Annotated in this window: 73 protein-coding genes and 2 pseudogenes; 17 read left to right on the forward strand and 58 right to left on the reverse strand. The window is 36.5% G+C overall.

Annotation, left to right across the window (positions count from 1 at the left end; genetic code table 11):
- Positions 1 to 11: 11 nt before the first annotated feature.
- Genes MSG66_RS03275 through MSG66_RS03290 form a run of 4 tightly spaced genes read right to left on the reverse strand, consistent with a single transcriptional unit; the run spans position 12 to position 3,627 of the window.
- Complete coding sequence (locus MSG66_RS03275; protein ID WP_324652231.1) at positions 12 to 1,154, reverse strand: FAD-dependent oxidoreductase; 1,143 nt, start codon at positions 1,152 to 1,154, stop codon at positions 12 to 14.
- 14 nt (positions 1,155 to 1,168) lie between these two features.
- Positions 1,169 to 2,329, reverse strand: a complete 1,161-nt coding sequence (locus MSG66_RS03280; protein ID WP_324652233.1) for an alpha/beta hydrolase family protein — start codon at positions 2,327 to 2,329, stop codon at positions 1,169 to 1,171.
- Positions 2,330 to 2,338: 9 nt separating this feature from the next.
- A complete protein-coding gene (locus MSG66_RS03285; RefSeq protein ID WP_324652235.1) occupies positions 2,339 to 2,698 on the reverse strand; it encodes a Rieske (2Fe-2S) protein in 360 nt (119 codons plus the stop codon).
- Positions 2,698 to 3,627, reverse strand: coding sequence for a VOC family protein (locus tag MSG66_RS03290; RefSeq protein WP_324652237.1), 930 nt, complete (start codon positions 3,625 to 3,627; stop codon positions 2,698 to 2,700). The genes MSG66_RS03285 and MSG66_RS03290 overlap by 1 nt, the downstream gene beginning before the upstream one ends.
- Positions 3,628 to 3,848: 221 nt before the next feature.
- On the opposite strand from MSG66_RS03290, the gene MSG66_RS03295 reads away from it, so the two are divergent.
- On the forward strand, positions 3,849 to 5,009 hold the full coding sequence (locus tag MSG66_RS03295; protein WP_324652239.1) for an MFS transporter: 1,161 nt from the start codon (positions 3,849 to 3,851) through the stop codon (positions 5,007 to 5,009).
- A gap of 399 nt (positions 5,010 to 5,408) precedes the next feature.
- Positions 5,409 to 5,645 carry a VF530 family DNA-binding protein gene (locus tag MSG66_RS03300; protein ID WP_002058193.1) on the forward strand — a complete coding sequence of 79 codons (237 nt, stop codon included), beginning with the start codon at positions 5,409 to 5,411 and terminating at the stop codon, positions 5,643 to 5,645.
- Between the two features lie 24 nt (positions 5,646 to 5,669).
- On the opposite strand, the gene MSG66_RS03305 is transcribed toward MSG66_RS03300, so the two are convergent.
- Entirely contained in the window at positions 5,670 to 6,653 is a 984-nt protein-coding gene (locus MSG66_RS03305) for a LysR family transcriptional regulator (RefSeq protein ID WP_324652242.1), read from the reverse strand.
- A gap of 88 nt (positions 6,654 to 6,741) precedes the next feature.
- Here MSG66_RS03305 and MSG66_RS03310 point away from each other — a divergent pair, with 88 nt between their 5' ends.
- Together MSG66_RS03310 and MSG66_RS03315 are read left to right on the forward strand one after the other, a co-directional pair.
- On the forward strand, positions 6,742 to 7,290 hold the full coding sequence (locus tag MSG66_RS03310) for a 2,4'-dihydroxyacetophenone dioxygenase family protein (RefSeq protein ID WP_202742038.1): 549 nt from the start codon (positions 6,742 to 6,744) through the stop codon (positions 7,288 to 7,290).
- A 96-nt stretch (positions 7,291 to 7,386) separates the two neighbouring features.
- Positions 7,387 to 8,469: a glycerol dehydrogenase gene (locus MSG66_RS03315; protein WP_324652245.1), complete on the forward strand. Its 1,083-nt coding sequence runs from the start codon at positions 7,387 to 7,389 to the stop codon at positions 8,467 to 8,469.
- 26 nt (positions 8,470 to 8,495) lie between these two features.
- Here the strand turns inward: MSG66_RS03315 and MSG66_RS03320 are convergent, their stop codons facing one another.
- The 7 genes from MSG66_RS03320 to MSG66_RS03350 all read right to left on the reverse strand — a co-directional run bounded on the left by MSG66_RS03320 (position 8,496) and on the right by MSG66_RS03350 (position 15,859).
- Positions 8,496 to 9,263, reverse strand: coding sequence for an SDR family oxidoreductase (locus MSG66_RS03320; RefSeq protein ID WP_202742036.1), 768 nt, complete (start codon positions 9,261 to 9,263; stop codon positions 8,496 to 8,498).
- Positions 9,264 to 9,338: 75 nt separating this feature from the next.
- A complete protein-coding gene (locus tag MSG66_RS03325) occupies positions 9,339 to 10,637 on the reverse strand; it encodes an MFS transporter (protein WP_133973577.1) in 1,299 nt (432 codons plus the stop codon).
- A 264-nt stretch (positions 10,638 to 10,901) separates the two neighbouring features.
- Positions 10,902 to 11,210, reverse strand: a complete 309-nt coding sequence (locus tag MSG66_RS03330; protein ID WP_262471936.1) for a helix-turn-helix domain-containing protein — start codon at positions 11,208 to 11,210, stop codon at positions 10,902 to 10,904.
- A complete protein-coding gene (locus MSG66_RS03335; protein WP_324652250.1) occupies positions 11,207 to 12,538 on the reverse strand; it encodes a type II toxin-antitoxin system HipA family toxin in 1,332 nt (443 codons plus the stop codon). The genes MSG66_RS03330 and MSG66_RS03335 overlap by 4 nt, the downstream gene beginning before the upstream one ends.
- A gap of 218 nt (positions 12,539 to 12,756) precedes the next feature.
- Positions 12,757 to 14,529, reverse strand: a complete 1,773-nt coding sequence (locus MSG66_RS03340; RefSeq protein ID WP_324652252.1) for an amidohydrolase — start codon at positions 14,527 to 14,529, stop codon at positions 12,757 to 12,759.
- A gap of 89 nt (positions 14,530 to 14,618) precedes the next feature.
- Complete coding sequence (locus tag MSG66_RS03345) at positions 14,619 to 14,759, reverse strand: hypothetical protein (RefSeq protein WP_324652253.1); 141 nt, start codon at positions 14,757 to 14,759, stop codon at positions 14,619 to 14,621.
- 200 nt (positions 14,760 to 14,959) lie between these two features.
- Positions 14,960 to 15,859: a LysR family transcriptional regulator gene (locus MSG66_RS03350; protein ID WP_324652255.1), complete on the reverse strand. Its 900-nt coding sequence runs from the start codon at positions 15,857 to 15,859 to the stop codon at positions 14,960 to 14,962.
- 110 nt (positions 15,860 to 15,969) lie between these two features.
- Here MSG66_RS03350 and MSG66_RS03355 point away from each other — a divergent pair, with 110 nt between their 5' ends.
- Complete coding sequence (locus MSG66_RS03355; protein ID WP_324652381.1) at positions 15,970 to 16,893, forward strand: alpha/beta hydrolase; 924 nt, start codon at positions 15,970 to 15,972, stop codon at positions 16,891 to 16,893.
- A gap of 62 nt (positions 16,894 to 16,955) precedes the next feature.
- Here the strand turns inward: MSG66_RS03355 and MSG66_RS03360 are convergent, their stop codons facing one another.
- Positions 16,956 to 17,474 carry a GNAT family N-acetyltransferase gene (locus tag MSG66_RS03360; RefSeq protein ID WP_324652257.1) on the reverse strand — a complete coding sequence of 173 codons (519 nt, stop codon included), beginning with the start codon at positions 17,472 to 17,474 and terminating at the stop codon, positions 16,956 to 16,958.
- A gap of 166 nt (positions 17,475 to 17,640) precedes the next feature.
- On the opposite strand from MSG66_RS03360, the gene MSG66_RS03365 reads away from it, so the two are divergent.
- Positions 17,641 to 22,254: a hypothetical protein gene (locus MSG66_RS03365; protein ID WP_324652259.1), complete on the forward strand. Its 4,614-nt coding sequence runs from the start codon at positions 17,641 to 17,643 to the stop codon at positions 22,252 to 22,254.
- 6 nt (positions 22,255 to 22,260) lie between these two features.
- Here MSG66_RS03365 and MSG66_RS03370 read toward each other — a convergent pair whose 3' ends face one another.
- The 4 genes from MSG66_RS03370 to MSG66_RS03385 form a co-directional block, all read right to left on the reverse strand.
- Entirely contained in the window at positions 22,261 to 23,475 is a 1,215-nt protein-coding gene (locus tag MSG66_RS03370; protein ID WP_324652261.1) for a hypothetical protein, read from the reverse strand.
- 146 nt (positions 23,476 to 23,621) lie between these two features.
- Positions 23,622 to 24,209, reverse strand: a complete 588-nt coding sequence (locus MSG66_RS03375; RefSeq protein WP_324652263.1) for a hypothetical protein — start codon at positions 24,207 to 24,209, stop codon at positions 23,622 to 23,624.
- Positions 24,210 to 24,380: 171 nt separating this feature from the next.
- Entirely contained in the window at positions 24,381 to 24,935 is a 555-nt protein-coding gene (locus MSG66_RS03380) for a helix-turn-helix domain-containing protein (RefSeq protein WP_324652265.1), read from the reverse strand.
- Between the two features lie 777 nt (positions 24,936 to 25,712).
- A complete protein-coding gene (locus tag MSG66_RS03385; RefSeq protein ID WP_324652267.1) occupies positions 25,713 to 26,318 on the reverse strand; it encodes a LysE family translocator in 606 nt (201 codons plus the stop codon).
- A gap of 248 nt (positions 26,319 to 26,566) precedes the next feature.
- Between MSG66_RS03385 and MSG66_RS03390 the strand changes: the two genes are divergently transcribed.
- Positions 26,567 to 27,007: an HD domain-containing protein gene (locus tag MSG66_RS03390; protein WP_324652269.1), complete on the forward strand. Its 441-nt coding sequence runs from the start codon at positions 26,567 to 26,569 to the stop codon at positions 27,005 to 27,007.
- 198 nt (positions 27,008 to 27,205) lie between these two features.
- Here the strand turns inward: MSG66_RS03390 and MSG66_RS03395 are convergent, their stop codons facing one another.
- The 9 genes and pseudogenes from MSG66_RS03395 to MSG66_RS18680 all read right to left on the reverse strand — a co-directional run bounded on the left by MSG66_RS03395 (position 27,206) and on the right by MSG66_RS18680 (position 36,942).
- Entirely contained in the window at positions 27,206 to 28,363 is a 1,158-nt protein-coding gene (locus MSG66_RS03395) for a hypothetical protein (protein ID WP_324652271.1), read from the reverse strand.
- Positions 28,360 to 29,688, reverse strand: a complete 1,329-nt coding sequence (locus MSG66_RS03400; RefSeq protein ID WP_324652273.1) for a TolC family protein — start codon at positions 29,686 to 29,688, stop codon at positions 28,360 to 28,362. The genes MSG66_RS03395 and MSG66_RS03400 overlap by 4 nt, the downstream gene beginning before the upstream one ends.
- Positions 29,685 to 31,271 carry a GH3 family domain-containing protein gene (locus MSG66_RS03405; protein ID WP_324652275.1) on the reverse strand — a complete coding sequence of 529 codons (1,587 nt, stop codon included), beginning with the start codon at positions 31,269 to 31,271 and terminating at the stop codon, positions 29,685 to 29,687. The genes MSG66_RS03400 and MSG66_RS03405 overlap by 4 nt, the downstream gene beginning before the upstream one ends.
- Positions 31,268 to 32,056, reverse strand: coding sequence for a hypothetical protein (locus MSG66_RS03410; RefSeq protein WP_202742481.1), 789 nt, complete (start codon positions 32,054 to 32,056; stop codon positions 31,268 to 31,270). Before MSG66_RS03410 ends, MSG66_RS03405 begins: the two co-directional genes overlap by 4 nt.
- A gap of 187 nt (positions 32,057 to 32,243) precedes the next feature.
- Positions 32,244 to 33,791, reverse strand: a complete 1,548-nt coding sequence (locus MSG66_RS03415) for a DHA2 family efflux MFS transporter permease subunit (protein ID WP_324652276.1) — start codon at positions 33,789 to 33,791, stop codon at positions 32,244 to 32,246.
- 25 nt (positions 33,792 to 33,816) lie between these two features.
- A complete protein-coding gene (locus tag MSG66_RS03420) occupies positions 33,817 to 34,878 on the reverse strand; it encodes an HlyD family secretion protein (RefSeq protein WP_324652279.1) in 1,062 nt (353 codons plus the stop codon).
- A 695-nt stretch (positions 34,879 to 35,573) separates the two neighbouring features.
- Positions 35,574 to 36,068, reverse strand: a pseudogene (locus MSG66_RS03425) (amidase family protein); the annotation flags it as partial.
- Positions 36,069 to 36,155: 87 nt separating this feature from the next.
- Positions 36,156 to 36,494, reverse strand: coding sequence for a hypothetical protein (locus MSG66_RS03430; RefSeq protein ID WP_324652281.1), 339 nt, complete (start codon positions 36,492 to 36,494; stop codon positions 36,156 to 36,158).
- A gap of 31 nt (positions 36,495 to 36,525) precedes the next feature.
- The gene (locus MSG66_RS18680) at positions 36,526 to 36,942 is read right to left on the reverse strand and encodes a DUF4236 domain-containing protein (RefSeq protein ID WP_420714245.1); all 417 of its coding nucleotides are present in this window, start codon (positions 36,940 to 36,942) and stop codon (positions 36,526 to 36,528) included.
- Positions 36,943 to 37,381: 439 nt separating this feature from the next.
- Here MSG66_RS18680 and MSG66_RS03440 point away from each other — a divergent pair, with 439 nt between their 5' ends.
- Positions 37,382 to 37,756 (forward strand): hypothetical protein, encoded by a 375-nt coding sequence (locus MSG66_RS03440; protein WP_324652283.1) that lies wholly within the window; start codon positions 37,382 to 37,384, stop codon positions 37,754 to 37,756.
- A gap of 12 nt (positions 37,757 to 37,768) precedes the next feature.
- On the opposite strand, the gene MSG66_RS03445 is transcribed toward MSG66_RS03440, so the two are convergent.
- The 10 genes from MSG66_RS03445 to MSG66_RS03490 all read right to left on the reverse strand — a co-directional run bounded on the left by MSG66_RS03445 (position 37,769) and on the right by MSG66_RS03490 (position 49,625).
- A complete protein-coding gene (locus MSG66_RS03445) occupies positions 37,769 to 38,575 on the reverse strand; it encodes a DUF4145 domain-containing protein (protein ID WP_324652285.1) in 807 nt (268 codons plus the stop codon).
- Positions 38,576 to 38,632: 57 nt separating this feature from the next.
- On the reverse strand, positions 38,633 to 40,612 hold the full coding sequence (locus MSG66_RS03450) for an ATP-binding protein (RefSeq protein ID WP_324652287.1): 1,980 nt from the start codon (positions 40,610 to 40,612) through the stop codon (positions 38,633 to 38,635).
- A 253-nt stretch (positions 40,613 to 40,865) separates the two neighbouring features.
- Complete coding sequence (locus tag MSG66_RS03455; RefSeq protein WP_324652289.1) at positions 40,866 to 41,456, reverse strand: DUF1643 domain-containing protein; 591 nt, start codon at positions 41,454 to 41,456, stop codon at positions 40,866 to 40,868.
- Positions 41,457 to 41,962: 506 nt separating this feature from the next.
- Entirely contained in the window at positions 41,963 to 43,357 is a 1,395-nt protein-coding gene (locus MSG66_RS03460) for a methylenetetrahydrofolate reductase C-terminal domain-containing protein (protein WP_324652291.1), read from the reverse strand.
- Positions 43,358 to 43,430: 73 nt separating this feature from the next.
- A complete protein-coding gene (locus tag MSG66_RS03465; RefSeq protein WP_324652293.1) occupies positions 43,431 to 44,198 on the reverse strand; it encodes an NUDIX domain-containing protein in 768 nt (255 codons plus the stop codon).
- 60 nt (positions 44,199 to 44,258) lie between these two features.
- Positions 44,259 to 45,752 (reverse strand): nicotinate phosphoribosyltransferase, encoded by a 1,494-nt coding sequence (locus tag MSG66_RS03470; protein WP_324652295.1) that lies wholly within the window; start codon positions 45,750 to 45,752, stop codon positions 44,259 to 44,261.
- An 11-nt stretch (positions 45,753 to 45,763) separates the two neighbouring features.
- Positions 45,764 to 46,648: a phosphoribosyltransferase family protein gene (locus MSG66_RS03475; RefSeq protein WP_133973545.1), complete on the reverse strand. Its 885-nt coding sequence runs from the start codon at positions 46,646 to 46,648 to the stop codon at positions 45,764 to 45,766.
- 254 nt (positions 46,649 to 46,902) lie between these two features.
- On the reverse strand, positions 46,903 to 47,778 hold the full coding sequence (locus tag MSG66_RS03480) for a LysR family transcriptional regulator (RefSeq protein WP_324652298.1): 876 nt from the start codon (positions 47,776 to 47,778) through the stop codon (positions 46,903 to 46,905).
- A 104-nt stretch (positions 47,779 to 47,882) separates the two neighbouring features.
- On the reverse strand, positions 47,883 to 49,133 hold the full coding sequence (locus tag MSG66_RS03485; RefSeq protein WP_324652301.1) for a cation:dicarboxylate symporter family transporter: 1,251 nt from the start codon (positions 49,131 to 49,133) through the stop codon (positions 47,883 to 47,885).
- Between the two features lie 66 nt (positions 49,134 to 49,199).
- Positions 49,200 to 49,625, reverse strand: coding sequence for a VOC family protein (locus MSG66_RS03490; RefSeq protein WP_133973539.1), 426 nt, complete (start codon positions 49,623 to 49,625; stop codon positions 49,200 to 49,202).
- A gap of 401 nt (positions 49,626 to 50,026) precedes the next feature.
- Here MSG66_RS03490 and MSG66_RS03495 point away from each other — a divergent pair, with 401 nt between their 5' ends.
- Positions 50,027 to 50,650 carry a LysE family translocator gene (locus MSG66_RS03495; RefSeq protein ID WP_324652304.1) on the forward strand — a complete coding sequence of 208 codons (624 nt, stop codon included), beginning with the start codon at positions 50,027 to 50,029 and terminating at the stop codon, positions 50,648 to 50,650.
- A gap of 59 nt (positions 50,651 to 50,709) precedes the next feature.
- Here MSG66_RS03495 and MSG66_RS03500 read toward each other — a convergent pair whose 3' ends face one another.
- The 6 genes from MSG66_RS03500 to MSG66_RS03525 all read right to left on the reverse strand — a co-directional run bounded on the left by MSG66_RS03500 (position 50,710) and on the right by MSG66_RS03525 (position 55,612).
- On the reverse strand, positions 50,710 to 51,285 hold the full coding sequence (locus MSG66_RS03500) for a flavin reductase family protein (protein ID WP_324652306.1): 576 nt from the start codon (positions 51,283 to 51,285) through the stop codon (positions 50,710 to 50,712).
- Positions 51,286 to 51,299: 14 nt separating this feature from the next.
- A complete protein-coding gene (locus tag MSG66_RS03505; protein WP_324652308.1) occupies positions 51,300 to 52,445 on the reverse strand; it encodes an NADH-dependent flavin oxidoreductase in 1,146 nt (381 codons plus the stop codon).
- 71 nt (positions 52,446 to 52,516) lie between these two features.
- Positions 52,517 to 53,164 (reverse strand): NAD(P)H-binding protein, encoded by a 648-nt coding sequence (locus MSG66_RS03510; RefSeq protein ID WP_324652310.1) that lies wholly within the window; start codon positions 53,162 to 53,164, stop codon positions 52,517 to 52,519.
- A 106-nt stretch (positions 53,165 to 53,270) separates the two neighbouring features.
- A complete protein-coding gene (locus tag MSG66_RS03515) occupies positions 53,271 to 54,014 on the reverse strand; it encodes an SDR family oxidoreductase (protein ID WP_324652312.1) in 744 nt (247 codons plus the stop codon).
- 14 nt (positions 54,015 to 54,028) lie between these two features.
- The gene (locus MSG66_RS03520; protein ID WP_042896944.1) at positions 54,029 to 54,412 is read right to left on the reverse strand and encodes a nuclear transport factor 2 family protein; all 384 of its coding nucleotides are present in this window, start codon (positions 54,410 to 54,412) and stop codon (positions 54,029 to 54,031) included.
- A gap of 183 nt (positions 54,413 to 54,595) precedes the next feature.
- Positions 54,596 to 55,612 carry an aldo/keto reductase gene (locus tag MSG66_RS03525; protein WP_324652315.1) on the reverse strand — a complete coding sequence of 339 codons (1,017 nt, stop codon included), beginning with the start codon at positions 55,610 to 55,612 and terminating at the stop codon, positions 54,596 to 54,598.
- 87 nt (positions 55,613 to 55,699) lie between these two features.
- Here MSG66_RS03525 and MSG66_RS03530 point away from each other — a divergent pair, with 87 nt between their 5' ends.
- Positions 55,700 to 56,590 carry a LysR family transcriptional regulator gene (locus tag MSG66_RS03530; RefSeq protein ID WP_324652317.1) on the forward strand — a complete coding sequence of 297 codons (891 nt, stop codon included), beginning with the start codon at positions 55,700 to 55,702 and terminating at the stop codon, positions 56,588 to 56,590.
- Positions 56,591 to 56,860: 270 nt separating this feature from the next.
- Positions 56,861 to 57,122, forward strand: a pseudogene (locus MSG66_RS03535) (helix-turn-helix domain-containing protein); the annotation flags it as partial.
- Here the strand turns inward: MSG66_RS03535 and MSG66_RS03540 are convergent.
- Genes MSG66_RS03540 through MSG66_RS03555 form a run of 4 tightly spaced genes read right to left on the reverse strand, consistent with a single transcriptional unit; the run spans position 57,117 to position 60,401 of the window.
- The gene (locus MSG66_RS03540; RefSeq protein WP_410374393.1) at positions 57,117 to 57,605 is read right to left on the reverse strand and encodes a GNAT family N-acetyltransferase; all 489 of its coding nucleotides are present in this window, start codon (positions 57,603 to 57,605) and stop codon (positions 57,117 to 57,119) included. The pseudogene MSG66_RS03535 and the gene MSG66_RS03540 sit on opposite strands and share 6 nt — an antisense overlap.
- Before the next feature lie 2 nt (positions 57,606 to 57,607).
- Entirely contained in the window at positions 57,608 to 58,372 is a 765-nt protein-coding gene (locus MSG66_RS03545; RefSeq protein WP_324652319.1) for an ABC transporter ATP-binding protein, read from the reverse strand.
- Positions 58,369 to 59,379 (reverse strand): iron ABC transporter permease, encoded by a 1,011-nt coding sequence (locus MSG66_RS03550; protein WP_324652321.1) that lies wholly within the window; start codon positions 59,377 to 59,379, stop codon positions 58,369 to 58,371. The genes MSG66_RS03545 and MSG66_RS03550 overlap by 4 nt, the downstream gene beginning before the upstream one ends.
- A 2-nt stretch (positions 59,380 to 59,381) precedes the next feature.
- Positions 59,382 to 60,401: an ABC transporter substrate-binding protein gene (locus tag MSG66_RS03555; protein ID WP_324652323.1), complete on the reverse strand. Its 1,020-nt coding sequence runs from the start codon at positions 60,399 to 60,401 to the stop codon at positions 59,382 to 59,384.
- Between the two features lie 324 nt (positions 60,402 to 60,725).
- On the opposite strand from MSG66_RS03555, the gene MSG66_RS03560 reads away from it, so the two are divergent.
- On the forward strand, positions 60,726 to 62,069 hold the full coding sequence (locus MSG66_RS03560) for a PepSY-associated TM helix domain-containing protein (protein ID WP_324652325.1): 1,344 nt from the start codon (positions 60,726 to 60,728) through the stop codon (positions 62,067 to 62,069).
- A 71-nt stretch (positions 62,070 to 62,140) separates the two neighbouring features.
- Here MSG66_RS03560 and MSG66_RS03565 read toward each other — a convergent pair whose 3' ends face one another.
- The 3 genes from MSG66_RS03565 to MSG66_RS03575 all read right to left on the reverse strand — a co-directional run bounded on the left by MSG66_RS03565 (position 62,141) and on the right by MSG66_RS03575 (position 64,493).
- Positions 62,141 to 63,193 carry an NAD(P)-dependent alcohol dehydrogenase gene (locus MSG66_RS03565; RefSeq protein WP_324652327.1) on the reverse strand — a complete coding sequence of 351 codons (1,053 nt, stop codon included), beginning with the start codon at positions 63,191 to 63,193 and terminating at the stop codon, positions 62,141 to 62,143.
- 62 nt (positions 63,194 to 63,255) lie between these two features.
- On the reverse strand, positions 63,256 to 63,888 hold the full coding sequence (locus MSG66_RS03570) for a carboxymuconolactone decarboxylase family protein (RefSeq protein ID WP_202742479.1): 633 nt from the start codon (positions 63,886 to 63,888) through the stop codon (positions 63,256 to 63,258).
- A 110-nt stretch (positions 63,889 to 63,998) separates the two neighbouring features.
- Positions 63,999 to 64,493 carry a cupin domain-containing protein gene (locus MSG66_RS03575; RefSeq protein ID WP_202742009.1) on the reverse strand — a complete coding sequence of 165 codons (495 nt, stop codon included), beginning with the start codon at positions 64,491 to 64,493 and terminating at the stop codon, positions 63,999 to 64,001.
- 209 nt (positions 64,494 to 64,702) lie between these two features.
- Here MSG66_RS03575 and MSG66_RS03580 point away from each other — a divergent pair, with 209 nt between their 5' ends.
- On the forward strand, positions 64,703 to 65,590 hold the full coding sequence (locus tag MSG66_RS03580; protein WP_324652330.1) for an AraC family transcriptional regulator: 888 nt from the start codon (positions 64,703 to 64,705) through the stop codon (positions 65,588 to 65,590).
- Positions 65,591 to 65,632: 42 nt separating this feature from the next.
- On the opposite strand, the gene MSG66_RS03585 is transcribed toward MSG66_RS03580, so the two are convergent.
- On the reverse strand, positions 65,633 to 66,547 hold the full coding sequence (locus tag MSG66_RS03585; protein ID WP_324652332.1) for a LysR family transcriptional regulator: 915 nt from the start codon (positions 66,545 to 66,547) through the stop codon (positions 65,633 to 65,635).
- Between the two features lie 133 nt (positions 66,548 to 66,680).
- Between MSG66_RS03585 and MSG66_RS03590 the strand changes: the two genes are divergently transcribed.
- Positions 66,681 to 67,700 carry an NAD(P)-dependent alcohol dehydrogenase gene (locus MSG66_RS03590; RefSeq protein WP_324652334.1) on the forward strand — a complete coding sequence of 340 codons (1,020 nt, stop codon included), beginning with the start codon at positions 66,681 to 66,683 and terminating at the stop codon, positions 67,698 to 67,700.
- Between the two features lie 43 nt (positions 67,701 to 67,743).
- On the opposite strand, the gene MSG66_RS03595 is transcribed toward MSG66_RS03590, so the two are convergent.
- From MSG66_RS03595 to MSG66_RS03605, 3 genes are all read right to left on the reverse strand, one after another.
- Positions 67,744 to 67,953: a cold-shock protein gene (locus MSG66_RS03595; RefSeq protein ID WP_042896259.1), complete on the reverse strand. Its 210-nt coding sequence runs from the start codon at positions 67,951 to 67,953 to the stop codon at positions 67,744 to 67,746.
- A 339-nt stretch (positions 67,954 to 68,292) separates the two neighbouring features.
- Positions 68,293 to 68,829: a DUF4468 domain-containing protein gene (locus MSG66_RS03600; protein WP_324652337.1), complete on the reverse strand. Its 537-nt coding sequence runs from the start codon at positions 68,827 to 68,829 to the stop codon at positions 68,293 to 68,295.
- Positions 68,830 to 69,038: 209 nt separating this feature from the next.
- Positions 69,039 to 69,665, reverse strand: coding sequence for a TetR/AcrR family transcriptional regulator (locus MSG66_RS03605; RefSeq protein ID WP_202742003.1), 627 nt, complete (start codon positions 69,663 to 69,665; stop codon positions 69,039 to 69,041).
- A gap of 166 nt (positions 69,666 to 69,831) precedes the next feature.
- Here MSG66_RS03605 and MSG66_RS03610 point away from each other — a divergent pair, with 166 nt between their 5' ends.
- Together MSG66_RS03610 and MSG66_RS03615 are read left to right on the forward strand one after the other, a co-directional pair.
- Entirely contained in the window at positions 69,832 to 71,409 is a 1,578-nt protein-coding gene (locus MSG66_RS03610; RefSeq protein WP_324652339.1) for an MFS transporter, read from the forward strand.
- Positions 71,406 to 72,494 (forward strand): HlyD family secretion protein, encoded by a 1,089-nt coding sequence (locus MSG66_RS03615; protein ID WP_324652341.1) that lies wholly within the window; start codon positions 71,406 to 71,408, stop codon positions 72,492 to 72,494. Before MSG66_RS03610 ends, MSG66_RS03615 begins: the two co-directional genes overlap by 4 nt.
- 82 nt (positions 72,495 to 72,576) lie before the next feature.
- Here the strand turns inward: MSG66_RS03615 and MSG66_RS03620 are convergent, their stop codons facing one another.
- From MSG66_RS03620 to MSG66_RS03630, 3 genes are all read right to left on the reverse strand, one after another.
- Positions 72,577 to 73,968 (reverse strand): amino acid permease, encoded by a 1,392-nt coding sequence (locus MSG66_RS03620; RefSeq protein WP_324652343.1) that lies wholly within the window; start codon positions 73,966 to 73,968, stop codon positions 72,577 to 72,579.
- Between the two features lie 108 nt (positions 73,969 to 74,076).
- Complete coding sequence (locus MSG66_RS03625; protein WP_324652345.1) at positions 74,077 to 75,645, reverse strand: CoA-acylating methylmalonate-semialdehyde dehydrogenase; 1,569 nt, start codon at positions 75,643 to 75,645, stop codon at positions 74,077 to 74,079.
- Positions 75,646 to 75,753: 108 nt separating this feature from the next.
- The gene (locus tag MSG66_RS03630) at positions 75,754 to 77,136 is read right to left on the reverse strand and encodes an aspartate aminotransferase family protein (RefSeq protein ID WP_324652347.1); all 1,383 of its coding nucleotides are present in this window, start codon (positions 77,134 to 77,136) and stop codon (positions 75,754 to 75,756) included.
- Between the two features lie 96 nt (positions 77,137 to 77,232).
- Between MSG66_RS03630 and MSG66_RS03635 the strand changes: the two genes are divergently transcribed.
- Positions 77,233 to 78,147, forward strand: coding sequence for a LysR family transcriptional regulator (locus tag MSG66_RS03635; RefSeq protein WP_324652349.1), 915 nt, complete (start codon positions 77,233 to 77,235; stop codon positions 78,145 to 78,147).
- A 636-nt stretch (positions 78,148 to 78,783) separates the two neighbouring features.
- On the opposite strand, the gene MSG66_RS03640 is transcribed toward MSG66_RS03635, so the two are convergent.
- Together MSG66_RS03640 and MSG66_RS03645 are read right to left on the reverse strand one after the other, a co-directional pair.
- A complete protein-coding gene (locus tag MSG66_RS03640; RefSeq protein ID WP_239969320.1) occupies positions 78,784 to 79,206 on the reverse strand; it encodes a hypothetical protein in 423 nt (140 codons plus the stop codon).
- Positions 79,203 to 85,115: DUF637 domain-containing protein (locus tag MSG66_RS03645; protein WP_324652352.1), on the reverse strand; the 5,913-nt coding region annotated here is incomplete at its 5' end. The genes MSG66_RS03645 and MSG66_RS03640, both read right to left, overlap by 4 nt.

Below are 85,115 nucleotides of genomic sequence, written 5' to 3' on the forward strand. Positions count from 1 at the left end.
AGTTTTAAGTTTTACGCCTTAAGCGGCTGTGTTAATGCTTCAAATGCTTTTGTTGCCAGCTCTCGATGCTCAACAGGTGAGCCATTACTCATCTCAATTTCACCTAGACGAGTCGAGACACTAATAACCATTTTTGCTCGATCAAAATGACGCTGCTGATATAGATTTAAAGCGTCTTCTAAGGGTTGATCTTTTGCTAACTCTTCACTTAAAAGAATAGCACCTTCAATTGCGAGACCCGCTCCTGAGGCCAGATGCGGAGTTGTGGAATGCACGGCGTCACCCAATAGAACAACACGACCTTTATGCCAAGATTCTTCGACCAGTAAAGTGTGTAATGGACGATAAAGAATATCTTCTGCTTTAATTTTTCCTTGATCGATATCAGCTTTTACTTCCTGAACAACGCTACCAAATTCAGCTAATAAACCAGATAACTTTTCAGGCCATAGATGCTGTTCAATAAAATCATCACTTTCATGACGGTCTAATACGCACATATAACTTTGCGAATCACTAATAGGACTAAAAGAAGCTTTAAGCGTTTTACCAATCAGCATTGAAAAGTTATTAAAATATTTTGGTACAACAATTCGCCATGCCCCTTGGTGGGTAAAGGTACTTTCAGGTAATTCAGGAAAGACCAGATGCCGTATTTTTGAATGTATGCCATCAGCTCCGATCACTAAATCAAATTGTTGCTCCTGCCCATTGGTAAATAGGACCTTGACGGAATCTTTGTTATTTTCCAACTTATCGACAGTTGTACCTAAAATAACGTTAACGCCTAGCTCACGTAATTTATTTTCTAGTACTTCGGCAAATTTGGTACGCATCACGCCAATACTATTTGCAGCTAAATCTTCTGCACCAACTGCTGGCTTAATCGGTGCTTCAGCAATCTTATGTCCATCTGAAGTGTACATATCGAATTGTGAAAACTGGCCAGATACTTTAAATAACTCTTGTACTACCCCAATTTCTTTAAGTGCACGGAGTGTTGCCGCACTTAAGGTAATACCAGCACCTATGGGCTTGAGCGTATCTTTAATTTCAACTAAAGATACGTTTTTTCCAAGCTTTTTAAGTTGGATGGCTGCACACATGCCACCTATGCCACCACCGATAATGGCAATATCTACGATCCCTGTCATATTGTTTCTCCAATTTACTTTGAGGTTCTACCGCCTAAATGTTCTGCCAACCAATCCGCAATATACGCACCGGCATTTAATGGATTATCAATTGAACTGTGTTCAACGCCTCCCATCTCATCATCAATTACTAATAACTCTTTATCTGGTGAGTTAACTAGTTGATCATAAGTTTCATAAGCATATTTCAATGGAATCTGGCGATCCTTCTCACCATGAGTTACTAAGAAAGGCACTTTAATACGGTCAAGAACTCCATTGAGGTGCATATTCTCTGCTATCTCAAAAAATTCTTTCTGGTCTTTAGCCCCAAATACCCATTCCACATGTTTCCAATAATGAGGAACTGGGTTCTCGCCTTCACGTTTTAGACGAGCTTGTTGAACTGCTCGCCAATCATGATTTGCACCCCAAATTGCTGCACAACAAAAGCGTGGTTCAAAAGCAACAGCTCGAGGGCAATAATATCCACCTAAAGAAATACCAAAAGCGGCAATGCGATTTTGATCAATTTCTGGTTGTTCACATAACCAGTCGACAATTGGAGTAGCCCATATTTCAGAGTTATAGACAGCACGCAAATCTTGTAAGCGAATCGCCTCTCCTGTACCCGGTTGATCAACCATAAGTACTGATATCCCGCGCTCTACGAGTTCATCAGCTAAGGGGCTGTAAGACATTAATTCTTTAGTAGAATCAAGCCCATTCATCATCACAACAATGGCCTGCTTTTCATCCGTAGTTTTTCCTTTTGCATAAATCGCGCTTAGATGGCTATTTTGATAAGGAATTTCTACTCGCTTAACATCATCTTTTTTATATTTTCGGTATAACTCAGCTAACTCTAAATAACGTTTATATACTTTTAAACGTTCAGGATGACCTTGTTCTTGCATACGCTCTGCAATTAAATAATATAAGGCAGCACGATAATATTTTTTTGCGGCAGACAATTCTCTGTTTTTCTCAAGATCTTGTTCAGCCATCTTAACCAGCTTATCTGCACCGCCAATCCACGCATGAAGAAATTCGACAGTTCCGACATCTGCATCATCAGAAGACTTTTCTAATAATGGACGGCAAAACTCATCAATTTCACCGATACTTCCACCATGTGTTGCAGCAATAACGGTGGACATACTCCAAACATAGTTTTTTGGAAAATAAACAAACATAAAAACCTCTTAATCCTTAAGATTGATTAAACTTTTCGATTCAACATAAATCTCACCATTCACTTCATGATGCTGAATCTTTCTTAACTTTTTCCCTTTACATGGGCCTGCAAAACACTCTCCAGAAATTTTGTCAAAATGTGCAGAATGTGCATAACAAACAATATGTTTCCCATCAGCCGATAAAAACTTATCCTTTTGATATTCCAGTGGACGATGGTTATGTGGACAGTCATTTACCCATACCGCTACTTCTGTTTCTGTCATGACCAAAAAAAGTTGATCATTTACTCCGTCTAATGAAATTCCTTTTGCACTGCTCTGACTAAGTTCCGAAATTTTTGCTATAAAAATTTTTTTATTTAACATTATTCCCCTGGTGACCATTTTTTACGTTGATCAAATAAGAACACTTGTGAAGTATCACTTCCCATTGGCATTGCACGTGGTGTCCAATTGTCATCATGCAAATCCATATCTGCATCAAACTCCATCGTTCCACCAAATGGGCTATTAAAATACCAAAAGAAATTACTTCCCATAATATGACGCCCCGGTCCCCAGAAGCTCTTATATCCCTTCTGAGCAAATTCCCAACCATTTCTTAAAACCTCGTAACCTGAGCCGAAATGGAAAGTAAAATGATTTAACCCAACCATATGTGGATTAAAACTTTGGATTAGGAATAAAGAATGGTGTTCATTTAAGCCGGCTGGACGCATAAAAGGTCCAATATTGATAAAACGGTCAGTCGTAATAAAACCAAGTCGATCAGCATAAAAAGCTTCAGCCTTTTTATGATCTGGAACGAAATAAACAACATGGGAAAGAGAGCGTGGTGTTTTATTATGACCTTCAAGCAATACGCCACATTCATTAATGGCTCTTCCAGGTTCTTGGCCCGGTACATTTATCCCTACATAGGGGGCAACTATTTTACGTTTACGTGTAATACGGAATGCGATTGCAAATCCACTATCATCAAAAGAATGGATTGTTCCTTCATCGTCAACACTCACTTCTCTATCTTTAGAAAGTTCTGCTGCAATAAGGTCTAATTCATTTTGATCAGCAACGCCGTACACTGTTTCACGAATATTTGGTGCTGGAGCATTCGCCTTTGGCAACGATGGATCTGTATCTAATTTAAAAATAACAGTACCGCCATCTAAAGCTTCGTAAGTTCCACCACGTTCATTTTTTTCAACAAGATTTAAACCATAATCAAGTAAGTACTGGTGACACGCATCTAAGTCTAATACTCCAAAAACCAGACTTTCTAAGCCAAGAATGTTCATGCATTCAACTCCATTTGAGAAACTTCAAACTAAAAACTCAAAGGTTTCTAATTCATCTGGAATTATTAAAATACAAAGTTAGTTGATGTGTCAACAATTATTGTTGACACATCAACTAATTCTATTTTATCTTTTATTCAGAGTGTTTTTTGTTCACTCATAAAAAGATGAATTAAGAAAAAATCTCATCTTTAAAGGGATTATTTAAAGGAATAAGGATTATGTATAAAATCGAAAGTAAGCGAGGAATGCTTGCGCTCATGACCTCCCACTGTGCAGGCATGGTTGACTTGGTTGCCTTACCTATCTGGATAGGCACACTCATCGCGAATTATCATTTTGGTTTTCAACAAGCTGGTGGTCTAGTTACGCTGTTCTTATTAGGAGCAATGCTGGCAAGTTTAATATTTGCGCCTATTTTTAACCGTTTCAATCCTAAATGGCCCGTTTTTATTGGGTTCCTTTCTGCTTGTTTTGCTTTCTACTTAGCCTCTAAAAATACTCATTTCTCAGTATTAGCAATATTACATCTGGTAGGTGGGTTTTCTGCTGGTCTTGCCTTGAGCTTTACTCATGGCACCATGGGAAGAAGTATAAATCCTCATAGAATATTTGGATTTTCTGGATTAGCACTTGGCATTTTCGCTATTTTATTTTTAGCCGGTTCTTTAAATTTAATTAGAAATTTTGGTGGTTCTACACTATTTTTGATTCTTGCCTCAATTATGGCAGTTGCCGCGTTTATTGCTTTGTTATTCTATCCCCAAGTCAATAAAAAACAGGACAATATTCAATTTGAATCGTACCATCGTCCTAAATTTTCAAAATATATTTGGTGCTGTATTTTTGGAATATCTCTATTAGCCATGACAAACTCTATGAATGTCAGCTTTTATGAACGTATTGGAATTGCACGGGGTTTTGGAGAAAGTTCTGTCGCACTGACATTGATTATTTACGGTATTGTTTCAATTTTTCCAGCACCGATCGCGGCTTTCACTCAAAAGTATTTTAATCCACTCACTGTTATTTGTATTGGTCCTATCTTTCAAGCCATATTTTCATTAGTTCTTACCCACAGCCATAACTACTTTCTTTATACGCTTGCGGGCTCATGTATGGTTTTCACTATTTTATTTACTCATACCTATGCTTTTGGTTTACTCGCTAGACTTGAACCAACAGGACGAGCTGTTGCTGGAACTCCTGCAATGTTAATGTTCGGTGCAGCCTTAGGACCAATTTTAGCGGGTACTTTAGTTCAATATATTAGCTTTGAAGCAATTGGAATCATGGGTTGTATCTTGGTTATTGGTCAATTGATTTTATTTAATATAGTTAGAGCCTATTACACTAATCATGGTATAGCTCAAAATGCTTAATTTTTAAAAGATTCAACTAATTCTTCTAGAGTTTTTAAAAAGCTCTCTCTTTGAGGGCTTTATTTATAAATTACTAGTAATTCTTCCTAACTTATCTTCTTTGATGCATAAATACTCATATAAAACTGTTCCAAAACTAATCAAATGCCTTAGTTCATGAACTCAATTTTTTATTATTTAATAATAAATACATTAAGATATTAATTTTAAATAATTTATTTTTTATTTTATTTATAAATATCACTTAAGGTGAACATAAGTGTAAATCAAACCTCTACTCAATTTGCTTCACAACAAATTTAAGCAAATCTCTAGGGCTTGTTTAGATCAATCTAACCCTCTCATTTACCAACTAGCTCAGGTTATAATAATAGCCTCCCAAAATATTGTTGATCTATTATGAACACCTCCAATGACCCTTTACACGGCAAAAAACTTGCTGACATTTTGGATGAATTATTGGATTACTACGGTGGATTTGAAGGCTTAAGTCGTAAAATTGAAATTAGATGTTTTTGCATAGATCCAAGTGTTAAATCATCATTGCGATTCTTACGTACCACACCATGGGCACGTGAAAAAGTAGAAAGCTTATATTTGTATGTCTTACGCCAAAAAGCCAAACAGAAACCGTAGCTATCAAAACTTTTACTACTTATATTAGTGAATTCGCCACGGTTTATTTTTGGTTTTTTGCTGTAGAAATTGAATAAAACACTTAATTCTAGGGCTTTGAAGTTTTCGATTTGCATAAATAATATACTGAGGTTCAGTTATTCCAGAACGAAAATTCCCCAGAATCGGTGTCAGTCTTCCAAGTTTTATATCTTCACCAATATGGTAATCTGCTAGTCTTACTATCCCTTCTCCTCTTAATGCAAGATCTCTCAAAAAAGTCCCTTGAGAAAAGGATGCGATCGGTTTGACAGGAACAATAAAACTTTCATTATTTTCAACAAAATCCCAATTATTCCAACTACTTGAGAAATTAAAATGAAAACAACGATACTGTAATAATTCTTGAGGATGTTTAGGTGTTCCATATTTTTCGAGATATTGAGGTGAAGCACAGGTTATCCACTCACTATCTCCAATTCGAGTTGCAATTCTTGATGAAGATGGAAGTATTCCTCCATAGATTGCGATATCAACACCACGATCAAAATCATCCTGATATACCGCATTCAACTCAAAATCTACACTTAAGGATGGATAATTATCTAGAAACTCAGGTAACCAAGGTAAAATTTGATGTTGTGCAAAAGTTGGCATCGTTCTAATTTTTAAAACACCACTCACACGGGTTGGAAATGCTTCAGCTAAAGAGTCAGCCTCATTCATTGCAGATACAACATTTCGTGCACTCTTTAAATATGCAACACCTTCTTCGGTCAATGTCAGTTGTCTTGCTCCTCTTTGAATAAGTCGTACACCTAAACGATTTTCTAGCCGGTTAATTAACTTGCTAATTGCAGATGGCGTTAAATCATTTGCTCTTGCTGCTGCTGAAAAACTTCCATGCTCGTATGCCCAGATAAAGGCCATCAGTTGTCGATAATTGTCCATAATATTTTTCTCAAACATCATTAGAGTAAATTTGAATATAACAGCTTTTAATTTACATAAACTTTGCCTGTTATTCACATGTAGTTTGAATTTGACGCAATCTACGATCAAATTGCTTTTGCTAGTATCTAACTCAATCGGAATGCTTTATTTCAAGGAGAAAGTGATGCTACAGCAAAGAAATCCGGATTACTCAGCCAATGAAGAACTTATGCCTTTTCAGTTACCACAAGTTCCCTATATGTCGCCCGATCTTGTAATTCCAGGCGTTTTAGATGCGGCTTTGAAAGACGATAATTTATGGGTGCCTACCTCTGACTCTGTAAGTTTTAAACCTCTGCTTTTAAATACTAGTTCTGGTTACTACATAAACTTATTACGTGTTCGAAAAAGTGGTGTGTTATCTAGACATCGTCATACCGGAGCAGTACATGCATTCGTACTTAAAGGTCGTTGGTATTATCTTGAGCATGATTGGATTGCAGAAGAAAAATCATTTGCTTACGAACCACCTGGCGAAACCCATACTCTTTTCGTACCTGAAGATGTTACTGAAATGATTACGCTATTTATCGTGCATGGCGGCTATACATATGTAGACCCATTTGGAAAAGCTGTAGGTTATGAAGATGTGTTTACTAAATTAGAAGCCACACGAGAACATTATAAAAATATTGGTATTCCTGAAAGTGAATTAGAAAAAATCATCCGATAGTAACTGCCTTTTATAAAGAAATGCCAATTCGTAAAGTGATTGGCATTTTGTCTTTTCTACTACTGAAAATTAACCAAGTTTATTAAAGGATTAGATATGTTAAAAATAATGGGATTTCCTGGTGAATATATTCAAGGTGAACATGCTCTAAGAAATATTGGTGATATTGCAACAAGACACCAATTTAAAAAAATTGGAATTATTTATGATCCAGCTATTGAGGGACCTATTTTAGATAAAGTCACTATATCGCTTAAGCAGTCAAATTTAGATTTTATTAGCTATAAGTTTCCTGGCGAATGTACCTATGAAACTATTGAGCGACTTAGTCATATTATGGAACAACACGATATCGATTCCATCATTGCACTAGGTGGCGGTAAAGCAATGGATACCACTAAAGGTATTTCAAAAAAATTAAATATAGCCATTATTATTTGCCCTACAGTCGCGTCTAGCGATGCCCCTACAAGTAGGCTCATAATTGTTTATGATGCGAATCATAAGGTTCAAGGTGTAGAAAAAACAAAGCGAAACCCAGATATTGTATTAGTTGATCTAGATACTATTGTGCAGGCGCCTGCTCGCTTTTTTGCTGCGGGTATTGGGGATGCTATTAGTAAAATGTTTGAAGTAAACCAATGTAAAAATTCACATGGCCTGAATTCATTTTCGACACCACCTTTAGAAACAGCATTATTATTAGCAAATAATACTTATAGTAATCTCATCACATGGGGAAAAATAGCGTATGAAGATGTCAAACAGCACCATATTACCCCTTCAGTTGAACGAGTCGTTGAGTCGACAGTACTTTTAAGTGGTTTAGGCTTTGAAAGTGGCGGCTTATCTTTAGCACATGCTCTTATAAGGGGTTTAACAGCCATTCCAGAACTGGCTACCAATTTACATGGAGAGTTAGTGGCTTATGGTACCGTTGTTCAAGCTGTATTAGAAAATAGAGAGCATATTTTTATTATTGAGCTGATTAATTTTCTTAAATCTGTTGATTTACCGACCACCATTGCTGAACTGGGATATCATCAAGAGATCAGTGATTCCATGTTAGAAACGATCATTATGCATACACTGCAAAATGACTATAGTAAAAACTTTGAACCTCCTCTGAATAAAGAAAATCTGAAACAGGCAATAATAAAAACCAATCATTATTGCTAAAGAAAAAAGGGAGACTTCTCCCTTTTTTATCGCATGAGCCAACCACCTGCTATATCAATCACTTGTCCAGTGACGAAACTACTGTCATTTGAAGCCAGAAATTCTACGACTTTTGCGACTTCTGTCGGGGAACCTAATCGGCCTAAAGGCGTATCATCAATCACATGTTGGTTTACTTGATTGCCTACTTCTAAAACCATAGGCGTTTCTATGCGTCCGGGTGCAATTGCGTTTACATGAATGTTGTAAGCACCCAGCTCTCCAGCCAAGTGTCGAGTTAAGCCAATAATTGCAGCTTTTGTTGCACTGTAGTGGCAAGCAACCACAGGAAGATATGCATTTGCAGCAACTGACGATGTATTAATAATTTTTCCAAACTTATGTTTAATCATCTGAGGAACTAAAATACGAATCAAATTAAAAGATCCATTTAAGTTAACATCTACTACCCGTTGCCATTCTTCCGGAGATAATTGCCAGATTTTATGGGCATGTCCTTGATGCTTTGGTGAAATCCCAGCATTGTTTACTAAAGTATCAATAAAGCCTATTTCGTTATAAAAATATTCATAGGCAGCCTGACAAGCTTCATAATTAGCAATATCAGCACAAAATGAACTGACGTGATAGCCTTTATCTGCCAACTCTTGATGCTTAGCGACCAATAGATCGCAATTAAAATCTATTAGTGCAACTGTCGCACCTAACTGGGCAAGATGCTCTGCAATTGCGGCACCAATACCGTTACCAGCACCCGTAATTAAGACTTTTCTATCCTTAAATAATTTTTGCATTATAACTCCGTTAAATATTTTTAAATTTCCATAAAAAAAGCAAAGACCTCTATTTCGGTCTTTGCTTTTAAGTTTTTACTTAACCTGATCTAAATCAATGCCTTTATTATTCTTCCAAGTTAATACTGCAATTGAAGCGATTATGGACACCACAATTAGATAAACATTAAAAATCCAACCTTTATCTATTGAGTAAAGCCAAGTATTCACATAGGAAGCCGTACCACCAAAAATGGTTACTGCCAAAGACATGAAGAAGCCGAGAAAATTAGTTCGATATTTTGTTGGAATTTGTTCTGACATGGCTGCTGGTTTGCAAGACATCAAGAAACCCATTGTAAATAGCCCAATGCTTTGAGCAACTAACAAAGTCCAAGGCTCATTACTAATTAATGACCACAATGGGAACAGCAATAAAGATGAACCAATGTAAGTGATTAAAGAGTTATTATTTCTTCCAATGTAATCAGATAACCGCCCTTGAAATGGTAGACAGATCAGATAAATTACTTGTGCAATACAGCTCATCATAAAAGCATCTTTTGCAGGCATTTTTTGTATGCCGATTGCATAAATAGCTGCACAAGTGACCCATGTATAAAAGGTTAAAGTTGAACCTGCCTCATAAAAGAAAAGCTTAATACCGACTTTCATAATTTTAGAAAAAGGCCAATTTACCTCATCTGACATTTGATCATTATTTTTTTCAATATGTGTTTCGATCATATTTCTACGGAGATAAATTGCAAAAAATGCAAGCCCACCACCAATAGCAAAAGGAATTCGCCATGCCCACTCGTGCATTTGTTGATCTGTATAGGTCACATTGAGTAATGCTAAAAAAAGTGTTGCTAATAATGACCCAGCACCCACTGCAAAAAATGACATGCTAGACCATAAACCACGTCTTTTGGGTGGAGCAATTTCTGCAATATATGCATATGAGGTTGCGGTTTCTCCACCATGAGCGAAACCTTGAACCAATCTAGCAATGAGTAATAGACCTGATGCCCATGCTCCAATCTCTTCATAAGATGGAATAAAAGCAATCATTAAGCTTGCTAAAGCCATCATTACCATCGTGACCAGCATAATATTTTTTCGGCCATATTTATTTGCAAGTGGACCAAATACAAATCCACCTATTGGCCTAGAAACAAAGCCAACAGCAAAGACAGCTAATGTATTTAACAATGCTGATGTTGGGTCAGTTTTATCAAATAATGCTGAAGCAATATATACGGAAGCGACAGCATAAATTGTCCAATCATACCATTCCAATAAATTGCCTATGCCACTCGCAATTAAGGATTTTTTTATGTCTTTCTGCACAACTTGCTGTGACTGAGACTCAATATTTGAAAAGCTAGTCATGGCTACTTCAATCCTTTAAATTAAAAAATAAATGGCATTCCTATTACTAATTTCATTCAAATTAGTGATTTGCCTGACTAGAATTTTTGCATATTTTTTATTGTTTAACGGTGAAGCTCATTCAAACGCATTGTGAATGAAAGGAACATCTATTGGGTAAATTTCCAAATTTTAAAAGAAAAAATAAAACAACTGAAATTTATTGGAAAGAACCAGAACACTGTTCACAAGCGTACCCTTGTGAACGTTTATTAATTTAATCACTCACTCCGATGGCTTTATAATTTTGCCAACAATATGTTCATGCGTAGGTACAAGACCTGCTTTTAAACCCAGTGGCTTAAACACCTTATCTAACACTGATTGAGTAAGTTTACCTTTGTCCTGCTCAATATCAGTTAATGTTCGACGACTTATACCCACCAAAACAGCATATTGTTCTTGCGACAAACCCAGTACATTCTTTCGCAAATGCGACAGCAATTGTCCTAGCGTAATTTCATTAAATAAATATTGTTTATATAAATCGATAAGAACTTGCTGACGATCTTGAGTCTGATTTTTTATATTCATAGCAGTTCCCATCTTTTCAATTTAGCTTCTATGTAATCAAATGATAGCGCTGGCATTTTAATAATATTTTTCGGTACTCCTTTATCAACTAATCGCTGTTTTAACCCAAGCAGATTAATTGCCAAAGCCTTTAATGTTCCTAGAGATAAATCAGGATCACACCAGGGCGCAAGTTTTTGAGTAATTTGAGCCCAACGGTATTCACCGCCTTCTTCATACGGACTTCCCCAAGTCGTCGATCTGGTCACAACTTCTGGATCAGCTTTCATAGGTGCAAAATCGTAAATAGGTGAAAGAGAAATTTTTCCAGATTTTTTTAGAAATGATGTATTACGACCATGATTATCTGAATTACCAAAAATAATATTGAGTAAGTCTCGTTGTAACCACTCACAAATGAATTGTGAAGTATCAAAATCTGAATCAATGCGCGTCAGTAAGCTACATAGATCTTCAATTACTTCAAAATGGTTAAGATGACTACCAGAAGATTTATTTAGCACCGAATAAACAGATTCTAAGCCATGGCGATGCCACTGTTGATTACGCCATTCTGTATCAAATCTTGGTAGCCACAAAGAAGGATACTTTGTACCTTCAATGAGCTTCATTTGTGTTGTTTCAATCGTATTGAAACCTAATTCATTGAGCACCTGATAGTAATAATATTCGGCTCTGAGAATGTCGCAATCGATCTCACTACGTTTATTTCTCGGAAACTTAACTAAATAATGTTGATCTGGCTGATCAAAATTTTCTTGGTAGGTATCAATCCAGACTTTTTGTTCTGGTGAAACTCGGATAAGTAATTTGGGAGCTTCCCCGCCTGCCCCAGTTGCACCACCACTAATGGCACCCATTTGCTGAGCGTATTCCAAAAAATCAATATTACGCTCAGCAACATCTTCTTTGCTAAAATAACGTAAATGTAAGGTTGATTCTGGATTTATAGGTGGAAGCGCCTCTTTAATTCGTAAATTACCAACGGGTGCTATCCCCCCTTTTTCTAACAAAATACTTTCTTGCTCAGAATAGGTTAAACGTTGTAAATCTAGATAATTCACCCAATAACGGCGTGCAGCGCCAGAAGGAACAATATCATCCAAAAAGCCAAACCATGTGTTCGATTCATGTTTTATAAGAATTTGTACAGGAAGTGATAGACTACAGGCATGCTCATCTCGTCTGTCTAAGTATTGAATTGCATAATCCAATTCATATTCTAATTCACTGCCACTCGTCGAACCCAACTTAGGTTCTAGCAGTTTTAGGTCTGCTATATCTACCCAGTTTTTATCTAGTAAGGCTTGTATTGTTAATTTTTTCATGGCAGTAAATGCGCAAATATTTTCTCAAAAATACTATAAAAAAGAGATTTTGTGAATATATTTGCGCATTTTTATTTAAATCTCTAATTTTTGCGCAAATATTTGCTCATTACTATATTTTTAATATGAAGCAAATTTTAGCTTAATATTGCTTTATACAGTAGTCCAGTGAGTGAGCTGATTTTTCCTCAGCCCACTTTAAAACCTAAATAGCCTGATTACTGTTGATAGACTTTCTTCCCATTAAAAATGGTCCAAACCACTTTTGTTTCAGCCAACTGTTCAGGTGAAACATTAAAAATATCTCTATCCACTAAAATCATATCGGCTTTTTTGCCCGGTTCAAGCGTGCCGATGCTTTTATCTAAATAAAGTGCTTTAGCTGAATTAATCGTATAAGCCTTAAATACGGTATCTCGATTAATCGCTTCCGCTGGATTTAAAACATCTCCTTCAATTCCTTTTCTTGTAATTGCTGTAGCCATAGCAACAAAAGGATTGGAGGTTGAAACTGGTGCATCGCTTGCACCTGCAATTGTCGCGCCGTTAACCAACAACGAATGCGCAGGGTACATCCCGTTATAAGATAATGCATCAATATAAGGTTTTACCAGTTCTTTGTTAAAACTGTCTTCGTAGGCCCATGCTAGTTGCATAGAAGCAATCACATTATTTTGTTTAAAGCGCTTATAGTCTTTAGGATCTACGAGCTGGAGATGAGTAATACTATGTGGGACATTGCTCTGACGTTTTGAGCGAGCATATTCAATTGCATTTAAAGATTCCTGTACAGCTCTATCCCCAACGGCGTGGATGTGAACCAGCATATTTCGCTTGTCAGCTTCATCAACAACTAACTTAAAGGTGTTTGGATCAAATAATAAAGTCCCTTGCTTGTTACTATTAGAATATCGGCCAAGTAATGCAGCAGATTGAGCTGGGAACTCTAATACGCCATCAGCAAATACCTTTACTCCAATTAAATTAAAGTTATCTATGTTTTTATATTTACTATTGATTGACTCAATGATGTTAAAAACTTGAGGTGTACTTTTTGAGTTGATTACATGCAAACCAGAAACTCGCGCCGTTAACTCTCCTTTCTGAGATAATTCTTTATACATTGGAATCATCCCGAGGGTTTCCTCTGTATTATGAATATTGGTAATTCCCTTATTGGGACTGGCATTCGCAGCAATATCCATCCATGCCGTTATGCCTAAACTATTATAGTATTTGATCGCTTCTTTAGAACCTTTATAAAGTAGATCATGTGATACAGATGGAATTTTATCACTCACCATATCCCAGCCAGAATCGACCACAAAACCAGTGGGTTCAAACTTGTCATTATGTGCAATATTTTGCTGATCCTCTGGGGTTAATTGCTGAATGAAATTTGCATCTATACCCGCCTTTTTCAAGAGTGCTTGGTTTGCCCATGCCGTATGATGGTCGCTACCCACTAATGCAATTGGGCGATCTTTCCATTCATTATTATTAAATACATTGGATAGTTGGTCAGCTAATTCCCAATATTCTGATGACAAACCATTTAAAAATAGAACATCTCCAGCAACACCCGTACCATCCAGACTCGATTGTCTAAGTTTTGCTTCCACCTTAGAAATATCTATTGTTGTATCGTCACTATCCATGGTTGCTAATACAGCCTCTACACCTGAAGCTAAAGCATGAATATGGCTATCAATTAAACCTGGCATTAAAACCTTGTTATCAAGGTCAAAAACTTGTGTATTGCTATCTGCAATTTTTTTAATTTCTTCATTAGTACCCACTTTTATAATTGTTCCATCATGGGCAATTGCGATGGCTTGCTGAAAAGAGTCTTTATCTTTAGCGGTATAAATTTTTCCATTAATATAAATACTTTCAGCACCGTTATTGTCAGCACTATCATTGTCTGTACATCCCAAGTTTATAAAGAGCAAACCTAGGCTGAGTGCTAAAAATCCTTTTTTAAATCTCATATTTAACTCCAAAAAATAATTTAAATTCTAATAATCGTTTTCCAATCTTCTTGTTGATATATTTACATCCAGTCTTTGAGCACTTAGGTCTATCCATCGACTACGGTTTGCTCACCATTCATACTTTTAGATAGTTCAATTACGCTATTCGCTAGAATCTCTATTTCACTGTTTGGTAGGCCCGTTAGCGCTGAGCCCATAATTGCAATTTTTGTTTTTAAGATTTCCATAAATTAATCTCCATTAGGTAATGGATAAACTAATTTTTAAGTTTATTTGAGGATATAAAAAGAATAGAGAAAATACCGCTTTATGAGATTTCTGTCCGCAAATCGGACAAAATATATTTAATATATAAATGCATTAATAGTTACTATTTACTGTCTATGCAACATTATTGAATGTGCTTAAAGATAAACCTTATTAAGCACTATATTTTATTAAAATTTTCCTTTAAGGCATTAATTAAGATATTCAATAAAGGTGCTTGCTCACGTCTATGTGGATAGTACAAGTGATAAGGTTCATAGCTATGTCGCCAGTCCTTAAGTGTTTCTTCTAGCTCACCATTTTCAATATAAGGCTGAACCATATCAATGGGCAAATAAGCAATTCCTACACCACTTCTTACTGCTTGAAGTACTGGAGATAAGGTTGTAAAAACAATTTTAGCGTTAACGTTAACAGTTTGGGTTTTACCTTGTTTGGTAAATTGCCAACGATAGAGTTCACCATGTGTAGGTAGTCTTAAATTAATGCATTGATGTTCAACTAAATCTTTTGGATGCTGGGGATGACCATAACGAGCTAAATATTCTTTGGTGGCAACCGTTAGCATTTGTATTGGCTCACTCACTTGTAAAGCGATCATATCTTTAGAAACCAAGCCGCCTCTTCGAAGTCCCGCATCGAAACGCCCTTCTACAATATCCACAAGACCATAGTCAGATATGATTTCTACTGAAACTTTAGGAAATTGTTGGATCACTTTTTCAACTGCGGGCCATAAAACACTTTGGATTCCATATTCATCGGCGCTGATACGTAATGTTCCTGTTGGATCATTTTTTAAAGCACTTATTTGATTTATGCCATGCTCTATTTCTTGTATTGCAGGTTGAAGCAAATTGAGTAGATATTCACCTGCTTCTGTAGGCGCTACGCTTCTTGTGGTTCGTGATAATAGTTTTATACCAATTCGGTCTTCTAAATTGCGAAGTGTTTGGCTAATGGCTGACTGGGATGTTCTTAGTTTTGCAGCCGCACGGGTGAAACTTCGTTCTTGAGCAACGACCATAAAAGTATGCAGATCATTTAAATTTTCTTTCATTATTTATAAGTATTCAATATAAGTGCTATCTGATTATAGTGGATTATCATAATGAATCACTACGGTTATATTTGTTTCATCGACCTAGTTCTTCTCTCAGAGATAAAATGATGAAAACTGTAACTTTCAAAAATAAAAATATCGATGTTTCTGCAACCATTCGTTTTCCAAAAGATTTTGATGAAAACAAAAAATATGCAGCCATCGTATGCGCCCACCCAATTAGTAGCTGTAAAGAACAAACTTCAGGTGCAATTTATGGTGAAAAACTCACTGAAGCAGGATTTATTACATTAGCTTTTGATGCTTCCTACCAAGGTGCAAGTGGTGGCGAACCTCGTTTCCTTGAAGACCCAGCAACTCGTGTAGAAGATTTCCGTTGTGCAGCCGATTATTTAACAACTCTCGATTATGTAGATGAAAATCGTATTGGTGTATTAGGCGTATGTGGTGGCGGTGGTTATGCTGTCAATGCGGCTATGACTGAACGCCGTTTTAAAGCCGTGGCGACCGTTGTAGCGGCAAACTATGGTCGCTTAATGCGTGAAGGTGATCAAACACCTGACGCAGCTATTAAGACTTTAGAAGCAATTGCTGCGCAACGAACTGCCGAAGCACGTGGTGCTGAACCATTTATTACCCAGTACATTCCAAACTCACAACAAGAGCGTGAGCAAGCTGGAATCAATGATATTGATATCAAAGAAGCGATTGATTACTACAAAACCCCTCGTGGTCAGGCAGAAGGTTCACCGAATAAACTCCGTTTTTCAGGTTTAGCGGCTGCTGTTGGGTTTGATGCATTTCACTTGGCAGATCACTTGCTCACTCAACCCTTACAAATTGTGATTGGTGATATAGCGGGTGGATTCGGTTCTTATCGTGATGGTTATGAGCTATATAACAAAGCTGCCTCTAAAGAAAAAAACCTTTTTGTGGTTAAAGATACAAGTCATTATGATTTATATGACCAACCTGAACCTGTTGTTCAAGCTTTAGAAAAAATTATTCCGTTCTTTCAAAAGCATCTTTAAACAAAATATTGGAAAGTTTCTCGATTGGGGAACTTTCCAAATAGATACGTTTTTAATGGTAATTAAACAAGCCTTTTATAATAAATAGCGGTGCCATCATAGGTCCCATTTGAACTTAATGCAAAACTTGGAATTACACCCACACGAACAAATCCAATTTTGCTATACAAAAGTTCGGAAACATCGCCTTCACGCGTATCTAAGACAAGTAAGCATAAGCTATTTGTTCTTGAAAAATTTTCAAGTTCATTAAGTAGTAACGTGGCTATTCCTTGTTTTCTTGCTGTTGTCAGAACCATGAGTTTTTCAACTTCAGCTCTATGAACTCCATTCTTTTTACTCACTAAAGACAATTGAACACTACCTACAACCTTTCCTTCTTGAATGGCAATCCATAGACGGCTATTACCTTGTGCTAATTTATGGTTGACCTCACGCCAATAATTTAAAACCTCGTTCTTTTCTATAGGAGCTAAGAAACCTATTGAAGCTCCGCCATTGATAGAATCTTCTAACAATAGTGATAAGCCTTCTTCATAATTGCCAATTTCATTGATTTCTAAAATTTCAATATTTTTCATATTTCTTCTCAAAGTTATTTGAATAAAATTTACTAATTTTTAATCTTTACCTATTAAATTTAAAAATATTGAATTTCCAATATATTATCAACGTTACTTATTGGAAAATTAGAAAAAAATATATAAATTATAATAATAAAAATATTTTAAAAATTGAGGAATATTTGTGTCTTTAGAACCAGGTGGCTTTACAGAAAAATTTGGCAATCGTTATGAAACTTCTTGGGTAGCATTTCAACTCTTAAAATTATTAGATGAAAAAATTTCTTATGTACAAGTAGAACCTATTGGTCCAGATGAAGATGCTGTAGATGTTATTATTGGTAATCTGGATGGATCTAGAGAACATCATCAATGCAAGATTGGAGATAGATCAAGTGATGCTTGGACACTTGCCACACTCCAATCCAAAGAACTTTTAACAAAAGGTTTTCAACACATTTTAGATGGCTCCAAATCTTACAAAGTTGTATCTAGAATTGGATTTAGAATATTAGAAGATATTTGTGAAAGTGCTAGACATAGTACAGGTTCAAGTTCTGATTTTTACAATTATCAAATTCAAAATATTAGTGAAGAACGACGTAAATTATTTAGTGAATTGTGTACAAAATTAGAATTAAATCTATCAAATCCTGACGATTTAGATAAAGCTCTTCACTTTCTAAAGTGTTTTGAAATAAAGAAATTTAATGAAGATGATATAGATAATGAACTGTGTATATTATTAGCTGAAAAACTGGTTTATCAACCTCCTAGTCATCTTGTTCATTTCCTTCAAAGTTACCCTGTTAAATGTGGTAAGTTAAGAACACATATTACATCTCATATTCTTAAAACAGATTTAGAAGTCCACCACTTTTCCTTTAAAACCTATCCGGGTCATCCTTATATATCCGATGTAATAGCAACGCTAAATGATGAATTTGATCGTTCAATCGAGCCTTATTTAATATCACAACAAAACATTCAACGTGCAGAGTTCAGTACTACATTAGATACTGTTAATAATAATCCAATTACAATAATTAAAGCGGATGCAGGGGTTGGGAAGAGTGCTTTCTTATTAGATTTGAAAAAACATTTTGTTCGATCTGGGACTATTGTTCTTCCTATTCGATTAGATAGACGAGTTCCTAAAAAAAATCTTGATCAATTTGGAAAAGATTTAGGATTTCCATATTCACCTATTGCTTGCTTAGAAAAATATGGACAGGGTCAAGAAATTATCATCTTGCTCGATCAGTTAGACGCTCTTCGTTGGACTGCTCTTCACTCATCAAATGCATTAGATATATGCATTAAAATGGTTAAAGAGATTCTTTTACTACGTCAATATGCCCATACCAATATAAAAATTATTATGGCAACACGAAACTTTGAGCTCGAAGATGATGTGCGCCTAAGAAATTGGATCAGTGAGCTCAATAGTGATGTCAAACAGAAGGAACTAAAACTGTTTGAGCCAGATCAGATTAAGCCATATGTTAGCCAATTTGAAGACTATGATCAGTTGAGTAATGAGCAACAGAATATTTTAAAAATTCCTTTATGGCTAGGTATTTATATGGATCTAGCCAATGATTTAGGGTGCGCTCCTAAATTTACAACCAAATTAGATTTAATCAAATCTTTCATCGATGATAGATTTAAACAACTCACTGATAGTCATGGTATTTCTACAGCAAATAGTGAAAATTTCTTCAATGAAGTTATAAATTTGATGAATCAAGCTAACAAATTAAGTGTTTCATCAACTCAATTATCAATTGGTTCATCAGAATTTAAGAAAGCTATGATTTCTGTTGGATTACTCACTGAGCAAAATAGAGAAATTAGTTTTAGACATCAAGCTATCTATGATTATGCAATAGGAAAAAAGTTATATTCGCAAGGTCTTAGTTCATCTGAAGATTTCTTACATGAATTAGGTTCAAAAAATCAACAAACCCTTTTAAAACGAGAGCATCTCAGATATGCACTCGCGATGTTATATGAAGCAGATGAAAGAGCTTTCTGTAATTGTATTGAGGCAGTTCTTTTTCATTCTGAGATTCGTTTCCACTTAAAGTCATTAGTCTTTAGTACATTACGGCATATAGAAAACTTCAAAACCCCACTCAAAAAACTTATAAATAGGATTATTGAAGATAATGAACTACTCCCGCATTTTTTAAGATCAAGTTGTAGCGGTTGCTCTACACTCGTTCAATATCTTTCCGAAAATCATTATCTAAGTGATTGGTTAGATGAAGATAGTGAGATGCAATCTAAAGCTCTAGAGCTTTTAAGCTCAGTTTCTGATAAAGCTCCAAACTTGTTAATTAATGAATTATCTAAGTTCGTGAATCGATCACCTGAGTGGAATCAAAAGATATACAACTGTTTATGCTGGAATATGAGTGATGATTCAGAGGAATTATTTAATCTTCGCATTGAGCTAATTCAAAATGGAGTCAACAGTAACTATATTTTTTGGGATGACTTAGCTAAAAAGTATCCGTTGAGAGCTTTGCATCTATTAAAGCTCATGTGTAATGAAGAATTATATACAAGACTAAGCTCAACAGAAGAATGGGCTGATTACAACACAGAGTGTATTGAAAAACTTTCTGAAAACTATTCACAAGATGTGCTAAGATTTTTTTTACCTTTTTTAGATCAGTATTTTGCTGAATCTCTAATTAAGGATTTTGATGCTTTTAAATGGTCTGAAGAATATGCTGCAAGAACATCGTTTGAAACTTTTATATACAAAGCCTTGTTCACTCTCGTCATTAAAGCTTCTCAGAATATGGCTTTACAATCTACTGAACTTTTTCAATTATTAGTCCCATTAAAAAATAATCCCAATCTAATATTTAATCGTATATATGGTAATGCTCTTTTAAATCTTGAGATAGATCATGCTGATTTTGTAATTAAATGGCTGTTAGACAACCCAACCCATAAGTTCAAATTAGGAAATGATAACGAAGAACCTGTTTGGAAATTGGCTGGTAAACTAATTGAAAAATTTTCGCCTCATTGTAATCAAAAAAACTTTGAGCAACTTGAAAATACAATTTATTATTTTCCCCCTGATTATGATTTAGAAGAAATTAGATGGCGTTTACAAGCTACACGTACAAACCGCTACATACCTTATTGGGGTAAAACCCAATATCATTTACTGCCTAAGTTAGATTTATATCGTATTTCTAAAAAGTCTAAACAACTAATTACCATACTTAACCGTAAATATGGAAACTATACTGAAAATGATTTTTGTCATAAATCCAACAGTATGGCAGGATTTGTTAGATCTCCCATTAAAAATTACCTTCAACTATCAAATAAAGCTTGGAAAAAATTAATACTGACAGATCCCAAAGAGTTTAAAGGCTTTAAATTTGATCAGTACAGTACCGAATGTAGTATTCAGCAGTTTTCAAGTAATTTTAGAAGTGCTGTGAATGCTGAACCTGAACGTTTTGCAAAATTTGCTTTGACCTTACCGAAAAATATTCATCAAGATTATATTAGTGCTTTATATTCAGGATTAAGCGAAAATAATCTTGATCAAGTTCCAGAGCATCTAAAAGAACAATGGATCCCCTGTCCTATTGATTTAATTGAACAAGTTATCGATCATTTTTCATCTTTAAATTATTCTAGATCACTCCAAAAACTACTTTCTGGAAGAGTTAAATTACTATCTCCAAAATACTTAAAATTACTGGAAGATATTGCTTTATCAGCAGATGACCCACTACCAAATAAATTAAATATTCATAGAGGAGGTCAACCTAATCAAATAGATGAAATTTCAAGCCATGATTTATCTGGAAATACTCTTAACTGTACAAGAGGAAGAGCATATAAAGGATTGGCTGAAAAATTTTGGGATGATCAAGAATATGCTCTTTCTCACAAATATCTTATTGAAAATGCTTTAAAGGATGAACATGCAGCCGTAAGAATGGCAACTGCTGATTTACTACTGCCCATGTATAATTATGAACGTAATTATGCTTTTCAAAAGTTTATAGAATTATGTCAAAAAGACATTAGAAATACCTTAAGTCATGGCTATTACTACTATTTCAATAATGCATTTAGTAGTGAATTTAAAGAGTCATTTATAACCCTTGTTAAAATGATGCTAGATTCTCCATATCAAGATGTTAGCAAGGAAGGTCACAAACAAGTTATTGCTCGATGGTTATTCAATGGTTTATTTAAAGAAGAATTGCAGCAAGGACTTGAATCTAAAAATCAAGAAAGTCTTTTGGGTTATGCCTCAGTAATTAACCAACTCTTAGGTGATGATACCAAAGGATATGAGCACTCAAAAATGAAACAGATCTTTGAGATCTTAGTTAATTCAGAAAACGAGGAAATTCTTAAAAATATAGGGCGTTTTTTTAATCAAAAGTTTTGGTCGAAAAGATACGCTCGGGAGTTTTTCAAAATATATGTTCACTCAAAAGCCTTAAATCATAATATTTATAATGTGTTACATTCAATAGAAGAAAGTTCTATGAATATGGCTCAATTTAGTGACCTTATTATTATCATGATTCAAAATATTCTTAAGTTAAAGACTCAAGAATTAGTAAGCCGTATGGATACAGATGCTATCACGAGAGTCATTCAACAATTATATGATCAAGCAGAAAATGATAAAGATGATGAAACACTAGATTATTGCTTAGATATGTGGGACGAACTATTAGCTAGTAATCATTCATTTATAAGAAATATGACAGACAAGCTTGATTTCGGACTTCTAGCATAAATAAAATTAATATCTAAAATTATAATCTACTGATAATTTACGATTAGCTTCAAATACTATTGCAGCGGAACTCTTAAGATCCGCTTCTACGTCAGGATGAGGATGTTTTGTTGTAGGATTTGCACACTGAACAAATATTGCTGGCATAAGCTTAGCTGTATTTCCTACTGTCCAACTATATTTTGATCCATGATGTGGCACTTGAACGACTCCAATAGACAGCCATCGATTTTTTCCAAAATGTAGTTCCATATCATCTATAACTTTAGGTGATAAATTAATATCGCCTGTAAGTAATGTTGCAAAACGAGTTTTATATGGAATTGAATTAATTTCTGCAGGGGCGGCATACATACATAAAGAAATATTATTTTTAGCCTTACCAGTCTTACCGAAGTGTTTTTCATAACAGTTCTTTAATTTTTTACGCCAATCTTTCTGTAAATTATTAATATGTTGATCTAGACCTAGAGAGATAATAGTTTTTTCAATATCAGCCTTAACAATAGATATCTCTTGACGTGATTTTTTTGCGTATCTTTTTCCTCCTACTTCATAAATAAGTCCCAATTCTGAGAAACTCTTTTCAGCATTGTAAAACATAAACTCAAAAGATTTACTTGAATCTTGAAAAGACTGAAAATGGTTCATTGTCGATAATTTAATATTAGAGTACTGAACTGGTGTATCAAATTCAAAAAAGACTGACGTTGGATCATCTATTGGGAGATCTGTGTTATATACTAAATTAATATCCGACTGTAATATATCGGAGTCTGGATTCTCTCCTCCTTTTACTAATATAATTTCACTTATTCGGTTCTCAAAACCATTTAGTTTTAACCATTTAGCAGGATTTAATTGAAATAAGGCAATTGAAGGTGTAGTACCCTTTTTACCTAATATTGATATTTCTCGTATGCTCTGAGACCATTCAGTAAAAGGAAGTACTAATCTTTTTACATAAAAATTTTTTAGTAATATTTCTAGGCCATTTACATGGTCATCATCAAAATGTGATATCACCAAGATGTCAACTGTATTATGGGAGTGAAACCAAGCTGGTAAACTTGTTATTGCATTTTGGATAATTTTTGGACTGGTACAACCGCAATCATATAGCCAATTAAAAACTTCAGAATTTTGTATATTTTGTATTTGACCACTAAATAAAGTTCCATTTCCAACAGCATGGAAACACTTGTTAACTCTAAATGCCATTATTATTCCTTCAATATCTACTATGAAATAGATATATCAAAATTAAATTTTTTATTAGAGCTTATTATTCACATTTTTTCAATAACCAATTAATTTATTTGACATATTTTTTAGAATAAATACTTTGGAACTATTTTTATTTCTATTCAATCTTTTGCTAAATGCAGATGCGGGGCAAAAATAAAATGTCGAGGTTCCTGTTGTTGTATAATTAATGAACGTAGTTCAGTAATAAATGCTTCCGCTTCGTCTTTGTTAAGATTAATGCCAAATGAATAACCCTCATCATAACCAATTAAATGAATAGTACCTTGGCTACAATCTGGTAAAAAAGGCGGATTTAATCCACCATTCCAAGGTCTGTAGACAATTTCAATAATCTTCTGAGTATTAATATCCTGTATTAACAAATTTTTCCCAAGGCATTCTTTAGAAATACAAAGATTATTTTTGGAAATAAAAAATGTTTCCTCGGCATTTTTAATCCATCGTTTATTTTTTCTATATTCAGAATGTAAGTAGAAAAGAAATGGTAAAAGTATGAATATTAAAAAAAATGTCAGGAAACTATCATTTTCTGCGTACACTATATAAACACCATACACAAATAAAATGTCAAAAAAAGTTAGTGCTAGAAAGTCCAAAGCTATTAGATTTTCTACAAGCTCACCATTCATCTTTAAATGAATGGTAGTTCCCACATCTGAAATATGCGTTTCAAATTGATTTGGCATCCAGTACTCAATTTTCTATGTTTATTGTCTAAAAAAACCGCTGTACCTATTGAATCTTACTTATTAGCACGGCGCTTAAACTTTCGTTATTGCTGTGTATTATAAAATCACCAAGCAGAATTTTATAGCGGTTTAAGACGGCATGTGTCTCTCAAGTACACATCCCAAATGTCACAACAACTGTAATAAAAAATACTCAAGCAATCTCTTCCGTTCATCTGGTTTGTTTGGGTCTAAAAGCTGAACCATTGCCCCATCAATCACAAACAAAAACATGTGTGCATCTTGTTTTGAGGTATTTTCATTACTTTTTAAAAGCAAATTATAGATTTCATTAATCAGCCAGTTCCGATAGTCAACTACGGTCCCATAAGCCTTGGGATGTGTTTTAGCAATCTCAAAAATAGCTTTAAAGGGCAAATGGTAAAGCCCATCTAAGTCGGCGTGTAAGTAATAAATTTTGCGCAGCTTTTCAATTAGCGTTAATTCTTTTTGAACATTGATAATCGAAATGACTTCATGTTTAAGTCCATCTTTTTGAAAGGTTAGACTCATTTCAATGAGGCGTTCTTTTGAGTGGAAGTAATTATAAAACGTGGCTTTGGTAGTATTTGCCGACTCAATAATTCGGTCTACTCCGACGTTATGAAAGCCGTATTTGTTAAATAAGTATCTTGCCGAATGAAGCACGCTTAAAGCACGAAATGGAAGATCTGAATATGGCATATTTTTACCTTTTTAAAAAATTATTGTTGTATATAAGTGAGATATAAAAAGCCGCTGCCTTTTGGGAGAAAAAAAGGCATAGCAAAGCCGTAAAGACTGTGCTTGGCACATCTCAAGTTTTAATTGTTGATCTAAATTTTAAGTAATAAAGATTTAAAGTCTGAAGGCCAAACGGCGATCAAACTGCTTTAAAATTTTAAGTTGTGTCGTTATAGCTTTTGGCAATGGCTGCCAAGAAATAATGGATGTGCAAAGCTAACTCCTAAAATATGGAGTTCTGCCAGGCATTAAAATTATGGTGGCAGAACGAGCAAGGGTTCGCAGACTGATAGTAAAGAATCAGCACACCCGAGGGTGTCCCTCACTCGTCCTACCGCAACAAGCGAGGGACGATCGATATACACAAGAATACTCCTCAGAAGGAATAATCTGATGCACTTTACTAAACGGTCTGCGACAACCGACTGGCAATGTAGGCCAGCCCGCAAATGGTAATCTCCAATATTTGAAGTGTCAATGTGAAATTGGCTAGAAAATATTTAAATAGTTATTGTTTTTCATTTAATTAGATAATTAAGGAAACTCTTAAGTAATATTTACAATTTACTTTTATATCATTAAGTTAAAGTTTAAAATTTCAAAAACTTAAGGTCTAGATTGAGTCAAACTTTGCTCAATTAGCACGAATCATTCTCTCTTCTATAAAATATTGAAGCAATCAGAAAAGATGTATAAAAGGCCCAATAAGGACCTTTTATAATATATTAATTTTATTATTTATCTCGATGCTAACCAACCAGCGCATGTAACCATGAGTCCCGCTGAAGTTCTATTAACCTGTTTCATAGCTTTCTCTGATTTAATCGCTTTTCTAATTTTAGATGCAGCAGCTAGATAAAGAAGTTGTATAGATAGATCAATAACTATACCTAAAATAGTAATAAATACGACTTGAGTCCAAGAGAGCGCTGTTAAATCAAATGCATGTGGAAGTATTGCACCAAAAAATATGACAGCTTTAGGATTACTAAGAGTTAGTAAAGATCCAGTTAAAACCCCCTTACCTACAGATTGTTCAGTAGACATTTTTGTCTGTAATTTATCTAAACTCCACATTTTCCACGCAATAAATAAGAGATAAGCGATACCTAACCATTTTACAATAATAAAAGCTGTCTCAAAGCGTAGAGCTAATGCTGCTAATCCTAATATCGCAACAATTAACCAAACAGCATTACCTAAAACCATACCTGAAATGAAAGGGATACTTGAACGCCCTCCATGAGATAATACATGGCCGATTAAAGTGCCTTGAGCTGGCCCAGGAATAGCGGCGGCAATAGCAAAAGGAATTATAAAATACCAAATGTTAGAAATATCCATGAATAATCCTTAGTAGAACTTGGCAAAAACCTTATTAAATTGGTCTAACGCTTAAGGTTGAATTTTGGGTGAAGTAAGAGGTTAAAATTAACCTTATCGCATTTTCCAGAAAAAATAAAAGCAATTGAGAGTCTCCAAACAAACGAGAATGCTTACAGCAAAGTAGCTATTCAGTATAAAATTATTATTTAAGCGACCAATCTCGCAAATTAGGCCGTGTAATATACTTAAAGTGATAAGAGCAAAAAATGACTCAAAATAAAGTTGAATTAGCAGAGAAATTGTCAAAAGAATCGCATCAAGGTCAAAAGTATGGTTCTCATGATTACTTTGATTACCATATTAAAGGTGTGGTCAATTCATTAATTGAGCATCGATTTTCAGAAGTCTATATTATTACAGCCCTTCTCCACGATAGCGTTGAAGACACTCCTCTTACGCTAGACAAAATCGAAAGTTTATTCGGAAAAGATGTCCGTGATGCCGTTGATGCATTAACTAAACGGGAAACTGAAACACGCGAAGAATATTTAATTCGTTGTAGTTTGAATCCGATCGCTCGAGTCGTGAAACTTCATGATGCAGCTTTTAATGCGCATAACTCACATAAGGAAAATAATCAATCACGTGTAGATTATTACCTTCAAACCATGTTAATTGTTTCAACAGCGCAAGATAGGTTGGAATGAAAAGGTCGAATGAGCTAGGTTTATAAAATATAAAACGATCATTTTGATTTTGTAACTTAATCAAAATGATCATGAAAAAAGATTCTTGCTCTAGCTAACATTCACTATTTTGCGCATATATTTGCTCAATCCTATTTAACTTTCCCAAGAATTGAGCAAATTTTTGCTCATTTATGATCTACAGCGAATCTCTTAAAGTTAAATACGCCCAACTTCTAAATATGGAATCAGGTTTTTATCAAAATGTGGTCGTGGGTCGCCTTCATAACTAATAAAGCCATGCATTCCTGTTAAGCGTTCACCTTTATAAAACTGGTTTAACTGATAACGCGGGTCTTTATGTGAAAGCGTAAAGCTCACCACACCAACGCCCTGCTGTTTTGACTTGTTATAGGCATCTTCGAGCATTTTATGATGCAAAGCCAAATCTTGTGGATGGCACATGAGGGTATGTAGCACATGGTACTTAATAGAGTCGCCAAGTTTAGGCAAACGCATGCCTTTAGTTAGCGGAGTCAATAAGTTATAAACGGGTCTAAAAATTCCAATGACTGAGCTGTAATGCAAAATTTTAGTTTGCTTAATGCTATGCTGATCCCATAAGCCAAACATCCCAACCAGTTTTTCACCTTTAAAATAAAGTGAAAAGTCCAAGAGTTTTATCCCTGAAAAATAGTGATGTCCTTGAGCCAGTTCTTCAAAGTTATAGGCTGGTATAAAATTATAAAACTGCGCCATGTCGGCAACAAACTGATTCATGGCGTTCACGTGCTGAGCTTCAGCGTTACAGGTGCGAATCTCTTTAAGATCACTCTGATTAGCCTGCTTTAAGAAAGCTGTGATTTTTCTTTTTGCGCCCGTGTCGGTCAGACTTAATGTCTCGATAAGCCCTTCATCATAATAATCAGGCATTCCCGTTTTGCCCGTTTGGATGGCAGCGCGTGCCGCGTGGTTATCATCAAAAATAATCATTTGGCTATAATTCGGTTCATGCATGGTCTGTTTTACATGCTTTGCTAAAACCTTAACCAGTGATTTCCCTCGATAGTTGTGATCTACCCGTAAATCACCCGCATAGCGTAAGTTTTGAACATTCCGATCGACATAACATGGGCGATGACCATTGCTATAACAAGCGACATGCTTCTGACTCTCGGTGTCTTCAATCACCACATGCAGTTTATGTCGATACACAATATCGGAAGCTTGAAAATAACTGGGTTCACGCTGAAAGCTAATTTGTATCCCTTTGGTGGTCATAGGTACGGCGATTAAGTCTCTTAGCGCCTGATCGTCTGCCAAAGACGCTTCTCGGGTAATGAGGGTATTGTCAGCAAGTGGTGGATTTGTTTTCATTCATTATTCACCTGTTGTGCGGTCTGTAATGGCACCAAATTATTTAAACGCCCCATTTGGTCGAGTAGCTGATAGACAAACACGACTTCATCTTGATCATTCACTGTTTTTTGGGTTTGTACATCAAGTAACTTCTGCTCGGTATTCAGCAAATCAAATGTTGTTTTGGTGCCGACATCAAACTCTTTACGTGTGTAGACAAAGGCAATCGACGCTGCCTCTATGGCATTTGCCAGTGCTTCTTTATTTTGTCGAATGGTTTGAAGCTGCGCGTAAGTCGTGCGGGTACGCTTATTCAAATCCAGTTCAAGACTTCGCGTTTTTTGGTTAGCCAAATCGATATCGGCCTGTGCTTTTTTGACATTGGCCCGATTTAAACCATCATCGTATAGCGGTACATTCAACTGCACCCCAACCATATAGTTATTACTTTCAGAACCAATATAGCTTGCTTCATCTTGCTTTCCGGCACGGCTGGTGAGCATGACCGTTGGCCAAAGTTCACGTTTAGTTAAAGCATATTGTTTCTCGGCAGCCTGTTTTTCATATTTGCTACGCATTAAAGCTGGATGGTTTTTGGTTTGAGCTAAAATTTCATCTAAGTTAGCGGGAATAGCAGGTAGTTTCTTAATTGCAGCAAGGTTTTCAGGTGTTACACCTGTTACTTGATAAAACTGTGCTTCGCTTACGGTCAAATTAGATTGCGCCTGTGTAATATCGGCTTGTCCTTGGGCAACTTGTGCCAAAACCTGAGCTAAGTCCGCGCGGGTAATCATCCCCACGTCAAAACGGCGCTTCGATTCATATAAAGACCGTTGCAGATTCGCCATGGTCTTTTGTCTGAGTTCTAAAATCGCTTTCTTCTTTAATACGTCGGTATAGACCATGACAGTATTTAAAATAGTTTCCGATCTTTGGTCTGATAACCCTTGGTTTTGTGCAGAGAGCTGGTTTTCGGCAACATCAATTCCTAAACGGTGTCGTCCAGAGGTATAAATCGGATAATCTGCCTGCAATTGCAAACTTCGACCTTTACGGTTTCCTTCAGTTGGAAACAGGACTTGTGAAGGCGTATCTATTCTTTCATAGTCAAGTTGCCCGACTAAATTGACTTTGAGTCCATCACGTTGTTTGGCCTGCTCAAGCATAGCGGTGGACTGGTTCACGCTTAAACGGCTAACCTCAAGCTGACTTTCATGTCTTAAGCTGGCAGACAAAGCCTCGTCTAAAGTCATGGCATGTGTATTCGACACAAGCAACATGCCTAGATACAAGGCGTGTCGGAGTGTTAAAAACCGAGTATTAAATTGCTTCATCCCTTTCATAGTTGTTCCAAACTATTGAGGGTGACTTTTTTGAGTGGCTCAGGCTTGATATTGCCTTCGATAATGCCGTCAAACATGACCAGTTTCTTGTAAGCGCTCCAACCATTATTGGCCTGACGAATCTGTGGCTGATCTAACTGTCCTAAGTTGCGAGCAAGTTCATAATGGAAGTTTTGACGCAAAATACTGTCGATATATTCATTGTTAATGCTGTGATGAATTTCGCCTTCAAAAAGCACGCAATAAAACGGTTTAACGTGTTGCTCAGTATCAATCGCCAGTAAAGAAATCGCTTTAGATTCCGTTTCATTTAACTGCGACAATAATTGCTGGGCAGTTTCAGGTGCAAGTTTCTCACCAACCAGATCTACACCAAAACGGCGGCCTTGGAACTCAAAACACGGGATTTGTTCTATAAAGCCAGTTACGCGTAAACAATCATCCATACAGTAACGAAGTAAGCCATTCCCCGAAGTAATGAGTGGGCTCACCACATCACCTTGTTTAAGCTGCCACGACGGAATGATTTGTCCTTGTTTATCACCCTCTAAATATTCAAATTCATAGAAGTGACTTTGATACGCCAGCGGGTATTGATCATTATAGGGAATCGTGACTACACCTTCAGTCGCCCATAGACCTTTTCCTTCAAACTGAACACTGGGTAATTTCTCTTGTAATTTTTCGGCCCAAGCTTTTGAACCTGCGGTATCCCAACTCGACACTAAACTTAACTTAGGCCATAGTTGTTTGAAGTCAATCTGTTCGCCGTTTGAACTGTCAATTAGGGCTTGAGCACTTTCAGGGCTGTGCGGTGCATTTACTTCTTTTAATGAGCTTTGGCGATGCCCCCATAAACCCGTCTCTAAAACCTCAATAACTTCCTGTTGCATTGACTCTAAACGTTCGAGTAATTGCAATGCAAACGTTGGGCTCCATACAGAAATCATGGCTAAGTTACGGTTTGCAACCAAATAGCAAATCGTGGCAAAGAGTGCATCGTCGGCATTGGCTGCAAAAGCAACATTACTTGGAACCGCTTGGGTAAACTTAGATAAAATTCGCTTACCCACACCGAGTAGCGCACTATCATCATTTAGGTTTTTATCTTTTAAAACTTCACGCTGGCTTTCTGGTAACCATGACACCGACCAGTAATGCGTTCCCGAACTCAGCTCCGGACATTTACGGTATAAACTCGCCATCCACGGCGCAATCGCATGGTCAAGCTCATCTAAAAACAGTTTGGTATATGGAATAAACTTAATTTGTTCACTCGACCCACTGGTCGGCTGGAAACGAACCAGCTTACTGCTAGACAGTGAAAGCTTTTGTTCACGGTAACGTTGAATGTCTTCTCGCCATGCACCATAACGTGTCGCAGGAAATGATTTTACAAACTGCTCATAGTTTTGAACCTTTTTATCTTTAGCAAATGTAGAGGTCTGTAAAATCAAATGCAGAATTTGGCGTTGTGTTGCTTCTAAAGCACTAAACCGTTTTTGGAAGTTGCGGTCAGATGCATCGCACCATTTTTTTAAAATCAGATGCGAACCCAAAGTTAGCCATTCATTAGGTTTCATTGGATGGCCTCTCTACGTTTTGTTTTGTGTGTTACACAGGCTTCAAACTTTCCTTTACTCGTGGGTTTGGTGATGAGTTTTACTGGGAAACGAGCAAGATCTTTCCAGCCTAATCGACCAATACACGGTAATTCAGTACCCGCACTCCATGTTGGATTCATCTGTTCAAAGAAATGAATATTTGGGTTCTTTTCTCTCATTTCGGCAGTAATCGGCGCGACCTCACCTTTTAATGGTTGATAGTCATCTCCAAAATTTAAGAGGCCCGCATCTTTATCATAATATTCCCCAAAGAATTTCTCACAGTAGTGCTCGACCACTTCGGACAGGTGCTGGTTTTCATCTTTAATATTTGGGTAGTACACATAGTAGTTATTGGCGAGTAATAGATAGGTTTTATAACCTTTAGAAATCAGCAACCAATAGAGTTCGTTAAATGGATATTTGATTCGTAGCTTGATCATAAGTTTGAGCATGGTACTTTGCAGACTACGCGTGCCCCAAAACTTCTTCAAAATGACCGTATCACCGCTAAATAACACGGTGTAGTCTTTACCGTTTAAGTAAAAGTGCTGCACAACAACGGTAGAGAACCCCACAATCTCATCTGTTGCCGAGTCAAAAATTAAGATCGCGCCACTTTTATTTTTAAAATCATCTACAAAAATAGAAAATCTCGTATTTTCATAATACTGTTCGTAAATGGAATACATCACTTTTAATCGGTCAGTATCGATTTGCTCTTTTTCAAAATATTGACCATAAGTCGTGTTTTTCAGGTTCAATTTTGAAATCAGTTTATACGTTGTATTAATCATAATCCTTTAACCTTCCACCTCTAATTGCGAGTTCCCCGATCTCATCTACCGATATTAGAAAACTCATATAAATGTTCTTTTTCTATGAAGGGATACGTTTTGATATGCCCTATTGTTTTTCATTCTTTGAAAGTTGCCCTTTATTTCTAAATAGCTACATATTCATTTTCTTCCCCCGATCCATAAATATGGTTAAAAAGGCGGTCACAAACATGATGATTGCGAGCATGCGTAATAAATCATTAAAACTAGATGTAAGTGCTTGAAAATGAATGTCACGATAGATCACGCTGAGCGCAATTTGCTGTGCATTTGAGCCGACTTCCTGATATTGCGCCGTGAGCTGATCGAGTCTTTCTGTAAAGATCCAGTTCTGCGGGGTCATCGACTGATTAATCTGGGTAACATGAAGCGCAGTCAGCCAATCTAATGATGAGTTAATCAGTGCCAGTCCAACCGCTCCGCCAATATTGCGCATCAGGTTATAAATACCGCTGGCATCGGCAACTTTACTCAGTGGCAAAGTGCTCATGGCTAAATGCGAAACCACAATCAGACAGATCATGAGGCCAATCCCACGGTAAATTTGCGGCCAGAACATAAAGTCATAATCGCTGTGAATGTTCAAATGTGAATTGAGCCATACACCAAAACCAGCCAGAATCATTCCGACAAATACAGTTTTGCGGGTATCAAAATTGGGAATGAGCCACGCAAGAAACGGCGCAAAGCAGAACATGACAATGCCTGTCACCATCATGACGTGACCAATTTGGCTACTGTTCATTTCACGGACTTGCCCCAGAAACACTGGAATCATGTAACCCAAGCCATAAAGCGCCATACCAATCACAAAAGTTGTGATGGCACTTAAGGTAAAGTTTTTGTTTTTAAATACTGATAAATCGAGCAAAGGCTTAGGCTGGGTAAAGCTTCTAGAGAAGAAGATCATGCCGCCCACAACACAGACCATAAAAGCAATCCGAACGCCTGTGTCTGCAAGCCAGTCGTGCCGTGCACCTTCATCAAGGAAATATTCCAGTCCACCCAAAAACATCGCCATGCCAATCAGGCTGAACCAGTCCATGCTTTTGATGAGTGAATGATTCGCACGGTCAATATTTGGACCTGTGTAGATAATCGTGGCAATGATAATGCCCGGAATAATATTAATCAGGAACATCCAGTGCCATGAAAAATTATTAGTCAGCCAACCGCCAATGGTTGGGCCGATGGCTGGACCTAAAGTACTGATCATTCCAAACATAACCAAAGGCAATGAACGTTTTGCTTCTGGGAAAAGTAAGTACAATGCGGTCATGGAGGTTGGAATCATCCCGCCGCCCATAAAGCCTTGAATGCCACGGAAAACCAATAAACTCTCTAAGTTCCATGCCAACGCACAAAGTAAAGAACTGATAGTGAAGCCAATTGCACAGATCGTGTAATAGACCCGTGTTGAAAGTACTCGCGAGACAATACTCGACATTGGAATCGCAATAATTTCGGCAATTAAGTAAACCGTTTGCACCCAAGTCACTTCATAGCGGCTTGCACTCATGCCGGCTTGAACTTCATTTAAAGAACTCGCCACAATCTGAATATCAAGAATCGCCATAAAGTTGCCAAAAATCATGGCAGCAAAAATTGCCCAAGCCGTCTTTGCGGGAAACTTCCACTCAGCGTCAATATGCTTATTCATTTCTTATTACCTAAAAATTTTATTATTAAGTTCTTAGGTCAACCGTAGCGCTAACCGACATTCCGGGTTTTATAAGATCAATATGCGGACTTGAATCTATGGCAATGCGTACAGGAATACGTTGTACAACCTTGTTAAAGTTGCCTGTGGCATTGTCTGGTGGCATGAGTGAGAAAGTTGCACCAGAGGCTGGTGAAAAACTCTCAATTGTTCCGCTGTAAGTCAGGCTGGGGTAAGCATCAAGTTTTAATTTAACTTTCTGGCCAATATGCATTTTTTCAATTTGAGTTTCTTTGAAGTTCGCTTGTACATACAAACTATTTTCAGGAATGATCGCCATTAAGCGGGTTTGCGGAGAAACACGCGAACCTTTCTGGATCGCAAGGCTTCCTATTTTCCCTGCGACTGGGCTCACCACTTTTGATGAAGCAAGATCGACCTGATACAGGTTTAAGTTTGCATTGGCACTTTGAATATCTGCCAAAAGTTGCGCTCTACTGGCCTGTAAACTACCCAACTGAGCTTCTGCTGCATTTACGGCGGCTTGTGCTTTGCTGAGCTGTGCTTGAGCCGTTAAATATTGAGACTGAACCCCTTCAAAGTTTTGGCGGGTAATTACGCCATCTTTTAATAAATCTTGATAACGTTCAAAATCTTTTCTTAAGCGAGATAAGTCTGCTTGCGCTGCAACAACGCCACTACTTGCTTCAGTAATTGAAGACTTGGCAGACTTTTCATTTTGTTGTTGTACGCCTAGCGCCGCTTCTTTTAAGCTCACGACAGAACTAGCCTGATCATAACGAGCTTGGTAGTCGCGGTGGTCCAATATAGCTAAGGTTTCCCCTTTTTTTACCGACTGATTATCGTGAATCACTAACTCCATCACTTCGCCTGAAATCTTTGGCATCACCCAAGTGACATCTGCTTGCACATAAGCATTATCAGTAGATTGATAAAATCGGTATACAAAAAAATAATATATAATGCCCGAGACTAAAAATAACAGCAGGACACTAAAAACACCCCAAGTTATCTTTTTTCGACTTTGGAAATTAGTATCAGTTTCTAGCTGAGCTACGTTATCCATATTCATTCCGTTTATTTGTAATATTCGATTTTTTATTTACACCAATAAACTATTAGCGTCTTTTTTACGTAACTTTTCACTAGGTTTTATTAAATGAATCGTGATAGCGTAAAATTAGTGCAAATTATCATTCTTAAGTCAATTAAAGATCATTGACCGTTTTGACATATATTTTTTCTATTTCTGCCAATCCACTGCATGCTATAAAAAATATGTTTAAAAATTATGTAATTTTATATTTTTTGAAATTTCTATTTATAATCCATTATCTAAAAATTTAATTTATTAATTTCAATCAATACCTTAAGATAATTATTTTTCTTATTAAAGTGATTAATTGACAGGAAAATTCATTGTACCAATATTAAAAATCAGCCTTCAATTTGTAGTACTTATGTAGAATTAATTAAGGTAATGTGTAATTTTAAAAAGAGTTATAGATAAGTTTTATAATATTTATAGAAACATAAAATATAAATGTTCTTATTTATCAAAATAGTTAAATAGAACTTATTAAAGATGTATTTTAATAAATTTATGATTAACTATATTAAGTGGAATAGCAGAGAAATTCTAAGCCTAAGCCAACATCCTTTCAAGAAACCAAGCATTATTAACAAATAAAATTAATCTTAAAAAAGAGTTACTTTTAACTCTTTTTTATTTAGAAAATAGAGAATTATCAGTTTATTTTTTTACTTATTTAAAACCCTAAAAATTTCTTCTAAAGTCATCCCAATCGCAAGTATTTCACTATCCTGATGAGGTAAACCATCAATTTCTAATCCAACGGGTAGTTTCGATTTCGCCCCCTTTCCAATGGGTAAACTCAGTCCTGGTAATCCGATATTACTTCCTGAATCTGTATTTCGAATCAGTGTCTGGAAATTTTCAATTGAACTGACTTGCTCGTTTACTAGCGGTGCAACGATGGCTGATGTCGGGAATAATAAAGCATGTAAATTATGCGCTTTAAATGTGTTTTGATAGAGTTCCAGCAATTGTGGACGAGCTTCTCTCATCGCTTTTTCATACAAAGGTAAAACAGGAACAAGTTGACCAGTCTGATCTTGAATTAATTGGGGAAGGATATTCTGTTTAAAAAGTGCCTGTACATCTGGGCTTGAGATCTGATCGATCACCGACTCTAAGGTCAGGTCTATATGATGATCTTTCAAATATTGAAGTAGATATAAAAAAGCACCCTAGGGTGCTTTTAAAAATTCTTTTTCTTATCAATAAAAATGAGGATTTAGAAGTTTAGCTTTTGCTAAATTTTATTTCTTACAGACAAAATGAGCTAGGTCACTTTTACTTGAGCCTTCTACTAAATCGAACCACTTAGTAGGATTAATTTTTATAGCTTTTATTGATCCCTCACCAGTTCCAATTTCACGCATTTTCATAGTCTTACAGTTTATCTCCAATCGAGTGTAATCTATAGTTTCTACACCAATGCGTTTGTGAAGTGTAATAATAATATCGCCTTGTTTTTTCTTCTCTATTAAATAATATTTTCCTTTATCACCTTGAACACTTCTTGGAATAAGAGTATCTGCATTTGCAAAATTAGAAATTATCAAACCCAACACTGTAGTAAAAATAATCTTTTTCATAAAATTAACTCATTATTAATAATTAGCTGTTTCAATCTGCCATAACAATCAATAAAACAAATACCATCCAAATAAAGCTTATCCACCGAGCTGAACTGGAATAGCCAGATCTTAAAGTAAACCATGCAAAGATGTACGGCATCCAAAAGATTCCGAAACCAAGCAGAAATGAAACACTTTTGTTTGGTGATATTTGTGAAATCGAAGTATTAATAAATGGTTGTGGTTGGTAGCTATTTAATGGAGGTGGCGCTTTTTTCTTATGGGAACTAAAATTACTATATGACAAACCTGTTCCAGGAATCCCTACAGTAGTTCGTGTTCCTTTCTTACTGAGATTTACACGAGCGCCCTTACCACCGATAGAAACGCTAGAGATTCCTTTTTTTCCAACATTGAGTCGTAAACCCGGTGCAATCTTAAAACTCTTTCTAAAGTTAAATCCCATAGCCAAACCTATCTAGTACAAATTTTCTTGGAACCACTTATTGAGCCATCCTTACAGACGAATTTACTACCATCACAGTGACTAACCCCGCCTTTACTACCTGAACAGGGTTGGCTGCCTCTACCAGCTTCTGTAATGCTGACAGAACTTAAAGTTAATAAAATTATTAATGTAATCTGTTTCATTATTTTTCACCGTTTGTTATAAATTAACCCACTGTAACAAACTAATTACTAATTGTCACACAGAAAATTTTAATGTAATCTTCTAAAAATAACTTAATATTTACACGGATATAATCAACGAAAATAATAGATTAGGCTTATGAATAGTTGAAGATCATTATATACATCCATCACAAAATTAATGAAAGCTAACTTTGGTTAGTTTTATTGATGAAGCTAATTTGTAATCTGAAGTTTTTTAAACGGTGAAAAAAATGTTAACTGACCAAGAAATTCAACAAGCAATTAATATAATTTCTAAAAATCCTAATAACCTACATGAACATCCTGATTGTGTAAGAATTGCATATGCATGGCTTGATGCCCAAAAAAAAATACAAAATACATGCAGCAAATTATATCCAATTAAACATTATATTGAAAAATGGGCTGGCAGATATGTAAGTGAAAATGATGTTGAAGTTGCAGCTTACCTACATCCCGAGATTAAAGGTAAATATCCTAAATTTAATATTAGTAGCAACTTAACCGAACCAAGGCGTTCTCGCCTAATAGGTATTCCAGAAGCTATGACTCAACTTAATTACCATAGTAACCATGATCCTAAAAAATATAAAATTCATGAATAATAAAAAAGCACCTTAGGGTGCTTTTTTTATTATTCTTCTTTGTAGTGGAGTTAAAATACCTTTATTTTCAATAACGAATTCTGCTAGCTGATCAACTCTATCACTTTTATTATATAATCCATCTAAAATGCTTTTTATTATTTCAAATGAATCAAAAAGCGAGTAAATATCGACATCATCTTCCTCATGGCTACCAGCATTTCCCAACCATTTTATTGCAGTAAGTTTCGTTTTAAATGGGTAAAGTCCATTTTCTTCTTTTATACTTTCCAAACGTTTGTTCAACACAATAAAAGAGCCATTTTCTCTTCTAGCCTCGATACCAAAAATAGAACATAAAATCTCAACTGCAATACGCACTTTATTAGCAGCAGCACTATATGAGGTCGGTGTTAATTTAAATGCTTCATTTAACGCATTAACGATTTCATTTGGTGCCTTATTTGGAATATCAAAATATTTAATAAATGGTGTTATATATTCTGGCACCATATAGCTGAAAGGCTCTCTACGAGATGGTGATGCATAGCCATCGATTTCAATATAATCAAAATACTCCCAGTCATAAGAACTTTTACCTACGTGGTATATCTGCTCATTACATTTTTTATTCATACATATAAAAATTCCTTTATAAACCTCCTCTATAGTTTCTATATCAAAATCTTCTTCTTGATTTTTTATACTAGCCACAGTTTCTTGTTTAATAATGGAATCAGAAGATATTTCTAAAGTTGTTCTTCCACATGCAGGGCAAGGAAAAGGAACTTCAGAATCTTTAGTGAAACCACTCAAAAAACTTATATATTTTTCAAACACTACAATTACCTTAATATAATATTTAATAAAAATTAAGCTGCTTAAGATAATCCCTATCTAAACTTTAGGAATGAACTTTTCATGTGCCTTTTTCAAATACTTCTGAGAACTTTCTTGAGTTACTTCATATTGAAGATGCTGATTAATAAACTGCAACTTGGCGCGTGCATTCGCAATAATTTCAGACCAAGTTTTAACCCACACCGTAATATTCTGTTGTGCCGAATCGTGTATTAAACCTTTTGGTTTATTTCTTTGGTTAGCTTCATCTTCAGCATAAGCATCTAGTTCATTAGAAATAGCTAAAAAGGTCCAATTAGCTGGAATATTATGAAACCTTTCATCGGAAGCAACTGCATTTGCATATTTTTTAATTTGAACAATAACTTCAGAATCAACTTTTTTGGAGGGTCTTTTTAACTCAACAATCAAATAATCAAACTCACCATGCCGTGTTTGATTAGCTTTACTTAGCATCAAATCGATACGTCCAGTTCTTCCATCTGAAAGTAATACTGGATCAGCATTTTCTATTAAGTCTTCACGATTTCCAAGTAATGATAAATGCTTTTTCAATACGGTTTCTAATCGTTCCTCAGATTGAGACAACGTAAAGTTTTCATCAAAAATCCAAGCTTCATTTTCTAGAATTTTGTGTAGTTGGTCTCTTTCAGTGAATACTTTTTTAGTGCGCTCATTAAATAAAAGACTTTCTAATTCATCAAGAAAATTTAATCTGTTCGCCACAATTGTCGCAGAAGAAATAATTGAAGATAATGTAGTATTATCTAAAAGCTCAGCTAATTTAGCTTGATCCTCTTTCTTTAAATCCAAAACCTCAGTAATAATTTTTTGGATAGATTCTGGATTTTCAGTAATAGCTTGAGCGATTAATTTAAACATAAATTTCTTAGAAGTCTTTTCAGTTTTTTCAAAATTAGGTAAGAATGTCTGAACATTAGCAGCAAGAATATCAAACACTTCTTGTTCTGCTTTTTCTACAGAAGTGAAACTGTTTTTATCTTGATAAGGATAAATATTTTGGTCTTTCCACTCTTGAACAATTCCACTATATTTTTCTGCAATCCTCTTTCTGAAATGTTCTTGGATCGTAGAAACAGCGATATCAAGAATCTTTCCTACTGTAGGTTCAAGTTCTCTTAATGATAGACCACCTGTATTTTCTAATTCCTGAAAATATTCACTTTTCAAATATGCAGTAAAGTTAAAACCTTTCGCTTTAATCCTATTTTTAGGTTCATATTCTTCTAATGAAATTCCCTTTGCTGAACATAAATTGATTACTCGCTCAGTTTCAATATTCCATTCAATAATAGTCAATTTAACAGGATGCATTGTAATTTCAGCACAATCCTCAGTTAAATCATAATCCTTTGAATAATTTTGTACACTTTTTGGATCAATTTTAGAGCCATTAAAATTTAGCTCCAGATGTGGGAATTCAGTAAGGAAAACTGCAAAACTTTTTGTAAGTTCATTTCGTGTTTTTTCTTTTAATAATTCATTTGCTTTTTTATGCAGATTCGAAATAGTAACTTTGGTACCCTTTTTACCATTTTTATTTTTTTCCACTGCACTTGTTTTAAATTCTTCAATTTTATTATGATTGCCAATTATTGAATAAGTGCCATAAGCAGTTTGATCTTCAAAAGTGGTTTTCCATTCAAGATCTGCACCTAAGCAAAAAGCTTTAAAACGCCCCTTACCATTCTGCCCATGTAATGGATGGTGATATGTATTTTTTTTTATTTTCTTCCAAGAATCACCAATTCCTCCAAAAAATAATTCGACATCTTTATAAGGAATGCCACTTCCTTGATCTTCAACTACAATTGAGTCAAGACCTTCCATAGAATTGTAGTTGAGCGTCACAGTAACAATCTGAGAGGATGCATCAAAGCCATTCCAAATCAGCTCACTTAAAGCTTTTGTTGCTGATGCTTCTGTTAGAGTTTTTATATGCCCAGGCATAGCAACAATTTTTATAGGTTTAAGATTTTGTGTTTTTGTAGTCATGTCATTCACAGTAATAACTTAATAAGCAATAACATACATAATGTACCCTATGATTTAGTGGTGTGAAACACTTGAATCTGATTATTTTTACTCTTTATCAACTAAAACTTCTGGCTATTTCAAGGATTTATGAATAAATGACTTTTTATGACAAGATTTGAGATGACTTCTTCTACATTGGCAAAGTGAATTGATTAATGAATTTTAAAATTTGAAGACCAATTTTTCCTCTTTGATTACCTACTATCGATAGTTAATAAAATTCTAAAGAATCCATTTGTTCTAAAATTTTATCTACCCATTCTTTTTGATTTTTTTTGAATCGAGGTCTAGCGTGATAATATTTATTATTATTTTTTAAAATCCCCAATGGAGTTGTCTTTTTTAACCCTTCAACTGCTAAATATGCCAATTTACTTAATGATGGATTTACTCCCCAAGCAAATATAACTGGAACATCTTTAATAAAAATTTCTTCTAAATCTTTTTTTCTTGAAATATCAAAAATTGAGTGCTCTGTATCTTTTCTACTATATTTTATTTTTGAGTAAAATGTAGTAGAGCTAGGTTCTCTTAAATCTGATAAATTTAGGATACGAGCAAAATTAATATTTTTTTTCTTCATAATTTCAATTATCTGATTCTGTGTTGGGTCTTTAGCAGCTGGAGTAAGTTGATGACCGTTCTCATCATGATTTAATGGTGTTGATGAACCCGGATTCATCATTACAACTATTAGCTGAGGTATAGAATATTTAGTCCCTTCTAAAGTAATATCCAAATATTTACGACAACGATCTCCCTTATTATCAATATAAAAATATCCATTAATTTCAAAATCCATATAAATTACAACTTATAATTAAATACTTATTTAAACCTAATTACACTTTATATTAAAGAACAACCATTCAAAAAGCCATTTCGCATAAATACCAAGATTCATTTTTGGCATTAATCACATGAGCTGTGCGTTCTGCTAGCAGAATACACAGCAAAACCAGAACATTCTCGCCGTCCTTACCTCTTTTGGATAGATACGTGAGAGCATTTAGAATTACTAACCGTTTTGTTTGAGGTGATCTTGGAACTCTTGGTCGTGTATTTTTTCGTAATTAACAGGATCGTAAACGCATCCAATTAAAACAACAATTATAGCAAGTACAGCAACCAACTTTTTCATTGAGACAGCTTTCCTTTTAACGCAAAAGATTTGCTTTAAGTATACTCCTAGGTGATCATTTTGATTGAACATAATTAAGGCAAGTAATTGTTATTTTTAAATTATCGCAATCGTTTAGCATATGGTTTGATTTTGTAATAAAATCAAATTAAGGGTTAGTACAAAACTTAACCCTCAGTCGCTAAATACCAGTTTTTCCAAGAACTCGTGCCACGCACTTCAAGAGGTACGGTTGGAATCAGTTTCTCTTTTAATATTTCTGTTTGTTCAACCGCTTTGGCAAGTCTCGCTTTGACTGAATGAATGCATTCACGGTCACCAAATTCACAGCGGTCTAAAGTTGTTCCACCACAAGGGCCGTTGGCTAAACCTTTTGGACAAGTTTCAGGGCAAATATATAAAGTGTCACCCAAACGACACTGACCACAGCTTTCACAGCCGACTAGGCTATGTTTACTCAGCACTTCGGTTTTGAGTAGTACTTTGGCGACCAAAGTGTTTTCCCAAAAAGATGCTTTAAAAATAAAGCGTCCAAGCCCTTTGGCAATTTTTGATTCAAACAGTGCCTCATGCATCACATGCAGCTGACGATATTTAATTAATTGTTTAGATGTTGGCTGGCGAGAAAAACAAGCAATTTCAGGTTCAAACTCTTTGCCTATGGTAACTTGCCAAAGTGAATTCCAAAGCTCTTCTAAGGCTTCAAGCTCCAAATGTCTGTACTGCTCAATATAACTTTCAAGCAAAATTTGTTCTTCTGGCTTATGGCAAGCAGATAAATGAATCCCTGCAAATCCTAAGTGTTTACATATTAAAATCTGTAAAGCACAGCGCAAATAAACACGGTCTGTATGCCCTGCTAGTTTTTCATCTGCCAAGACTTTTAGCATGTGTGGAGTAATTACAATACCCGCGACGTTATGCTTCACCATAAAATTGGCACGGCCCAAAGTTAGAGGCATGACGCAAGCCAGTATTTGCTGCAAATAGCCGTACTTTGTTAAAAATGATTTGGCTTGCTTTAAGGCATCAATGTCATAGCCCAATTGGGTAATGATAAAGTCAGCGCCTGCTTTAATTTTCTTATGCAGTTTTAAATACTGTGCGTCACGCTCAGCTTCGACATATTTAAATGGGTTAAAAGCAACCCCAATACGAAACCCGCCATGCTGCTTGGCTGCCATTACGGCATTTACAGACTCAAGGTATCGACTACGAAGCTGTCCATCTCGCCCATTCTGATGCTCTTTAAGTTTATCGCCTGTAAGCAATAATAAGTTTTGAATATTGGCAGACTTGGCTTGTTCTAAAAAGTGCTCAAAATCTTGTATGTCTCGGGCCTTACCCGAAAAGTGTAAGACTTTATCGATTGAGTCTGGATAACTTTTGCTGGCCTCAAGCGGCGCAATATCATGATCTGAATGTACGCGATCTGCCAATGTCATTGCAGCTGGATATCCCGCAAACTCATATTTCACAGGATAAATCTCGTGTAATGAAGTGAGGTATTCCACCAATACAAAAAACTGGTTTTGCTGGAAGCAGGGAGAAACGTGTGACATAGGCAAAGTGCTGATCAAAACATGACATTAATCATAAGCGCGGCATTATAAATCAAAAGTGCATCAAGATGCGCTAGTCAGAAAGCTCATTGTTTTGCTTATCTTCACCCTCTTTATTTCTGGGTAATTCGAGTGAACGTGGGAATATAAAATCGAAAGAATCGAGTGCATAGCGGTAAAGTTGAGCTGGCCGTTTACCCACAATTTTACTGTGATTAGTTTCTTCAACTGCGCCCGCTTCTATCATACGGCGTCTAAACGCTTTTTTATCTAACGATTGCCCAAGAATAATTTCATAAATGGTTTGTAGCTCAGTCAGCGTAAACAACTCAGGCATCAGACTGGCTGGCAATGCGGTATAGCGGGTTTTATTGGTGAGACGCTCTAATGCTAGGCTAAGCAATTCATTGTGATCAAAAGCCAATGCTAAGTCTTGTGCTTTTGTGACTGGCACCCATTCGCTGTATTCAGCCAACTCTTGATATTGATAGGCATTAAAATCGATTAAAGCAAAATACAAAATGGTCACAGCCCAGCCACGCGGGTCACGTTTGCCATTGCCAACAGAGGCAACTTGTTCCAAATAAGGTGATGCGATCCCTGTTTTCTCGACCAGCTTACGATAAGCCGTGGCCATCAAGTCTTGATCATGGGTTAAATCGGCAAAACCACCCGGTAAAGCCCATTGGTCTTTGGCTGGAAAATTCGGCCGTTTAATGAGTAATACCTGCAACTGACCATTAAATACCGAGAAAATAGCCATATCTACAGTCAGTAAAGGTGCGTCATAATCTCGGCGATCATAACTGGCAAGGAATTCTTGTTCAGTTTGAATAGTCACGTTCAGTCTCTCAATGAAAACGATGAACCGATACCCATGTAACGGCTTATCTAAGCTCAGTTATGCGATGGATAAACGCTCACGAATTTGATCCAAAGTACACTCATACTGGAGTTTACCATTTTCAAAGACTGTTTTTAGTACTCCGCCTTGTTCTTGTTCCGCTGTTTGCTCATCAAACAAGGTAAAGCCATTTTCACTTTCTTCGATGCGTAATAGACCTTTAGCAGATTTTTTTACACCTGAGTCTGTTATTGGGTCTTTAAACAGCTCACGGCCTACGCCATTGACTTGCCCCCAAGTTGCTTTCACAGCAAATCCAAAGGTATCGCGAGTTAAGTAATTATAGGTAAAGCTGCCTATACCAAACACCAGATTATTTGATGCAAAACCTTTGGCTTCTAGCCCTTCCAAAATACGCTGTGCGCGGTCTAGGGTAATCGAGTCACCGTAAATTAAACCGACACGTTCATTCAGTACTTTGTAGCCTTGGTCAGTTGTTGTACCACCAAATACTTCCCATAAGCATTCAACCGCGCCTTTGTACGCTGGGCTGCCGACTTCGGCATCTGGGTCACCACAAATAATTTTAACTGGGTCACCAGAGTCTGGACGAAAAACCAATTTAGCCAAACCTAAAGCATTGGGTTGTCTTGCTAGAATTTCAGGTTTTAATGCCACTGTAAACTCGGTAATCACTCGCCAAAAATCCCAAGTATCAGACACGACACTGACAACACCCGACGGATAAAGTTCGCAAATTAAACGCTTAAATGTTTCTAGCTCACTGTTTTCTGTGCCCATACACATCACACTGTGTTCGGTCGCTGGTACAGACACACCAATCACACCTGTGGCATTGTAGTAGTCTTCAGCGTAGTCAATTGAAGCAACTGAGTCTGTTCCGATAAAACTGGTTAAGTGACCCACACCAGATTGCGCCGCATCATAAATTCCACTCATGCCACGGCTACTAAAATCGTGTCCCTGCACAGATACAAAATCGAGTGGTGCGCCAGTTTTTAAGGCATATTGCGTTAATAAACGTTTGTATTCGTAGGCAATTGTGGCTGTAGTACAACTTTTCCAAAGCTCAGCACTTAACACAGTTTCAATATAGTTGGTTAACCAAAAGAAACGCGGGTCGGTATTAACTACAGTGAGCACGGGTACACGCATATTGACGCGGCTGCCTTCTGGCAATGCTTTAATGCGTAATGGTAAATAGCCCAAGTCGTGTAATGCTTCAATGTGATCGACCGGTACAGCACCTTCACCCAATGAAGTATCCATACGGCGTTTATAAGTAGCTACCACTTTATCTTTAGGTTGTTTAAAAAAGCCTTCATTCCACGTATCGATCAAAAAATGTTTGATAAAACCCTGAAGACCAAAAAATACAACTTTATCATCGAAGTCAGGCAACATTTTAGCGAGTCGAGATGAACGCGGCGTAAAGTTTGCGTACACATATTCTGTGCCTACTGGATACTGACGTCTGTGATCAGCTTTATAAAAATCGATAGCGTTTAGCGGGTTAAGTTTAATAGTCATCTTTATTCTCTTTATTTTGCTGCAAAAGCAATTACTGAAATTTTGTCTGTTGGCTGTTGTGGAAAGCTGTCTGAAGTAAACAGTTGATCTAGCAGCCCATCAAAAACTTCAATTCCTTTACTAAAAATACCGTGGGTCACATACAGAACGACCTTATGGCAATTGAGGTGACGGAGTTCTTTGGCAATACCAATAAAAGTTGCACCGCCGTCGCAAATGTCATCGGTGATTACCGCGGTTAGGCCTGATAAATCAGTCGCATGTACATGTGTACCTAAAATTTTGCCAGTCACTGGGTCACGTTTTTTATCACACTGAACAATAGTGATGGGTTGTTTGCGCTCGTGATTAAAAGCATCTGCAACCATTTGTGTACGTGCTTTCGCCCCTTTGTCTGGGCAAATCAGTACTGTTTTTTCATCTTTTAACAATGCACTCAGCGCTTCATTCTTTGCGATGATGTCGACTGAACTGACATTTACAACTTCACTAAAAGAAGTATTGGCGGCAAGTAATGCTGTTGTTACTTCACTATGGCAATCCCATACAGTTACCTTGCCTTGTTTTCCCGCTTTTTTGTCTGCGTTGATGTTGAGTAACTTAGTCATAACATCGAGTGAAAATGCTTGGCCTGCTGCACAAATACGGTCCTGACGTGCGTAAGGAAAATACGGAATTTCTAGGTCAACGGTTAGACCCTGATTCAGCAATATATTTTCAAGTAGTAAATAGTCCATCACATCGTGGCTTGTGGTCATTTGTGCACGAACCAATACGGTGCCAGATAGTAAACTTAAGGTTGTCTCATCAATTTGAACATGACGCTCTCCACCAGAAAACTGCGTAAATTTCACTGGAATTTCATTTCTTGCCGCATCTAAAAGCTGGATAGCCATATCATCCTCTTTTTGTCTGATGACCTTCGATGAATATATAGTGGCACAAAGCCACTATATATTTCAAGTCTAATTTTCAAACTTTTTAAGGCAATCGCTGAATGACATTTGATGTGAGATTTCTGACACATATTTCGAGATTGTTACAATCTATCTCAATTAACTTTACGCAATAAAAAATCCGACTTAATGTCGGATGTTTATCTTTTCATATCAATAGCACATATGCTTTGTTGAGAAATGAATAGACTTAATTACTTATCTCCAATAGCCACGCCTTCGACTATTTTAGAAACAATACTTGATATAATTGAATCCTCAGTATTCTTTTTATGGATAATAATAATTTCACGATAAAGATCTGGTTGTTTCAGATCAATAATATTAATATTTTTTTCTTTCAATTTATTCATTCCAATATCTGGAATCAAAGCTACACCTAAGTTTTTTTCTACCATTCTGATGATTGCTTCAATTTCATCTACCTCAATGATGTCATTTGTTTTTATTTGATTTCTATTTAAATAGTTTGCTACAACTTTCCCCCCAAATGAAGAATAGTCATAACGTATAAACGGATTATTTTTCAAAATTTCAACAGGGTGTTTTTCGTGAATATCAATTGGGGTAATAAGAAGAATAGGCTCTTTTTTTAAGGTGTAATAACAATAGTCATCTGAAATTTCAAAATTAGGCTTAATGATAATCGCGAGATCTATCTCATTTTTTCCCAGCTGATGGAATAAATTGAATGACACTCCTGGTATAAGCTTAATTTTTGCTTTAGGAAAATATTTGAATAGTTCTTCAAGTATTTCTGGCAAAATATTTGATTGGATCGAGGCAATTGCCCCTATTCTGATCTCACCCGTAAAATCTGCCATACATTCGGGTTGTTTCATCTTATCAACGAGTTCAAAAAGTTGCTCAGCTAATGCAAGTACGCGTAAACCCTCACTATTAAATTGAACAGTTTTTCCATTTCTTTCAAAGAGCTTAATCCCCAAATAAGATTCTAAAGATTTGATTTGTGCGCTGACAGCTGCTTGAGTAAGCCCCACATTGTTACCTGTAGCACTAAATGAACCATATTTTTTAATTGCTATAAGGGTTTTGAGCTCATGAAACATACTATCTGCATTCCATTAAATGATAAAACCAATCCTTGTAGAAATTATACACTTCCTAAATTTATATAGATAAGTATCTCTTAGTGCGATACTTATCTTTGGTTTTAATTTTCAGTTACAGTATTAAAAGACTCTAACCGTTTCGTTTTCCACTTTGCTACAACAAGTGGTGCAATAGCATTTCCAAGAACATTTAATGTTGTAGTACCACTTTCAATAATTCTAAAAATACCAGCAATTAACGCAACACCCTCTAGCGGTAAACCAGCTGTAGCTAAAGTTGCAGATAAAATTAGAATTGCAAAACCTGGAACTCCTGCTGCCCCTTTAGATGTTAAGACCATAGTCACAACCAATAAAGCTTGTTGAGAGATAGTCAAATCTATTCCATATAATTGAGCGACGAAAATTGTAGCCACACCGAGAAAAATTGATGCTCCATCTAAATTAAATGCATATCCCATAGGTACTACAAAACTTACAATACGGCGTGGAACACCATAGTTTTCGAGTTTCTGCATTAATTGCGGCATGACAGCAGCAGACGCACCAGTTGAGAAAGCTAGAATGAGTTCATCTTTAAAATATTTAATAAGGTGAAATAAGTTTTCTCTTATATACAAACACACAGTACCTAAAACAAAAATAGCAAATAGGGCTAAAGCTAGATAAACGACTCCAATTAATTTCAGTAATGGCAATAAAGAGCTGAAGCCAAAAGTCGCAACTGTCGCGCCGATCATACCAAACACACCAATCGGTGCATAAGCCATGACTAAACTTACCAGCTTAAACAATGCATCAGATATTCCCTGTAAAACTCTTATTACAGGTTGGCTTTTTTCTTCAGGAATTTTGTTTAATGCTAAACCAAAAAGAATCGCAAAAAATAGAATTGATAGTAGTTTGCCTTCATATAGGGCTACCACAATATTTTCTGGCACGATATTTTTTATAATCTGTAGAGCACCTTTGTTCGTATCAGTATGTAGTACTACAGCTGAGTGTGCCATCCCAGATATATCTGTTCCAACCCCAGGTTGAAAAAAATTGGCCAATAATAAACCCCAAACAATCGCAAGGCTTGTTATTGTAAAGAAATAAAGGAGAGAACCCGCACCCATTTTTCCAAAAGACTTATTATCACCTCCTCCTGCGATGCCTAAGATCATGCAACACAATACAATAGGTACAACGACCATTTTCATCATATTAATAAAAATATCGCCTAACGGTTTTAATATTTCAGTGCTTACCCAAACTTGATGAGTTGGATTTACATTAAAATACCACCCGACTAAAATACCTAAAAGAAGGCCAATTAATATTTGCCATACCAAAGAAATACTTTTCATAAATCATCCTTGTTTCTACATGTCCTCAAAAAAGGGATACAAATAATATTCGTATCCCTCATTACTTTATTTTGCAAAAAGCTGAGTCATATCTTTAAATGCTTTAAATTCAAGCGCATTACCACACGGATCAAATAAAAACATAGTTCCTTGTTCGCCAACTTTACCTTTGAAACGTACATAGGGTTCAATCACAAACTTTGTACCTAAAGACTTTAATCTTTCAGCTAAAGTTTCCCAATCTTCCCAACTTAAAATGATTCCGAAATGTGGAGCAGGTACATCATGACCATCCACAGAATTAGAAACTACTTTTTCTTGATAATCCATTTTAGGATGTTCATGAATAACTAGCTGATGTCCGAAGAAATTAAAATCAACCCAGTGATCACTAGATCTTCCTTCTTCTAAACCAAAGACTTCACCATAAAAATCTCTTGCAGCAGGTAAATCATAAACAGGGATAGCTAAATGGAATGGTGCTAAACTCATAGGAACCTCTATTAAATTGACTTTTGTCTTAAATAAAAATTTAAAATAGAAAGGTTTTTTCGAGTTAAAATCTAAAATTTAGATTCTGTCTTTACTCGTATAATCCTTTATACCTGATAGGAATTTAAGATAATAAGAATCTATTCGACCTTATTTGCTTATATCATTTAAACAAATTTATGCTATATAAAAAAAAGCATGCATAGAAACAAAAATATTTTTTTAAATTAACAAATTATTCCTATACAAAATTCAAGCCATTGAAATAAAACAAATTTAATCAAATAAAAATGATTATCAAAATCATATATGCATATAATATTTTTCTATCTATCTAATAAAAAAATATTGTTTATTATATTTTTACTTTAAAACTATAATTTAAAATTTAATGAACCACTATGACCTTATCTACTTGGCTCCTGTTTCTATCCACTATTTCTTTCCTATCAGCAATACCAGGCCCTAACATGGTATTCGTATTGAATACGAGAATTAACCAAACATTAAAAGAAACTTTAATATCAACTACTGGGTGTTTACTTGGAGTGTTAATATCAATTACAGCATGTTGTCTTACACTCTTATTTTTAAGTAATTTACAAACTATCTTTATTAAATTAATTAATTTATTTGGAATTATCTACTTATTTATAATAGGTATAAAACACTTAAAATATAAATCAAAACAATTAAACCATGACAACGCATTCGAATTTAAAACACGTGGAAATTTATTTATTAATGGTTTTTTTATAGCTATTAGTAATCCGAAAACATTGCTTTTTATTATTTCATTTTTCCCTCAATTTATTAATCCAAATTCACCTCTCCTCTCACAGTATTCATTACTGATTTTTACTTTTTTTGTTTGCGAATTTTCTTGGATGCTCATCTACATTTGGGGTGGTGAAAAGATTAAAGTGTTAATAAAAAAACCAAAAATCTTTTATTTATTTAACAAAATTATTGGTACTTTCTTTATTTTATTTTCAATATCTTTAATATCTCTAACTTTAACATGATTAAAATATTTACTGTATTGGTACATAGAAAATGCCAATACAGTAAAATTACAGCTAGACTAAGGTCCTTTATTTACTTTAAGTCCTTGGCCTATAACATAAAACTGTCCACCAGCAATATAATGTAAAGTTTTCAGTTCTATCGGTACGTCATCAAATTGCCAGTGACCATCTTTAAAGACACGATCATCAGCCCAAGCACTAACCACCTCTCCAATGAAAAGATCATGAGCTTCTTGATTGTGTGGCTCTGGAATTAGTTTACAGAGTAGCCAAGCTACACAACCTTCGACTAAAGGAGTTTGAAAACCATCTTGGTAAAATAGCTTTACACCAAATTCGTTCAATTTATTTGGGTGGTCTTTTAGACTTTCACTTCCAACATCTACAACCATTTGAGCCTGCTGCGCAACAGGAACTTGTAATGCAAACCATCCACTTTGTTCAACTAAAGAACGTGTAAATGCCATTTTATCTAAAACCACAGTGACTTTCGCTGGAGAAAACTCCAATGCACAAGCCCATGAAGCAGCCATCACATTCTCAGTAGATTGATGTTTTGCAGAGACCAACACAGTTGGTCCATGGTTCAATAAGCGATATGCTTTTTCTAAAGGTACAGATTGAATTGCCATATTATGCTCAATATTTAAATATCAACTGTTTTCCACTCAGAGTCATCTTTAAGTGGAGGTAAATAGGATAAACGGCTCATATTTTGTTGCCACAGATTATTAGGAATACGATAACGATCAGCTTTATGAGGGTCTATTGCTAAAACAATTTCGCTCTCGCGCCCATTCGAAATTAATGTTGCAAGATCGGGATTCATCATTACTGCTTTACCAACTGCAATAAATTCAGCCCATTTAGTTTCATATGCATCTAATATCTGATCTGCACTAAATAAACTTCCGACACCAATTAATGGAAGCTTACCTGCAATTCTCTCATGTAGAAGTTGCATACGAGTTAAGCTTACATCTGCCCCTCTACGTGCTTTTTTATAAAAGTCCCAAAGAGATACATGTAAATATTGAATTGGTTTTTCTACCAATGCGTCAATTAGAGCAAATGTATCTGCCATTGTTAAACCTTGCTCTCCTGGTTCTTCTGGTGAAAACCGATAACCAATTATGAAATCATTTAACCCATGTTTCATTTTGACAGCATGTACAGCATCTACAATCGACAATGAAAAACGCATACGTTTTTCAATACTACCACCCCATTCGTCCGTGCGGCGGTTTGATTGTGCTGAGTTAAATTGCTGAATTAAATAACCATTTGCACCATGAATCTCAACACCATCGAAACCCGCTTGAATAGCTAAATCAGCAGCATTTGCAAATGCTTCAATTAAATTATTGATTTCAGAATGTGTGAGTTCACGTGATCCAGACTGTAGATCTTCTGATGGCGCAACCATTTCTGCACCATTCAACAATTCATCAATGCTGAGTTTCCCTCCATGATGAATTTGTAAAATTGCTTTTGCCCCTTGAGATTTAATCAAATTAGCAACTGCTTTCAAACTAGGTAAACCTTTATCGCTAATGGCCTCAGGCTGACCTACAAATGCTTTACCCTCAGGTGAAACTAAAGTCGCGGCACTAATGAATAAGCCAAAGTTTTCTGCACGTCCTTGAATAAAAGCACGTTCTTCATGGCTTAAACTACCATCATCATTAGAAGCAAAGTGGGTCATTGGAGCAACGACTAATCTATTTTTAATCGTTACCCCATTATTTAAAGTATAGGGTTGGAATAAGGGAGAGTATTTAGGATTCATCATATTCATCTTCAATTTAAAAAATCTTTGAACTTCATCTTTGCTTTAAAAGCATTAAACAGAAACGTAAAACTTTACGAGGAGACTTGATTGAGCGCATCTATAATTGGAATGTCACCATCAGCCATCGTAATTACCTGACCAATCGTATTAGGAGCACTTAAAATACCTGCAAGTGTTTCTACGACATTATCAATACTGTTACTAAGAGGCTCAGAGACATTAATCTTGATTCGGCCACTACCTAATTTTTCTTGCAATGCACCCGGTTGAAGGATAGTAAAATCCAAATTACTTTGATGAACTAACCAATGATCTGCGAAAAATTTTGCAATATTATAATCAGTGATATTCTCTAAGAATGACTCACCCCAGCGTTCTGGTTGTAGTGCAAAAACTGAGCTCAACATTATAAATCGACGAATACCCACAGCTTTCGCAGCTTGCATCACTTTCACTGCACCAAAAGCATCAACTTGAAGAAGATTTTTTCCTCTAGAGCCTGCAGTGAAGTAAATTACATCTATATTTACAGATTCAAAACGTTGAATGATTTTTTGCAAATCAGCTAGCAAATCCAATTCAAAAAACTGGATAGAAGGATTCGTAAAAATCAATGAATCTTTGCGAGCTCCCACATAAACTGAGTGCCCCATTTCTGCCAATGTATTGACCAAATGAGAACCCACTCTTCCATTTGCACCAACAACAAGAATATTCATAGATACACCTTCATGATAAAGTGATTAATATCCAACCCTGAGTAAAAAGCATCGCTTCTCCACCTCACATCTTGTAAGAATTGGAAAAGCGATAGAATGATAGTGATTACCAATTTTGACGCGTCGGAGAAATGATTAAATCATTCACAGTGACATTTTCAGGTTGATTAAGTGCATAGACTACAGCGCGTGCTACATCATCTGGATCTATGGCAATTTTGTTGAGCTCTTGGGCTGCCTTACGACCTTCAGGGTCAGTGACTTTGTCCGCCCAGCCTGTGTTAATAACACCAGGACTAACAGTATTAACTCGGATACCATGGTTAATACCCAAATCTTTACGCATTGACTCAGTCATGGCTTGTACAAAAAACTTTGTTGCACAATAGATACCCGCAGCAGGATCTACTTGATGCCCCGCAACTGAATCCATATTCAAGATTTGTCCAGACTTTTGCTCAAGCATAATTGGCAATACGCCTGCTATAGCATTTAAATAGCCTTTGATATTGGTATCAATCATTTTGTTCCAATCATCAATTGCTAAATCGCTCCAATATGAAAAAAGCATAAGTCCAGCATTGTTAATTAGAATATCGACAGAGCCGTAAGTATCTTTGGCAAATTGAGCAAGCTTTTTAGAGTCATCAAGGTTAGTAACATCTGCTACAAAGCCTGTGATTTGATCACCATGCTTTGTTACTTCTTTAACTAATTCATTAAGACGTTCTTGGTTTCTTGCAACCGCTATAACTTTAGCCCCTTCAGCCGCTAACATTTTGGCTGAAGCTTTACCAATACCGGAAGAAGCTCCAGTAATAATGATTACTTTGTTTTCTAAATAATTCATCCCAACTCCACCTATTAATTGGTTGAATGGGTATGATAAATTTTACTAACAACAGTCCACTTACCTTCTACTTTCAATAAGTTAAAGAAGTCTGTAAAACAAAATCCAGAAATATCATTAGTATCTATACGTGCACTTGCAGCAGTGCCAACGATATCAATATTTACGATTACACCTTGGGCATCTGGTGATGGGCTAAAATCACGATCAATCACTTCGAATAAACCTTGGATTGGACCACCAACAAGTTTATTGTCCGCATCTACACCAAAGATAGTTGCTTGTTCATTAAAAGCAGGTTTCATAATGCTGCTATCTGCTTGTTTACCACCTTGATTATATTTATTTAATACTTCAACAATTGCATTGTATTCAGCCACATAAGTTGGTTTAGACATCTTTAATTTCCTACTTCAGTATGAGAGTTCAATCGAAGACAACAGCATTCAGCTTTGGAAAAGAATGTGCGTTCAACTGTTATGAAAATACTAGAGCAACCACTGTTATAAATATAATTATAGAATCGTATATACAATATTAATCACATTAATATCTCTTGCAGTTAATACTCTATACAAAGATCAATTAAGGGCTGTTATAGGGATTTGCTCACTGATGATGTTTTCGCTTTTCAGTTCTACCCAAAACTCATAAGGTATTATTTTCGAGAAAGATTGGATATTAGTAATAGTTTCTTCTTTATTTTTAGCACCGAAAACTAAAGATGTAATTGCTGGATGGCTTGCTGCAAATTGCAAAGCTGCTGTGGCAAGAGATACATCGTATTTTAGACAAATGGCTTGAATTTTTTGTATTTTAGAGACGATTTCAGCAGGTACTTTTTTATAATTATAACTAGCTTGTGAAGTATTACCTAAGGCAAGTACACCAGAGTTAAAGATTCCCGCAGCTAAAATTTCTACATTAGATTCGGATAGCTTTTTTAAATCTTCATATGAGTTTTTATGATCTAATAAAGTATATTGACCAGCAATCAATGCACAGTCAATTTTAAACTCTTTAGCTATTTCTAAAACAATTTCAGTTTCGTTTACACCTAGTCCAACTGCTGAAACATCCCTATTCCTACGCAATTCATCTAAAGCCTTAAAGCCACTTTCACAAAATTGATTCCAAAATAGTTCAGCTTTATCTCCATGCCATTTTTTCCCCAGATCATGCACTAACAATAAATCAATATGATCCAATCCAGTACGTTTTAAACTATCTTCGAAAGATGACATTACCCCATCATAAGTATAGTCATAGTAGTAATCAGGATAATTTAAGTACCAAGATGGATCTTTAGAATAAAGGCCTTGTGAGTTTAAAACACGTCCAACTTTGGTACTGACTAGAACATTCTTTCTGATGTCTAACTCATGTAGAGCGGTACTCAATGTATATTCAGCCCGCCCAAATCCATACATTGGTGCACTGTCAAAGTATCGAACACCTTCACTATATGCTGAATATATAATTTCTTTGGCTTGATCAAAGCTAATTCTGCGGTCATAACCAATCTGAACTGTACCTAATGCAAGTTTACTCATAGGTAATGAACAATCACCTACAAATTTTGATGAGGTTTTTATCATTGTGATGGCTCTTTCAAATAGGAGCTTTGCATAATAGAAAAGGCTTTGTTATAAATATAATTATCAAAATATATACATGCTATAAATATGGCTAATATCAATAATCTCGATTTAAACTTACTTAAAGCTTTAGATGCATTGCTAGATGAGAAGAATGTTACACGTGCAGCAGATAAATTAGCTTTAACTCAACCTGCTGTTAGTAGCATGCTTAATCGTCTAAGAGATCGTTTTGATGATCCATTATTTGTTCGAGCACCATATGGCATGGTTCCAACAAATAGAGCTCTTGCTTTAGCTGAACCTTTAAAAAAAATATTAAGTGAAATTGAACTCTTAGTACAACCGCCTATCTTTAATCCAGCGGAACTAGAAACCACTTTCAGAATTGCTGCGACAGATAACGGTATGCATTGTGTAGGCGTACCTTTTACATTAGCTTTAAATAAGATTGCACCAAAAGTTAAAATAGCCCTCATGTCAATTCATGGTCGGAATGTCGAAGCTATGCTAATGAATGGTGAACTTGACCTTATGATAGTGGGTGAACCAACAGTTCCTTCAAACCTGCGTTCACAGGTAATCCATAAAGAAAACTACGTTTGTATGATGCGAGAAAATCATCCCTTGGCTAATCAAGAGCTTGATCTAGATTCATTTTGTTCTTTCAATCACGTATTAGTTTCATATGAGGGAGGTAAATTTACTGGCGCTACAGATGTTGCATTGGAGAAGATTGGAAAAAAGAGAAATGTAGTAATGTCTATTACAAGCTTTCTTTTATTACCAGAAATTCTTAAAAATAGTGATTGGATTGCTGTCGCTCCACATCATTTATTAGAGAAAGATTCAGGTATTATCTCCAAAAAACCACCGATTGAAGTTGGTGGTTATAATAAATTAATGGCATGGCATGAACGCACACACCATGATTCTATACAACGCTGGTTTAGAGATTTTCTTTTGGAAACCTGCTAGATAGAATAAAATATCCATTACATAGAATATTACTAGTAGATTAGTAGTTATGCCTTAAAATATTTTTTAAATCTTTTAAGGCTGCTGCAGCTGCCACCTGTGGTGAAAATGCGTATAAATTTTTTATTAATTCACCTAATAATTTACCATTCGTAAAGCCTTACATCACAGCAACTTTGTGAAATGCCTTTGCAATGTAGTCGGTGCTATCAATGCGAAGACCATCGACATATTTTTGCTCAACACCAATCACAACAGTGCAATCACTGGTGGGCGCATGATCACAATAAAAGTGAACGAACTTTTCATCGCTGGTTTAAATCAGAAACTGGCATGACCTTTCAAGCATGGCGTAATCGGGTCTGCATCATCTATGCTTTAAATGCATTAAAAGAATATCTCGATTACTGAAATTGCATTTAGTTTGGGCTATGAACACTCGGCAGCTTTTACAGCAATGTTCAGTAAAATTATGGGCTATCCGCCTACCCATTTTCAAAAAAAATTTCATGCGCATGATAAAGCACTATAAAGATTTACTCATGTGAATGGTGTCATACGTCTCGATCCATTCTCGATTAATGACTTCAAAGCCTTGTAGAGTCCAAAACGCTTCAGCCGCAGGCAAAAATGGATGAGTGTGCAAATACAAAGTAGCAATTCCATTCTTTTTTGCATGGCTAAACAACATGTCACATAGCTTGGTCGCTATGCCACTACGGCGGTATTCAGGCAGTACAAATAACTTGACGACCTCAACCGTATTTGGTGGCAGATTTAAATCAAAACGATGGTCATACGCCCGATATGCAATGGTGCCAATAATACGGTTTTTATCTTTTACCGTAATAAAGCAACCTAATGGGTTATTGGCATAATATTGCTCAAAATTTTGTAAATCTTTGGGAACTTGCCCATGATAGATTTCTGGGAATAAAAGCTGTCTAGTATAAAGTGCAAACTCTACCGCAGATGCATAGTCTGATTTGTCCGCTAGCTGATAGTGAAATGTCATATTTATAGCCAAGAATGATCAGGGATAACAATGGTTTTGTCTTGAATCATGGCTTCATGGAACTCAACATCGTAGACACTTTTTAAAAACTTCGGATCGGTGATTCGAGTTTTTGACTCAGGCTTAACTACCTCATGTTCGCGCATGAAAAACAGCTGGTCTGCAAATAAAAATGCCAAGTTGGGATCATGCATAATCGCAATGACCGTAAAATTTTGCCGCGACAATTGACGCAATTTTTTCATTAAATAAGACTGATAATAAACATCAAGATGGTTAGTTGGCTCATCCAGTAAAATAACTTTTGGTGCTTGCACTAAAATACGCGCAATCATGACCAATTGTCTTTCGCCCCCCGATAGCTCGGTATAAGGACGATCGCGTAAATGCTCAATGTCTAAATCAAATAGAGCTTGGTCTACTCTTTCCCAATCTGATTTTGAAGGACGATATCGGCTAAAAGCAGCACGACCCGTAATCACGACATCTTTAACCAAAAATGGAAATACGGTTTTGTGAAATTGCGGTAAAAAGCCAAGTAATGCAGCCCGATCTTTACCTTTAAAGTCCGATAATGGTTTTCCAGAGTAACGAATCAACCCATCTTTTACGGGTTCTAAGCCGGCCATCAACTTAAAAAGAGTTGATTTCCCACAGCCATTGCGCCCTAAAATGACGGAAAACTGATTTTCAGGAAATTCCAGATGAATATTTTTAAGAACCTGTTTGTGCCCATAGGCATAATTTAACTGATCAATTTGAATCATGCCCAATGAGTCCTCTGCGTTTTCATTAATAATAAGAAAAATGGAGCGCCAAGTAGCATGGTAAAAATGCCAATCGGTATTTCAAACGTCAGTAAAACCCGAGAAAAGTTATCAATCATCAGTAGAAAACTACCGCCCAACACCATATTGGCAGGAATACTGTAGCGGTGATCTGGCCCAACCAACATTCTCACAATATGCGGCATAAAGAGTCCATATAGACTAATAATGCCTGCTGCAGCCACAGAAGTTGAAGTACATACAGTCACCAAAGCAATTAAAAGAAGCTGTTCCCAGCGTGGGTTAACACCAACCGCCTGCGCTTCTTCGGCACCGAGTGCCATTAAGTTTAGGCGCCAGCGCATCGTAAATAATCCGGCAAGGCCAATGCAGATTGGTAGCACGGCATATTGAACCTTTTGCCAAGAAGCTTGATGTAAGTTACCCATGGTCCATTGCACAATGGCTTGCAATTTAAATGGATCACTTAAATATTGAATCACCGTGAGACCAGCCAAAAATAGCCCCGAAACAATCATGCCCGATAAAATTACCATCACTAAAGACGTCTGGCTTTCATGTTTTTGATGCGCAAATAAATACGTTAAGGCAACAGCGCAAACACCAAAAATAAAGGCGGATAGATTGGGTGAAAGCCAACTTAAAGAAAGTGCCAAAGCTGCACCAAATGCCGCGCCAGATGAAATACCGAGCACATAAGAGTCGACTAAAGGGTTACGAAATAACGCCTGCAAACCATTACCCGCGGTTGCTAATGCAGCCCCCACCATAAAGGTCAGTAAAATTCTGGGTAGTCTGACATTCAAAAGAATATTTTGCATCAGTCTAAATTGTTCAGCATCAAAATATGGTGTACCAAAGACTGCTTGCACACCCCACCGCAAATAGTCCCATGCACTCAATGTCTGCGTTGGCCCAATGAGCAACGAGATAAAAATCATCACGACTGGTAATGGGTAAAACCAATAATATTTCAATTTTTGCATATTCATTGCACCAACGCTTTGGCAAGGCGCTCACCATACAACTGAGTTAAAATACGCTGTTGTAAAGCACTTACAGGTAAATCGGACTGTTCAGGATAAATACTGTGATTCAAATAAATCGCCGTAATAATAATTTTGATGGTGTGTGGGTTATATATAAATGCAGGACTCAAATTAAAGACCTTTCGGTTTTGTACGGCGCTTAAACCTTGTAATTCTTTTCGTTCATAAATCAGTTTTGGGTTGGTGTTCCAAAGCACAATATTGTCTGGGTTCCATTCAATTAAGGTCTCGGGGTTCACATTGGGTTGATTGGCATTGGCCTGAACAATGTTGTAAGCACCCGCCAGCTCAATAAAGTCATTGGTAATCGATTGACGTCCCGAGGTAGAAAAAATTCGTCCACCTGACCATGCATAATAAATCGATTGTTTATTTGGCTGACGTGCAGTTTTAGCTGTGACCTCTGCCACAATTTCATCAGAAAAACTTAAAATTTCTTGAGCACGCTTTTGAGCACCACTAAGCACAGCGATTTCAGATAGCTCTTCTTTCACTTGCTGGTAAGTGCCAGACTCCATCACATATACAGCAATCCCAAACTGCCTTAACAGTTCAATTGTTTGGGTTTGTCCGCTCCCCAAAATCACCAGATCTGGTTTTAACAGCACGAGACTTTCAATATTGGTGGCATTTGCACCTTGCGAAGGTGTAGCAAGCTCTCTATTGGCAATACGTTGATCGATTTTTGAATAGGCATTAAATAATAAAGGCTGTATGTACACTTCAGCTGGTATACCAATCACTTTATGGCCTTGCCCTAGCATATATAAGCCATCTAAACTGGACTCAAACAAAGACACAATTCTTTGTGCTGGTTTATCTACACAGACTTTTGTATTTGTACTATCAAAAACACATATCGAATGGGCTGCTAACTTTTCTTGTGTTTTTCGCTTTTGTTCAGATGAAGAACATCCACATAGAATGAGTAAAGTGAGTATTGAAAGCAATAACTTCATTACAGCACCCAACGCACAAATACAGTGCAAAATAAAAAGACGCGTCTATTTGGTGCATTTTTCATGTGAAAAACACACTATAAGAGAGCAAAATAGTTTGAATCATCATTTATACAACAATCAAATTAAGTATGTTAGATAAGGTATTAGATAGTAAGCAAAAAAAACGCCAAATTTACCAAGTAATAAAAACTGTTTAATTATTGGGTTAAAAAGTCTGCATAAGGGCTATTCAAATAATTTAATAGAGGTTACAGCTCAATCAACATCACAAGAGATAAATCGTTATAATCCAGCCCAACACCTGATAGACATTATCTTCTAATGCTGACCCATTCATCCTTCTGGCGTAGTCTTTTTCGTTTAATTCATATTTATGCTGGTATTTTTATTGCACCATTGATATTGGTTGCTGCAATCACCGGCTTACTCTATGCGATTACGCCACAACTTGAACAAGCGATGTATAAAGATGTTCTAAATGTTGAACCATTGAACCAAGCACACTATAAGCTCAGTCAGCAAATTGAAGCCGCAAAGCAAGTGATGCCCAAGTCTGCACAGGTGATTGAGGTTAGACCCGCCCCAAGTGCTGACCAGACAACTCGTATCATTTTTTCAGATCCTTTACATGATTTTACCAGTGAAGCCGTTTTTATTGATCCCTTTACGCTTAAAACCAAAGGCCACCTTGCTGTCTATGGTACAAGCGGGGTTCTACCGTTTCGAACTACGCTCGACCAGTTACATAGCAACTTATTACTCGGAAAATGGGGTCGCTTTTATAGTGAACTGGCAGCAAGTTGGTTAGCCATTTTGACTTTAACTGGACTGTATAATTGGTGGAAACGTCGTCAAAATCTTAAAATCAGGCAAACACAAAAAAATAAATTATTAAGATGGCATAGCACGCTTGGTTTATTTTTATTTCCACTCTTATTAATCATCGCCATTACTGGTCTTACATGGTCGGAGTGGGCCGGAGATAATATTCGGGTTGCTCGTCAATGGCTCAACTGGCAAACCCCAACATTAGCAACTTCTCTTCAGACAGATAATTTACCAACAGTGATGCATCATGAACATCACGAAATGCCACACAGTGAAAACCTTAATTTAAATATTGTCTCAAGTGAGTTTGATACCGCTCTTTCAATAGCCAGAGCACATGGTATTGATGCGGCACAAATACAAATCAAACCACCCACCAGCGGAAATCAAGCTTGGGAAGTGGCCGAGATTCAGCGTAAATGGCCAACTCAAGCAGATAGCATCGCAATTGATATGGAACAACACAAAGTTATCGATCAACTTGCCTTTAAAGACTACTCATTCGTTGCTAAGCTAACTCGGTGGGGAGTTGATGCTCATATTGGTATTTTATTTGGTTTGATGAATCAGTTAGTTCTTGCGCTTTATGCGCTTGCGCTTTGTTTCATGATTATTTATGCATATAAAGCTGCATTTAAAAACTCAAATTTGAAACTCATGACAAGTCACTTTGTTGGTCAAAGCTTATTTGTTTGGACGCGTGCAACTGGTCAGCAAAAAGTATTGTTAATGCTAGCTGGCATTGTGTTAGGCCTAAGCTTACCTGTTTTTGGTTTTAGTATTTTGCTTACGATACTCATCCTTGCAATGCGTAAATACATCCCATCTAAACTATAACATCCACATCCGTATTAACTCGGTGTACTGTGCACTCTACGTTCAGAATGCACAGCAAAGATCAAATAAGATTAATGATCAGATAAAGTTTTCAAATCAATCACAAAACGATACTTCACATCACTTTTTAGCATACGCTCAAAAGCTTCATTGATATTTTGCATATCAATCATTTCGATCTCAGAAACGATGTTATGTTCACCACAGAAATCAAGTAACTCTTGTGTTTCCTTAATCCCGCCAATCACCGAGCCAGCAATTGATCTTCTTCCTAAAATCATAGGAACTGAATTTGCGCTAATTTCACCCAAATATCCAACCAACACAATGGTTCCATTTAAAGCTAAAGTTGGAATATAAGGCTTCAAGTCATGGTTATAAGGCACAGTATCAATAATTAAATCAAACTGATTTAACACTGATTTCATTTGAGCTTCATCTGTTGATAACACAACATGATGCGCTCCGAGTTGTTTTGCATCTTGTTCTTTGTTAGCTGAGCGAGTGAATAATGTCACTTCCGCACCTAGAGCATTTGCAAGTTTAATTGCCATATGTCCCAAGCCACCTAAACCAACGACTGCAACTTTACTACCCTTTCCAATATTCCAATGACGTAGAGGCGACCATGTGGTAATCCCCGCGCAAAGTAATGGCGGTACAGCTTGAGCATCCAGATTTTCAGGTACTTTTAAGACGAAATCTTCGCTACACGTAATTGTTTGAGAATATCCACCATAGGTTGGTCGTTGATCATGACGATCGACACCGCCATAAGTCTGGATGTTACCTTCTTCACAATATTGCTCTAGCCCTGAATGGCAAGCAGAACAAGTACGGCACGAATCGACCATACAGCCAATTCCTACGAGGTCACCAATTTTATATTTAGTGACTTTGGAACCAATCGAGGTTACACGCCCTACAATTTCATGGCCCGGAACTAACGGATAAGCACTAAATCCCCAATCGTTTTTAGCTTGATGTAAATCGGAGTGGCAGACACCACAATATTCAATTTGAATGACAACATCATCTTCACGTGGGGTTCTACGTTCAAACTTAAACGGAACTAAAGGAGTTTCTGATGACAGCGCAGCATAACCTAAAACTTCAATTGTCATATTTTTTCTCTCATGTTTAATGTGTAAATAAAGACGAATTCGTCTTTAGAATTGATTTAAAGCTATTGATTTTGAAAACCAACTAAGGTGTTTTGGAAACGTTGCCCGACTTGTGGGCTTACTTTTTCGGTGAGTATTTTCTGTATTGCTTCAAATTGATGAGATGTAATACCTTGGGTCTTTGCAATATTAAGATGGGATTGAAGTTGACTCTCTACACCCTCTAGCGCCGAAAGCATACCCAAGGTAGCAATCTCGCGATCTTGCCAACTCAACACATCCCTTGAAAAAATATCGCCAAATAGATGAGCCTTTAAATATTCATCTATAGCTGGAGCAAACTCAAACAATGCGCCTTTGACGGGTTGTCCAACCAGTTGGGTCTGATTCTGAGTGCCTTGTAAAAGCGCCTGATAATCTTTCGGTAAAGCACTATTAGTCTTGCCTTCTACATCATGAATACCGTTTTCTTTACGCTGTTCTAACACCTGCATAAATGTCGTGAGGGCATTCAAACTTCGAGGAAAGCCAGCGTAGGCATAGGTTTGAACTAAAACTTCCTTAATTTCTGAAATGGTTAATCCTTGATCTAGACCATCTTTTAATGCTTGATTAAGTTTAGATAGGTCACCATTTGCAGCGTATGCAGCAATCGGTATGATTGCTTGTTGCTGTTGTGATAAAGAATTTTGCATTTGCTTCATTTCCTTATTGTGCGACAAAGAAAGCTGAACCATTTCTGTAGCCGCATAAATTTGCTGATCAAGCACTAACATGTTGATAGCTAAAAATATGGACTGTAACTTCAATGGCCCGCCTCTTTATATTGCTCATCTGATACAGGCTCTAACCAATCTACATTTTTGCCATGTTCATCAGATGCAGTTAGAGCAAGGTGTGTCATCGCAGAATGCCCACTTGCACCATGCCAATGTTTGACACCTGGTGGGCAATAGATCACATCTCCCGTAGAAATCTTTTCTGCTGGTTTGCCCCATTCCTGCACAAGCCCTTCTCCCTCTGTCACAATGAGATATTGCCCTTTAGGATGGGTGTGCCAAAATGAGCGAGCATTGGCATTAAAACTCACATATGCACTTGCAGCATTTATCCCTTCAGTCACATCAGTTAAAGGTTTAATTGCTACAGTTCCCGTAAAAATCTTGTCTGGGCCTTCAATCACTTGTTGCTGACTGGCCTTTTTGATGGTTTGAGATGCGATGACTGGTTGTTTATCCATGGCGGGTACTCCCATTGAGATAAATAAAGTGGTCACAAAAGTGACTGTTTTAACATTCATCTTTTTTCCTAGATTGGTATCAACGTCCTCAATTTAATAAAAGGACTTAGGATGAAGCATTGTTCAAACAGTATAAAAATGAAACTTGATAGGCGTTGTTCTATTCCTCTTGCAGATTTGCCTAATCCTCCGAATTGTTGCAATTCTCTCTATTTTTCTTATTTGAAATGCCTACAATAAAAACACAGATGACAATAGGTGAAATCTGAATGACGAATATGTCTCTAGGCAATAATGAAACACTGGCTCAACTTGTCGATCAATGGACCCGAGAAAAAGGTACATTTGAAACGCCTATTATGGGACTGACTTTATTTCGTGCGGAAACATTGACCCAACCAAATAGCAGTATGATGGATGCCAGTCTATGTATGATTGCTCAAGGGAAAAAACAGGTGATTCTTAGCAAAGAAACCTATACCTATGATTCTAATCATTTCCTTTTTACGGCAATTGACCTGCCAGTGATTGCTCAAGTTCTTGAAGCATCGGCTGAACTACCTTATCTTTCAATAGTGCTACGACTAGACCCCTATGTACTTGCCCAAATCATGCTTGAAGCCCATATCCCTTTTAAAGACATAAATACTGAAAAAAAAGGAATGGCTGTTGGAGTCGTAAATTCGGAACTGAATGATGCTTTTATACGGTTATTAAAACTATTAGACACTCCACAAGATATTCCAATCTTGTCGCCTCTAATTATTAAAGAAATTTTTTATCGTTTATTAATGAGTCCACAAGGTGATCGACTTAAACGAATTGTAGCGGCGGGAACTACAGGCCATCGAATTGTGAAAGCCATTGAATGGTTGAAAACAAATTTTGCAAAATCATTTAGCATTGAAGAGCTTTCAAGCACAATGGGTATGAGCCCCTCAAGTTTTCATCAGCATTTTCGTGATATAACCTCAATGAGCCCCTTACAATATCAAAAAAGAATGAGGCTGACCGAAGCACGGCGCTTATTGATGACTGAAGAATGTGATATTTCAACCACCAGTATTCAGGTCGGGTACGAAAGTTTGTCGCAATTTTCCAGAGAATATAAACGCTTTTTTGGGGTTCCGCCGTCGGTGGATATAAAGAGCGTATAAAAATGGACAAGCATATCGCAGATTAATTTTTTATAACCTGAATTACTCTAAAAATAATTCAGGTTTGTTATGCGTGAACTTTGTTATTTCATCAACTACGACTCTTATTTTGGGTTGTAAATGCCATCTTTTTTGCCATAGCACATGAATTGGTATTTCTACACCCGATATCTCTGGAAGAATAGAAATTAACTTTCCAGCTTTTAATGCATCAAAAGCTAACCAACTTGGTAGTTGTGCAATACCAAGACCGGAAGTGCATGCGCTTAGTAAAGCATCACCGTCTGGAATTTCATGTCTATATTTAATTTTGAACTCTTCCATTTCCCCTAGTGCATTTTTTAAAAACCATTGCCCTTTATAATTTCTTCTCCAACCGATTAGACAGTTGTGATGTTTTAAATCCTCTTTATTGGAGGGATAACCATTCTTTTCTAAGTAAGCTGGCGAAGCGCAAATTAAAAGTGTTTGGTGCCCAAGTGATTTTGCAATTAAGTCAGTAGAATCTTCTAAGTCACCTATTCTGACAACGAGATCTATCCCCTCACTAATCATGTCTACAGCTCTGTCTTGGAAGGTTACAGATAAATCTAACTGAGGATATTGCTGAGCTAAATCTAATAAAATCGGAAAAATATATCGACGGCCAAAAGTCGTAGGAAGATCAACTCTTATACGCCCTGTAGGGTATGAATTTTCTGTCGAAAGTAATGTTTCTATTTGATCTAATTCTTCCAAAATACGACGACAACTCACAAGCCATGCTTCTCCCTCGGGAGTTAAAAAAATGCGTCTGGTTGTGCGGTGAAGAAGTTGGACACCCAATCTTTTTTCTAATTTATTAATACTTTTTCCTACCGCAGATCCGGTAATTCCAAGTATTTCTGCTGCACCAGTAAAACTTCCCTGCTCTACAGCCGTAACAAACTCGAGTATTCCTGAAAACTTACTATCCATAAATCACCTATTAAGGAATTTTATTCCACAATGACTAGAATTTTATCATATTAATAAAATTATTTTCTTAAATTAAGATGAGTTCAAATGATAGCTAAGTAAGAAAGTTATCAAGTTCTTTTAAGAGGAAAAGATGATGAAAGCATGGTTACTAAAAGATTTTGGTTTAAATAATTTAAAATTAGAGGAAGTGGAAACCCCAACTCCAAAAGCTGGTGAACTCCTCATTAAAGTTGGAGCAGTTTCTTTAAACTATCGAGATAAAGCGATTATTGAAGGTTTTTATGAACCCCACATGGTTCCAAAACCTTTAATTCCCGTATCCGATGCAGCAGGTACAGTTGTGGCTGTGGGTGAAGGAGTAACGCGTTTTAAATTAGGTGATCGAGTCAATACTACTCTCTATTCTCGCTGGATTGATGAAGAACCTGGACCCAATGAACCGGAATATTGTTTAGGTATGCCATTACCAGGTGGTCTTGCTGAATATATGATTTTGCATGAAGAAAGCGCAGTAAAAGCTCCAGATAATATGTCTGATGCTGAAGCATCTACATTACCTATTGCTGCATTAACAGCTTGGTATTCACTTATGGATATAGGTAACCTTAAGCCAGAACAAAATGTTCTTGTACAAGGGACTGGTGGTGTTTCTATTTTTGCAATCCAATTAGCTCACGCCTATGGGGCAAGAGTTATCGCTACATCAAGCAATGATATAAATTTAGAAAAAGTTCGCGCTTTGGGTGCAGATGAGGGAATCAATTATAAAACTCATCCAAATTGGAATGAGCGAGTATTAGAATTAACTGATGGTAAAGGTGTAGATGTAACAATTGAGGTTGCGGGCGGTAATGGTCTTAATCAATCTATTGCAGCCACAAAAGTAGCAGGCACCGTGGCCCAAGTTGGCTTTCTAACTGGACAAACCACCCAATTAAATTTAATGCCACTTATTTTTCGTCAGACCAAACTTCGAGGAATAGCCGTAGCACCAAGAGTTTCATTTGAACGTATGAACAAGTTTCTAAATGAACATCAAATTAAACCGGTTATTGACCATGTATATAAATTTGAAGAAGCTATTGAAGCCTTTAACCATCTTTCTAGAGGCGCATTTGGCAAAATTGTGATTGAAGTTGATTCACAATAAATAAAAAAGGCCCTGAATATTCAGGGCCTTTTTTTATCGCTTATTATTCTGGAATAATATTTACAGCACTTGGACCTTTTTGGCCTTGAGCGATATTAAACGTTACTTTCTGACCTTCATATAAAGTTTTGAAGCCAGAAGAAGCGATTTCTTTAAAATGAGCAAACACATCTGGACCAGATTCTTGTTGAATAAAACCGAAACCTTTAGTTTCGTTAAACCACTTTACTGTACCATTAGTTGTATTAGACATAACATATCCTTGAATTTTAATAATTTAAGTCATTTAAAAATGACAAATTAACTTGAAAAAATAATAACGAATTGAGCTTAATATCTGAAAAAACGAAGGATTATGACTAAAACTGCGATACTTAAAGAAGATTTACTACAAGTCTTTTTTCTAGTTAAATTAAGCATACAGGAAATCAATATTTATTCAAGATTTTTATATGCAATATTTATTTGTTTTATATTAAAGAGAGAGATATCACCTACTTAGGAAAGATAAATGCGTATTTTCCTTAGATATTTATCTCTCATGCGTCTATCTGACTCTTTAATTATATTTTTATAAGCCAATATAAGAAAACTACATTGGACTCGCGCCTACAGGCTGAGCATTGGGATGTAAGATATGAAATTTATAGTCTTCCACAATGTTCTTTAATTGATTTTTTATGGCTGCATTTTTATCTTTATAAAAATGATTATTACGATTGTCACGAGGTTCTATATTGCTAAAAGTAAGCTTAGCTTGATGATCTTTAACTTCTACTTTCAAAATATAATTAAAGGAATCATCTGCGACCTTAATCATATTCCTGCTTAGACAGTCCATACAATTATCAAATTTTAGCCCTGCATGTCCTTTAATTATCAGGACTTTATTCACTTCATCTGCCTGAATAATCTTTCGACTTGAAACATAATCCACAACATTATTTCGCCAGTTTTTAGAAGCATCATAAATTTGCGTTTGGCTTAAACCTTTAAACTTAATAATTTCTGAAAAATACTCGTTTTTCTTTTCAGCAGGTTTTTCATCAACTTTATTAGGTAAAGAAAGACAACCTTGCATACCTAGTACAGCAAAACTTAATGTAGCAGCTAAAATTACTCTTCTCACGTAACGCTCACTTTTTAAAGAGACTAGAAGTTAGAACCTCCAAATTTACACCCGCACATCGAATAATTTGGTTTATATAAAGTTAAAAAGCAGCACTTGATTTTCAGGTCCTATCAAGTGCTGCTAGACCTAAATCAGTTGAAATCATTGCTAGACTTTTTAAATAAAGAAAAAACTTGCCAATTTTGAGATTAGAAATACTTATAAAATTATTTTAACTTCTCATTGTAATTGATATTTTTCAAAAACAAATCAACTGCATATTCAACCCACGAACCAATTTCATTGTCCGATATTATATAGTTAGGATGAGTCAAACACTTAAGATGGGCATCACTTCGTAATAGAGCTAAAAATATATTCGCGGCGATATCCGAAGAAGACTCTAATTCAATTTCACCCTTTTTTGATGATTTCTCAAGATAACCCGCAATAATATTAGCGAGTCTTTGTGGACCAACTTGAAAGAATTTTTCAGACAATTCTGGAAATCTGACCGCTTCTGCAATACATACCCTAAAAAAAGCCAAACCTGAATGCGATAATATAAAACACAAATAGGTTTTCCCCATTTCAGTTAAAGCAGAACGTAGGTTTTCGGCTTTTGTCTCGACTAAAATAATTTGTTCTTGCATGTTCGTGCATTGTCGTTCAATCACGGCAGCAAACATCACTTCTTTATTTTTATAACAACCATACATGGTGGCTTTTGAAACGCCCGCCTCTTTTTGAATCATGTCTGTTGTGGTGCCACTAAAACCATGAGTCAAAAAAAACTTTGTTGCTGCATCCAGAATTTTTTGATCTTTTTCATTGGTTTTAGTAGTAACTGACATAGTGACCTTATAAAAATTTTAGCGATTTCTTTCCTAGTGTAACTCATCGAAAAGTTCAAAATCGAGAATTGACGGCAATTTAATTAGAGAGTACAGTACCGATCGGTACAGTACAGTAAATATCTGCTCCGTGCAATGAATTGATGTTTAAGATTTAAGGTAAAAGATGAATACAAAGCCACTCATCGGTTTAGCAGGTGCAATATTTGCTGCAATGACTGTCGAATTTAATAACCGAATCACCAGCATTACCTTAGTCGACATACGTGGAGCTATGGGTATTAGTGTCGACTCGGGTTATTGGGTCAACAGTATTTATGCCAGTGCCATGATTATTGGCATGATACTTTCCACCAGTTGGGCCGTCATTTTCTCTATGCGGAGAGTTCTTCTTTTTGCTATAGGGCTTTGCCTCTTCTCTAGCGTTTTAATTCCTTTTAGCCCCAATATTGAAATATTTTATTTATTGCGCGCCTTGCAAGGCCTTGCCAATGGCCTAACCATTCCTTTGCTCATGGCCTGTGCGCTCAGATTTCTGGGGCCAGATATTCGACTATGGGGCTTAGCCTGCTATGCATTAACTGCGACTTTCTTTCCCAACTTAAGTGCTGCGCTTTCTGCTTTTTATTTAGATGTGCTGGGCTGGAAGATGATTTTCTTTCAAACCATTCCTTTTTGTGCCTTAAGTGCTGCGTTGGTTTATTTTGGTATTCCTCAAGATCCTTTAAATTTTTCAAGAATAAAAACTTACGATTGGGCAGGCGCTACTTTAGCGATTATTAGCTTGGCAAGCCTGAGTACCATGTTATTGCATGGCAATCATCTAGATTGGTTCCACTCTAAATTGATTAGTGTATTGGCGTTAATAAGCGCCATTACATTACCGTTATTTTTCATACATGAATGGCGTTCTCCATCCCCATTAATTAAGCCGCAAATGCTCGAAATACGAAATTTTGCTTATGCCATTTTTGCGCTGTTTTGTTTTGTGATTATTGGAATGTCGACAAGTACATTACCGCTCAATTACCTGAGTGCTGTACACGGCTATAAACCGACTCAAACCATGTGGATTGGTTTACAAATTGCGGCATTACAATTTATCTATATTCCCATTGTGGTTAAGCTTTTAAATCAAGCTTGGGTCGACAGCCGCTATGTGCATGGCTTTGGTTTGCTTCTGGTGATTGCAGGCTGCCTAGGTGCAAGCCAACTCGATACAACATGGAACCAATATCAGTTCTATTTTTGGCATGCAATTTCATGTTTAGGGCAAACCTGTGTAGTGCTCTCGTTACTCATGATGGGTACAAACAGCGTACATCCAACCATGGCAATTTATGCTTCACCGATGATTAATACCCCGCGAGCCATTAGTGGCGTACTTGGTGTTTGTATTTTGGATTGGGTGAACCGAGTACGTGGTGAATATCACTCAACACGACTGATTGAAAATACAGCCCAACATGTTTTTCAAAATATTCAAGGCCCTGTTATTAACCCTCTTACCCCACCTGTACTGACTGAAAATGGCGCAGAACGGGTTTCAGGTGGTTTATCGGCCTTAAATTCTGCGATTCAGGCGCAGCAATCTGTTTTAGTTATTAGCGATCAATATCTGATTTTGGCCGGACTTACCGCAATTTTGTTCATTGTTATGCTGATTTTGCCCGTTAGAACTTACCCGCCACGTATTGCTCTCATTAAGTTAATGAATAGTCATAACTCAGGAAAATCTTTATGAGTACTCTCGAAGCCCAAGATACCACCCACACTGAACCACCCAAGTTAACAAAGGTGCAATATCTCAAAAAGCATTGGGTTATGGTTATCGCATTCATTATTGTTTTAGCATCCATTTTGTGGGTTTTAAAACTTATCTTTTTACCCTCATCGATTATTGAAACAGACGATGCGCGTGTGGATGTAGAGTACTCAACCATTGCCCCAAAAGTGTCTGGTAATATTGAAGAAATTTATATTAAAGATCATCAGACTGTAAAAAAAGGGCAACTTTTAGCACGAATTGATCCACGTGATTATCAAGCTGCTTTGGCGGAAGCTGAATCTAATTATGCGAAGGCACAAGCTGACTTAAGCGAAGCCATGCTGGCAGTTGAAAGACAACCGACAGTTATTCGGGAAACAGAGGCTCAGCTTAGAAAAGTAGAAGCTGGAATTAAACTCACAAAAGATAATACGGCGCGGTATGAACAATTACAGGCGCTCGGTGCCGAGTCAAGATTAATTACACAGCAGTCAAAAACCACATTGACCGAACAATATGCCGACTTAGACAGCAGCAAAGAAAAAGTAATAGACGCACAGTATCAACTCAACCAATACAAGATTCAGGTACAAGCGAAACAAGCTGCCCTTAAACAGGCACAGGCCGCCCTTGATAAAGCAAAACTGAATTTGAGCTATACAGAAGTTCGAGCACCTATCGATGGCATGATTGGTCAGAAGTCTGCCAACGTCGGTAACTTTGTTGGCGCTGGTAATCCATTAATGGTTGTTGTGCCTTTAAATCAAGTCTACGTAGAGGCAAACTTTCGAGAAATTGAGTTAAAACAAATTAAAATCGGACAACCTGTTAAAGTGTATGTCGATGCTTATAATATTGAATTAAAAGGTTTGGTAGACAGCTTCTCTCCATCTACTGGCGCATTTTTCTCTCCAATCTCTGCAACCAATGCGACTGGTAACTTTACTAAAATTGTTCAGCGCCTTCCGTTACGCATCAAACTTGTTGAAAATCAAAAAGACGTTAAATTATTACGTCCTGGTTTATCTGTTTTAGTTTCTGTGGATACAACTCAGAAATAACTCACTTTTATTTTGGGATAAGAGAAAAAAGAGACCATTTACGGTCTCTTTTTTAATTATAAAGAAGCTAATTTTTAAATAATTAATCTAAATTTATGGCAACCGCTCTGGTTGCTTTACGCTTTCGCGTGACGATCAACCCGCAAACAACCACCGCCAAAGTTACGCCCAAAGATAAAGTCGTTTCATAACTATAGGCTGGTGATAAGAACATATAACCTAAAACGGTCATAATGACTAAAATCACAAACCAAGTTAACCATGGGAATAACCACATTTTAAAAGATACAGCTGTGCCCTCTTTTTCCCATTTATGTCTTAAGCGTAATTGTGAAAATGCAATCACCAAATAAACCAGTAACGCAATTGAGCCTGTGGTTGAGAGCAAGAACCCAAAGACTTGGCCTGGAAACATATAGTTGACAGCACAGCAGACGACTCCAACCAAAGTAGATAAAAATACAGCCGAAGTCGGTACACCTGCTCCATTAATTTTTGTCACAACTTTTGGGGCTTCCTGACGCGTACCCAAAGCAAATAACATACGAGATGAGGTATAAACCGCCGCATTCATACAACTTGCAACCGCAATAAATACTACGGCATCCATAATCAGTTTAGTTTCTGGAACATTTAGGCTCATCAATACAAACTGAAAAGTTCCAAACTTTTGTAAATCTGGTGAACGCCAATCGACCAAAGCAACCGCAAGAAAAATCGAAACGACAAAGAATAAAATAATTCGATAGAGCACCAAATTGGTTGCACGTTTAATTTTTTCTTCTGGATTTTTTGATTCAGCAGCAGCAATAGAAAGAATTTCTATTCCAAAAAATGAAAATGCTGAGATTAAAATGGCCGATACAACTCCGCCCATGCCATGTGGCATAAAACCGCCATTTGAAAATAGATTGCCGACACCACTGACATTTGTGGCTAAAGGCCACATTCCAAATACAGCCATTACCCCAATAATAATGAATACTACAATCGCAAAGACTTTAATCAGCGCAAACCAAAACTCAAATTCACCAAAACTTTTGGTACTAAAAAAATTGGCTAGACTAAGTAAAATAATAAAGGCGAATGCATAAATAGCACTAGAAATTTGCGGGAACCAAGCATGTAAAATTTCAGCACCCGCAATCGCTTCAATTGGAATAACCAGCACCCAAAACCACCAATATAACCATCCGATGGTAAACCCAGCCCAAGGTCCAATTGCCTTACGGGCATATGTAGAAAATGAACCTGTATCGGGCTGCGCTACGGCCATTTCGCCCAGCATGCGCATGACCAGAAAAACTAAAATACTTGTAATTATATAAGCGAGTACGGCGGCAGGACCTGCTTTTGCAATCGCCGCAGAAGAGCCTACAAATAAACCTGCACCAATAACGCCACCAATACTAATCATGGTAACGTGTCGATTAGAAAGTCCTTCACTTAATTTTATTGTTTTATCATTGTTCATATTCGATTCCTTCAAATTAACAAACTGATTTTAAAACCGTCTTAAAAATGTACTTCTCCAACTTGTACAAAACAAAAAAGGGAAAATCAGAGTTTTCCCTTTTATTCATCAATTTAATGTAGGCATAGCAAATTGTTTAGATTCACGAAGCTGAGTTGAAGGCCAACGCTGCGTAATAGTTTTACGGCGTGTATAAAAACGCACACCATCTGGCCCATAAGCATATAAATCACCAAACAATGAACGTTTCCAACCACCAAAACTATGATATGCAACTGGTACAGGTAACGGCACATTGACCCCTACCATCCCCACTTGAATATTGTTGGTAAAATAGCGTGCGGCTTCACCATCACGAGTGTAGATACACGTTCCATTACCATATTCATGGTCATTAATCAGTTGCATTGCATCTTGCATGGTTTGGACACGAATGACCTGTAAAACAGGACCAAAGATTTCTTGCTGGTAACTGGTCATGTCTGGTGAAACTTGGTCAATTAAAGTCGGCCCAACAAAAAAACCTTTTTCATAACCTGCGGGTTTTGCATCACGACCATCCACAACAATTTTAGCACCTTGTTGCTCTGCACTTTGAATAAAAGCTTGTACTTTATCTTTATGTGCTTGCGTAATGAGCGGTCCGAAGTCATTACGCTCATCTGCATAGTGACCAAACTTCAATTGCTTCATTTCTTGTTTTAATTTTTCAATCACAACATCTGCAACTTCATCTCCAATAGCAACAGCAACGGACAGTGCCATACAACGTTCGCCAGATGAACCAAAAGCCGCGCCTAACAAAGAAGTCACCACATTATCAATATCTGCATCTGGCATAATAATGGCGTGATTTTTGGCTCCGCCTAATGCTTGACAACGCTTACCACTCGCCGTTGCAGTCCGGTATATATACTCCGCAATAGGCGTTGAACCGACAAAACTAACCGCTTGAATTTTTGGATGAAGCAATAACGCATCAACAGCGTCTTTATCACCATTTACAACATTGAAAACACCATCAGGCAATCCAGCTTGTTTTAATAGTTCAGCTAGAAATAACGCAGCCGACGGCGCTTTTTCTGAAGGCTTTAAAATAAAGCAGTTACCGCAAACAATCGCCATTGGGAACATCCACAACGGAACCATTGCTGGGAAATTAAAAGGAGTAATCCCAGCAACCACACCTAATGGTTGAAATTCACTCCATGAATCAATATCTGGCCCAACATTTTTCGAATATTCACCTTTTAAAAACTCAGGCGCGCCACAAGCATATTCAACATTTTCAATACCACGTTGTAGTTCGCCTTGAGCATCATGAGAAATTTTACCGTGCTCTTGCCCAATCAAAGCACAAATCTTTTCGGCATTTTGTTCTAATAATTGTTTGAACTTAAACATGACACGTGCACGTTTAATGACTGGCGTATCTCGCCATGCAGGAAAAGCTTGTTCGGCTACCTGAACGGCTTCATTCACTGTTTGTGCATCAGCAATTTCAACTTCTTTACTCATTTCACCCGTTGCAGGATTGTAAACTGGCTGTTTTTTTGCCGATTTAGATACAATTCTTCCTTGTATGAAATGCCCTAGCACTTTTTTGGCTTGTTCACTATGCGTACTATTTTCAGTTGAAACTTCGTCATAGCTAAAATTTTCTAGGCCATTTGTCATTGTTGTTACTCCTTACTACAATCGGTTTGCAGATCAAACTGTATTTTTCATTTAGATGTTGAAGAGCATCCATTGAATTTATAGATACCCATAAAATGTCTATATGCCTTAATTCACTTGGTGCAGTGCATCGCCCACGGCATTCATTAAGCGGTCAATATCTGCCTCAGTGCTGTTGAACATTGGGCCAAATTGAAGCGTGTCGCCGCCAAAACGCACATAGAAACCTGCTTTCCAAAGTTGCATGCCAATTTCAAAACCACGAATTGTCGCATCGCCATCACGTGGCGCTAATTGCACAGCACCAATCAGCCCGCAGTTGCGTATATCAATAATGTTTGGAGCGCCTTTTAACTCATGTAAGAGTTTTTCAAAGCTTGGAGCCAATGCAGCCGATTGATGGATTAAATTTTTCTTTTCTAAAACATCGAGTGTTGCTAAAGCAGCTGCACAAGCCACCGGATGCGCCGAATAGGTATAGCCATGGGTAAACTCGACAGCATGTTCAGGTAAGTCTTGCTGCATAAAAGCGTCATAAATTTCGTGGCTTGCAACCACGCCACCGAGTGGAATAGCGCCGTTGGTAATTTGTTTGGCAAAATTTAAAATATCTGGCGTAACATCAAAATATTCTGAAGCTGTCCATTTCCCCATCCGCCCGAATCCCGTAATGACTTCATCAAAAATCAGCAAGATATCGTGTTGATCGCAGATTTCTCTTAAGCGTTTTAAATAGCCTTGTGGCGGCACAATGCACCCAGCAGAACCTGAAACTGGTTCTACAATGACTGCGGCAATATTCGATGCGTCGTGTAACTCAATTAACTTGAGCATTTCATTGGCAAGCTCTACACCACCAGTTTCAGCACAGCCTTTAGTGAAACTTAAATCGGGCTGTAAGGTATGCGGTAAATGGTCTACATCCATGAGCTGACCAAACATTTTACGGTTACCGCCGATACCACCAAGGCTGGTTCCCGCAACGTTGACTCCATGGTAGCCACGTGCGCGCCCAATCAGCTTGGTTTTGCTTGGTTTACCTTTAATTCGCCAATAGGCACGCGCCATTTTAACCGCGGTGTCGGCTGACTCTGAACCTGAGTCAGTAAAAAACACATGCTGCAATTTTTCAGGCATGTGTTGAATAATTCGTTCAGCCAACTGAAAAGACAATGGATGACCAAATTGAAATGCTGGCGAATAATCAAGCTTTGCCAACTGGCTACTCACGGCTTGCTGAATTTCTGGAAGCGTATGTCCTGCACCACAAGTCCAAAGGCCCGACAAAGAGTCGTAGATTTCACGGCCTGCGCTATCAATCAAATACGCCCCTTTAGCGCCAACAATCATGCGTGGATCTTTATGGAAATTACGATTTGCAGAAAATGGCATCCAATGCGCTTGATAATTTAAGCTCATCTGAGCATTTGATTGAACGGTTTCCGATGCAGAATCGCCATCAGTTAATTTGTCGATATCAAACATAATCACTCTTCTTGTTTTGAGGCTATTTTTTGAGTGTACATAGCGATATAGTTTTGATAAATTCAAATTATCTTGAGTTTAGATTTAAAAAAACAAAACTAAATGAAACCCAAAAAATTAAATCAAGTCACTGATTTTGATATTAAATTACTTAAAATATTTAAAACAGTTTGTGACTGTCATAGCTTTACGTCTGCCGAAAGTATTCTTGGCATTAGCCGTTCTGCCATTAGTCTGCATATGAGTGATTTAGAAAATCGTTTGGGTATTCGACTATGCCAACGTGGCCGCGCAGGGTTTGCGTTGACAGATGAAGGGCGGGAAATTTTAGAATATATAGAAGTACTCACCGCATCTATCGAAGACTTTCGCTCTAAAGTTAATCAAATGCATAACCGTCTAAAGGGTGAATTTAATATAGGTATTATTAATAACCTTGTGACCATGCCAAGTGGCTATATTACCAATACGCTGGCACAACTTGCCGAAGAACACTCCGAAGTGATCATTAACATTAGTATGAGTACACTTTCAGATATTGAGTGCCGTGTGTTAGATAACCGTTTGCATGCGGGAGCAATTCCCCTCGTTACCCCTTTGTCTGGTCTAGATTATTTTGATTTATATAGTGAAAGTTCATTTTTGTATTGCGGTAAAAACCATCCACTGTTCAACCAATGTAGCAACCTCAATTTAGATGAGTTAAAAACCTGGCAAGCCGTACTCCCCAATTACGCCATCACTCCAGAAGCAGCAAAGTTGCACCAGCTTTTAGAGTGTAAAGCGACTGCAAGTGACCGTGAAGGAATCGCGTTTCTGATTTTAACCGGAAAGTTTTTGGGTTTTTTACCCGATCACTACGCAAAGAAATGGGTTGAAGATGGTTTCATGCAAGCTGTTTCAAAGGAAAAGATGCATTACAGTACCCCAATTTGCTTAATTACTCACAAAGGCAAAAACCACAATATTATTTTAAAAACTTTTATGGATATGCTTGAGAAGCGGATATCAATATAATTTCAATCAAAACTAAAATCCCACTATTTTAAAACCTTAGCTGCACAAGAATTATATTTTGATGAAATCAAAGGAATCTTCTAGAATGAAGTCATATTTATTATTTTGTCTTTTATCCACTACTACTTACTATCGCTAAATCAAAATCATAAAAAGGACTAGATATCCAAGCTGAGTTTTTACCTATTATATTCACTGATAAGACTGTTAGCTATGCTTTGCTCATAAGAAGCTTAAAATTATAGATAACTTATTTTATACAGGTATTGTGAAAGATTATTTTGGTATTTTCCATGCCTTTTACTATTATATATTCTTATATTTACAGATATCATGTTTGCGCTATTCTTGAGAATAAAGATATTTTATAAAAAGTAAAAAATGCTGTTTAAGCTTTGAGGCAGGGGAAACCAACTAGTTTATATAGTAAAAAGAGACTAGTTAATAGTCTCTTTTCTTACATTTACCAGAAATCTATTTTTTAACTTGAAATCATAAAAAGTAAACTCATAAAATGACAAACTAAAACTCAAAATACGGAGAATAAAAAACTAGGGCAATAAAAATTCTTATACCCATTTATATTTTTACTCTCACCGTATACTGCAAGTAATAAATTAAAAACAATTATAGAAATTATTCAGCATGCCACCATTTTAAAAAATTTCCATGCTCATCATATATTTTATGAGCTAATGAGTAAGGACAAAAAACTAAAAAATACCACCCTAAATAACTATTTTCTTCATCCATTTTCTTCATTTCTGCTTTACCAACCCATACTTCTTTAAGTAAAGCAAGCTGCTCTTCTGGTGAACCTGTTAAATGCTCTCCATCCTTTGAAGGATCTTCACTATTTAAATTATAATATAAACATTTATCCCCACTTTTCAGTAAGATTTCTAAGGCTTTAAAAAAGGCAGTATCTGGATCATACTCCAACTCCAATTCAGGATAAAATCTAATTAATTCATCATCACTAGAGTACCAAAGATATTCTAACCCCATATTTTCATGCCATTCCTGAAATATTTTTAATATTGCATTTATCTGTTTCATTGAAATTTCAGCTCCAATTTATTTACTTTCATGCCCGCAGGTTTTTGAATATCAATCGTAAAACGTGCCTGTGACTCCGTCTGTGATAAAGAAAAATTTCTCAATACTACTGTGCTACCATCTGACTGGGGTACACGAATAATGTATCCAGGTTGACCACTTAATGATGTTTTTCCTTTAATAGGTTGATACATCGGACTACTACTATTAGGTAATGTTCTAATTCCGGCTATTTCTTTGAAGGCTGTGTAAATATCTTCATTAGAAGCACCTTTATAAACCGCAGCTCCTGAAGATAAATTCGGATCAGGTTTAAAAATTTTACCATTTATAGGTAATTCTAAACTCTTCAGGTTTGATTGCTTTGCAGCTGAAAGAATTGAATTTTTTGTTGAAGATGTTCCTAGATTCTTTACAAGAATCTTTTGGTCTGTCTTTAAAATATCAACATTTTTTGCTGCTTTTAAATCCACACCGATTGCCAAATCAATTAACGCAAATGCTCTATCACCGATAGTAGATGATGGACTCACTAATGTAACAATATTATCACCAATATCGATTACACCTTGAACCCCTTCTTTTCTGAGCATTTCTAATACTTCAGAAGGCTTTAAATTAGCTCTCAATGAAGCTGGCATATCCGAAATTTTTTTCGCAACCTTATATGCTGCCTTCCCTGCTGTTGTTACTAATTTACCCAAGCTATTATTCTCAACAGCCACATTTGCACTATTTGCAGCTGTATTAACATCATAGCCAGCAAAGGCAGCGGTTGTTCCAGCAACAATTTTACTTGTATCCTTAATTTTTGTTCTTTCAGCGTCGGTTAAATCAAGGGCTGTTTTACCTTCCGGTATCATTAATTCCGCAACTATTTCACCAACACCAGCCCCAATGGCTCCTGCCTCACAACTCTGTTTTGTAGCTGCTGCCGCTGCACAACCTACGACAGCATGAGCAATCTTATGAAGTGTATATTCAAATACGTTAGGATCGACTTTTTCTAAACTCGCCCCAATCTGACTAGCCAACTCTCCTTGTAAAGCTCCACCTAAACCTGCTAGTAATGCAACCTGTAAATTATCTCCGAGATCTCCCCCTTTAATCGCAGTTTGTACTAAAGTTGATCCTACTGATGATGCAAAATTATTAGCTAATCGGTCTGGTAGAAGAGTACTATCTGGTTTTAAATTTAAAGCAGAACCAACTTGGCTCATTAAGCCAGCAGTGACTACTGATGCTGCTAAATTCTTAATAGAATCTTTACTTCCTAAATCTTTTAGTGTTTTACCAATATCTCCGCCGTTGTTAATCAATCCTACACTTGCTTGAGCTGCCAGACTGGTGATTGCTGCATTTGCCATGGCACCTAGAGCTGAGGGAACAATTGCTCCTGCTGCTGTTGTAGTAACGCCAGCAGCACCGAGCATGCTTGCGCCAAGTCCAACAGTAGTACCGCCTGCAGCAGCCCCTCCTGCTGCACCAGCTGCCGCTGCCGTACCCGAACCCATCGTAACAATTGTTACAATGATGACAATAATTGCTGCCCCAGCACCTGTTAAACCTTGTGACTTATAATCCCAATCTTTTTGAGTTAATAGAACTGTTTGCCAATCTACATCTTTTCGATTAACTAATTCTTTGAGATAAGCATTTCCTGGCTGATTTGCCAGTTTTAGAATTTCATTACGCAATTCAACTTTATTAACGTCTTTTTCACTAATTGGAACTTGTACACTTAAACCACCAGCGGCTTTAAAAGTAGGTAAAACTGGACCGTTAAAACTTGGTAATTGAGCAGTTTCAGTGATAGAGCCTTTATCCTGCATTGACTGCCAAACTACAGAATTCTTTTCTTTTTTTAATAAGTCAGTAATAGATGTTTTCGCTGCAATGAGTTCTAACTTACCACCAGCTTCAATTGATGCACCTTTTAAGTACTCAAACTCTGTTCCAACAAGTCTGGTATCAAACCCTGATTTAGTACCAATGTAGTCTGCCTTTAAAGTGGCAGGTAATTCACTAACTTGAGTACGTGTTGCATTAGTTTTAGAGGTATTGTATTTAATACCAGCAAATGATGATTTTTTTGTAATATCTACATTACTGCTAGAACTCTCTTCTACTGTGTAAAAATTAAGATTACCACCAGAGTTAATCGAAACTTTTCCACCATTAGCAGTGAAACGCCCAGAATAAATATCAATATTATTATCTGGTGTCTTAGCATCTACAGAGGGATCTAGTTTCTTCGTTTCAATCGAAATATTCTTTCCAGAAATATCAACTGATGCTGCATTAGTTTCATTGTTTTCAGAAACAGTCGTAATATATTTTTTCTTTAAACCACCCCATGATTTTTTCTTTTCAGTAGTTGTTGAGCGGTCATAACTTTGTTCAACTGCGGCATCAAATAAAATACTTTTATTTGATTCTATTTTCACATCACCATTTTTTGAAATAATACCAGTAGCTTGTAAAACCAAATTATCATCCTTAGTTTTCCCTACCGCTCTTATGTTAACTCCTTTATCTCCATTAATAATGGTAGGGATAACTAGTGTTCTCATACTATAATTTTCATCATTTTCACTGCCTTTATCATAAAAATCCTGTGAACCATCAATAATAATACTTGCTCCAAGAGTCTTAGGTTTTTTATCATTCCCTTGTACTGTACTTGTATAATTTTGAGATAATGCTCCAAGTGCTTCGATATTCACTAGTCCTTTTTTAGACATTAATTCAGAACCAGAAATAGAAATACCTTTTGATGAATTAATATCAATATCCCCTATGCTACTAACTAATTTGGAGCTAAAGTGCTCGTATCCATTTAATTTTGATAAATAATCAATTTCACTTCTAATCTCATTTTGATTATATTTATATTTAAAATAACCATTTGGGCTTAAAATATCTTCCCTGCGAGCATAATCTCCATCACCAAATGGAACAGCTATTGAAATTTGAGTAGAATATTTTGTTCCATTTAATTGCTGAGAATATATATTGGGCTCAATAATATCACTATATTTTTTCACAAAACCATCATAAAACTCATTAAAAAATTGTATATCTTTATCAGTTCCTTTTCGATAAGAAGCATCTTGCTCATAAGCAGAAGGATTAAAATGAAAAGCTATATCATACGCATTTTCAAGAATTTTAACGTCAGCAAGAAAACTTTCTGTATATTTATTATCAATACTTATTTTCTTAAATTTATTATCTATTTCCATTAAATCAACCAACAACTTATTGCTATCTGACAACTTATTATTATTGAGTTTATTTTTAATAGCACTTACCTGAACATCATCATTATTTGCTAAAATTTTAATGTTTTTTTGTGCAACCAATTCAGAACCTTGTAATTCAACCCTTGTTCCTTCTAAACTAATTCCTCCGGTTAGTGTACTAAGCTTAACAACTCGTTCAGAACCAATCCCATCTTCTCCACCATGTCCAATTAAAGTCAGATTACCGTTTTTAGATGAAAGTTCAATATCACCTACTGCCTTTAAACTATAAACTTTTGGGTCAATCGTTAAGTTAGAATTGGTTTGAATACTAAGATCACCATTTAAACTATTTAACTTTGTATCATTCTTGAGTAAATCACTTCCGACTGCATTTAAGTTCAATCCAGTCTGGCCTAAAATAAAACCACCTGCTTCTAATAAAACAGCCCCGCCCGTTAAATTTGTATTTTGTAGTACTTGGTTGCCTGTAGCCGTTACAGAGGTCACGCCCTTAGATGTTAAGTTAGTGACTTTATCAGCAATCCATTTGGTCGCTGGCGTATACTCAGCATTGCTATAAACTGTACGACCAGAGCTTACCGCAAGATGCTGGTCTGAAGTAGCATTCACACCCTGTAAAGTCAGTAAATCTTTTGCATAGAGTTCAGTATTACCTTTTGACGTTAATACGCTATCGATAATTGTGCTCATGCCTGCTCTACTATTGATCGCAAGTTTACCAACCGTAGAGCTGAGGTCTGTATTTTGGATTTTAATATCGGATTTACTATTTTCTATCGAAACAGTTTTTCCCTTTAGAACATTATTTACCGTTTTAACTTGGCCCTTATTTGCAGTAACAACTACATCACTATTAGCCTTTAGATTTATTCCATTATTACTCGAAACTAATATATCGCCCTGACTTGCATTAACTTGTACTGATTGTAAGTTAACGGTGCCATCACCAATCGAGCCAAGCGTTACGCCTTTTAAACCACTAATAACAGACTGATCAGTCGTTAATTCATCTTTATCAGCCGCAGGCATCGCCTTGCTTGTCTGGGTCGAGTTTAAATTTATATTTTTATTCGCGAGTATAGAAATCTTTCCAGCCGAAGATGTGGCCTTTAAGCTATTTGCAGTAACTCCACCAGCAAGTGCGGTTAGATTAATATCACCTTGAGCCTTGAGTGCCTGACTTAAAACAAGATCAGCAATTTCAGAACTGACATCAATATTTTTTTGTGAAGTTAATGCACTATTGAGTGCTACCTGATTGGCATGTAGTTGAATGCTGTCTTTATTGGAAATTTCTTTTGCCGTAACGGTTAAATTATTGGCTGCATCCAGCTGAACCATGCCAGTAATAAGTGGAAGTGCCTTGTCAGCATTATTCCAGACCAGATTACGTCCACTGTAGCCTTTAATGTTTTTAACTCTGGTTGCAGCATTTTCAAGTGAAAATCCAAGATTCTTTAGATTTAAATCTCCTGAACTATAGAGGTTTAAATCTTTACCTGCATAAATCGTTCCGCCTTGGAGATCAATCAGATTTTGGGTATTAGCTGAATTTGCTTGTAGATTGATTGAACCTAATGATGCCTGTATATGGTTTTCCGTAAGAGATAACTTACCGTTACTTAAAACATTTAAATCTTTGGCTGCAATCAGTTTTGCCCCTTTAGCTGCGACCAAGTCTTTTTGTACTTGTATGTTTGCTGTACCACGGTTACTTTTGAGTTCCGATCCCGCTGCAAGATTGATATTCGCTGCATCAATATAGACATCCCCACCTTGTGAGTCATCCATAATGCGGGTATCAGCCGCCAGATTGATATTACCTTTGGCATTAACGATTAAAGGTGAAGAAGCCAAGCTACCATTATTAATAATAATTTCTTTAGCATTTACATTCAGGTTATTGCCTGAATCGATATTTAACGCACTATTACTATTAATACTGCCTGATGAGTTGATATCGGCAGCTGCACCAGTACCCGTTGTCTGTATGCTCACTAATCCTTGGGTTTTACTGGTCGAACTGATTGTACCGCTGTGTTCAATTTTTCCGGCACTGGTAATCACCAGATTGTTTACTGCCTGAATAGTCCCTGCGTTCGTCACGCCTAAGCCTTTTTCAGTTCCCATCAAATAGATGTTGTTGGCATACATGCCACCCAGCGCTTTAACATCCACCGCCAAAGTCGGTGCAGTTCCCGTGCCTGTTTTAGCTGTAACATCCTGCAAATCTGCACTGACATTATTTGCCCCGGCAATGACCTGAATATCATTTTTGGCACGAAGCTCAGCGCCGAGTTCTAGTGCACGGGCATAGAGGTCAACATAGTTTGCATCGTTATTATTTCCCCCCAAGCCAAATTTAGAATTAGGATTTGCTGAGACCGTAATTTTTCCTTGGTCAACCGTAAACTGCTTGATACTGCCATCAGCATTTAACTGAGGTTTACCCGTGGTAAAAATTGCCTTATTGGCATTAATAAAGCCACCACCCTTAATGCTAATACCAGAAGGGTTGGCAATAATCACATCTGCCATTTGCCCTGCAACTTCCAAGTTCCCCTCAAAGCGTGAAGCTGCTGACGAATTTACTTCATTTAAAATAACCCGCGCTTCGCCTGTGGCTAAAAATGGGTTGGC

The organism is Acinetobacter sp. IK31 (assembly GCF_035615195.1).
Lineage (GTDB): Bacteria > Pseudomonadota > Gammaproteobacteria > Pseudomonadales > Moraxellaceae > Acinetobacter > Acinetobacter calcoaceticus_C.

What these genes read in the sequence shown, in the direction of transcription:
- MSG66_RS03275 (WP_324652231.1), bottom strand. Translation starts at nt 1,154, where the DNA reads ATGACAGGGATCGTAGATATTGCCATTATCGGTGGTGGCATAGGTGGC.
- MSG66_RS03280 (WP_324652233.1), bottom strand. Translation starts at nt 2,329, where the DNA reads ATGTTTGTTTATTTTCCAAAAAACTATGTTTGGAGTATGTCCACCGTT.
- MSG66_RS03285 (WP_324652235.1), bottom strand. Translation starts at nt 2,698, where the DNA reads ATGTTAAATAAAAAAATTTTTATAGCAAAAATTTCGGAACTTAGTCAG.
- MSG66_RS03290 (WP_324652237.1), bottom strand. Translation starts at nt 3,627, where the DNA reads ATGAACATTCTTGGCTTAGAAAGTCTGGTTTTTGGAGTATTAGACTTA.
- MSG66_RS03295 (WP_324652239.1), top strand. Translation starts at nt 3,849, where the DNA reads ATGTATAAAATCGAAAGTAAGCGAGGAATGCTTGCGCTCATGACCTCC.
- MSG66_RS03300 (WP_002058193.1), top strand. Translation starts at nt 5,409, where the DNA reads ATGAACACCTCCAATGACCCTTTACACGGCAAAAAACTTGCTGACATT.
- MSG66_RS03310 (WP_202742038.1), top strand. Translation starts at nt 6,742, where the DNA reads ATGCTACAGCAAAGAAATCCGGATTACTCAGCCAATGAAGAACTTATG.
- MSG66_RS03315 (WP_324652245.1), top strand. Translation starts at nt 7,387, where the DNA reads ATGTTAAAAATAATGGGATTTCCTGGTGAATATATTCAAGGTGAACAT.
- MSG66_RS03320 (WP_202742036.1), bottom strand. Translation starts at nt 9,263, where the DNA reads ATGCAAAAATTATTTAAGGATAGAAAAGTCTTAATTACGGGTGCTGGT.
- MSG66_RS03325 (WP_133973577.1), bottom strand. Translation starts at nt 10,637, where the DNA reads ATGACTAGCTTTTCAAATATTGAGTCTCAGTCACAGCAAGTTGTGCAG.
- MSG66_RS03330 (WP_262471936.1), bottom strand. Translation starts at nt 11,210, where the DNA reads ATGAATATAAAAAATCAGACTCAAGATCGTCAGCAAGTTCTTATCGAT.
- MSG66_RS03335 (WP_324652250.1), bottom strand. Translation starts at nt 12,538, where the DNA reads ATGAAAAAATTAACAATACAAGCCTTACTAGATAAAAACTGGGTAGAT.
- MSG66_RS03340 (WP_324652252.1), bottom strand. Translation starts at nt 14,529, where the DNA reads ATGAGATTTAAAAAAGGATTTTTAGCACTCAGCCTAGGTTTGCTCTTT.
- MSG66_RS03345 (WP_324652253.1), bottom strand. Translation starts at nt 14,759, where the DNA reads ATGGAAATCTTAAAAACAAAAATTGCAATTATGGGCTCAGCGCTAACG.
- MSG66_RS03350 (WP_324652255.1), bottom strand. Translation starts at nt 15,859, where the DNA reads ATGAAAGAAAATTTAAATGATCTGCATACTTTTATGGTCGTTGCTCAA.
- MSG66_RS03355 (WP_324652381.1), top strand. Translation starts at nt 15,970, where the DNA reads ATGAAAACTGTAACTTTCAAAAATAAAAATATCGATGTTTCTGCAACC.
- MSG66_RS03360 (WP_324652257.1), bottom strand. Translation starts at nt 17,474, where the DNA reads ATGAAAAATATTGAAATTTTAGAAATCAATGAAATTGGCAATTATGAA.
- MSG66_RS03370 (WP_324652261.1), bottom strand. Translation starts at nt 23,475, where the DNA reads ATGGCATTTAGAGTTAACAAGTGTTTCCATGCTGTTGGAAATGGAACT.
- MSG66_RS03375 (WP_324652263.1), bottom strand. Translation starts at nt 24,209, where the DNA reads ATGCCAAATCAATTTGAAACGCATATTTCAGATGTGGGAACTACCATT.
- MSG66_RS03380 (WP_324652265.1), bottom strand. Translation starts at nt 24,935, where the DNA reads ATGCCATATTCAGATCTTCCATTTCGTGCTTTAAGCGTGCTTCATTCG.
- MSG66_RS03385 (WP_324652267.1), bottom strand. Translation starts at nt 26,318, where the DNA reads ATGGATATTTCTAACATTTGGTATTTTATAATTCCTTTTGCTATTGCC.
- MSG66_RS03390 (WP_324652269.1), top strand. Translation starts at nt 26,567, where the DNA reads ATGACTCAAAATAAAGTTGAATTAGCAGAGAAATTGTCAAAAGAATCG.
- MSG66_RS03395 (WP_324652271.1), bottom strand. Translation starts at nt 28,363, where the DNA reads ATGAAAACAAATCCACCACTTGCTGACAATACCCTCATTACCCGAGAA.
- MSG66_RS03400 (WP_324652273.1), bottom strand. Translation starts at nt 29,688, where the DNA reads ATGAAAGGGATGAAGCAATTTAATACTCGGTTTTTAACACTCCGACAC.
- MSG66_RS03405 (WP_324652275.1), bottom strand. Translation starts at nt 31,271, where the DNA reads ATGAAACCTAATGAATGGCTAACTTTGGGTTCGCATCTGATTTTAAAA.
- MSG66_RS03415 (WP_324652276.1), bottom strand. Translation starts at nt 33,791, where the DNA reads ATGAATAAGCATATTGACGCTGAGTGGAAGTTTCCCGCAAAGACGGCT.
- MSG66_RS03420 (WP_324652279.1), bottom strand. Translation starts at nt 34,878, where the DNA reads ATGGATAACGTAGCTCAGCTAGAAACTGATACTAATTTCCAAAGTCGA.
- MSG66_RS03430 (WP_324652281.1), bottom strand. Translation starts at nt 36,494, where the DNA reads ATGAAAAAGATTATTTTTACTACAGTGTTGGGTTTGATAATTTCTAAT.
- MSG66_RS18680 (WP_420714245.1), bottom strand. Translation starts at nt 36,942, where the DNA reads ATGGGATTTAACTTTAGAAAGAGTTTTAAGATTGCACCGGGTTTACGA.
- MSG66_RS03440 (WP_324652283.1), top strand. Translation starts at nt 37,382, where the DNA reads ATGTTAACTGACCAAGAAATTCAACAAGCAATTAATATAATTTCTAAA.
- MSG66_RS03450 (WP_324652287.1), bottom strand. Translation starts at nt 40,612, where the DNA reads ATGACTACAAAAACACAAAATCTTAAACCTATAAAAATTGTTGCTATG.
- MSG66_RS03455 (WP_324652289.1), bottom strand. Translation starts at nt 41,456, where the DNA reads ATGGATTTTGAAATTAATGGATATTTTTATATTGATAATAAGGGAGAT.
- MSG66_RS03460 (WP_324652291.1), bottom strand. Translation starts at nt 43,357, where the DNA reads ATGTCACACGTTTCTCCCTGCTTCCAGCAAAACCAGTTTTTTGTATTG.
- MSG66_RS03470 (WP_324652295.1), bottom strand. Translation starts at nt 45,752, where the DNA reads ATGACTATTAAACTTAACCCGCTAAACGCTATCGATTTTTATAAAGCT.
- MSG66_RS03475 (WP_133973545.1), bottom strand. Translation starts at nt 46,648, where the DNA reads ATGGCTATCCAGCTTTTAGATGCGGCAAGAAATGAAATTCCAGTGAAA.
- MSG66_RS03480 (WP_324652298.1), bottom strand. Translation starts at nt 47,778, where the DNA reads ATGTTTCATGAGCTCAAAACCCTTATAGCAATTAAAAAATATGGTTCA.
- MSG66_RS03485 (WP_324652301.1), bottom strand. Translation starts at nt 49,133, where the DNA reads ATGAAAAGTATTTCTTTGGTATGGCAAATATTAATTGGCCTTCTTTTA.
- MSG66_RS03490 (WP_133973539.1), bottom strand. Translation starts at nt 49,625, where the DNA reads ATGAGTTTAGCACCATTCCATTTAGCTATCCCTGTTTATGATTTACCT.
- MSG66_RS03495 (WP_324652304.1), top strand. Translation starts at nt 50,027, where the DNA reads ATGACCTTATCTACTTGGCTCCTGTTTCTATCCACTATTTCTTTCCTA.
- MSG66_RS03500 (WP_324652306.1), bottom strand. Translation starts at nt 51,285, where the DNA reads ATGGCAATTCAATCTGTACCTTTAGAAAAAGCATATCGCTTATTGAAC.
- MSG66_RS03505 (WP_324652308.1), bottom strand. Translation starts at nt 52,445, where the DNA reads ATGATGAATCCTAAATACTCTCCCTTATTCCAACCCTATACTTTAAAT.
- MSG66_RS03510 (WP_324652310.1), bottom strand. Translation starts at nt 53,164, where the DNA reads ATGAATATTCTTGTTGTTGGTGCAAATGGAAGAGTGGGTTCTCATTTG.
- MSG66_RS03515 (WP_324652312.1), bottom strand. Translation starts at nt 54,014, where the DNA reads ATGAATTATTTAGAAAACAAAGTAATCATTATTACTGGAGCTTCTTCC.
- MSG66_RS03520 (WP_042896944.1), bottom strand. Translation starts at nt 54,412, where the DNA reads ATGTCTAAACCAACTTATGTGGCTGAATACAATGCAATTGTTGAAGTA.
- MSG66_RS03525 (WP_324652315.1), bottom strand. Translation starts at nt 55,612, where the DNA reads ATGATAAAAACCTCATCAAAATTTGTAGGTGATTGTTCATTACCTATG.
- MSG66_RS03530 (WP_324652317.1), top strand. Translation starts at nt 55,700, where the DNA reads ATGGCTAATATCAATAATCTCGATTTAAACTTACTTAAAGCTTTAGAT.
- MSG66_RS03540 (WP_410374393.1), bottom strand. Translation starts at nt 57,605, where the DNA reads ATGACATTTCACTATCAGCTAGCGGACAAATCAGACTATGCATCTGCG.
- MSG66_RS03545 (WP_324652319.1), bottom strand. Translation starts at nt 58,372, where the DNA reads ATGATTCAAATTGATCAGTTAAATTATGCCTATGGGCACAAACAGGTT.
- MSG66_RS03550 (WP_324652321.1), bottom strand. Translation starts at nt 59,379, where the DNA reads ATGCAAAAATTGAAATATTATTGGTTTTACCCATTACCAGTCGTGATG.
- MSG66_RS03555 (WP_324652323.1), bottom strand. Translation starts at nt 60,401, where the DNA reads ATGAAGTTATTGCTTTCAATACTCACTTTACTCATTCTATGTGGATGT.
- MSG66_RS03560 (WP_324652325.1), top strand. Translation starts at nt 60,726, where the DNA reads ATGCTGACCCATTCATCCTTCTGGCGTAGTCTTTTTCGTTTAATTCAT.
- MSG66_RS03565 (WP_324652327.1), bottom strand. Translation starts at nt 63,193, where the DNA reads ATGACAATTGAAGTTTTAGGTTATGCTGCGCTGTCATCAGAAACTCCT.
- MSG66_RS03570 (WP_202742479.1), bottom strand. Translation starts at nt 63,888, where the DNA reads ATGCAAAATTCTTTATCACAACAGCAACAAGCAATCATACCGATTGCT.
- MSG66_RS03575 (WP_202742009.1), bottom strand. Translation starts at nt 64,493, where the DNA reads ATGAATGTTAAAACAGTCACTTTTGTGACCACTTTATTTATCTCAATG.
- MSG66_RS03580 (WP_324652330.1), top strand. Translation starts at nt 64,703, where the DNA reads ATGACGAATATGTCTCTAGGCAATAATGAAACACTGGCTCAACTTGTC.
- MSG66_RS03585 (WP_324652332.1), bottom strand. Translation starts at nt 66,547, where the DNA reads ATGGATAGTAAGTTTTCAGGAATACTCGAGTTTGTTACGGCTGTAGAG.
- MSG66_RS03590 (WP_324652334.1), top strand. Translation starts at nt 66,681, where the DNA reads ATGATGAAAGCATGGTTACTAAAAGATTTTGGTTTAAATAATTTAAAA.
- MSG66_RS03595 (WP_042896259.1), bottom strand. Translation starts at nt 67,953, where the DNA reads ATGTCTAATACAACTAATGGTACAGTAAAGTGGTTTAACGAAACTAAA.
- MSG66_RS03605 (WP_202742003.1), bottom strand. Translation starts at nt 69,665, where the DNA reads ATGTCAGTTACTACTAAAACCAATGAAAAAGATCAAAAAATTCTGGAT.
- MSG66_RS03610 (WP_324652339.1), top strand. Translation starts at nt 69,832, where the DNA reads ATGAATACAAAGCCACTCATCGGTTTAGCAGGTGCAATATTTGCTGCA.
- MSG66_RS03615 (WP_324652341.1), top strand. Translation starts at nt 71,406, where the DNA reads ATGAGTACTCTCGAAGCCCAAGATACCACCCACACTGAACCACCCAAG.
- MSG66_RS03620 (WP_324652343.1), bottom strand. Translation starts at nt 73,968, where the DNA reads ATGAACAATGATAAAACAATAAAATTAAGTGAAGGACTTTCTAATCGA.
- MSG66_RS03625 (WP_324652345.1), bottom strand. Translation starts at nt 75,645, where the DNA reads ATGACAAATGGCCTAGAAAATTTTAGCTATGACGAAGTTTCAACTGAA.
- MSG66_RS03635 (WP_324652349.1), top strand. Translation starts at nt 77,233, where the DNA reads ATGAAACCCAAAAAATTAAATCAAGTCACTGATTTTGATATTAAATTA.
- MSG66_RS03640 (WP_239969320.1), bottom strand. Translation starts at nt 79,206, where the DNA reads ATGAAACAGATAAATGCAATATTAAAAATATTTCAGGAATGGCATGAA.